Source organism: Burkholderia sp. BCC0405, from assembly GCF_902833075.1.
Classification (GTDB): domain Bacteria; phylum Pseudomonadota; class Gammaproteobacteria; order Burkholderiales; family Burkholderiaceae; genus Burkholderia.
In genome coordinates, this window is sequence record NZ_CADFEO010000010.1 from 170109 (window position 1) to 284229 (window position 114121).

At 66.4% G+C, this 114121-nt stretch carries 99 protein-coding genes, 2 tRNA genes and 2 pseudogenes (2 of these 103 only partly in view); 30 read left to right on the forward strand and 73 right to left on the reverse strand.

Translation table 11 applies throughout. From position 1 onward, the window contains the following. From HWX36_RS18615 to HWX36_RS18630, 4 genes are all read right to left on the reverse strand, one after another. Positions 1-2191 carry the 5' portion of a DNA internalization-related competence protein ComEC/Rec2 gene (locus HWX36_RS18615; RefSeq protein WP_175953500.1) on the reverse strand. It extends 293 nt beyond the left edge of the window, so only the first 2191 of its 2484 coding nucleotides appear in the window; its start codon is at positions 2189-2191; its stop codon lies off the left edge, out of view. Between the two features lie 57 nt (positions 2192-2248). Then, positions 2249-3037: a TatD family hydrolase gene (locus HWX36_RS18620; protein WP_175953502.1), complete on the reverse strand. Its 789-nt coding sequence runs from the start codon at positions 3035-3037 to the stop codon at positions 2249-2251. 67 nt (positions 3038-3104) lie between these two features. Next, complete coding sequence (gene lolD / locus HWX36_RS18625) at positions 3105-3800, reverse strand: lipoprotein-releasing ABC transporter ATP-binding protein LolD (protein ID WP_175953504.1); 696 nt, start codon at positions 3798-3800, stop codon at positions 3105-3107. A gap of 55 nt (positions 3801-3855) precedes the next feature. Continuing rightward, positions 3856-5109, reverse strand: a complete 1254-nt coding sequence (locus HWX36_RS18630) for a lipoprotein-releasing ABC transporter permease subunit (protein WP_175953507.1) — start codon at positions 5107-5109, stop codon at positions 3856-3858. A gap of 162 nt (positions 5110-5271) precedes the next feature. Between HWX36_RS18630 and HWX36_RS18635 the strand changes: the two genes are divergently transcribed. The 5 genes from HWX36_RS18635 to HWX36_RS18655 all read left to right on the forward strand — a co-directional run bounded on the left by HWX36_RS18635 (position 5272) and on the right by HWX36_RS18655 (position 11990). After that, a complete protein-coding gene (locus HWX36_RS18635; protein ID WP_226196644.1) occupies positions 5272-6336 on the forward strand; it encodes a regulator in 1065 nt (354 codons plus the stop codon). Positions 6337-6350: 14 nt separating this feature from the next. Next, the gene (recJ, locus tag HWX36_RS18640; RefSeq protein WP_175953511.1) at positions 6351-8048 is read left to right on the forward strand and encodes a single-stranded-DNA-specific exonuclease RecJ; all 1698 of its coding nucleotides are present in this window, start codon (positions 6351-6353) and stop codon (positions 8046-8048) included. Between the two features lie 152 nt (positions 8049-8200). Continuing rightward, positions 8201-9305 (forward strand): peptide chain release factor 2 gene (gene prfB / locus HWX36_RS18645; protein ID WP_105392842.1). Its coding sequence is split into 2 segments (ribosomal slippage): positions 8201-8281 and positions 8283-9305, totalling 1104 coding nucleotides; the frame shifts between segments, so codons are not numbered across the junction. 81 nt (positions 9306-9386) lie between these two features. Continuing rightward, complete coding sequence (lysS, locus tag HWX36_RS18650) at positions 9387-10913, forward strand: lysine--tRNA ligase (RefSeq protein ID WP_175953513.1); 1527 nt, start codon at positions 9387-9389, stop codon at positions 10911-10913. Between the two features lie 348 nt (positions 10914-11261). Next, positions 11262-11990 (forward strand): glycine zipper 2TM domain-containing protein, encoded by a 729-nt coding sequence (locus HWX36_RS18655; protein ID WP_175953515.1) that lies wholly within the window; start codon positions 11262-11264, stop codon positions 11988-11990. A gap of 121 nt (positions 11991-12111) precedes the next feature. Here the strand turns inward: HWX36_RS18655 and iscX are convergent, their stop codons facing one another. The 12 genes from iscX to HWX36_RS18715 all read right to left on the reverse strand — a co-directional run bounded on the left by iscX (position 12112) and on the right by HWX36_RS18715 (position 21237). Further along, the gene (gene iscX / locus HWX36_RS18660) at positions 12112-12321 is read right to left on the reverse strand and encodes a Fe-S cluster assembly protein IscX (protein ID WP_021157676.1); all 210 of its coding nucleotides are present in this window, start codon (positions 12319-12321) and stop codon (positions 12112-12114) included. Between the two features lie 19 nt (positions 12322-12340). Further along, positions 12341-12682, reverse strand: coding sequence for an ISC system 2Fe-2S type ferredoxin (fdx, locus tag HWX36_RS18665; protein WP_006478392.1), 342 nt, complete (start codon positions 12680-12682; stop codon positions 12341-12343). An 88-nt stretch (positions 12683-12770) separates the two neighbouring features. Then, entirely contained in the window at positions 12771-14639 is a 1869-nt protein-coding gene (gene hscA, locus HWX36_RS18670; protein WP_175953517.1) for a Fe-S protein assembly chaperone HscA, read from the reverse strand. Between the two features lie 54 nt (positions 14640-14693). Beyond that, positions 14694-15221: a Fe-S protein assembly co-chaperone HscB gene (gene hscB / locus HWX36_RS18675; RefSeq protein WP_175953519.1), complete on the reverse strand. Its 528-nt coding sequence runs from the start codon at positions 15219-15221 to the stop codon at positions 14694-14696. 97 nt (positions 15222-15318) lie between these two features. Further along, complete coding sequence (gene iscA, locus HWX36_RS18680; RefSeq protein WP_011885413.1) at positions 15319-15642, reverse strand: iron-sulfur cluster assembly protein IscA; 324 nt, start codon at positions 15640-15642, stop codon at positions 15319-15321. A 65-nt stretch (positions 15643-15707) separates the two neighbouring features. Then, the gene (gene iscU / locus HWX36_RS18685; RefSeq protein ID WP_006481982.1) at positions 15708-16115 is read right to left on the reverse strand and encodes a Fe-S cluster assembly scaffold IscU; all 408 of its coding nucleotides are present in this window, start codon (positions 16113-16115) and stop codon (positions 15708-15710) included. A gap of 68 nt (positions 16116-16183) precedes the next feature. Then, complete coding sequence (locus HWX36_RS18690) at positions 16184-17407, reverse strand: IscS subfamily cysteine desulfurase (RefSeq protein ID WP_175953522.1); 1224 nt, start codon at positions 17405-17407, stop codon at positions 16184-16186. A 64-nt stretch (positions 17408-17471) separates the two neighbouring features. Then, the gene (gene iscR / locus HWX36_RS18695) at positions 17472-18011 is read right to left on the reverse strand and encodes a Fe-S cluster assembly transcriptional regulator IscR (RefSeq protein ID WP_009691731.1); all 540 of its coding nucleotides are present in this window, start codon (positions 18009-18011) and stop codon (positions 17472-17474) included. 114 nt (positions 18012-18125) lie between these two features. After that, positions 18126-18608: a low molecular weight protein-tyrosine-phosphatase gene (locus HWX36_RS18700; protein WP_175953524.1), complete on the reverse strand. Its 483-nt coding sequence runs from the start codon at positions 18606-18608 to the stop codon at positions 18126-18128. A 101-nt stretch (positions 18609-18709) separates the two neighbouring features. Beyond that, positions 18710-18937 (reverse strand): hypothetical protein, encoded by a 228-nt coding sequence (locus HWX36_RS18705; RefSeq protein ID WP_175953527.1) that lies wholly within the window; start codon positions 18935-18937, stop codon positions 18710-18712. Between the two features lie 129 nt (positions 18938-19066). After that, positions 19067-20479 (reverse strand): lactate utilization protein B, encoded by a 1413-nt coding sequence (locus HWX36_RS18710; protein WP_175953529.1) that lies wholly within the window; start codon positions 20477-20479, stop codon positions 19067-19069. A 35-nt stretch (positions 20480-20514) separates the two neighbouring features. After that, positions 20515-21237, reverse strand: a complete 723-nt coding sequence (locus tag HWX36_RS18715) for a (Fe-S)-binding protein (protein WP_175953531.1) — start codon at positions 21235-21237, stop codon at positions 20515-20517. A gap of 183 nt (positions 21238-21420) precedes the next feature. Between HWX36_RS18715 and HWX36_RS18720 the strand changes: the two genes are divergently transcribed. Then, positions 21421-22230 (forward strand): IclR family transcriptional regulator, encoded by an 810-nt coding sequence (locus HWX36_RS18720; RefSeq protein ID WP_175953533.1) that lies wholly within the window; start codon positions 21421-21423, stop codon positions 22228-22230. Between the two features lie 93 nt (positions 22231-22323). Here HWX36_RS18720 and pbpG read toward each other — a convergent pair whose 3' ends face one another. Continuing rightward, positions 22324-23490: a D-alanyl-D-alanine endopeptidase gene (gene pbpG / locus HWX36_RS18725; protein ID WP_175953535.1), complete on the reverse strand. Its 1167-nt coding sequence runs from the start codon at positions 23488-23490 to the stop codon at positions 22324-22326. 652 nt (positions 23491-24142) lie between these two features. Here pbpG and HWX36_RS18730 point away from each other — a divergent pair. Then, on the forward strand, positions 24143-24709 hold the full coding sequence (locus HWX36_RS18730) for a phasin family protein (RefSeq protein WP_039364780.1): 567 nt from the start codon (positions 24143-24145) through the stop codon (positions 24707-24709). A 201-nt stretch (positions 24710-24910) separates the two neighbouring features. Here the strand turns inward: HWX36_RS18730 and lpdA are convergent, their stop codons facing one another. The 3 genes from lpdA to aceE all read right to left on the reverse strand — a co-directional run bounded on the left by lpdA (position 24911) and on the right by aceE (position 31355). Then, a complete protein-coding gene (lpdA, locus tag HWX36_RS18735) occupies positions 24911-26677 on the reverse strand; it encodes a dihydrolipoyl dehydrogenase (protein WP_175953537.1) in 1767 nt (588 codons plus the stop codon). Positions 26678-26952: 275 nt separating this feature from the next. Next, positions 26953-28590, reverse strand: a complete 1638-nt coding sequence (gene aceF / locus HWX36_RS18740) for a dihydrolipoyllysine-residue acetyltransferase (protein ID WP_175953539.1) — start codon at positions 28588-28590, stop codon at positions 26953-26955. 68 nt (positions 28591-28658) lie between these two features. Further along, complete coding sequence (aceE, locus tag HWX36_RS18745; protein WP_175953540.1) at positions 28659-31355, reverse strand: pyruvate dehydrogenase (acetyl-transferring), homodimeric type; 2697 nt, start codon at positions 31353-31355, stop codon at positions 28659-28661. Between the two features lie 273 nt (positions 31356-31628). On the opposite strand from aceE, the gene fixL reads away from it, so the two are divergent. From fixL to HWX36_RS18765, 4 genes are all read left to right on the forward strand, one after another. Next, positions 31629-34145, forward strand: a complete 2517-nt coding sequence (gene fixL, locus HWX36_RS18750; RefSeq protein WP_175953542.1) for an oxygen sensor histidine kinase FixL — start codon at positions 31629-31631, stop codon at positions 34143-34145. Beyond that, complete coding sequence (gene fixJ, locus HWX36_RS18755; RefSeq protein WP_006493245.1) at positions 34142-34780, forward strand: oxygen response regulator transcription factor FixJ; 639 nt, start codon at positions 34142-34144, stop codon at positions 34778-34780. The genes fixL and fixJ overlap by 4 nt, the downstream gene beginning before the upstream one ends. Positions 34781-35007: 227 nt before the next feature. Next, positions 35008-35868 (forward strand): bifunctional methylenetetrahydrofolate dehydrogenase/methenyltetrahydrofolate cyclohydrolase FolD, encoded by an 861-nt coding sequence (gene folD / locus HWX36_RS18760; RefSeq protein ID WP_175953544.1) that lies wholly within the window; start codon positions 35008-35010, stop codon positions 35866-35868. A 243-nt stretch (positions 35869-36111) separates the two neighbouring features. Beyond that, complete coding sequence (locus HWX36_RS18765; RefSeq protein ID WP_175953546.1) at positions 36112-38199, forward strand: M3 family metallopeptidase; 2088 nt, start codon at positions 36112-36114, stop codon at positions 38197-38199. A 60-nt stretch (positions 38200-38259) separates the two neighbouring features. On the opposite strand, the gene dinB is transcribed toward HWX36_RS18765, so the two are convergent. Then, positions 38260-39423, reverse strand: coding sequence for a DNA polymerase IV (gene dinB, locus HWX36_RS18770; RefSeq protein ID WP_175953548.1), 1164 nt, complete (start codon positions 39421-39423; stop codon positions 38260-38262). Positions 39424-39560: 137 nt separating this feature from the next. Here dinB and HWX36_RS18775 point away from each other — a divergent pair, with 137 nt between their 5' ends. Beyond that, entirely contained in the window at positions 39561-40253 is a 693-nt protein-coding gene (locus tag HWX36_RS18775) for an aspartate/glutamate racemase family protein (RefSeq protein WP_175953550.1), read from the forward strand. 97 nt (positions 40254-40350) lie between these two features. Here HWX36_RS18775 and HWX36_RS18780 read toward each other — a convergent pair. After that, positions 40351-40427 (reverse strand) — tRNA-Met (locus tag HWX36_RS18780). A gap of 183 nt (positions 40428-40610) precedes the next feature. On the opposite strand from HWX36_RS18780, the gene xth reads away from it, so the two are divergent. Then, positions 40611-41387, forward strand: coding sequence for an exodeoxyribonuclease III (gene xth, locus HWX36_RS18785; RefSeq protein WP_175953552.1), 777 nt, complete (start codon positions 40611-40613; stop codon positions 41385-41387). Positions 41388-41410: 23 nt separating this feature from the next. Here xth and HWX36_RS18790 read toward each other — a convergent pair whose 3' ends face one another. The 4 genes from HWX36_RS18790 to glnA form a co-directional block, all read right to left on the reverse strand. After that, positions 41411-43525 (reverse strand): prolyl oligopeptidase family serine peptidase, encoded by a 2115-nt coding sequence (locus HWX36_RS18790; protein WP_175953554.1) that lies wholly within the window; start codon positions 43523-43525, stop codon positions 41411-41413. Positions 43526-43614: 89 nt separating this feature from the next. After that, positions 43615-45132: a nitrogen regulation protein NR(I) gene (gene ntrC, locus HWX36_RS18795; protein WP_175953556.1), complete on the reverse strand. Its 1518-nt coding sequence runs from the start codon at positions 45130-45132 to the stop codon at positions 43615-43617. A gap of 48 nt (positions 45133-45180) precedes the next feature. Further along, on the reverse strand, positions 45181-46323 hold the full coding sequence (gene glnL, locus HWX36_RS18800; RefSeq protein WP_039364809.1) for a nitrogen regulation protein NR(II): 1143 nt from the start codon (positions 46321-46323) through the stop codon (positions 45181-45183). A gap of 164 nt (positions 46324-46487) precedes the next feature. Further along, complete coding sequence (gene glnA / locus HWX36_RS18805) at positions 46488-47903, reverse strand: type I glutamate--ammonia ligase (protein WP_175953558.1); 1416 nt, start codon at positions 47901-47903, stop codon at positions 46488-46490. A gap of 405 nt (positions 47904-48308) precedes the next feature. Between glnA and HWX36_RS18810 the strand changes: the two genes are divergently transcribed. Then, positions 48309-48773, forward strand: coding sequence for a rhodanese-like domain-containing protein (locus HWX36_RS18810; RefSeq protein ID WP_175953560.1), 465 nt, complete (start codon positions 48309-48311; stop codon positions 48771-48773). A 115-nt stretch (positions 48774-48888) separates the two neighbouring features. Here the strand turns inward: HWX36_RS18810 and HWX36_RS18815 are convergent, their stop codons facing one another. The 5 genes from HWX36_RS18815 to hrpA form a co-directional block, all read right to left on the reverse strand. Then, positions 48889-49704 carry a molybdopterin-binding protein gene (locus HWX36_RS18815; protein WP_175953562.1) on the reverse strand — a complete coding sequence of 272 codons (816 nt, stop codon included), beginning with the start codon at positions 49702-49704 and terminating at the stop codon, positions 48889-48891. Beyond that, the gene (locus HWX36_RS18820) at positions 49701-50528 is read right to left on the reverse strand and encodes an EI24 domain-containing protein (protein ID WP_175953564.1); all 828 of its coding nucleotides are present in this window, start codon (positions 50526-50528) and stop codon (positions 49701-49703) included. The genes HWX36_RS18815 and HWX36_RS18820 overlap by 4 nt, the downstream gene beginning before the upstream one ends. Positions 50529-50639: 111 nt before the next feature. Then, complete coding sequence (locus tag HWX36_RS18825; protein ID WP_175953566.1) at positions 50640-51614, reverse strand: sterol desaturase family protein; 975 nt, start codon at positions 51612-51614, stop codon at positions 50640-50642. A 16-nt stretch (positions 51615-51630) separates the two neighbouring features. Continuing rightward, the gene (locus HWX36_RS18830) at positions 51631-52620 is read right to left on the reverse strand and encodes a beta-propeller fold lactonase family protein (protein ID WP_175953568.1); all 990 of its coding nucleotides are present in this window, start codon (positions 52618-52620) and stop codon (positions 51631-51633) included. Positions 52621-52799: 179 nt separating this feature from the next. Continuing rightward, positions 52800-57008: an ATP-dependent RNA helicase HrpA gene (hrpA, locus tag HWX36_RS18835; protein WP_175953570.1), complete on the reverse strand. Its 4209-nt coding sequence runs from the start codon at positions 57006-57008 to the stop codon at positions 52800-52802. A gap of 23 nt (positions 57009-57031) precedes the next feature. On the opposite strand from hrpA, the gene argA reads away from it, so the two are divergent. Together argA and HWX36_RS18845 are read left to right on the forward strand one after the other, a co-directional pair. Continuing rightward, entirely contained in the window at positions 57032-58411 is a 1380-nt protein-coding gene (gene argA, locus HWX36_RS18840; protein ID WP_175941547.1) for an amino-acid N-acetyltransferase, read from the forward strand. Between the two features lie 51 nt (positions 58412-58462). Beyond that, on the forward strand, positions 58463-58738 hold the full coding sequence (locus HWX36_RS18845; RefSeq protein ID WP_006478357.1) for an oxidative damage protection protein: 276 nt from the start codon (positions 58463-58465) through the stop codon (positions 58736-58738). 140 nt (positions 58739-58878) lie between these two features. Here the strand turns inward: HWX36_RS18845 and HWX36_RS18850 are convergent, their stop codons facing one another. The 3 genes from HWX36_RS18850 to HWX36_RS18860 all read right to left on the reverse strand — a co-directional run bounded on the left by HWX36_RS18850 (position 58879) and on the right by HWX36_RS18860 (position 63341). Beyond that, a complete protein-coding gene (locus tag HWX36_RS18850) occupies positions 58879-60294 on the reverse strand; it encodes an MFS transporter (protein WP_175953572.1) in 1416 nt (471 codons plus the stop codon). An 87-nt stretch (positions 60295-60381) separates the two neighbouring features. Then, positions 60382-61593, reverse strand: a complete 1212-nt coding sequence (locus tag HWX36_RS18855; RefSeq protein WP_175953574.1) for a CaiB/BaiF CoA-transferase family protein — start codon at positions 61591-61593, stop codon at positions 60382-60384. Next, positions 61590-63341 (reverse strand): acyl-CoA dehydrogenase family protein, encoded by a 1752-nt coding sequence (locus HWX36_RS18860; protein ID WP_175953576.1) that lies wholly within the window; start codon positions 63339-63341, stop codon positions 61590-61592. The genes HWX36_RS18855 and HWX36_RS18860 overlap by 4 nt, the downstream gene beginning before the upstream one ends. Before the next feature lie 173 nt (positions 63342-63514). Here HWX36_RS18860 and HWX36_RS18865 point away from each other — a divergent pair, with 173 nt between their 5' ends. Next, entirely contained in the window at positions 63515-64417 is a 903-nt protein-coding gene (locus HWX36_RS18865; protein ID WP_175953578.1) for a LysR family transcriptional regulator, read from the forward strand. A gap of 21 nt (positions 64418-64438) precedes the next feature. Here the strand turns inward: HWX36_RS18865 and HWX36_RS18870 are convergent, their stop codons facing one another. The 4 genes from HWX36_RS18870 to HWX36_RS18885 all read right to left on the reverse strand — a co-directional run bounded on the left by HWX36_RS18870 (position 64439) and on the right by HWX36_RS18885 (position 68725). Next, positions 64439-65860 carry an amino acid permease gene (locus tag HWX36_RS18870; RefSeq protein WP_175953580.1) on the reverse strand — a complete coding sequence of 474 codons (1422 nt, stop codon included), beginning with the start codon at positions 65858-65860 and terminating at the stop codon, positions 64439-64441. A gap of 91 nt (positions 65861-65951) precedes the next feature. Further along, positions 65952-66989, reverse strand: coding sequence for a porin (locus HWX36_RS18875; RefSeq protein ID WP_175953693.1), 1038 nt, complete (start codon positions 66987-66989; stop codon positions 65952-65954). 103 nt (positions 66990-67092) lie between these two features. Beyond that, the gene (locus HWX36_RS18880) at positions 67093-67479 is read right to left on the reverse strand and encodes a RidA family protein (RefSeq protein WP_175953695.1); all 387 of its coding nucleotides are present in this window, start codon (positions 67477-67479) and stop codon (positions 67093-67095) included. 31 nt (positions 67480-67510) lie between these two features. Beyond that, entirely contained in the window at positions 67511-68725 is a 1215-nt protein-coding gene (locus HWX36_RS18885; RefSeq protein WP_175953582.1) for an amino acid aminotransferase, read from the reverse strand. Between the two features lie 191 nt (positions 68726-68916). On the opposite strand from HWX36_RS18885, the gene HWX36_RS18890 reads away from it, so the two are divergent. Next, positions 68917-69399, forward strand: coding sequence for an Lrp/AsnC family transcriptional regulator (locus HWX36_RS18890; protein WP_175953584.1), 483 nt, complete (start codon positions 68917-68919; stop codon positions 69397-69399). Between the two features lie 82 nt (positions 69400-69481). Then, positions 69482-69556: transfer RNA gene (locus HWX36_RS18895), tRNA-Val, on the forward strand. A gap of 291 nt (positions 69557-69847) precedes the next feature. Here HWX36_RS18895 and HWX36_RS18900 read toward each other — a convergent pair. The 13 genes from HWX36_RS18900 to HWX36_RS18955 all read right to left on the reverse strand — a co-directional run bounded on the left by HWX36_RS18900 (position 69848) and on the right by HWX36_RS18955 (position 80154). After that, positions 69848-70390, reverse strand: coding sequence for a hypothetical protein (locus tag HWX36_RS18900; RefSeq protein WP_175953586.1), 543 nt, complete (start codon positions 70388-70390; stop codon positions 69848-69850). A gap of 253 nt (positions 70391-70643) precedes the next feature. Next, positions 70644-71366 (reverse strand): DUF6680 family protein, encoded by a 723-nt coding sequence (locus HWX36_RS18905; RefSeq protein WP_347879222.1) that lies wholly within the window; start codon positions 71364-71366, stop codon positions 70644-70646. A gap of 42 nt (positions 71367-71408) precedes the next feature. Next, complete coding sequence (locus HWX36_RS18910) at positions 71409-71663, reverse strand: type II toxin-antitoxin system RelE/ParE family toxin (protein WP_010111085.1); 255 nt, start codon at positions 71661-71663, stop codon at positions 71409-71411. A 10-nt stretch (positions 71664-71673) separates the two neighbouring features. After that, positions 71674-72132, reverse strand: coding sequence for a hypothetical protein (locus tag HWX36_RS18915; RefSeq protein ID WP_175953588.1), 459 nt, complete (start codon positions 72130-72132; stop codon positions 71674-71676). A gap of 113 nt (positions 72133-72245) precedes the next feature. Beyond that, positions 72246-73097: a site-specific integrase gene (locus HWX36_RS18920; RefSeq protein WP_175953590.1), complete on the reverse strand. Its 852-nt coding sequence runs from the start codon at positions 73095-73097 to the stop codon at positions 72246-72248. Positions 73098-73184: 87 nt separating this feature from the next. Next, the gene (locus HWX36_RS18925; protein ID WP_175953699.1) at positions 73185-73964 is read right to left on the reverse strand and encodes a hypothetical protein; all 780 of its coding nucleotides are present in this window, start codon (positions 73962-73964) and stop codon (positions 73185-73187) included. A 768-nt stretch (positions 73965-74732) separates the two neighbouring features. Then, positions 74733-76121, reverse strand: coding sequence for a type II secretory pathway protein (locus HWX36_RS18930; RefSeq protein WP_175953592.1), 1389 nt, complete (start codon positions 76119-76121; stop codon positions 74733-74735). Continuing rightward, on the reverse strand, positions 76118-77023 hold the full coding sequence (locus HWX36_RS18935) for a zonular occludens toxin domain-containing protein (RefSeq protein ID WP_175953594.1): 906 nt from the start codon (positions 77021-77023) through the stop codon (positions 76118-76120). Before HWX36_RS18935 ends, HWX36_RS18930 begins: the two co-directional genes overlap by 4 nt. Continuing rightward, positions 77020-77301 (reverse strand): DUF2523 domain-containing protein, encoded by a 282-nt coding sequence (locus HWX36_RS18940; RefSeq protein ID WP_175953596.1) that lies wholly within the window; start codon positions 77299-77301, stop codon positions 77020-77022. The genes HWX36_RS18935 and HWX36_RS18940 overlap by 4 nt, the downstream gene beginning before the upstream one ends. Beyond that, the gene (locus HWX36_RS18945; protein WP_244136448.1) at positions 77298-79091 is read right to left on the reverse strand and encodes an IgG-binding virulence factor TspB family protein; all 1794 of its coding nucleotides are present in this window, start codon (positions 79089-79091) and stop codon (positions 77298-77300) included. Before HWX36_RS18945 ends, HWX36_RS18940 begins: the two co-directional genes overlap by 4 nt. A gap of 79 nt (positions 79092-79170) precedes the next feature. Continuing rightward, positions 79171-79491, reverse strand: a complete 321-nt coding sequence (locus HWX36_RS37220) for a major capsid protein (RefSeq protein WP_244136449.1) — start codon at positions 79489-79491, stop codon at positions 79171-79173. 66 nt (positions 79492-79557) lie between these two features. Then, a complete protein-coding gene (locus HWX36_RS18950; RefSeq protein ID WP_172848187.1) occupies positions 79558-79767 on the reverse strand; it encodes a major capsid protein in 210 nt (69 codons plus the stop codon). 84 nt (positions 79768-79851) lie between these two features. Next, positions 79852-80154, reverse strand: a complete 303-nt coding sequence (locus tag HWX36_RS18955) for a cellulose synthase (protein ID WP_175953598.1) — start codon at positions 80152-80154, stop codon at positions 79852-79854. Positions 80155-80566: 412 nt separating this feature from the next. Here HWX36_RS18955 and HWX36_RS18960 point away from each other — a divergent pair, with 412 nt between their 5' ends. Then, positions 80567-80809 carry a hypothetical protein gene (locus tag HWX36_RS18960; RefSeq protein WP_244136450.1) on the forward strand — a complete coding sequence of 81 codons (243 nt, stop codon included), beginning with the start codon at positions 80567-80569 and terminating at the stop codon, positions 80807-80809. Positions 80810-80937: 128 nt separating this feature from the next. Continuing rightward, positions 80938-81426, forward strand: coding sequence for a helix-turn-helix transcriptional regulator (locus tag HWX36_RS18965; protein ID WP_175953600.1), 489 nt, complete (start codon positions 80938-80940; stop codon positions 81424-81426). A 251-nt stretch (positions 81427-81677) separates the two neighbouring features. Here HWX36_RS18965 and HWX36_RS18970 read toward each other — a convergent pair whose 3' ends face one another. Next, on the reverse strand, positions 81678-81863 hold the full coding sequence (locus HWX36_RS18970; protein WP_175953602.1) for a hypothetical protein: 186 nt from the start codon (positions 81861-81863) through the stop codon (positions 81678-81680). 121 nt (positions 81864-81984) lie between these two features. On the opposite strand from HWX36_RS18970, the gene cysC reads away from it, so the two are divergent. Continuing rightward, entirely contained in the window at positions 81985-82527 is a 543-nt protein-coding gene (cysC, locus tag HWX36_RS18975) for an adenylyl-sulfate kinase (RefSeq protein ID WP_244136451.1), read from the forward strand. A 186-nt stretch (positions 82528-82713) separates the two neighbouring features. Here the strand turns inward: cysC and HWX36_RS18980 are convergent, their stop codons facing one another. From HWX36_RS18980 to hutH, 10 genes are all read right to left on the reverse strand, one after another. Beyond that, entirely contained in the window at positions 82714-84150 is a 1437-nt protein-coding gene (locus tag HWX36_RS18980) for an aspartate aminotransferase family protein (RefSeq protein WP_175953606.1), read from the reverse strand. A 37-nt stretch (positions 84151-84187) separates the two neighbouring features. Then, positions 84188-85525, reverse strand: coding sequence for a glutamine synthetase family protein (locus HWX36_RS18985; RefSeq protein WP_175953607.1), 1338 nt, complete (start codon positions 85523-85525; stop codon positions 84188-84190). Positions 85526-85537: 12 nt separating this feature from the next. Next, complete coding sequence (locus tag HWX36_RS18990) at positions 85538-86344, reverse strand: gamma-glutamyl-gamma-aminobutyrate hydrolase family protein (RefSeq protein WP_175953608.1); 807 nt, start codon at positions 86342-86344, stop codon at positions 85538-85540. A gap of 758 nt (positions 86345-87102) precedes the next feature. Further along, positions 87103-87900, reverse strand: a complete 798-nt coding sequence (gene hutG, locus HWX36_RS18995) for an N-formylglutamate deformylase (RefSeq protein ID WP_175953609.1) — start codon at positions 87898-87900, stop codon at positions 87103-87105. A gap of 59 nt (positions 87901-87959) precedes the next feature. Next, positions 87960-89336 (reverse strand): formimidoylglutamate deiminase, encoded by a 1377-nt coding sequence (locus tag HWX36_RS19000; RefSeq protein ID WP_175953610.1) that lies wholly within the window; start codon positions 89334-89336, stop codon positions 87960-87962. A 4-nt stretch (positions 89337-89340) separates the two neighbouring features. Further along, a complete protein-coding gene (gene hutI / locus HWX36_RS19005; protein ID WP_175953611.1) occupies positions 89341-90564 on the reverse strand; it encodes an imidazolonepropionase in 1224 nt (407 codons plus the stop codon). 4 nt (positions 90565-90568) lie between these two features. Then, positions 90569-91180 carry a HutD family protein gene (locus HWX36_RS19010; protein WP_175953614.1) on the reverse strand — a complete coding sequence of 204 codons (612 nt, stop codon included), beginning with the start codon at positions 91178-91180 and terminating at the stop codon, positions 90569-90571. Between the two features lie 2 nt (positions 91181-91182). Continuing rightward, positions 91183-92871, reverse strand: coding sequence for a urocanate hydratase (gene hutU, locus HWX36_RS19015; RefSeq protein ID WP_175953616.1), 1689 nt, complete (start codon positions 92869-92871; stop codon positions 91183-91185). A gap of 39 nt (positions 92872-92910) precedes the next feature. Then, entirely contained in the window at positions 92911-93606 is a 696-nt protein-coding gene (hutC, locus tag HWX36_RS19020; RefSeq protein WP_059578316.1) for a histidine utilization repressor, read from the reverse strand. A 4-nt stretch (positions 93607-93610) separates the two neighbouring features. After that, positions 93611-95134, reverse strand: a complete 1524-nt coding sequence (hutH, locus tag HWX36_RS19025) for a histidine ammonia-lyase (RefSeq protein WP_175953618.1) — start codon at positions 95132-95134, stop codon at positions 93611-93613. Between the two features lie 213 nt (positions 95135-95347). Here hutH and HWX36_RS19030 point away from each other — a divergent pair, with 213 nt between their 5' ends. Then, the gene (locus tag HWX36_RS19030) at positions 95348-96268 is read left to right on the forward strand and encodes a glutamate/aspartate ABC transporter substrate-binding protein (protein WP_175953620.1); all 921 of its coding nucleotides are present in this window, start codon (positions 95348-95350) and stop codon (positions 96266-96268) included. 21 nt (positions 96269-96289) lie between these two features. Here the strand turns inward: HWX36_RS19030 and HWX36_RS19035 are convergent, their stop codons facing one another. After that, positions 96290-97045, reverse strand: a complete 756-nt coding sequence (locus HWX36_RS19035) for a 4'-phosphopantetheinyl transferase superfamily protein (RefSeq protein WP_175953705.1) — start codon at positions 97043-97045, stop codon at positions 96290-96292. A gap of 156 nt (positions 97046-97201) precedes the next feature. Next, on the reverse strand, positions 97202-98245 hold the full coding sequence (locus HWX36_RS19040) for an alpha/beta fold hydrolase (RefSeq protein WP_175953622.1): 1044 nt from the start codon (positions 98243-98245) through the stop codon (positions 97202-97204). 309 nt (positions 98246-98554) lie between these two features. Here HWX36_RS19040 and HWX36_RS19045 point away from each other — a divergent pair, with 309 nt between their 5' ends. The 3 genes from HWX36_RS19045 (at position 98555) to HWX36_RS37650 (ending at position 101029) form a co-directional block, all read left to right on the forward strand. After that, entirely contained in the window at positions 98555-99496 is a 942-nt protein-coding gene (locus HWX36_RS19045; RefSeq protein WP_175953624.1) for a LysR substrate-binding domain-containing protein, read from the forward strand. A 187-nt stretch (positions 99497-99683) separates the two neighbouring features. Next, on the forward strand, positions 99684-100916 hold the full coding sequence (locus HWX36_RS19050; RefSeq protein WP_244136452.1) for an MFS transporter: 1233 nt from the start codon (positions 99684-99686) through the stop codon (positions 100914-100916). Next, on the forward strand, positions 100907-101029 hold the full coding sequence (locus tag HWX36_RS37650) for a hypothetical protein (protein ID WP_279613391.1): 123 nt from the start codon (positions 100907-100909) through the stop codon (positions 101027-101029). The genes HWX36_RS19050 and HWX36_RS37650 overlap by 10 nt, the downstream gene beginning before the upstream one ends. Before the next feature lie 22 nt (positions 101030-101051). Here the strand turns inward: HWX36_RS37650 and HWX36_RS19055 are convergent, their stop codons facing one another. Then, on the reverse strand, positions 101052-102530 hold the full coding sequence (locus HWX36_RS19055) for a deoxyribodipyrimidine photo-lyase (protein WP_175953626.1): 1479 nt from the start codon (positions 102528-102530) through the stop codon (positions 101052-101054). A gap of 120 nt (positions 102531-102650) precedes the next feature. On the opposite strand from HWX36_RS19055, the pseudogene HWX36_RS37225 reads away from it, so the two are divergent. After that, a pseudogene (locus tag HWX36_RS37225) lies at positions 102651-102788 on the forward strand (nuclear transport factor 2 family protein); the annotation flags it as partial. 245 nt (positions 102789-103033) lie between these two features. Here the strand turns inward: HWX36_RS37225 and HWX36_RS19065 are convergent. Then, positions 103034-104014, reverse strand: a complete 981-nt coding sequence (locus tag HWX36_RS19065) for an acetyltransferase (protein WP_175953628.1) — start codon at positions 104012-104014, stop codon at positions 103034-103036. Positions 104015-104125: 111 nt separating this feature from the next. Then, positions 104126-104704, reverse strand: a pseudogene (locus HWX36_RS19070) (SDR family NAD(P)-dependent oxidoreductase); the annotation flags it as partial. 447 nt (positions 104705-105151) lie between these two features. Between HWX36_RS19070 and HWX36_RS19075 the strand changes: the two are divergent. Continuing rightward, positions 105152-106519 (forward strand): MFS transporter, encoded by a 1368-nt coding sequence (locus HWX36_RS19075; protein ID WP_175953630.1) that lies wholly within the window; start codon positions 105152-105154, stop codon positions 106517-106519. Beyond that, the gene (locus tag HWX36_RS19080; RefSeq protein ID WP_175953632.1) at positions 106506-107555 is read left to right on the forward strand and encodes a beta-propeller fold lactonase family protein; all 1050 of its coding nucleotides are present in this window, start codon (positions 106506-106508) and stop codon (positions 107553-107555) included. The genes HWX36_RS19075 and HWX36_RS19080 overlap by 14 nt, the downstream gene beginning before the upstream one ends. Before the next feature lie 61 nt (positions 107556-107616). On the opposite strand, the gene HWX36_RS19085 is transcribed toward HWX36_RS19080, so the two are convergent. After that, the gene (locus tag HWX36_RS19085) at positions 107617-108654 is read right to left on the reverse strand and encodes an AraC family transcriptional regulator (protein WP_175953635.1); all 1038 of its coding nucleotides are present in this window, start codon (positions 108652-108654) and stop codon (positions 107617-107619) included. Positions 108655-108859: 205 nt separating this feature from the next. Here HWX36_RS19085 and HWX36_RS19090 point away from each other — a divergent pair, with 205 nt between their 5' ends. Continuing rightward, entirely contained in the window at positions 108860-109969 is a 1110-nt protein-coding gene (locus tag HWX36_RS19090; protein WP_175953637.1) for a fatty acid desaturase, read from the forward strand. A gap of 9 nt (positions 109970-109978) precedes the next feature. Here the strand turns inward: HWX36_RS19090 and HWX36_RS19095 are convergent, their stop codons facing one another. The 5 genes from HWX36_RS19095 to HWX36_RS19115 form a co-directional block, all read right to left on the reverse strand. Continuing rightward, complete coding sequence (locus HWX36_RS19095; RefSeq protein WP_175953639.1) at positions 109979-110599, reverse strand: HAD family hydrolase; 621 nt, start codon at positions 110597-110599, stop codon at positions 109979-109981. 145 nt (positions 110600-110744) lie between these two features. Beyond that, a complete protein-coding gene (locus HWX36_RS19100) occupies positions 110745-111617 on the reverse strand; it encodes a hypothetical protein (protein WP_175953641.1) in 873 nt (290 codons plus the stop codon). 51 nt (positions 111618-111668) lie between these two features. Continuing rightward, on the reverse strand, positions 111669-112325 hold the full coding sequence (locus tag HWX36_RS19105; protein ID WP_175953644.1) for a TerD family protein: 657 nt from the start codon (positions 112323-112325) through the stop codon (positions 111669-111671). A 100-nt stretch (positions 112326-112425) separates the two neighbouring features. Then, positions 112426-113442, reverse strand: a complete 1017-nt coding sequence (locus HWX36_RS19110) for a DUF475 domain-containing protein (RefSeq protein WP_175953646.1) — start codon at positions 113440-113442, stop codon at positions 112426-112428. A 47-nt stretch (positions 113443-113489) separates the two neighbouring features. Then, positions 113490-114121 carry the 3' portion of a VWA domain-containing protein gene (locus tag HWX36_RS19115; protein WP_175953648.1) on the reverse strand. The gene runs 115 nt beyond the window's last position, so 632 of the gene's 747 nt are visible here — the last part of the coding sequence; its start codon lies beyond the right edge, outside the window; its stop codon occupies positions 113490-113492.

Below are 114121 nucleotides of genomic sequence, written 5' to 3' on the forward strand. Positions count from 1 at the left end.
GTGCGGCGTCCACGAGCTGGCGTTCGGCGCGTGCCTCGATGTCCCCCGTCAACAGCGCGGACGTGCCGCCCGCATCGATGCGCAGCACGCACGATTGCCCGTTCGACGCGCCCGTCCCCGGGCCGCCCGATGGCCAGAGCATCGTGAAGACGACGCCATCCCAGGTCCAGCGCTGCCCGGTCGCGCACGGCAGACGGTCGGCCACGCCGGCGGCCGCCGCCTCGCGCCACAGCCGGCTCTTCGGCGGGATGCCGGCCAGCAACTGGCGCACGTCGGCCGCCGCATAGACGGCCGGTGCGCCGCCCGCGTGATCGGCATCCGCGTGACTGAGCACGAGCGAATCGATCACCGCGATGCCGCGTGCGCGCAATGCCGGCGCGAGGATCCGTGCGCCGGCATGAGTCGACTCCGCTCCCGGCCCGGCATCGAACAGCAAGGTTCGCCGCGCGGTCTCCACCAACACCGACGCGCCCTGGCCGACGTCAAGCACGGTCAGCCGGAAGCCGCCCGGCGGCGGCGCATCGGCTGCCGGCGCAACCAGCGGCAGCCACGTGAGCGGGGCCGCCCAGCGCAATGGCCAGCCGCGCGGCATCAGCGCCCATGCGACGCCCACGCACGCAAGCGCGAGTACCGGCCAGTCGGGCATGCGCAGCCAGAACACGCCGGCCGGCCAGTCGGCGAGGTGCCCAAGCAGCGTCATCATCGGTTCGAGCGCCGCATGCGCAAGCCGGAACGCGTACGCATCGAGCGGTGCGGGCAGCGCGATGCCGGCCAGCACGACCGGCGTGACGACCGAGCTGACCCAGGGAATCGCGAACGCATTGCCGAGCGGCCCCGACAGGGACATCTGCGCGAACCATGCGGCCGTCAACGGCGCGAGACCGATCGTCACCGCGTACTGCACGCGCGCGGCCTCGGCGATACGGCGCCCGGCGCGTGCGCCCCACGCACGCAACCGGCTCGACAAACCGGCCGCGCCGGCGCCCTCCTCGCTTTCCGCGTCGGCCTCGCGCGCGGCGCGCCAGCCGGCGACGGCCAGCAGGATCACGGCAACCGCCCCGAACGACAACCAGAATCCGGCCGACAGCACGGCCCACGGATCGGCAAGCAGCACGCCGCCGAGCGCCGTGCACAGCACCGCGGAAGCCGGTACGCTGCGCCCGGCCAGGTACGCGATGCAGCCGGCTGCGATCATCCACCACGCGCGCTGCGCCGGCACGTTGAAGCCGGCAAGCGCCGCGTAGCCGGCCGCGGCCGCCAGCGCGGCAAGCGCGGCCGCGTACGGTGCCGGCAGCACGAGGGTCGCGGCCCGTGCGCGCCAGCGCAGACGGCGCCAGACCATCGACACGAGCCCGCCCGCGATCGCACCGACGAGCCCGACATGCAGACCCGAGATCGCGACAAGGTGGCTCGTGCCCGTGCTGCGCAGCACACGCCAGTCGTCGTGGTCAATGCCCGACTGATCGCCGATCGCGAGCGCGGCGACGATGCCGCGATGACCCGCGTCGTCTCCCAGCGTCTCGCCGATACGCGCGCGCAGCGCGTCGCGCAGCCGATCGATCGACGCACGCCATCCCGATGCGCGCGCATCGAGCAATACCGCCCGCCGGGGCGCGCTGACATAACCGATTGCGCGAATGCCTGCGGCAAGCCACGCCGCCTCGCTGTCGCGCACGCCGGGATTGGCCTCGGCATGCGGGCGCTTCAGGCGCACGACGAAACGCCAGCGCTGTGCGGCGCGCAGATCGGGCAGCGCGTCGCGTGCCGCGGCTGCGCCATAGGCGCGCCACGACAGCCTGATCAACGGCGGAAAGCGGGCCAGCCCCGCATCGTTCGACTCGACCGCGAACAGCAGCCGCGCGCCTGTCTCGTCGACCACGGGCAGCCCTCGAATCACGCCAGTGACGACGATGTCGCGCCCTTCCCACTCGACGGGCAGGCTGTCGTCCAACCGCCATTCGGCCCGCGCGGCCGCATAGCCGAACCCGACGACGCAGGCTGCGAGCGCGCACAGCATCCATCCGAACGCGACGGCCGTACGCGTGCGCCGGCGGCGCATGCTCCACGTGCCCAGCACCACGCAGCCCGCGAGCACGGCCGCTCCGATCGTCCATGCGAGCGCACCCGGCAGCGCCGCCTGCCGCTGCAGTACGACCACGCCGAGCGCGAACGCGATCCACCACACGCGCATCGCCCCTCCTCGTCGACCCGGCACCGCCATAGAGAATGCGGCGCCTTCCGGCAACGATTATGCGGACGAAAGTGCGAGTCGCGGCAACGCGACGAGCGCGTTAGCCGAAGTGGATAGGCCAAGTGAACTGGCGTCGATCCCGCGCAATTCGGCAAGCGCGTCGCCGATGCGCGGCACCTGGTCGGGCGTGTTGCGGGATTTGTAGGCCCATTCGGGCGCGATGTCGGGTGCGTCCGTCTCGACGACGATCGCCTCGAGCGGCAACTGCGACGCGAGCCGGCGGATCTGCAGCGCACGCGTGAAGGTCACGTTGCCGCCGAAGCCGAGATGCAGCCCGTGCGCGAGATACGCTTCGGCCTGCTGGAAACTGCCGTTGAACGCATGCGCGATGCCGCGCCGCACGCCGAAACGGCGCAGCCCGGCGAGCACACGATCCTGCGACTTGCGCACATGGCACAGCACGGGCAAGTCGAATTCGCGCGCGAGCTTGAGTTGCCCCTGGTAAAAGTACTGCTGCCGGTCTTCGTCGAGCCCCGGCACGAAATAGTCGAGCCCGATCTCGCCGATCGCGACAAAGCGCGGATCGTCGAGGCTCGCCTCGATCTCCATGCGCAGCAGGTCGAGATCCTCGTCGCGTGCGCGTGGCGTATACATCGGATGGATGCCGAGCGCATAGGCCGCGCCCGGCGTGCGTTGCGCGAGCTCGCGCACCGTCGTGAAGTTGTCGCGCCCGACGCTCGGGATCACGATGCGCGACACGCCGGCCGCGCGCGCCGCGAGCGCGACCGCGTCGCGGTCGGCGTCGAACTCGGCGGCATCGAGATGGCAGTGCGTGTCGATCCACATGGCGGCAGTCCTGCGCCCTGGCGCCGCACGGGGACGAACCCGGCAGCCGGCCAAGCGCGTTCGCTTCTTACACCGGCAACACCGGCTCCTCGTGCAGCACGCCGTCGCGCAGCCGCATGATGCGGTCGCAGCGCGCGGCGAGATCGGGATCGTGCGTGACGATCACGAAGCTCGTTTCGAGCGTCTCGGACAGTTCGAGCATCAGGTTGAACACTGTATCGGCCGTCGTGCCGTCGAGGTTGCCGGTCGGCTCGTCGGCGAGCACGCATGCGGGCTTCGTGACCAGCGCGCGCGCGATCGCGACGCGTTGCCGCTCGCCGCCCGACAGCTCGCCCGGACGATGCTTCGCACGCGGGCCGAGACCGACGCGCTCGAGCATCGCCTGGGCCTGCTCGCGTGCGTCCTCGGTCGTCATCCGGCGGATGCGCAGCGGCATCGCGACGTTGTCGAGCGCGGTGAACTCGGGGAGCAGGTGATGAAACTGGTAGACGAAGCCGAGCGCGCGGTTGCGCAGTTCGTTGCGCTCGCGCTCGGCGAGTTGCGTAAACGGCTTGCCGAGCAGCGACACCTCGCCCGCGCTCGGCTCGTCGAGCCCGCCCAGCACATGCAGCAGCGTGCTCTTGCCGGAACCCGACGCACCGACGACCGCGAGCTTCTCGCCGCGCCGTACCGTCAGCTCGGTATTGTTGAGCACCTGCACGTTGAAGCCGCCCTGCACGAACGCCTTCGTGATCCCGCGCGCCTGAAGCACGTATTCCTGCATACCTGCCGAATCCTGTCTGTTGTGTTGTCGTGAATCCGCGAATGCGGTCGCGAGGTCATTCATAGCGGAGCGCCTCCGCCGGCTTCACCTTCGCGCCGCGCCAGCTCGGATAGAGCGTCGCGACGGCCGACAGCGCGAACGCAATCAGCCCGATCCGGATCACGTCGCCCGCGACGAGCTCGGACGGCAGCTCGCTGATGAAGTACACGGACGGCGGCAGGAACTGCACGCCGAACAGATGCTCGATCATCGGGATCAGCCACGGGATGCTCCAGGCGATCAGGCAGCCGAGCGCGACGCCGGACGCCGTGCCGACGAAGCCGATCGTCACGCCCTGCACGACGAAGATCTTCATGATCGACCCCGGCTGCGCGCCGAGCGTGCGCAGAATCGCGATGTCGGCCTGCTTGTTGGTCACCGTCATCACGAGCGACGACACGAGGTTGAACGCGGCCACCGCGATGATCAGCGTGAGGATGATGAACATCATCCGCTTCTCGATCTGCACGGCCGAGAACCACGTCTTGTTCTGCTGCGTCCAGTCGCGGATGTACAGGCTGCCCGACAGCGTATGCGACAGCTCGACCGCAACCTGCGGCGCCTGCTGCATGTCCTTCAGCCGCAGCCGCACGCCGGTCGGCGCCGTCATCCGGAACAGTGCCTCGGCGTCGCGGATGTTGATCATCGCGAGCGTGCTGTCGTATTCGTAGTGCCCGGACTCGAACACGCCGACGACCGTGAACTGCTTCAGCCGCGGCATCATGCCGGCCGGCGTGATCGACCCTTCCGGCGCGACCAGCGTGACCTTGTCGCCGACCGTCACGCCGAGGTTGCCCGCGAGCGCATCGCCGAGCACGATGCCGAACTGGCCCGGCACGAGCGCGCCGAGCTGGCCCGCCTTCATGTCCTTGCCGATGTCCGACACCTGCGGCTCGAGCGTCGGCTCGACGCCGCGCAGCATCACGCCGCTCACCGCGTCCTGGCGGGTCAGCAGCGCCTGCGCGTCGACGTACGGCGCCGCGCCGATCACCGACGGATTGCGGCGCGCTTCCTGCGCGGTCAGTTGCCAGTCGGGCATCGAGCCCGTCGGCGAGAACACCTCGACGTGCGCGAGCACCGACAGCATGCGGTCGCGCACCTCCTTCTGGAAGCCGTTCATTACCGACAGCACGACGATCAGCGCGGCGACGCCGAGCGCGATCCCGAGCATCGACACGAGCGCGATGAAGGAAATGAAGCCGTTACCGGTCGTGCGTTTGCCGGCGCGCGTATAGCGCCAGCCGATCTGCCATTCGTACGGAAGTTTCAAGCGAATCCTTTCTGCTGGTTACGGCGGGGTGGCGCCCCGCGGCCGGACCGCCGCCCGGTGGCGGCCACCGGCCCGGGCACGGTCGAAAAACGGCCGCCGGACGCGAGCGGGCCGTCAGCCGGCCCGATCACGCGCGCAGTTTGCCATACAATGCGCACCATCATGCACGACCGACGCCTCCATTTTCTCGTTCCGTTCGCGCTGCCGTCGGCGGCCGATGCGGCCTCGTCCCTGCACACGCTGGACAGCCCCGCGCTCGAAAAGTTGCTCGCCCGCGCGAGCCTCGTCGAGCGCGTGACCGGCGAGGACTTCCAGCGCACGCTGCCGCACGAGCGCTGGCTGGCCCGCCAGTTCGGCGCCACCCACGGCAACGCCGCCGACGAGGCGCCGCTCGCGCCCTACATGCTGCTGGCGGACGGCGGCGACCCCGGCGCACACGCGTGGGCCTGCGTCGAGCCCGTCCACGTCGAAATCGCGCACGATCACCTGGTGCTCGTCGATCCGGCGGCCCTCGCGCTCGACGACGGAGACGCAGCCGCGCTGCTCGCGGTCGCGCGGCCGCTGATCGAGGAACTCGGCGTCCGGCTCGAGGCCCCGAACCCGTCACGCTGGTACCTGTCGAGCGAGCAGCTCGTCCGCCTCGCCGGCGCCGCGCCGCTGCGCGCGAGCGGCCGCAACATCGAGATCTGGCTGCCGCACGAGGCACATACGGGCGAGCGCTCGCGGATGTGGATGAAGCTGCAGAACGAAGTGCAGATGGCGTGGTTCCAGCACCCGGTCAACGAGGCGCGCGAGGCGCGTGGCCTGCCGGCCGTCAATTCGATCTGGTTCCATGCGCAAGGCACGCTGAAGCCGGTCGGCAAGCCGTTCGCGCGCGTGCTGTCCGCCTCGCCCTCGGCGCTCGGCCTCGCGCGCGCCGCGCACGCCGACGCCGGTGCGCCGCCGGCCGCGTTCGGCACGCTGCCCGCCGCCGATGGCGCGACGCTCGTCGAACTGCCGGCGCTCACCACCCCGTTCATCGCGCAGGACTGGGCGCGCTGGCACGACGGACTCGCCGCGCTCGAGCGCGACTGGTTCGCGCCGGCCCTCGCCGCACTGCAGAGCGGCGAGCTCGCGAGCGTCGATTTCACGCTGTGCGGCGACACGAGTTCCGTAACGCTGCACGCGACGCGCGGCGACCTGCGCAAGTTCTGGCGCCGCCGCGCGCTTGCCTCCCTGTTCGAATAACAAGCAGACCCCGTATGACCCGGATCGTTACCCGCCCCGTCGCGCCCGCCGACGCCGAAGTGCTCGCGCGCCACGGCCTGCATCCCGTCCTTGCGCGCCTGTACGCATCGCGCGGCGTGCAGTCCCCCGCCGACATCGAGACCGCGCTTGCGCGGCTCGTTCCGCCCACCGAGCTGAAAGGCTGCGCCGACGCGGCATCGCTGCTCGCCGATGCAATCGCCGACAAGCGGCGCCTGCTCGTCGTCGCCGACTACGACTGCGACGGCGCGACCGCCTGCGCGGTCGCGGTGCGCGGGCTGCGGATGTTCGGCGCGCAGATCGACTACCTGGTGCCGAACCGCTTCGAATACGGCTACGGCCTCACGCCCGAGATTGTCGAACTCGCCGCCGCGCGCAAGCCCGACCTGCTGATCACCGTCGACAACGGGATCGCGAGCGTCGCGGGCGTCGAAGCCGCGAACGCACGCGGCATCGACGTGCTCGTGACCGATCACCACCTGCCCGGCGACGCGCTGCCCGCCGCGCGCGCGATCGTCAACCCGAACCAGCCCGGCTGCGCGTTCCCGAGCAAGCACCTCGCCGGCGTCGGCGTGATGTTCTACGTGCTGCTCGCGCTGCGCGCCGAGTTGCGCCGCCGCGGCGCCTTCGCGAGCAAGGAAGCCGAGCCGCGCCTCGACGGCCTGCTCGATCTCGTCGCGCTCGGCACCGTCGCCGACGTCGTGCGGCTCGACGGCAACAACCGCGTGCTCGTCGCGCAGGGACTGCAGCGCATCCGCAACGGCCGTATGCAGCCGGGCGTCGCAGCGCTGTTCCGCGCCGCCGCGCGCGAGGCGCGCACGGCATCGGGCTTCGATCTCGGCTTCGGCCTCGGCCCGCGCCTGAACGCCGCCGGGCGGCTTTCCGACATGTCGCTCGGTATCGAGTGCCTGATCACCGACGACATCGGCCGCGCGTGGGATCTCGCGCAGCAGCTCGACGTGATGAACCGCGAACGCCGCGAGATCGAGGCCGGCATGCAGCAGCAGGCGCTCGCCGATCTCGCCGATGTCGATCCTGCCGACGCGTGCACGATCACCCTCTTCAACCCCGAGTGGCACCAGGGCGTGATCGGCATCGTCGCCGGCCGGCTCAAGGAAAAATTCCACCGCCCGTCGTTCACGTTCGCGCACGCGGACGAGGAAGGCAAGCGGGTCAAGGGTTCGGGCCGCTCGATTCCCGGTTTCCACCTGCGCGACGCGCTCGACCTCGTGTCGAAACGCGAACCGGACCTGATCGTCGCGTTCGGCGGCCACGCGATGGCGGCCGGCCTCACGCTCGACACCGAGAACGTGCCACGCTTCGCGGCCGCGTTCGAGGCCGTGGCGCGCGAGTGGCTGTCCGACGACGCGCTTGCCCGCGTGATCGAGACCGACGGCGAACTCGAGGACGCGTACTTCACGCCGCAGTTCGTCGGGCTGCTCGACGAGGCCGTCTGGGGGCAGGGTTTTCCGGCCCCGCTTTTCTCGGGCGAATTCGACGTCGTGTCGCAGTCGCTCGTGAAGGAAAAGCACCTGAAGCTGCAGCTTGCGCGCGGCCGGCAGCGCTTCAACGCGATCTGGTTCAACCACACGGAGCCGCTGCCGGAGCGCGCGCTGGTCGCCTACCGCCTCGTCGCCGACACGTGGAACGGCGTCACGCGCGTCCAGCTGATCGTCGAACACGCAGCCGGCTGAGCGCGGGCCGCCCGGCCCGCGACGCCCGCCGACGCATGCGCACCGCGCCGGACGCCACCGCCGCGCGCGGGCAGGCACGGTTTGCGCCACCGGGCAACCCTGCCGATCGGCTATAATTCCGCTTTTTTACGAAGCAAGAATAGCGAGCGATCATGGAAGCGGAACGTCTCAACGCGATCGAAAGCTCCCTGCTCGACCTGCGCAATCGCGCGGGCGAGCTCCGGGGGTATCTTTGACTACGACGCCAAAGCTGCGCGTCTGACCGAAGTCAACAAGGAACTCGAAGACCCGAACGTCTGGAACGATTCGAAGAACGCCCAGGCGCTCGGTCGCGAGAAGAAGCTGCTCGAAGGCGTCGTCACGACGCTCACCGCGCTCGATAGCGACCTGCGCGACGCGCTCGACCTGTTCGAGCTGGCCCGCGAGGAAGGCGACGAGGACACCCTCGTCGCGTCGGAAGAAGACGCCGCGAAGCTCGAGGCACGCGTCGGCGACATCGAGTTCCGCCGGATGTTCTCGAACCCGGCCGACCCGAACAACTGCTTCATCGACATCCAGGCCGGCGCCGGCGGCACCGAGGCGTGCGACTGGGCATCGATGCTGCTGCGCCAGTACCTGCGCTACTGCGAACGCAAGGGCTTCAAGGCCGAAGTGCTCGAAGAGTCCGACGGCGACGTCGCCGGCATCAAGAACGCGACGGTCAAGGTGTCGGGCGAATACGCATACGGCTTCCTGCGCACCGAAACGGGCATCCACCGCCTCGTGCGCAAGTCGCCGTTCGACTCGTCGGGCGGCCGCCACACGTCGTTCTCGTCGGTGTTCGTGTATCCGGAAATCGACGACTCTATCGAAGTCGAGATCAACCCGGCCGACCTGCGCATCGACACGTACCGCGCATCGGGCGCGGGCGGCCAGCACATCAACAAGACCGACTCCGCGGTGCGGATCACGCACATGCCGACCGGTATCGTCGTGCAGTGCCAGAACGACCGCTCGCAGCACCGCAACCGCGCCGAAGCGATGGCGATGCTGAAATCGCGCCTGTACGAAGTTGAAATGCGCAAGCGCCAGGCCGAACAGGACAAGCTCGAATCGAGCAAGACCGATGTGGGCTGGGGCCACCAGATCCGTTCGTACGTGCTCGATCAGAGCCGCGTGAAGGACCTGCGCACGAACGTCGAAATGAGCAACACGCGAGCCGTCCTCGACGGCGACCTCGACGACTTCATCAGCGCGAGCCTCAAACAGGGCGTGTAAGCGCCGCGGTGCGACCCTGCCGGGTCGCGCCCCCTTGCCCTTCCCGTTTGCGTTGCCGCACCACTCCGAATTCCGACCATCATGACCGAACCGACCCAAACGCAGCCCGCCGTCACCGCGGACGAAAACCAGATCATCGCCGAGCGCCGCGAGAAGCTGCGCGCCCTGCGCGAGCAAGGCGTCGCCTACCCGAACGATTTCCGCCCGACGCATCACGCAGCCGATCTGCAGACGACATTCGCCGACTCGGACAAGGCCGCGCTCGAAGCGAACCCGGTCGAGGTGTCGGTCGCCGGCCGCATGATGCTCAAGCGCGTGATGGGCAAGGCGAGCTTCGCGACGGTGCAGGACGGTTCGGGCCAGATCCAGTTCTTCGTGACGCCGAACGACGTCGGCGCGGAAACCTACGACGCATTCAAGAAGTGGGATCTCGGCGACATCGTCGCCGCGCGCGGCGTGCTGTTCCGCACCAACAAGGGCGAGTTGTCGGTCCAGTGCAAGGAACTGCGCCTGCTGTCGAAGGCGCTGCGCCCGCTGCCGGACAAGTTCCACGGCCTGTCGGACCAGGAAATGCGCTACCGCCAGCGCTACGTCGACCTGATCGTCACGCCGGAAACGCGCGACACGTTCCGCGCGCGCACCAAGACGATCGCGTCGATCCGCAAGTTCATGGATTCCGCCGACTTCATGGAAGTCGAGACGCCGATGCTGCACCCGATCCCGGGCGGCGCGGCCGCGAAGCCGTTCGTCACGCATCACAACGCGCTCGACATGCAGATGTTCCTGCGGATCGCGCCGGAGCTGTACCTGAAGCGCCTGATCGTCGGCGGCTTCGAACGCGTGTTCGAAATCAACCGCAACTTCCGGAATGAAGGCGTGTCGCCGCGTCACAACCCGGAATTCACGATGATGGAGTTCTACGCCGCGTACACCGACTATCGCTGGCTGATGGACTTCACCGAGCAACTGATCCGCCAGGCGGCGATCGATGCGCTCGGCACTGCGACGATCCAGTACCAGGGCCGTGAACTCGACCTCGCGAAGCCGTTCCACCGCCTGACGATCACGCAGGCGATCCAGAAGTACGCACCGGAGTACACCGACGGCCAGCTGTCGGACGACGCGTTCCTGCGCACCGAACTGAAGCGCTTCGGCGTCGACGTGTCGCAGCCGGCGTTCCTGAACGCGGGTATCGGCGCGCTGCAGCTCGCGCTGTTCGAGGAAACGGCCGAAGCGCAGCTGTGGGAGCCGACCTTCATCATCGACTACCCGGTCGAAGTGTCGCCGCTCGCACGCGCATCGGACACGGTGCCCGGCATCACCGAGCGTTTCGAGCTGTTCATGACCGGCCGCGAGATCGCGAACGGCTTCTCGGAGCTGAACGATCCGGAAGACCAGGCTGCGCGCTTCAAGAAGCAGGTCGAGCAGAAGGATGCGGGCGACGAGGAAGCGATGTTCTTCGACGCCGACTACATCCGCGCGCTCGAATACGGGATGCCTCCGACCGGCGGCTGCGGGATCGGCATCGACCGTCTCGTGATGCTGCTGACCGACAGCCCGACGATCCGCGACGTGCTGCTGTTCCCGCATCTGCGCCGCGAAGACTGATCGCGGCACCCGCGTGTGCGCCGCCCCCTGCGGCGCGCACGCGTCAGCTTTGTAACGACGCGTAAATCCCGCCCGCCGGCGTCCGCCGGCTTTCGATCCTCCCCCGTTTTATCCCCTCATTGCGACGGCCTACCCCGGGTTTCCCCGGTAACGATCGCCCGCGCCCCGCTGCAATTCGTTACACCTTGATACGGTGCGCCCGTCGCCGCTCGACGACACTCCTTTTGCGTCACCACGCATGACCGCGGGACCAGAACGAGGCGCCGGAACGCCGAGTCTGCTCGACCCCGAAGCGTGGGATCCGGCCCGGCGCCGACGCGCCGATCCGAATCGACATCGGAGAAAAAAATGGACAACCAGAATCAGACCACGCCGCAAAAGCAACGCCTCCATCCGCTGATCGCCACCGCCGCCGGCGCCGTCATCGTCGCCAGCCTCGCGGCGACGGCAGCGATCACGGGTGTATTCCCGAAGGCCAGCAGCAGCAACGAACAGAACGGCCAGACCCAGGCCGCGCTGATCGCGTCGCAGCCGGCCGTCGATACGGCCGCGGCCGCGAGCGCCGCGCTGGCCGCGCAAGCCCAGCAGCAGGCCGCCGAACAGGCCGCCGCGCAGCAGAAGGCGCTCGCGCAGGCCGAACCGAAGCCCGCCCCGCGCCCGACGACGACGCACCGCCGTCACACGTCGGCGCCGCAGCCGCCGCAATACGCGCAACAGCCGTCGACGCCTGCCCAGGCGGCCTACTGCCAGAGCTGCGGCACGGTCGTCGCGATCACGCAGACGCGCACGCCGGGGCAGAGCTCCGGGATCGGCGCCGTTGGCGGCGCGGCTGCCGGCGGCCTGCTCGGCAACCAGTTCGGCCACGGTAACGGCCGCACCGCGATGACGATCATCGGCGCGCTGGGCGGCGGTCTCGCCGGCAACCAGGTCGAGAAGCAGGTACGCGCGGAAACCGATTATCAGGTGCAGGTACAGATGGAAAGCGGCGCGACGCGCACGTTCACGTACCACAATCCGCCGCCGTTCGGCCAGGGCCAGCGCGTGCGGATCGAGAACGGCACGCTGGTCGGCGCATAAGCGCCCGCTGCCCGCGCGTCGCACGGGCAAGCGACCTGAAAACGAAAACGGCTCGCGAGCGATCGCTCACGAGCCGTTTTCTCATTCGAGCCGGCGTGCGCCATGGCGGCACACGCCGTGCTCAATCTTCGTCGTCGAAGTCCGATTCGTCGATCCAGTGCGCCTGGATCGCTTCGAGGATCTTCTCTCCGGAATGCTTCGGATCGTCGTCGAAGCCGTCGAGCTCGAGCACCCACTGGCGCAGGTCGACGAAGTTGATCCGCTGCGGGTCGATGTCCGGGTGCTTGTCCGCCAGCGCAATGGCTATTTCACGCGAATCGGTCCATTTCATCGCCTGCCTCCGGTTCCTGTCAGTGGTTTTCCTTCGCGTGGTTGATCGAGTACTTCGGAATCTCGACCACCAGGTCCGAATCTTCCTTCACGATCGCCTGGCACGACAGGCGCGACGTCGGCTCGAGGCCCCACGCCTTGTCCAGCAGATCGTCCTCGTCCTCCTCGGACGGCGTCAGATCGTTAAAGCCTTCGCGGATCACCACGTGGCACGTCGTGCACGCGCACGACTTCTCGCATGCATGCTCGATCTCGATTCCGTGGTCGAGCAGGTTGTCGCAGATACTCTTGCCGGGCGTCGCGTCGATCACTGCGCCATCCGGGCACAGTTCGACGTGAGGCAGCACCACCAGTTGAGGCATGTCCGTTCCGTCAGTCAGGGTGCGGCGCCAGGCGCCGCACGGTTCATTATCGCGCGGGCCGTCGCCGGCCGATGCGCAGTTCGTGAGTTCAGATCTCGTCGAGCCGGCGGCCCGACAGCGCGCGCTTGATGCTCTTGTCCATCCGGCGCGCCGCGAATTCGTCGGTGCCGTCGGCCAGCGCCTTGGTCGCCGCTTCGATCGCGTTCGTATCGTCGCCTTGCGCGACCGCACGCAGCGCCGCGGCCAACGTGTCGACTTGCGTGCGCTCGTCCGCATCGAGCAGTTCGCCGTCGGCCGCCAGCGCAGCCTGCGTCGCCTCGAGCATCCGTTCGGCCTCGACCTGCGCTTCGCGCAATGCGCGCGCACGCATGTCGATTTCGGCGGTCTTGAAGCTGTCCTCGAGCATCTTCGCAATGTCGTCGTCGGCAAGACCGTACGACGGTTTCACGACGACCGATGCCTCGACGCCCGACAGCTGTTCGCGGGCAAACACCGACAGCAGGCCGTCCGCGTCGACCTGGTACGTCACGCGAATGCGTGCGGCGCCGGCCGTCATCGGCGGAATGCCGCGCAGCTCGAAACGCGCGAGCGACCGGCAATCGGCGACGAGTTCGCGCTCGCCCTGCACCACGTGGATCGCCATCGCGGTCTGGCCATCCTTGAAGGTCGTGAATTCCTGCGCGCGTGCGATCGGAATCGTCGAGTTGCGCGGAATGATCTTCTCGACGAGGCCGCCCATCGTCTCGACACCGAGCGACAGCGGAATCACGTCGAGCAGCAGCCAGTCGTCGCCGGTGCCGCGATTGCCCGCGAGCAGGTCGGCCTGGATCGCCGCGCCGAGCGCGACGACCTGGTCCGGATCGAGGTTCACGAGCGGCGGCTGGCCGAAATATTTCGCGACCGCATCGCGGATCACCGGCATGCGCGTCGCGCCGCCGACAAGCACGACACCCTTGATGTCGGCCGGCGTCACCTGCGCATCGCGCAGCGCCTTGCGGGTCGGCGTGAGCGTGCGCTGCACGAGCGGCTCGACGAGCGACGCGAATGTATCGTGGGAGATCGTCTGCACGAGGTGCGCGCCACCCGACAGCGTGACGTCGAGCGACGCCTGCGGTGCGGACGACAGCGCTTCTTTCAGCACGCGCACGCGGTCGAGCAACAGGCGCACGTCCTCGGGCGCGAGCGTCCTCGCATCGATGCCGGCCTGCGCGAGCACGTGATCGAACAGCACATGGTCGAAATCGTCACCGCCGAGCGCGGAATCGCCGCCTGCGGCCAGCACCTCGAACACGCCCTTCGTCAGCTTCAGGATCGACAGGTCGAACGTACCGCCGCCGAGGTCATAAACCGCGTAGAGGCCTTCGGCCCCGTTGTCGAGACCGTAGGCGATCGCCGCGGCGGTCGGTTCGTTCAGCAGGCGCAGCACGTTGAGGCCCGCGAGGCGCGCGGCATCCTTGGTCGCCTGGCGTTGCGCTTCATCGAAATACGCGGGCACCGTGATCACCGCGCCGACCAGGTCGTCGCCAAGCGAATCTTCCGCGCGATAGCGCAATGTCGCGAGAATCTCGGCCGACACTTCGACCGGACTCTTCACGCCGTCGATGGTGCGGATCTGCACCATGCCCGGCGCATCGACGAATTCGTACGGCGCGTTCGCCGCGCCTTCGACCTCGGCCTTGCCGCGCCCCATGAAGCGCTTGACCGACACGATCGTGTTGCGCGGATCGGTCGCGGCCTGCTCTTTCGCCTCATGGCCGATGCGTCGGCCGCCCTTCTCGAGATAGCGGACCACCGACGGCAGCAGCACGCGGCCCGCTTCGTCCGGCAGGACTTCGGGCACGCTGTTGCGCACCGCCGCGACGAGCGAATTCGTCGTGCCGAGATCGATCCCGACGGCGAGTCGCCGCTGATGCGGCGCCGGTGCCATGCCCGGTTCGGAAATTTGCAGTAAAGCCATCTTGGTTCGTTCGGGCGCTCGGCCCGTTTGCTGCGCGTGCCGCAAGGCACGCGGTTAAGTTTCGAGGCGCTCGATCTGCGCGCCCACTTCCGACGCGACCCGTTCGATGAACATCAGCTGGCGCACGGCCTCGGCGGCCGCCTGATCGGCGCCGCTGTCGAGCAGCGTGCCGAGGCGCTCCACGCGCACGCGCCGCTCTTCGCGCAACTCGGCGAGCAGCGCGTCGAGCGCATCGACGTTGCGGGCGGCCGCGGCATCCTCGATGCCCTCGCGCCACTCCATCTGCTGCATCAGGAACGCAGGCTCCATCGCGGTGTTGTTTTCCGCGCCGATGTCGACGCCGCGCAGCGACAGCAGATACGACGCGCGCTTCAACGGATCGCGCAGCGTGCGATACGCCTCGTTCGTGCGGGTTGCCCATTGCATCGCGATGCGCTTCTGCGCATCGCCGGCCGCCGCGAAGCGGTCCGGATGCACCTGCGTCTGCACCGTCCGATAGGCGGCGTCGAGCACCGTCTCGTCGAGCGCGAATTGCGCCGGCAGGTGAAACAGGTCGAAGTGGCTGTCTTTCAGCGAAACCATCGTCGCGTTCAATTCCGGTTCGTCGCACGGCAAACGCCGCACATTAAAAAGGCGGCCCGTGCCGCCTCTTGCCCGCATCGCGCGGAGATCCGCGTCGTCACACGCGGAACGATTCGCCGCAGCCGCATTCGTCCTTCACGTTCGGGTTATTGAACTTGAACCCCTCGTTCAGGCCTTCACGTGCAAAGTCGAGCTCGGTGCCGTCGATGTAGGCCAGGCTCTTCGGATCGACAACGACCTTCACGCCATGGCTCTCGAACACCTGATCCTCGGGAGCCAGCTCGTCGACATACTCGAGCTTGTACGCGAGCCCCGAGCACCCGGTCGTGCGAACGCCAAGCCGCAGGCCCACACCTTTGCCGCGACGGACGAGGTATTTCTGGACGTGCTGTGCTGCTTTTTCGGTCAGTGTAATTGCCATGATGTCCTTGCCGCGGCGCGCCACAGGGACCCGCCGCGTTCCTTCACTCGCGTGCTCGATGCCGCTCAGGCCGCTGCCTGATCGCCTTCCTTGGTGTCGTGACGCTTCTTGTAGTCGGCCACGGCTGCCTTGATCGCATCTTCCGCGAGGATCGAGCAGTGAATCTTCACCGGCGGCAGCGCGAGTTCCTCGGCGATTTGCGTGTTCTTGATCGACAGTGCTTCGTCGAGCGTCTTGCCCTTCACCCACTCGGTGACGAGCGAGCTCGACGCGATCGCCGAACCGCAACCGTAGGTCTTGAACTTCGCGTCTTCGATCACGCCGTCCGCGCCGACGCGGATCTGCAGCTTCATCACGTCGCCGCAGGCCGGCGCGCCGACCATGCCCGTGCCGACCGTGTCGTCGTCCTTCGCGAACGAACCGACGTTGCGCGGGTTTTCGTAGTGATCCAGAACCTTGTTGCTGTAAGACATGACTCAGACTCCTTGACTCGTTACGTCTGCGTGCGCGAATCCGCCCGCGGGTATGTTCAGTACGGCGCTCAGTGAGCGGCCCATTCGATCGTCGACAGATCGATGCCTTCCTGGTGCATTTCCCAGAGCGGCGAGAGTTCGCGCAGCTTCGCGATCTTGCTGTTCAGCAGGTTGATCACGAAGTCGACTTCCTGCTCCGTCGTGAAGCGGCCGACCGTGAAGCGGATCGAGCTGTGTGCCAGCTCGTCGTTGCGGCCGAGCGCACGCAGCACGTACGACGGCTCCAGCGACGCCGACGTGCATGCGGAGCCCGACGACACCGCGACGTCCTTGATCGCCATGATCAGCGACTCGCCTTCGACGAAGTTGAAACTGATGTTGAGGTTGTGCGGGACACGGCGCTCCATGTCGCCGTTCACGTACGTTTCCTCGATCTGCGACAGGCCGCGCAGCAGCTTGTCGCGCAGCATGCGGACGCGCTCGTTTTCCGTCGCCATTTCTTCGCGCGCGATACGGAACGCTTCGCCCATCCCGACGATCTGGTGCGTCGCCAGCGTGCCCGAACGCATGCCGCGCTCGTGGCCGCCGCCGTGCATCTGCGCTTCGATGCGCACGCGCGGCTTGCGGCGCACGTACAGCGCGCCGATGCCCTTCGGGCCGTAGGTCTTGTGCGCCGAGAACGACATCAGGTCGACCTTCAGCTTCGCGAGGTCGATCCCGACCTTGCCGGTCGACTGGGCGGCATCGACGTGGAACACGATGCCCTTCTCGCGGCAGATTTCACCGATCGTCTCGATGTCCTGGATCACGCCGATCTCGTTGTTCACGTGCATCACCGACACGAGGATCGTGTCCGGGCGCAGCGCGGCCTTGAACACGTCGAGGTCGATCAGGCCGTCATCCTTCACGTCGAGGTAGGTGACTTCGAAACCGTCACGCTCGAGCTCGCGGCACGTGTCGAGCACGGCCTTGTGCTCGGTCTTCACCGTGACGATGTGCTTGCCCTTGCCCTTGTAGAAGTTCGCGGCGCCCTTGATCGCGAGGTTGTCCGATTCCGTTGCACCGGACGTCCAGATGATCTCGCGCGGATCCGCGTTCACGAGCGCGGCCACGTTCTCGCGCGCCTCCTCGACCGCACGCTCCGCGTCCCAGCCATACGCGTGGCTGCGTGACGCCGGGTTGCCGAACTGCTCGCGCAGGTACGGCACCATCTTGTCGACCACGCGCGGGTCGACCGGCGTCGTCGCGCTGTAATCCATATAGATGGGCAGGTGGAGAGTGTCTTGGGTCATCTGTCGCTCCGGGAATTCTGTGCAGGGACTATGTGCGTTATGGGGTATGGCGGCGCTTTCGCGCTCACGAACTCGCGATGTTGAACACCGAATTGGGGCCGAGCGGCATCGTACGCACCGGTTCGGCCGGCGCGGCGACGGGCTCCGGCGTGCGCCGGTCGCGCAGCACCGCAGGGGCGCCCTCGCGAGCGCGCTGCTGATCGACGAGATCCTGCAGCGACACCGAATCGAGGTATTCGACCATCTTCTGGTTCAGCGTCGACCACAGCTCGTGCGTCATGCAATGGCCGTCGGGCTGCTTCGAGCCGTCGCACGTGCCTTTGCCGCCGCACTGCGTGGCGTCGAGCGGTTCATCGACCGCGATGATGATGTCGGCAACGGTGACGTCCTGCGCGCGACGCGCGAGGTTGTAGCCGCCGCCGGGGCCGCGCACGGATTCGACGATTTCATGCCTGCGCAGCTTGCCGAACAGCTGTTCGAGATACGAGAGCGAAATCCGCTGGCGCTGGCTGATGCCTGCAAGCGTCACCGGGCCCTGCTCCTGGCGCAGTGCCAAGTCAATCATCGCCGTGACGGCGAAACGGCCTTTGGTGGTGAGTCTCATGGTGTCTAGGGGACTGCAATCTTGACGATTTTGGTCAAGTATAAATATTTGACGATTTTAGTCAAGTATCCATGTCTTTGAAAGGGTATTCGCAGACCGCTGAATACCGCGCGATCAGCGCTCCGTGCGGGCCCGGAGCGTCTCCAGCAGGCCCGCGCACGCGCGCTCGACCTGATCGAGCACCCGCTCGAAGCCCTGCGCACCGCCGAAATAGGGATCGGCCACTTCGGTTTCGGTCGAATCCGGCGCGAATTCCATCAGCAGGCGCACTTTGTCGCGATACTGCGGCGGACAGCGGCGACGCAACTCCGCGAGATTCGCCTCGTCCATCGCGAGCAGCAGGTCGAAGCGTTCGAAATCCGCCGCGCTCACCTGTCGTGCGCGCAGCGCCGACAGGTCGTAGCCGCGGCCACGTGCGGCAGCCTGCGCACGCGTATCGGGCGACTCGCCGACATGCCAGTCGCCCGTCCCGGCCGAATCGATCGCGATCCGGTCCGCCAGCGCGGCCGCGTCGACCTGGTGACGCATCACCCCTTCCGTGGTGGGCGAACGGCAGATGTTGCCGAGACAGACGAAACAGATCGAAACGCGGGTCATCGCACTATCGCAAAGCCGCGGCAAGCCGCGTGGGAGAACAACGCGCCATTATACAAAGGCGGCCGAAATCGCGCCGCCGCGCAAAGCGACGGCGCCATGCCTTACAGCGCCTTCGGCGCGGTGAGCACGACATCGCCGGAAGCCGCCGGCAGCGGCGTCGCCGCGTCGCCGACCAGCCCGAACGACACCGCGCGCGCCAGCTCGGCGGAAGCCTGGTGAACCGCGAGCGGACCACGCGACGGCGCGTCGGCCATCGCATGAAGATAGGCAGCCGCGGCCAGCGGAACGACGATTGCCAGCGGCCAGTACATCGATATTGTCTTTTTCATGATGCGGACCTCCTTGACCCCGTACCCCGGAACCTAATTCCGGAGACTACAGACAGGATTCTATAGCCCGCATCTATCGAGATAAATATGTAAATAGCGAACGCACTGTTGTCGCCGGATGAACAGTCGTCAGCCGAGGTGGCTTTGCGACGCCGCGTACAGTTCGCGGAACGTGCGCCCGGTCGGCGTCGGCATGTCGCGCGTGTCCATCCAGCCGCCCATCATCGGCAGGCGCCGCAGCGTGCCGCCGTTGCCGCCCAGCCGCTCGAGGATGCGTACCGCGAGCTTGGTCGTCAGCGCGTACAGCATCGGCCGCCGCGCGACGAAGCCCCACGCGGCGAGCGCCGCGCGCTCGCGCCACGGCCGCAGGTGCCGCTCGACCTGCTTCTCGCGCAGCGTGCGCAACAGGTGCGACAGCGGAATCCCGGCCGGGCACACGCTGTCGCATTCCCCGCATAGGGTGGCCGCCTGCGGCAGGTCGAGCGAGCGGTCGAGCCCGACGTAGCTCGGCGTCAGCACTGACCCCATCGGCCCCGGGTAGACCCAGCCGTACGCATGGCCGCCAACCTTCTGGTAAACCGGACAATGGTTCATGCATGCGCCGCAGCGGATACAGCGCAGCATCTCCTGGAATTCGCCGCCGATCAGCCCGGTGCGGCCGCCGTCGACGAGCACCACGTAGTTGTGCTCGGGACCGTCCTCGTCGTCCGGCCCGCGCGGCCCGGTCAGCAGCGAGAAGTAGTTCGACGTCTTTTGCCCCGTCGCGGAGCGCGGCAGCAGGCGCATCGCGGTCGCGAGATCCTCGAGCGTCGGCAGCACCTTCTCGATGCCCGTCACCGCCACATGCACGCGCGGCATCACCGTGCACATCCCTTCGTTCCCTTCGTTCGTCACGATCGCGACCGAACCCGTCTCGGCGATCACGAAGTTGCCGCCCGTCACGCCCATGTCGGCCGACATGAAATGCGGGCGCAGCACCTCGCGCGCCTCGCGCGTCATGTCCGGAATTTCGGTGAGCCGCTCGCGATGGTGCGTGCGCGCGAACAGGTCGGCAATCTCGTCCTTGTCCTTGTGCACGACGGGCGCAATGATGTGGCTCGGCGGCTCGTTGTCGTTGATCTGCAGGATGTATTCGCCGAGATCCGTCTCGATCGACTGCACGCCCATCTCCGCGAGCACCGCGTTCAGACGCATTTCCTCGGACACCATCGACTTGGTCTTGATGACCTTCTTTACGTCGTGACGGCGCGCGATGTCGGCCACGAGCCGCGCGGCATCCGCGGTCGTTTCGGCGAACAGCACCGTCGTGCCGCGCCGCGTCGCCTCGCGCTCGAACGCCTCGAGCCACACGTCGAGGTTCTCCAGCGCGCGGTTGCGGCGGTCCTTCAGTGCGGCTCGCGTGGCCGGGAAGTCGATCGCGGTCATCGCGTCGGCGCGCGCGGACACGAATTTCGTCGACAGCTTCTTCAGGTTCTGCTGCAGGCGCTGGTCGGCGAGCTTCTGGCCGGCGCGCGCCTTGAAATGCATCGATTGGACTTGCATCGCGGTATCGGGGGAAAAGTGAGCGGAACCGGGCGTCAGACGTCGCCCGCCAGCACCTGCGCGATGTGCAGCACGCGCGTGTCGCGGTCGCCGGTGCGGCGCAACCGCCCTTCGATGTTCAGCATGCAGCCGAGATCGCCGAGCACGACGGCGCCCGTGCCGGACGCGCGCACGTTCGCGCATTTCTCGTCCGCGATAGCCGCCGAAATGTCGCCGTACTTGATCGCGAACGTGCCGCCGAAGCCGCAACAGTGCTCGCAGTCCTTCATCTCGGTGACCGCGATGCCGCACTGCGCGAGCAGCGCGCGCGGCTGCGCTTTCACGCCGAGCTCGCGCAGGCCCGAGCACGAATCGTGGTAGGTGACGGGCCCCGTGAATTCGCCCGGCGCGAGCGACACCTTCGCGACGTTCGCCAGGAAGTCGGTCAGTTCGTAGACCTTCTGCTGGAACCGCAGGTAGCGCCCCATCAATTCGGGGTCGTCGCGGAACAGGTCGCCGTAGTGCGCGCGGATCATCCCGCCACACGAACCCGACGGCGCGACGACGTAATCGAACTGCTCGAATTCGCGCAGCGTCTTTTCCGCGAGATCGCGTGCGAGCGCGCGGTCGCCCGAGTTGTAGGCCGGCTGGCCGCAGCAAGTCTGCGCGGGCGGCACGATCACCTCGTAGCCGGCGTCGCGAATCAGCTTGAGCGCCGAAAAACCGATTTCGGGGCGCATCAGATCGACCAGGCAGGTCACGAACAAACCGACTCGCATACGTGCTCCTTCGAGAAAACGGCTCTCATTATCCGCCGTTTGGCCGGCAGGACCAACGCCGGCTCACGCGCAAGCCCGCACTGCACGAAACGAGGACTTCCTCGAACGGCGTTCGCTTTTTTCACAATACGAGATACAATCAGCCCAACTCCGCTTGACGCGTCAACCGATTTCTCCCCCGACATGAGCCAACCCACCCCGGATTCAAAAACGTCGATCCAGGTGATCGAACGCATGATGCGGTTGCTGGACGCGCTCGCCGCGCACAGTGACCCTGTCAGCCTGAAAGAGCTTGCGCAGCGCACGGAGCTGCACCCGTCGACCGCGCACCGCATCCTCAACGACATGGTGACCTGCCGTCTCGTCGATCGCTCCGATCCCGGCACGTACCGCCTCGGCATGCGGCTGCTGGAACTCGGCAACCTCGTGAAGGCGCGCCTGTCGGTACGCGACGCGGCGCTGATGCCGATGCGCGAGCTGCACCGTCTCACCGGGCAAACCGTGAACCTGTCGGTGCGCCAGGGCGACGAGATCGTCTACATCGAGCGTGCATACTCGGAGCGCTCGGGGATGCAGGTCGTCCGCGCAATCGGTGGCCGTGCGCCGCTGCACCTCACGTCGGTCGGCAAGCTGTTCCTCGCGGCAGACGAAACGTCGCGCGTGCGCGCCTATGCGACGCGCACGGGGCTATCCGGCCATACGCAGAACAGCATCACCGACATCGCGAAGCTCGAGCGCGAGTTGACGATCGTCCGCCAGCAATCGTGCGCACGCGACAACGAGGAGCTGGAGCTCGGCGTGCGCTGTATCGCGGCCGGCATCTACGACGATTCGGGCAAGCTCGTCGCGGGCCTGTCGCTGTCGGCGCCGGCCGATCGTCTGCAGGATGCGTGGCTCGGCCAGTTGAGCCGCACGGCCCTCACCATTTCGGAATCGCTCGGCTACCGGCCGGCGCCCGGGAAGGATACGGACGGGCTGCAGCGGCAGGCGTAAACCGCTCCCGCGCTCCCAATGAAAAAGCCCCGCAAATGCGGGGCTTTTTTTCAGCCAATCGGCGAGGCGGCGAACCGCCACGCGATCGTGCGATCAGGTCCCGCCGTTCGGCGTGTTGGCCGCCGTCAGGCGCTCGCCGCCGCCGGCGTCGAGCCAGTTGCGCAGGCGCACCGCATCGGCGAAGCGCGAATACTTGCCGAACGAATCGAGCAGCACCATCACCATCGGCTTGCCGTGAATCGTTGCCTGCATCACGAGACATTCGCCGGCTTCGTTGATGAAGCCCGTCTTCTGCAGACCGATGTCCCACGAACCGTTGCCGCGGATCAGCGCGTTCGTGCTGTTGTAGACCAGGTTGCGCTTGCCCGTGTACACCTCGTAGGTGCGATCGGTCGAGAACTGGCGGATCATCGGGTACTGGTACGCCGCATTGACCATCTTCACGAGGTCGCGCGCGCTCGACACGTTCGAGCTCGACAGGCCCGTCGAATTCTCGAAGTGCGTATCGGTCATGCCGAGCGACTTCGCCTTCGCGTTCATCGCGGCGATGAACGCCGGACGGCCACCCGGGTAGTAGCGCGACAGCGCGGCGGCCGCACGGTTTTCCGACGCCATCAGCGCGATGTGCAGCATGTCTTCACGCGACAGCACCGAACCGACCGACAGGCGCGAGCCCGTGCCCTTCTCGTAGTCGCGGTCTTCGTCGGTGACTTCGATCTGGTCGGTCATCGGCGACTTCGAGTCGAGCACGACCATCGCCGTCATCAGCTTCGAGATCGACGCGATCGGCACGACGGCGTGCGAATTCTTGTCGAACAGCGGCTCGCCCGAGTTCTGGTCGACGACGTATGCGACGCTCGAACGCAGCGCGAGCGCGTCCGGCGTGTCGTGCAGGCCGAAAGCTTGGCCGACGGTCGGCCGGCGCGGCTGGAACGCGACCTTGCGGACGGCGCCGTGATGGACGCCATGCACGTTCGACGCGAGCGTCACGCGCTTGCGCGACGCCTTCGCGCGCGGCGCGTCGGCGGCCGCAACCTTCGCGGATTTGTCGGAGCTGGCCTTGGCCGACTTCTTCTTCGCGGACGAAGCAGGAGCGACAGCCTTTTTCTTGGCGGCGTGTTGGGTCTTCGCAGTGGCGGCAAAGGCGTCAGCAGGCGCGACGGACGCGGTGGTCGCCAGCAAGGCGACTGCGACCGACACAGCCGTGCCGAGCGTCATGCTCTGCAACAATCTGCGCGGTGAAAACGATTCGGCTTTCATTGGGGTCTGGACAAAGCGGGCGGGAGGTTTCCGCAAGTGTAGTTAAAGCTGAAAAAAAGAGCAATATTAGGCACTTACCGATCGTCGTTAAACCGGAATGTAAGGGTCGGTCAACCTCTGACCAATGAACCCTCCCGCTCCCATCGAAAAAATTCATGGGTTGCGCTGCCCGACAATACCCGTCTCCCGATTACACACGGTTAATTGAGATAACGTCACTTCGGAGGCAATTTAAAGCGGGGAAACTACGTATCCGGCGCTCGGGGTGCCAGGCGCGCCGGTCTCGGCCGCGGCGGCGGCACGTCGCCACGGTACGCGCATCGAAACGGCGCGTTTTCGACAGGAACAGAAGGATAACGTTCCACAGGCCTGTCAGGTTTACCTGTGCATGATCATGGTGCACCGCGCTTGCCCCGCCGCCGTGCGCACCATCTGGGATCACGCATGAAACCGATTCCGAGCGGGCACGATAACTTGTTGTTTTATCGATAATTTGTCGCAATTGTGCAACGCACAAAAAATACTTGACAATGGTTTTCTCTGCCCTAAAATAAGCCTCATTGCTGCGTTGCACAAAGCACGCGCATCCGAGGTTCCCCAGCGTAGTGCCCTTTATCCTGCGATCGACGCGATCGCTTTTCAGGAGCTTGACATGTCCTTGCTGACCCCCGAGCAAATCGCCGCCGCCCAGAAAGCCAACCTCGAAAGCCTGTTCGGTCTGACGACCAAGGCATTCGAAGGCGTCGAAAAGCTGATCGAACTCAACCTGCAGGTCGTGAAGTCGACGCTGGCCGAAGGCCAGGAAAACGCACAGCGCCTGCTGTCGGTGAAGGACGCGCAGGAACTGATCGCGCTGCAAGCCAGCCTGTCGCAGCCGGTCGCGGAAAAGGTGCTGTCCTACGGCCGTCACCTGTATGAAATCGCATCGTCGACGCAAGCCGAGTTCGCGAAGGTTGCCGAAGCGCAATTCGAGGAGCAGAACAAGAAGGTCCAGGCGCTCGTCGACAACGTCGCGAAGAACGCCCCGGCGGGTTCGGAAACGGCTGTCGCTGCACTGAAGTCGGCTCTGAACGCTGCGAACACCACGTACGAAACGGTTCAGAAGGCAACGAAGCAAGCCGTCGAAATCGCCGAAACGAACTTCAACGCTGCTGCTGCCGTCGCAACGAAGGCTGCTACCGCCGCTGCGGCTCGTCGTACCAGCAAGCCGGCCGCGTAAGCGTCCGCTGCTCCTGAAAGAGCCGCGCCCAGCGCGGCTTTTTCGTTGGTGGTGCCGGAACACGCTGGAACCGGCACGTTGCCGACCGTTCTCGAACGGTCGTTGAGCACCAGCCGCATGCAATAGAAAACGCCGCCGCCCGGATTGCCCGGGCGGCGGCGTTTTTTCATGGCCGGCAGATTGCCGGCCGAGCCGGCCGCGTTACTTCTTGCGTTGCGGCGGCAGGTCCGTACAGACGCCTTCGTACAGCTCGGCGGCCATGCCGACCGATTCGCCGAGCGTCGGGTGCGGATGAATCGTCTTGCCGATGTCTTCCGCGTCCGCGCCCATCTCGACGGCGAGGCACACTTCGCTGATCAGGTCGCCCGCGTTCAGGCCGACGATCGCGCCGCCGATCACGCGATGAGTTTCCTCGTCGAAGATCAGCTTCGTGAAGCCTTCGTCACGGCCGTTCGCGATCGCGCGGCCCGATGCGGCCCACGGGAACACGGCCTTGCCGTACTTGATGCCTTCGGCCTTGCACTGGTCTTCCGTCTTGCCGGCCCAGGCCACTTCCGGATCGGTGTACGCCACCGACGGGATCTGCAGTGCGTCGAAGTACGCCTTCTCGCCGTGTGCGGCTTCCGCTGCGACGTGGCCTTCATGCACGGCCTTGTGCGCGAGCATCGGCTGGCCGACGATATCGCCGATCGCGAAGATGTGCGGGACGTTCGTGCGCATCTGCTTGTCGACCTCGATGAAGCCGCGATCCGTGACCGCGACGCCAGCCTTGTCGGCGCCGATCTTCTTGCCGTTCGGGCTGCGGCCCACCGCGACGAGCACGAGGTCGTAGCGCTGCGCTTGCTCCGGCGCCTTCTCGCCCTCGAACTTCACGTAGATGCCGTCTTCCTTCGCTTCCGCGCCGACCGTCTTGGTCTTCAGCATCACATTGCCGAAGCGCTTCGCGTTGTACTTTTCCCAGACCTTCACGAGATCGCGGTCCGCGCCCATCATCAGGCCGTCCATCATTTCAACGACGTCGATCTCGGCGCCGAGCGTCGAGTACACCGTTGCCATTTCGAGGCCGATGATGCCGCCGCCGATCACAAGCATGCGTTTCGGCAACTGGCGCAGTTCGAGTGCGCCGGTCGAATCGACGACGCGCGGGTCTTCCGGCATGAACGGCAGCTTCACGGCCTGCGAGCCCGCAGCGATGATCGCCTGCTTGAACTTCACGACCTTCTTGCCGTTTTCGCCCTGCACTTCCATGTGATACGGATCGACGAATGCGCCGACGCCCGTGACCACTTCGACCTTGCGTGCCTTCGCCATGCCGGCGAGGCCCGTCGTCAGCTTCTTGACGACGCCGCCCTTGAAGTCCCGCAGCTTGTCGAGATCGACTTCCGGCTTGCCGAACGTGATGCCGTGCGACGCGAGCGCCGCGGCTTCTTCGACGACGAGCGACGTATGCAGCAGCGCTTTCGACGGGATGCAGCCGACGTTCAGGCACACGCCGCCGAGCGTCGAGTAGCGTTCGACGAGCACCGTCTTCATGCCGAGATCGGCTGCGCGGAACGCGGCCGAGTAGCCACCGGGGCCGGCGCCGAGCACGAGCATGTCGCATTCGATGTCGGCGGCACCTGCGTAGCTGCCGGCTTGCGGCGCGGGCGCCGGAGCGGCTGCAGCCGGTGCCGGCGCAGCGGCTGCGGGCTTGGCTGCTTCGGGTGCTTTCGCGGGCGCGGCGGCGCCGGCCGTTGCTTCGACGATGGCGATGACGGTGCCTTGCGAGACTTTCTCGCCGGCTTTGACCTTGACTTCCTTGACGGTGCCGGCGACGTCGCTGGGCACTTCCATGGAGGCTTTGTCCGATTCGAGCGTGATGAGCGTCTGCTCTTTTTCGATCACGTCGCCCGGCTTCACGTTGACTTCGATGACATCGACGCCACTGAAATCGCCGATATCCGGAACCTTGACTTCGATGAGACTCATTACTGTCCCCTTCTTGATTAGCTGCAGACAGAGGGGGAGAAACCCGCGATGACCCTGTTACGGCCTGACAAAAGAACGCGAACCGGAGCAGAACCACCTTTGCTGTCCGCTCAAGGACGCGCCTTTCTTTTGGTTACTTTTCTTTGGAAGACAAAGAAAAGTGACCGCCGCCCCGCGCAGGGGCGACGCTAGCAGACCGTCAAGAAAGCCAGTTCAACGACGAAGCGTGGATAACAGACAACAAACCCACGCCCCCGCGAGCCACTCCCCGCTCATCAAAGAATGATGCGACGGAAATCCGCGAGCAACGCGCCGAGATACGCATTGAACCGCGCGGCTTCCGCGCCATCGATCACGCGATGGTCATACGACAGCGACAGCGGCAGCGTCAGACGCGGCACGAACTGCTTGCCGTCCCACACCGGCTTCATCTGGCCGCGCGACAACCCGAGAATCGCCACTTCCGGCGCGTTGATGATCGGCGTGAAGTTCGTGCCGCCGATCCCGCCGAGCGACGAGATCGAGAAGCAGCCGCCCTGCATCTGGTCCGGCTTCAGCTTGCCGTCGCGTGCGGCCTTCGACAGCTCGGCCATTTCCTTCGCGATATCGACGAGACCCTTCTTGTCCGCATCGCGGATCACCGGCACGACGAGACCGTTCGGCGTGTCCGCGGCAAAACCGATGTGGTAGTACTGCTTGAACACCAGGTTGTCGCCGTCGAGGCTCGCGTTGAAGGTCGGGAATTTCTTCAGCGCGGCGACCACCGCCTTGATCACGAACGCGAGCATCGTGAACTTCACGCCCGCCTTCTCGTGCTCCTTGTTCAGTTGCACGCGCAGTGCTTCGAGCTCGGTGATGTCCGCTTCGTCGTTGTTCGTGACGTGCGGGATCATCACCCAGTTGCGATGCAGGTTCGCGCCCGAGATCTTCTTGATGCGCGACAGCGGCTTCGCCTCGAACGGGCCGAACTTCGAGAAGTCGACCTTCGGCCACGGCAGCAGGTTCAGCTCGCCGCCGCCTGCCGGCGCGGCTGCCGCGGCCGGCGCTGCGCGCTGGCCCGTCATCACGCCCTTCACGAAGCCCGTGACGTCTTCCTTCGTAATGCGGCCCTTCGGACCCGAACCCTGCACACGTGCAACCTCGACGCCGAGTTCGCGCGCGAATTTGCGCACCGACGGCGATGCGTGGCTGGCGCGGTATTCGCCCGACGCGGCGGCCGGGGCCGGCGCAGCAGCAGCCGGTGCCGGTGCGGCCTTCGCGGGGGCAGCGACGGGTGCCGGCGCCGGTGCGGCAGCGGCCGGAGCCGGTGCGCTCGCCTGCGGCGCGGCAGCCGCGCCTGCGGCTTCGAGCAGCACGATCAGCGTGCCTTCCGACACCGAATCGCCCACCTTGACCTTGATGTCCTTCACGACGCCCGCGGCCGGGCTCGGCACGTCCATCGTCGCCTTGTCCGACTCGAGCGTGACGAGCGACTGCTCCTTCTCGACCGTGTCGCCGACCTTCACGCCGATCTCGATCACCGGCACATCCTTGTAGTCGCCGATGTCAGGGACCTTCACTTCGAGCGTGCCGCCGGCTGCAGCCGGTGCGGCCGCCGGTGCAGCGGCCGCCGGTGCCGGCGCTGCCGCCGGAGCCGGTGCGGGCGCGGCCGCGCCGTTCGCCTGGGCCGCTGCGGCGCCTTCGAGCAGGATGATCAGCGAGCCTTCCGACACGGAATCGCCCACCTTGACCTTGATTTCCTTCACGACGCCGCCCACCGGGCTCGGCACGTCCATCGTCGCCTTGTCCGATTCGAGCGTGACGAGCGACTGCTCCGGCTCGACGGTATCGCCGACCTTCACGCCGATCTCGATCACCGGCACATCCTTGTAATCGCCGATATCCGGCACCTTCACTTCGATCGCTTGACTCATCTGTTTCTGTCTCCATGGCCGCGCGCGCCCCTCGCTAAGGCGGCGCACGGCATCACACGGCGTGTGCGTTAAACGGTCATCGGGTTGGGCTTCGACGGATCGAGGTTGTACTTGGCGATCGCTTCCGCAACCACCTTGCGCTCGATCGTGCCCTCGTCGGCCAGCGCGTTGAGCGCGGCGACGGTGACCCAGTGACGGTCGACTTCGAAGAAGTGACGCAGCTTCTCGCGGGTATCCGAGCGGCCGAAGCCGTCCGTGCCCAGCACGACGAAGCGGCGATCGATCTGGCCGCGGATCTGGTCGACCAGTGCGCGGACGTAGTCGGTCGATGCAATGACCGGGCCCTGCGTGTCCTTCAGGCACTTCTGCACGTGCGACAGACGACGCTCCTCGGTCGGATGGAGCAGGTTCCAGCGTTCGACCTGGTGGCCTTCACGCGCCAGCTCGGTGAAGCTCGGCACGCTCCACAGGTCGGCGGCGACGCCCCAGTCGTTCTTCAGCAGGTCGGCGGCGGCAATCACTTCGTTGAAGATCGTGCCCGCGCCGAGCAGCTGGACGCGCGGCGCCTTCTTGTCGGCGTCGGCCTTCTTGAACGCGTACATGCCCTTGATGATGTCGGCCGCCACGTGCTCGCCCTGCGGAATCGCCGGGTGCTCGTAGTTCTCGTTCATCACCGTGATGTAGTAGTACACGTCTTCCTGGTCCTGCACCATGCGGCGCAGGCCGTCCTGGACGATCACCGCGAGTTCGTAGCCGAACGTCGGGTCGTAGCTCACGCAGTTCGGCACCGATGCCGCCCACAGGAGCGAGTGGCCGTCTTCGTGCTGCAGGCCTTCGCCGTTCAGCGTCGTGCGGCCCGCGGTACCGCCGAGCAGGAAGCCGCGCGAACGCATGTCGCCCGCGGCCCATGCCAGGTCGCCGATCCGCTGGAAGCCGAACATCGAATAGAAGATGTAGAACGGCACCATGATCTCGCCGTGCGTCGAGTACGACGTCGCCGCAGCGATCCAGTCGCACATGCCGCCCGCTTCGTTGATGCCTTCCTGCAGGATCTGGCCGGTTTCCGATTCCTTGTAGAACATCAGCTGGTCGGAATCTTCCGGCACGTACTTCTGGCCTTCCTGGTTCCAGATACCGATCTGGCGGAACAGGCCTTCCATGCCGAACGTACGCGATTCGTCCGGGACGATCGGCACGACGCGCTTGCCCAGCGCCTTGTCCTTCAGCAGGATGTTCAGGATCCGCACGAACGCCATCGTCGTCGAGATCTCGCGGCCTTCGCCCGTGCCCTTCAGCAGCGGCTCGAATACGTCGAGTGCCGGCACCGGCAGCGACGTCGCCTTCTCGCGGCGATGCGGCAGGTAGCCGCCGAGGTCCATGCGCTTCTGGCGCATGTATTCGAGCTCCTTCGAGCCTTCCTCGAACTTCAGGTACGGCACGTCGGCGATCTGCTCGTCGGTGATCGGCAGGCGGAACTGGTCACGGAACTTCTTCAGTTGCTCGACCGGCAGCTTCTTCTGCTGGTGCGTGATGTTCATCGCCTGGCCCGACTCGCCCATCCCGTAGCCCTTGATGGTCTTCGCGAGGATGACGGTCGGCGCGCCCTTCGTGTTCGTGGCTTCGTGGAAAGCCGCGTAGATCTTGTGCGGATCGTGGCCGCCGCGGTTCAGCGCCCAGATGTCGTCGTCCGACCAGTCGGCGACGAGTGCCTTCAGTTCAGGCGTGTTGAAGAAGTGCTCGCGCACGAACGCGCCCGATTCCGACTTGTACGTCTGGTATTCGCCGTCGACCACTTCCATCATGCGGCGCATCAGCGCGCCCGTCTTGTCGCGCGCGAACAGCGCATCCCAGCGGCTGCCCCAGATGACCTTGATCACGTTCCAGCCGGCACCGCGGAATTCCGATTCCAGTTCCTGGATGATCTTGCCGTTGCCGCGCACCGGGCCGTCGAGACGCTGCAGGTTGCAGTTGATCACGAACACGAGGTTGTCGAGCTTCTCGCGGCTCGCCATCCCGATCGCGCCGAGCGATTCCGGTTCGTCCGTCTCGCCGTCGCCGAGGAACGCCCACACCTTGCGGCCTTCCGTCTTCGCGATGCCGCGCGCCTGCAGGTACTTCATGAAGCGCGCCTGGTAGATCGCCATGATCGGGCCGAGGCCCATCGACACGGTCGGGAACTGCCAGAAGTCCGGCATCAGCCACGGGTGCGGGTACGACGAAATGCCGTTGCCGTCGACTTCCTGGCGGAAGTTGTCGAGCTGCTCTTCCTTCAGGCGGCCGAGCAGGAACGCGCGCGAGTACACGCCCGGCGACGAGTGGCCCTGCACGAACACGAGATCGCCGCCGTGCTGGTCGGACGCTGCATGCCAGAAGTGGTTGTAGCCGACGTCATAAAGCGTCGCGGCCGACGCGAACGATGCGATGTGGCCGCCGACGTTCGTATCCTTGCCTGCGCGCAGCACCATCGCCAGCGCATTCCAGCGCGTGTACGAACGGATGCGGTGCTCGATATCCTGGTCGCCCGGAATCTTCGCCTGGGCTTCGACCGGAATCGTGTTGATGTACGGGGTATTCGCGGAAAACGGCAGGTGCTCGCCATGCATGCGTGCGAACTCGATCTGCTTTTCGATCAGGTAGTGCGCGCGGCCGGTGCCCACGGAGGAGATCACGCCATCGAGCGACTCCAGCCACTCGACGGTTTCTTGCGGGTCGTCGTCACGTTCGGCGGCGACATATTTCATCACTTCGTTCGGTACAGCGGACATTCTCGTCTCCTGGGTCCTGGAATGTGAGGATCGCTCTCGTGCAGACGACGCGACGCGACCGGCTGCGGGCAAGCTCCGACGGATTGTAATGAGCGTGCGCGGGCGTGCGCAACAAAATTTTCGAATTGTGAGATCTTTTCTCGCAATGCGGAATATTGCTGCGCTGCACCCATATTCCGGGGCTCTCCGGCGCGTCTCCGCTGAACAAATCCGTTTCCGTTCAACATATCCGGTACAGGTTTTCCATGTATTGCGCTGCGCTACAATCCTGCCATGTTGACCGATCGGCTTTTCGCACGCTCGGCGCGACCGTCGGGCCCGCCGGCGGAGTCGCAGCCGTCCCGTTGGCACCACGGACCGTGGTGGTCCAATTCCTATTTGCTGACGCCACTGCTGTCGATCCTCGTGTTCCTGGTGGTGATGAGCCTCATCCTGTGGAGCCTCAATCGTCGCGAGCAGCAACAGCAGGAAGACACCCTCTTCCGTAACGTCGCGTGGGCGCAGCAGCAGATTCGCCTGTCGATGACGGGTGCGCAGGAACAGCTCCAGGCACTGTCGCGCGATCTCGCAGCCGGCCGCCTCGATCAGAACGCGTTCCAGATGGCCGTCGCGGACGTGATGCAAACGCATCCGGAAATCCTCTACCTGAACTGGTACACGACGCCCGGCGTGCAGCGCTGGCCGACCGTGCATCCGCCGCTGCTCGGCCAGCGGCTCGCGAAGCCCGGCGATGCGCAGATGCAGGACGCCGTGCGCGGCGCCTACGACGAGGCGCGCAGCACGCGCCGCCAAGCCTATTCGCCGCTGCTCTACGACGACTTCGGCAACGGCTTCATCACGCTGCAGACACCCGTGATGCGCGGCGATCGCGAGTACCTCGGCTCGATCGCCGCGGTGTTCTCGGTCGAAGGCATCCTGAAGCACGATATCCCGCAGGAGCTGTCGTCGAAGTACAAGATCTCGATCACCGACGCGAACAATCGCGAACTGTCGTCCACGTCGACGCGCCCGCGCCTGCCGCGCGACTCGCACTACGACCTGCCGCTGGATCCGCCCGGCCAGGGGCTGACCGTGCGCGTGTACGCATTCCCGCAGCTCACGAACCTGACCAACAACACGCTCGTGTGGCTCGTCGCTGGCCTGTCGTGCTTCGTACTGTGGAGCCTCTGGAGCCTGTGGAAGCACACGCGCCAGCGCTTCGAGGCGCAGCAGGCGCTGTACGCGGAAGCGTTCTTCCGCCGCGCGATGGAAAATTCGGTGCTGATCGGCATGCGCGTGCTCGACATGCACGGCCGCATCACGCACGTGAACCCCGCGTTCTGCCGGATGACGGGCTGGGACGAAACGGACCTCGTCGGCAAGGTCGCGCCGTTCCCGTACTGGCCGCGTGACGCGTACCCGGAAATGCAGCGCCAGCTCGACATGACGCTGCGCGGCAAGGCGCCGAGCTCGGGCTTCGAGCTGCGCGTGCGGCGCAAGAACGGCACGCTGTTCCATGCGCGCCTGTACGTGTCGCCGCTGATCGACAGCTCGGGCCGCCAGACCGGCTGGATGTCGTCGATGACCGACATCACCGAGCCGAAGCGTGCGCGCGAGGAACTCGCGGCCGCGCACGAGCGCTTCACGACGGTGCTCGAAAGCCTCGACGCCGCGGTGTCGGTGCTGGCTGCCGACGAGGCCGAGCTGCTGTTTGCGAACCGCTACTACCGCCACCTGTTCGGCATCCGCCCGGACGGCCATCTCGAGCTGTCGGGCGGCGGCTTCGACCGCGCGCAGGCATCGTCCGACTCGATCGACATGGTCGACGCGTTCGCGGGCCTGCCGGCCGCCGCGCTGACGAGCAGCACCGCCGATGCGCAGGAGGTGTACGTCGAAAGCATCCAGAAGTGGTTCGAGGTGCGCCGCCAGTACATCCAGTGGGTGGACGGCCACCTCGCGCAGATGCAGATCGCGACCGACATCACGACCCGCAAGAAGGCGCAGGAACTCGCGCACCAGCAGGAAGAGAAGCTGCAGTTCACGAGCCGATTGATGACGATGGGTGAAATGGCGTCGTCGATTGCTCACGAATTGAACCAGCCGCTCGCCGCGATCAACAACTACTGCTCGGGCACGCTCGCGCTCGTGAAGAGCGGCCGCGGCACGCCGGAGACGCTGCAGCCCGCGCTGGAAAAGACCGCGCAGCAGGCGTTGCGCGCGGGGATGATCGTCAAGCGGATCCGCGAATTCGTGAAGCGCAGCGAGCCGAAGCGCCAGCCGGCGCGGGTCGCCGACATCGTCGCCGACGCGGTGGGGCTCGCCGAAATCGAGGCGAGGAAGCGCAGGATCCGGATCGTCACGGAAATCCTCGCAAGAATGCCTATTATTTATGTCGACCCCGTGCTGATCGAGCAGGTGCTCGTGAACCTGATGAAGAACGCGGCCGAAGCAATGGCCGACGTGAAGCCGGCGTCGGCGGACGGCGTGATCCGCGTCGTCGCCGACATCGAGGCGGGCTTCGTCGACATCCGCGTGATCGACCAGGGCCCGGGCGTCGACGAAGCGACCGCCGAGCGCCTGTTTGAACCGTTTTACAGCACCAAGTCCGATGGCATGGGCATGGGGCTGAATATCTGCCGTTCGATCATCGAATCGCATCGGGGGCGTCTGTGGGTGGTCAACAACGTCGAGCCGGATGGCCGCATATCCGGCGCAACGTTCCACTGCAGCTTGCCCATTGGGGAACCCGCTGATCTCGGCCAAGGGGGGCGCGAGGCATCGGCATCACATACCGTTACGGGAGAACTATGAATAGCCCTGTCACCACCACTCAGGAAACCGTCTTTGTCGTTGACGACGACGAGGCCGTACGGGACTCGCTGCGCTGGCTGCTGGAGGCGAACGGCTATCGCGTTCAATGCTTCTCGAGCGCCGAGCAATTCCTCGATGCCTACCAGCCAGCCCAGCAGGCCGGCCAGATCGCGTGCCTGATCCTCGACGTCCGGATGTCGGGCATGAGCGGCCTCGAACTGCAGGAGCGCCTGATCGCCGACAATGCCGCGCTGCCGATCATCTTCGTCACGGGTCACGGCGACGTGCCGATGGCCGTCTCGACGATGAAAAAGGGTGCGATGGACTTTATCGAGAAACCGTTCGACGAAGCCGAGCTGCGCAAGCTCGTCGAGCGGATGCTCGACAAGGCCCGAAGCGAAAGCAAGAGCGTCCAGGAACAGCGCGCCGCGAGCGAACGCCTGTCGAAGCTGACCGCGCGCGAGCAGCAGGTGCTCGAACGGATCATCGCGGGCCGCCTGAACAAGCAGATCGCCGACGATCTCGGCATCAGCATCAAGACGGTCGAAGCGCACCGCGCGAACATCATGGAAAAGCTCAACGTCAACACGGTGGCCGACCTGCTGCGCCTCGCGCTGTCGAAGAAACAGGCCTGAGCGTTCGCGGGCCGCGGCGGCACTGCCCGCCCGGCCTGGCCGCCCCGCGCGATGCGGCCCACTCGCGCGGCGGCGGCCTTTCCTCCCGGCGCGCGAGCGCCGCGGTCATGACGCTTCCTGTTGATTTGCTGTCGGACGGCAGCAGGCGAACGGTATAATCGCGTGCTTTGCTGCGACGCTTCGGGCGCCGCACGACCGCATTCCAACTTCCCGGCAGGACCACCACCATGACAGCCCTCCTCATCGACGGCAACGCCCTTTCGAAGACCCTGCGCGCACAGGCCGCCGAACGCGCCGCCGCCCTGACCGCACGCGGCCACCAGCCCGGTCTCGCGGTGATCCTCGTCGGCGCTAACCCGGCGAGCGAAGTCTACGTGCGCAACAAGATCAAGGCGTGCGAGGACAACGGCTTCTTCTCGCTGAAGGATGCGTACCCGGACACGCTGTCGGAGGCCGACCTGCTCGCGCGCATCGACGCGCTGAACCGCGATCCGAAGATCCACGGCATCCTCGTCCAGCTGCCGCTGCCCAAGCACATCGACAGCCACAAGGTGCTCGAGGCGATCGCGCCGGAGAAGGACGTCGACGGCTTTCACGTCGCGAACGCCGGCGCGCTGATGACCGGCAAGCCGCTGTTCCGCCCGTGCACGCCGTACGGCGTGATGAAGATGTTCGAGGCACACGACATTGCGCTGCAGGGCGCGAACGCGGTCGTGATCGGCCGCTCGAACATCGTCGGCAAGCCGATGGCGATGATGCTGCTCGACGCCGGCGCGACCGTGACGATCTGCCACAGCAAGACGCGCGACCTCGCCGCGCACACGCGGCAGGCCGACGTCGTGGTCGCCGCGGTCGGCAAGCGCAACATCCTGACCGCCGACATGGTGAAGCCCGGCGCGACGGTGATCGACGTCGGCATGAACCGCGACGACGCCGGCAAGCTGTGCGGCGACGTCGATTTCGTGGGCGTGAAGGAAGTGGCCGGCCACATCACGCCGGTGCCGGGCGGTGTCGGCCCGATGACCATCACGATGCTGCTGATCAACACGATCGAAGCCGCCGAGCGCGCCGCCGACGCGGCCGCCTGAGCGCCTGCCCGTTCAGCCGGCGCGCGATTCCGCGCGCCGGTGCCTCGCCGGCCGCACCGCACCGCGTCGGCCGCGCCCTCAGACGCCTCCGCCCGGCATTCGACCCCGCGTCAATCGCATCGTTAGAAACTAACGATTGGAAAGCGCGCGATGCGCCCCAATAATGTCGATACCGGGCGCCGCGTTGCCTTGCGCGCCTTACCCTTTTCACTCCGGTTCATCCGGCAACAGACAGGGAGTCTTATGTCCGCCAGCGCCAACACCAACCCGCTTCTCGATTTCTCGGGGCTGCCCCGCTTCGGCGAGATCCGCCCGGAACACGTGACGCCCGCGCTCGACACGCTGCTCGATGCCGCCAACCGCGCGGTCGAGACGGCAAGCGCGGCCGCGACGCCGGCAACCTGGGCGGAAGTCGTCGAGACGGTCGAGCGCGCAACGGAGCCGCTCGGTCGCGCGTGGGGCATCGTCGGCCACCTGAACGCGGTCGCCGATACACCCGAACTGCGGGCCGCCTACGGCGAGAACCTGCCGCGCGTGACCGAATTCTGGTCGAGCGTCGGCCAGAACCTCGCGCTGTACGAGAAGTACAAGGCGATCGCCGCGAGCGCCGAATACGCGACGCTGTCCACCGAACGCAAGAAGATCCTCGACAACGCGCTGCGCGATTTCCGCCTGTCGGGCGCCGAGCTGCCCGAGGACCAGAAACCGCGCTTCGCCGAACTGCAGGAACAGCAGGCCGCACTGTCGAAGGCATTCTCCGATCACGTGCTCGACGCAACCAACGCGTACGCGTATTTCGTGCAGGACGAAGCCGACCTGGCCGGCCTGCCCGGCGACGCGATCGAGGCCGCCCGCGAAGCCGCGCAAAAGGATGCCAAGGAAGGCTGGAAATTCACGCTGCACTTCCCGTCGTACTTCCCGGTACTGCAATACGCCGACAACCGCGCACTGCGCGAGACGCTCTACCGCGCCTATGCGACGCGCGCGTCGGAACTCGGGCCGCAGTACGGCGACGGCAAGGCCGAATGGGACAACACGGCGATCGTCGCCGATGCGCTGAAGCTGCGCCGCGAAGAGGCGCTGATGCTCGGCTACCGCAACTTCGCCGAAGTGTCGCTCGCGCCGAAGATGGCCGAATCGCCGCAGCAGGTGATCGCGTTCCTCGAGGATCTCGCGACGCGCGCGCGCCCGCACGCGGACAAGGACTGGGACGAGCTGCGCACGTTCGCCGCGAAGGAACTCGGCCTCGCCGAACTCGCGCCGTGGGACGTCGCATTCGCGGCCGAGAAACTGCGCCAGCAGCGCTACGCGTTCTCGGAAAACGAGGTCAAGCAGTATTTCCCCGAGCCGGCCGCGCTGAAGGGCCTGTTCACCGTCACCGAGACGCTGTTCGGCGTGCGGATCAAGCCGGACGACGCGCCGGTGTGGCACAAGGACGTGCGTTTCTTCCGCGTCGAGAACCGCGACGGCTCGCTCGTCGCGCAGTTCTATCTCGACCTGTACGCACGCGAAGGCAAGCGCGGCGGCGCATGGATGGACGATGCGCGTTCGCGCGCGAAGCGCGGCAGCAGCGTGCAGACGCCGGTCGCCTATCTCACCTGCAACTTCTCGGCGCCGGTCGGCGGCAAGCCCGCCTGCTTCACGCACGACGAAGTCATCACGCTGTTCCATGAATTCGGCCACGGGCTGCACCACATGCTCACGCGTGTCGACGAACTCGGCGTGTCGGGCATCAACGGTGTCGAATGGGATGCCGTCGAGCTGCCGTCGCAGTTCATGGAAAACTTCTGCTGGGAATGGGACGTGCTGTCGTCGATGTCGTCGCACGTCGACACAGGCGCCGCGCTGCCGCGCGAGCTGTTCGACAAGATGATCGCGGCGAAGAACTTCCAGAGCGGGCTCGGCACGCTGCGCCAGATCGTATTCTCGATGTTCGACATGCTGCTGCACGTCGACTTCGACCCCGCGGGCGCCACCGACGTGACCGCATTCGCGCGCGAGATCAACGAACGCTATCACGTGATCCCGCAAGCCCCGTTCTCGCGCTGGCCGAACACGTTCAGCCACATCTTCGCGGGCGGCTACGCGGCCGGCTACTACAGCTACAAGTGGGCCGAGGTGCTGTCAGCCGATGCGTACGCAGCGTTCGAGGAAGCGGCCGCCGCGAGCGGCAGCGTGCTCGACGCGGCGACCGGCACGCGCTATCGCCGCGAAATCCTCGAGGTCGGCGGCAGCCGCCCGGCGATGGATTCGTTCAAGGCGTTCCGCGGCCGCGAGCCGCAGATCGATGCGCTGCTGCGCCACAACGGGATGGCTGCGCCCGCGCACTGAGCGCCGCCCGGCCTGTTCGGCTGCAGGCAAGCAAAGGCACCGCTTCGGCGGTGCCTTTTTTCATGGCGCGGGCGATTCGTCGTCGAACAGCGAGAATTGCCCGTGGCGCTCGGCCGTATCCTCGTCGATGCGCACGCCGACGCCGAGCAAGCGCACCGCCTGCGCACGCCGTTGCAGCCCCTTCGCGAGCAGCGTGACGGCCGTGTCCGCATTCGTCGCATCGGCCACGCACTCGACCGTCGTGCGCTGGAAATCGGCGAAGCGTATCTTCACGTAAAGCTTGCGGATCGACCGCGCGGCGCCCGCCCGTTCGATCCGCGCGTCGAGTTGCACGACGAGGCGGCGGATTTCCGCCGCGCACTGCTCAAGCGTCGTCAGGTCGGTCACGTAGGTCGTCTCGACGCTGACCGACTTGCGCTCCTGGTCGGCCTGCACTCGCCGCTCGTCGATCCCGCGCGACAGTTCGTACAACCGCCGCCCAAACGCGCCGAATTCGCGGTGCAGGTCGATCAGCGGCCAGTCGCGCAACTGCGCGCAGGTCTGGATGCCGAGCCGGTCGAGCCGCGTGGCCGTCACCTTGCCGACGCCGTGCAGCTTGCGCACCGGCAGCGCCGCGACGAACGCATCGATCTCGTGCGGCCGCACGACGAACAGCCCGTCGGGCTTGTTCCAGTCGGACGCGATCTTCGCGATGAACTTGTTCGGCGCGACCCCGGCCGACACGGTCACGCCGACCGTGTCGAACACGCGCTGGCGGATCTCCCGTGCAATCAGCGTCGCGCTGCCCTGGCACCGCTCCGACCCGCTGACGTCGAGATACGCCTCGTCGAGCGACAGCGGCTCGACCTCGGGCGTGTAGTCGCGATAGATCGCCATGATCTGCCGCGACGCCGCGCGATACTTGTCCATCGCGGACGGCAGGATCAGCAGGTCCGGGCACTTGCGCATCGCCAGCGCCGACGACATCGCCGAATGCACGCCGTAGCGCCGCGCCTCGTAGTTGCAGGTCGCGATCACGCCACGCTGGTCGGGCCGGCCGCCGACCGCGAGCGGCCGGTTGCGCAGCGTCGGGTCGTCGCGCATCTCGACCGACGCGTAGAAGCAGTCGCAGTCGCAGTGAATGATCTTGCGCATGCGCGGCAGCGCGTCGCCCGGCGGCGGCACGTGCGGATCGGCAGGCGGAATGATGGTCGGGTTCACGGTGCCGATACTGTACAAAAACACAGTGCCGGTTTCAACTGTCTCGTGCGGCCTCGCCCGGCGTCACCGTACTGGCCCGCTTTGCGCGGATCGTACCGGCCGGGCGCGGACAGCGGCGCCTATACTCGTCTGCCGCAATAGATGAAACGCAAAGGTGACGGATGAAGACGATCGGACTGATCGGCGGGATGAGCTGGGAATCGTCGGCCGAATACTACCGGATGATCAATCGGCATTCGAAGATGCTGCACGGCGGGCACCACAACGCGAAGAGCGTGCTGGTCACGGTCGATTTCGCGGAAATCGAGGCGCTGCAGCGCACGCACGACTGGGCCGCGCTCGGCGAGCGGATGGCCGGCGCCGCGCGGCAGCTCGAAGCGGCCGGCGCCGATCTCGTCGTGCTGACCACCAATACGATGCATCGCGTATGTGATGCGATCGAAGCCGCGGTGACGCTGCCGTTCCTGCATATCGCCGATCCGACCGGCGACGCGCTGCGCGATGCCGGCGTTCAGCGCGTCGCGTTGCTCGGCACGCGCTACACGATGGAGCTGCCGTTCTACGCTGAACGGCTGCGCGGCAAATTTGGGCTGGACGTGCTCGTGCCGGACGAACGCGGGCGCGACGACGTGCACCGGATCATCTACGACGAGCTGTGCCACGGCATCATCTCGCCGGAATCGCGCGCGACGTACGTGACGATCATCGACGCGCTGGCGCAACGCGGCGCGCAGGCCGTGATCCTCGGCTGCACGGAAATCACGCTGCTGATCGGCGCGAACGACTCGCCGCTGCCGGTGTTCGATACGACCGCGCTGCATGCGAAGGCGGCGGTCGAGTGGGCGGCACGCTGATCACAGCCGGGCAGAAAACAAAAAACCCGGCACGAGGCCGGGTTCTTGTCGACGAAGCGCGCATCGGTCATTTGCGCTGCACATCGTCTGGTGTGCTTGGTTGCGGGGGTAGGATTTGAACCTACGACCTTCGGGTTATGAGCCCGACGAGCTGCCAGACTGCTCCACCCCGCGTCAGAGAAATAAATTATAGGGTGAGGGAGTACTCACGTCAATACTTTTGTCACAATTTCTTCTCGGCCCATCGAAACCGCCGCGCGCGGCGCCTCCCCCGCCCCGCACGATGCGCGCGTTCGCGCCGCGTGCTCGCGGTAAGATGGCGGCCTTCGCATTTACCCCGCACGCACACTCCCGTTCATGAAAATCGCCACCTGGAACGTCAACTCGCTCAACGTCCGCAAGCAGCATGTGCTCGACTGGCTCGCGCAAAGCGGAACCGACGTGCTGTGCCTGCAGGAACTGAAGCTGCCGGACGAGAAATTCCCGCGCGCCGACCTCGAGGCGGCCGGCTACCGCAGCTGGTTCACGGGCCAGAAAACCTACAACGGCGTCGCGATCCTCGCGCGCGACACGCTGCCGTTCGACGAATCGGACGTGGTGCGCAACATCCCCGGCTTCGACGATCCGCAACAGCGCGTGATTGCCGCGACGATCGACGGCGTGCGCATCGTGTCCGCGTATTTCCCGAACGGCCAGGCGCCCGACTCCGACAAGTTCGTCTACAAGATGCAATGGCTCGACGCACTGCAGGCATGGCTGCGCACCGAGTTGCAGCGCTACCCGAAGCTCGCGCTGCTCGGCGACTACAACATCGCGCCGGAAGACCGCGACGTGCACGACCCCGCGAAATGGGAAGGCCAGAACCTCGTGTCGCCGCAGGAGCGCGCACACTTCGCGCAACTGATCGAGCTCGGCTTCGTCGATGCGTTCCGCCGCTTCGAACAGCCGGAGAAGACCTTCACGTGGTGGGACTACCGGATGATGGCGTTCCGTCGCAACGCGGGGCTGCGCATCGACCACGTGCTGCTGTCGCCGGCGCTCGCGGAAACCTGCACGTCGTGCGAAGTCGATCGCACGCCGCGCACGTGGGAACAGCCGTCCGACCACACGCCCGTCGTCGCGGTCGTCGGCTGATCGCTCGGGCAGCCCGCGCGCGTTCAGCGCCGTGCGGGCGCCGGCCCGAGATGAGCCCACAGGAACCCGAATTCCGCCGCATCGGCTTCCGCGCGTTCCAGATCGTCGGCGCTGCCGTGGCCGCCGTCGGTGTTCTCCCAGTACCACACCCGTTCATGACCGAGCGCATGCATGCGCGCGGCCATCTTGCGCGCATGCGCGGGATGCACGCGGTCGTCGCGCGTCGACGTCGTCAGCAGTAACGGCGGATACGCGACGCCGTCGCGCACGCGGTGATACGGCGAGTACGCGGCCAGCGCCGCGCCTTCGTGCGGATCGTCCGGGTCGCCATATTCGTCGAGCCATGCGGCGCCCGCGTGCAGCTTCGGATAACGCCGCATGTCGAGCAGCGGCACGCGGCAGAGCACCGCGCCGAACAGCTCCGGCCGCTGCACCATGCACGCGGCGACCAGCAATCCGCCATTGCTGCCCCCCTCGATGCCGAGCTGCGCGGCGGTCGTCACGCCGGTCGCGGCCAGATCCTCGGCCACCGCGATGAAATCGTCGAACGAACGCTGGCGATGTTCGCGCTGCGCATCGACGTGCCAGCGCGGCCCGAACTCGCCGCCGCCGCGGATATGCGCGAACGCCATCACGCCGCCGCGCTCGAGCCATCCGATACCGAACGCATCGCTGTAGCCCGGCAGGTTAGGAATCGCAAAACCGCCATAGCCCGACAGCAGGCACGGCCGCGCAACGCGGGCAGCGCCGTCGGCCACGTCGAGTGCATCGCGCGGCCCGATCAGCGTGTACGGCACCATCGTGCCATCTCGCGAACGCGCGCTCGCGCGACGCACGACGAGCCCGGCCGCGTCGAACTGCACCGGCGGCCGATCGAGCAGCACGCGGCGCGACGGCGCATCGTCCGCGCGATCGGCAAGATCGGCCAGCCAGCATTCGGGCGGATCGAGACAGGTGTCGACGTCCACGTAAATCTCGTCGTTCAGCGTCGCTTCGACCGGCTCGACGTCGATCTGCGCATCGCCCGGCCCCGGCCACTCGAACGGCCGGGCATCCCACGTCCACGTGCCGTCGTCGGCCTGGCTCGGCTGCCACAGCATCGTGCGGTTGTGCACGTCGTCGAGCCAGCTCGCGATCAGCGTCGTGCGCGTGTTCGTCCACGTGCACGCGGACGTCGAAGATTGTGGTGCGAACAGCGTCGTGAATTCGCGCGACCCGGCCAGGAACGCCTGCTCGCGGATCGCGAGCAGCGAACCGCCCGCATGGCGCACGCCGTCGCAATCCCAGTCGAGACGCGGCTCCAGCACGAGCCAGCCTTCCCAGAACCCGACCTCGACATGGGCCGGTACGTCGTAGCGCGCCCACTCGCCCGTATCGGTCAGCCGGTACGCATGCGCGTCGAAGAAATCGACGCTGCGCCACGCGACGTGGCGGTTGTCGATCGGATCGTAGCCCGCACCCGCGCTGATGTCGTCGGGTTCGCCACGGAAGACGACGGGCGCATCCGCGAGCGCCGTGCCGCGCACCCAACGCCGCGCTTCATACGGATAACCGGCCGCGGTCGCATGCGCTTCGCCGCGATCCCAGCTTACGTAGACGGTATCGCGGTCGATCCAGCCGACCGTGTGATGCCCCGGCTCGTCGATCGTGAAGCCGCCGTCGACGAAACGCCGTTCGACGAGATCGAATTCGCGCACGACGACCGCGTCGGCTCCGCCCGGCGACAGCGACAGCAGTGCGCGATCGCCGTCCGGATACAGGATCGAGTCCTGCTCGAACACCCACGACTCGCCCTCCTCCACACCGAGCGCGTCGACGTCGAGCAGCGTTTCCCACGCCGGTTTTCCCGCGCGCCAGTCGTCCCAGCGCGTGCGGCGCCACAGCCCTTTCGGATGGAGATCGTCCTGCCACAGGTCGTAGGCCCAGTCGCGCCAGCGGGTCGGAATCACCGGGCGCTCGCGCGGCAGGTACGCTTTGGCGAGGCGCGCCGTCAGCGCGCGATGGGCGGCGTCGTCACGCAGCGCGGCGCGCGTGCGCGCATTCTGCTCGTCGACCCACGTGCGGGCGCGCTTGCTGTCGAGGACTTCGAGGAAACGGAACGGGTCGGCCCCGGCGGGCCAGCGGAAAGAATCGGACATTGCGGATGGGCGGAATGGCAAGCTGCGTGCAAACCGCGATTATGTCCGATCGCGGCATGCGCGATACCCGCGCATGCCGCGAATCGTGCTCAGGGCTCCAGATGGAGTTCCTGGATCTTGCGCGTGATCGTGTTGCGGCCGATGCCGAGCCGTTCCGCGGCTTCGACCTTGCGGCCACGCGTGAAGTCGAGCGCCTCGCGAATCACGGCCGCCTCGAAGCGGCGTGCGAGTTCGTCCATCACGTCGGCCGAGTTCTCGCGCAACAGTCGGGCAACCTCGGTGCGCAGGCCATGCTCCCACAACGGATAGCCGGCCGGCGCGCTGCCGTTCGGCGCCGACGCGACAGGCGCCGACACCGCCGGTGCCGCACCGATCGCCGGCGGCGAGAACGCCGTATCGCCACCACCGGCGTGCGCATCCGCACCGTCGCCCGTCGCGGACACCGGCGCACCGGCCGGCACGAGGTCGGGCGGCAGGTCCTTGATCTCGACCGTTTGCGCGGGCGCCATCACCGTCAGCCAGTTCGCGAGATTCTCGAGCTGGCGCACGTTGCCGGGAAACGCCAGCGACGTGAGGTAAGCCAGCGCTTCGTCGGACACGCGCTTCGGCTCGACGCCGAGATCGCGCGCGCTCTTCTGCAGGAAGTGGCGCGTGAGCAGCGCGATGTCCTCGCTGCGTTCGCGCAGCGGCGGCAAGCGCAGCCGGATCACGTTGAGCCGGTGGTAAAGGTCCTCGCGGAACAGCCCCTGCCGCACGCGCGATTCGAGATTCTGGTGCGTCGCGGCGATCACGCGCACGTTCGCGCGCAACGGGTTGTGCCCGCCGACCCGATAGAACTGCCCGTCCGACAGCACGCGCAACAGGCGCGTCTGCAGGTCGAACGGCATGTCGCCGATTTCATCGAGGAACAGCGTGCCGTTCTCGGCCTGCTCGAAGCGACCCTGCCGCGTCGTCTGCGCGCCGGTGAATGCGCCGCGCTCATGGCCGAACAGTTCGGATTCGAGCAGGTCCTTCGGAATCGCCGCGGTGTTCAGCGCGATGAACGGCCCGTTCGCACGCGGGCTGTGACGGTGCAGCGCACGCGCGACGAGTTCCTTGCCGGTGCCCGATTCGCCGGTGATCAGCACGGTCGCGGCCGAGTGCGACAGGCGGCCGATCGCGCGGAACATGTCCTGCATCGCGGGCGCCTGGCCGAGCATTTCGGGCGCCTCGGCCACGCGCTCGTCCAGCGGCGCGCCGCCGCGCAGGCTTTCCTCGACCGCGCGGCGGATCAGCTCGACCGCCTTGTCGACGTCGAACGGCTTCGCGAGATATTCGAACGCGCCGCCCTGGAACGCCGCAACAGCGCTGTCGAGATCGGAGAACGCCGTCATGATGATGACGGGCAGGCCCGGCAGGCGCTCGTGCATCGCCTGCAGCAACTCGAGGCCCGAGCCGCCCGGCATCCGGATGTCGGATACGAGCACCTGCGGTGTCTCGTGGTCGAGCGCGGCCAGCGCATCACGCACGTTCGCGAAGCTCTTCGTCGCGAAGCTGTCGCGGGCGAGCGCCTTTTCGAGCACCCAGCGGATCGATTGGTCGTCGTCTACTATCCAGATCGGCTTCATAGGTCGGTCAGATATTGGTGAATCTGGTGAATCGCGCCATGCTGCCGCTCAATGGTCGAGCGGCAGCAGGATCTGAAATTCGGTACGTCCGGGCCGGCTTTCGACCTCGATCATCCCGTCGTGCTGCTGCACGAACGTCTGCGCGAGCGTCAGGCCGAGACCGCTGCCGTCGTCGCGCCCGGATACGAGCGGGTAGAAGATCCGGTCGCGGATTTCTTCCGGAATGCCGGGCCCGTTGTCGATCACGTGCAAGTCCAGTGCCAGCCGGTACAGGCGCTTCGCGATCGTCACCTTGCGCGCGATGCGCGTGCGCAGCTCGATCTTCGCGTCGCCCTGCGCAATCCGTTCGCGCAGCGCCTGCGCGGCGTTGCGCACGATGTTCAGCAGCGCCTGGATCAGTTGCTCCTTGTCGCCACGCAGGTCCGGCACGCTCACGTCGTAGTCGCGCTCGATCGTGAGCCCGCGCGGAAATTCCGCGAGCATCACCGCGCGCACGCGTTCGCATACTTCATGGATGTTCACGTCGCCGACGATGTGCGGATGCCGGTGCGGCTCCAGCAACCGGTCGACGAGCGTCTGCAGGCGATCCGACTCCTTGATGATCACCTGCGTGTATTCGCGCAACTCGCCGCGCTCGCGCTCGCCGAGCTCGAATTCGAGCAGCTGGGCTGCGCCGCGGATGCCGCCGAGCGGGTTCTTGATCTCGTGCGCGAGGTTGCGGATCAGTTGCTTGTTGACCGCGGTCAGGTCGTGGATGCGCTCCTCGCGATCGGTGCGCGACTGCCGCTCGTTCTCGAACAACTCGACGAGCACGAAATCGGGCGCGGTCTCGAGGAAGCCGACGATCGCATGCACATGCAGCGGTTCGCGGCCGGGCCGGTCGAGCACGGTATCGAGATGCGTCGCGTGAAAGCGTTCCTCGCCGATCGCGGTGATCGTCGACGCAAGCTCGTTCGCATTCGGAAAAATCTCGCCCCACGGCCGCTGCGCGAGCTGCCGGCGCGAAATGTCGAGCATCGCCTCGGCAGACGGGTTCGCGAACGCGATCCGCAGCGTCTTGCGGTCGAGCACGATCACGACCGTCGGCAGCGCTTCCAGCCCCGCCAGCAGGCCCGAGCGTGCGAGCCGCTCGTCGTCCGTCAGTCGCTCGGGCTGCCCCGTTTTCGCCTTGATCAGATTCTTCAGAACCATCTGCGTGCTTGTCGCGCCTCTACGGGCCAGAAAAGGAAAATCACCGGAACAAAAAAGGGACGGCTGGACGCCGCCCCTTTCAGACTCCGCCGTTCCCGCCGCAGGCCGCGCGACGGGAACGAACCGGCATGACGGCGCTGAATCGAAGCGCCATCCATCGCCGATTAGAGCGAGTAGTACATCTCGAACTCGATCGGGTGCGTCGTCATGCGGAACTTCGCCAGCTCCTGCTCCTTCAGCGCAAGGTACGCGTCCAGCATGCCGTCCGTGAACACGCCGCCGCGCGTCAGGAACTCGCGATCCTTGTCGAGTGCTTCGAGCGCCTGGTCGAGGCCCGCGCACACGGTCGGGATCTTTGCATCTTCTTCCGGCGGCAGGTCGTACAGGTTCTTGTCCGCTGCTTCGCCCGGATGGATCTTGTTCTGGATCCCGTCGAGGCCGGCCATCATCAGCGCCGTGAAGCACAGGTACGGGTTCGCCATCGGATCCGGGAAGCGCGTTTCGATACGGCGGCCCTTCGGGTTCGACACGTGCGGAATGCGGATCGATGCCGAACGGTTGCGTGCCGAGTAGGCCAGCTTGACCGGTGCCTCGAAGTGCGGGACCAGACGCTTGTACGAGTTCGTCGTCGGGTTCGTGATCGCGTTCAGCGCACGGGCGTGCTTGATGATGCCGCCGATGTAGAACAGCGCCAGTTCCGACAGGCCGGCGTAGCCGTTGCCCGCGAACAGGTTCTGGCCGTCCTTCCAGATCGACTGGTGAACGTGCATGCCCGAACCGTTGTCGCCAACGACCGGCTTCGGCATGAACGTCGCCGTCTTGCCGTACGAGTGCGCGACGTTATGGATGATGTACTTCGACCATTGCGTCCAGTCGGCGCGCTGCACGAGCGTCGAGAACTTCGTGCCGATTTCGTTCTGGCCCTGGCCCGCCACTTCGTGGTGGTGCACTTCGACCGGGATGCCGAGCTGTTCGAGCAGCAGGCACATTTCCGAACGGATGTCCTGGAACGTATCGACCGGCGCGACCGGGAAGTAGCCGCCCTTCGTGCCCGGACGGTGGCCCGTGTTGCCGCCTTCGAATTCCTTGCCTGCCGACCACGGCGCTTCTTCCGAGTTGATCTTCACGAAGCAGCCCGACATGTCCGTGTTCCACTGGACCGAGTCGAAAATGAAGAATTCCGGCTCCGGACCGAAGTACGCCGTGTCGCCGATGCCCGTGCTCTTCAGGTACGCTTCGCCGCGCTTCGCGAGCGAACGCGGATCGCGCTCGTAGCCCTTGCCGTCGGCCGGCTCGACCACGTCGCAGGTCAGCACCAGGGTCGACTCTTCGTAGAACGGGTCGACGAATGCGGCGTTCGGATCCGGCATGAGCAGCATGTCCGACGCCTCGATGCCCTTCCAGCCCGCGATCGACGAGCCGTCGAATGCATGGCCGCTTTCGAACTTGTCTTCGTCAAACGCCGAAACCGGCACCGACACGTGCTGTTCCTTGCCGCGCGTATCCGTGAAGCGGAAATCGACAAACTTGACGTCCTCGTCCTTCACGAGCTGCATGACGTCGGCGACGGTTTTACTCATAACCTCTTCTCCTGATTGAACAATTCCGGCGGACTGGGAACCGCCTCGTTTATCGAGCTGATCGGGATCTTGCTTTGGCGCAGCGCGCCCCGATTCGACCGAATCCTTTAAAGCAGCTTCCGTGCCACCTATGCGCAAGATTGGCGCGAATCGCGCCAGCGCTCGTCGCGACGGGGCTGTGCTGCGCAATTCCGGGGCTCGGCTTCGCACCGCTTGCCAACCGAAAGCACCGCGATGGTGCAATCACAGCAACGCGCCGCGCCCGCCGAATCATTCTGGTGCACGCGTGCCATTCTGCACTTTTTTGGTGAACGTATGTGAGGCACGCGCACCGTACCGCACACGGCCATCCTTGCCGCGACGCCGCGCTAGAATGTTCGTTTGACCGATAGGAGACTCCCTGCCATGAGTACGCTCGACCAGCTTTATGCGAAGGCCGACGAACGCCGCGCACAAGCCGCGCTCAACTACGCCGGGGCGCTGCTGCCGGCCGAGGCCTTCGAACTGCTGCAGCTCGATCCGTCGGCGCGCCTCGTCGACGTGCGCACCCGCGCCGAACTCGACTGGATCGGCCGCCCGCTCGTCGGCGACGCTCAGTACCTGCACCTCGAATGGACGCGCTACCCGGGCGGCGTGCCGAACGCCGAATTCGTCAACGAACTGAAAGCGGCCCTCCCGGCCGATACGCCCATCCTGTTCCTGTGCCGCAGCGCCGCGCGCTCGAAGCTCGCCGCGGTCGCCGCCACACAAGCCGGCTTCACGAAGGCGTTCGATCTGCTCGAAGGCTTCGAGGGCGCAAAGGACGCCGAAGGCCACCGCAAGACGGTCGACGGCTGGTGCTTCCGGAAACTGCCGTGGATCGGCGCCTGACGGCACGCCGCTCCCGCCGGTGACGACAACCCCATCGTCGGACCGGGCGATGACATGCCGATGACGGGCCGCGTTGCGCGGCCCGTGGCTTTTGTACGGCTGATCGAGTGGGCGCTCAGGCGCGCGGCGTATCGGGTTCGACGACGTCGCCGCCGAGCAGGTGCACGCCTTCGCGCAGTTTCACGTACGCGGCCGCGACCGCTTCCGGCTCGCCCTTCACGCCGAGGTCGATGTGACGGCGCGCATAGATCCCGCCGCGCTCCGCATCGCCGACGCTCGGCAGGCTGAACACGCGCACGCCCGGGAAATCGCGCTCGATGCGCTCCATCAGCGGCGTGAGCGTCGATTCCGGCAGCTCGAACACGTACAGCGAGCGCTCCGCGTGCGGCGTCGCGTGATGCAGGTGCGCGTACTTCGTATCGAGCACCCATTCGATCATCGGCCACGCCATCACCGGGAAGCCCGGCACGAAGTGCAGGTCGCCGACCGAGAAGCCGGGAATCCGGTTGTAGCCGTTCGGGATGATCGTCGCCCCCGCCGGGAACACCCCCATGTTGAAGCGGTGCCGGTTTTCCGGCGAATCGAAGTCGACCGGCGTGGCCGGATCGGCGTGCGTTTCGCGGATCCGCTCCGAAATCAGCACCTTCGCTTCCGGATGCAGCTCAAGCGGCACGCCGAGCGCGGCGGCCGCGCACTGGCGCGTGTGGTCGTCCGGCGTCGCGCCGATGCCGCCCGTCGAGAACACGATGTCGCCCGACGCGATCGCGCGTGCGAGGGTCGCCGTGATGCGCGCCGGATCGTCGCCGACGTATTCGGCCCAGTCGAGCGTGAGGCCGCGCGCGCCGAGCAACTCGATGACCTTCGCCAGATGCTTGTCCTGCCGGCGGCCCGAAAGGATTTCGTCGCCGATGATGATGATGCCGATGCTCATGCCTGCCCCATGTCGATTGCGGTGGCGCGCGAACTCGCACGCAGGTCCTCCAGCGCGCGCAGGCAGTAATGCCCGAACCACAGCGCCGAGAAGACGAGGATGAAAGCGTAAACCCAGATCATGGCCGCCGCGACGAACGGGAACAGCACCATCATCCAGACCGACGATACCCATACGAAGGTCGGCACGGTGCCGAGCAGCCCGGTCGCGACGCCGATGCCGATCAGCGGCCAGCGGTGCTGCCGCACGAGCGCCCGGCGCTCGTCGCGGCTCGCGTGCAGCGCGAGCGCGTCGTAGGTCATCACGCGGTACGTGAGCCAGCCCCAGATCACGGGCGGCAGCAGCGCGAAGAACGGCGGAATCAGCCACAGCGGGATCGTGACGACCAGCACGACGACGCCGGCCAGCGCCGCCCCCAGCGAATTGAACACGCTGCCGAAGAAGGTGCCGCCCCGCTTCGGCTCGAGCGCCGCGAACTGCCGGTTCGACAGGTGCTTGATCACGACCGGCATCGAAATCGTCGCGATCAGCAGCAGCACGGTCAGCACGATGAGCGGAATCGCGAGCGACACGACCACGAACGGCGCAACGACCGCGTGCAGCTGCGACATGCCGATCGCGTCGAACGCGCGGTACAGCATGGCCGTCAGCACGAAGCCGTCGAGCGCGCCGCGTGCGAGATCCAGCAGCGTCTGCCACGAGAACCACAGCACGACGCCCCACAGGACGGCCGAGACGAGAAACGGCATCAGGGTGAGCCAGAGCATGCGCGGATGCAGTGCGCTCGCCAATGCCCGGACGAAGGAACGCAGCAAGTCGTTCATGCGAGCCTGTATCGACGGAGAAAAACGGGGAAAGGATAAACCACGCGGCCCGCATGCGCCAAAGCACATGCGGGCCGCGTGGGAGAGCCGCTCAACGTGAGAATGGCCGGATCAGGCCGATGCCGCGCCACGCTTGGCAGGGAACAGGCGCCGGAAGATCCGCACGAACGCGAGGCCGTGCTGCGCCCAGAAGCCTTCGCCGTAGGACACACCCTCGACCTGGTCGCGGATGCCGGTCGGCTCGACCGTGCGGTTCCACGACGCGGTGCCGAACATCATGTCCCACCACGGGAACAGCACGCCGAAGTTGCAGCCGTACTTGGTGCCTTCGTGACCGTAGCCGACCGCGTGGTGGCGCCGGTGGAAGATCGGGCTCACGACGAGGCGCTCGCCGAGCCAGCCGAACGACAACCGCGCATTCGTGTGCTGGATGCTCTGCATGAAGTTGGTGAACGCGGTCAGCACGACGAACTGCGACGGCGACACGCCGATCACGAGCGCGATCGCCGCGAAGAAGCCGGCCTGGATCACGTCGTCGAGCAGGTGGTTGCGGTCGTCGCACCACAGCGACATCTGGCGCTGGCTGTGATGCACGGCATGCAGCTCCCACCAGATGCCGATCTTGTGCTGCCAGCGGTGATACCAGTAGCCGGCGAAATCGAGCACGACGAGATAGATCGCGAACGTGACGATCGGCTGCGACGTGACGCCCGGCCACAGGTAGTCGAGGTCGAAGTTCGCGATGCCATACAGGCGCAACCATGCCTGGAAGTTGTCGAACAGCGGCTGGAACGCGAAGAAGAACAGCAGCGAGAAGATCCCGAGCTTGGAGATCGCCGTGTAGATCACGTCGACCCGCACGGCCTTGCGGTCCTTCCAGTCCTCGAGGGGCCGCAGCGCCTCGAGCGGGCGCAGCAGCACGAACATCACGATCATCTGCAGCGCGCCGATGATCACCCAGTACAGCGCGTCGTAGGTGTCCTCGTCGTAGTCCATCATGTTGAACTTGAAGAGGAGCGGCTGCACGACGTCGACGTACAGCCAGGTCTGGATGTTCGACACGAAGGTATCGATCAGGTGAAGCATCGCGAACCTCCGTCCGTCAGGCGCCGTTCGCCGCGCGCCACGGCGCACGGTCGTAGAAGTAGATGCCGTGCGGCGACCGGCCGACGGAAATCGTCTGCACCAGCTTGCGCGACGGCAGGTCGATGATCCCGACCTTCTTCGCGAAGCGGAACGTCACCCACAGCGTCTTCTTGTCGGCGGACAGTTCCATGTCGTCCGGGCCCGGCAGCAGGCCGGTGATGTCGCCGACGTTGGTGAGCGTGTTCTCATCGATGATGCTGATCGTGTTCGCGACCCGGTTCGTCACCGCGACGTGCGTGCCGTCGGCGAGCGAACGGAAGTTGTGCGCGCCCTTGCCCGTGACGATCTGCTTGACGACCTTCTGGTTGCGCCAGTCGACCACCGCGACGTAATCCGAGCCCGTCATCCCGACGAGCAGGTACTTGTCGTCCGGCGTGAGCCACAGGCCGGCCGGCACCTTGCCGACCTTCATCTTCCATTTGACCGTCTGCGTCGGCAGGTCGATCGCCGCGATCTCGCCGGAGACCTGCAGCGATACGAGCAAGGTCTTGCTGTCCTTCGTGAACGCGAGGTGGCTCGGCATCACCTCGAGCGGCACGCGCTTCGCGAGCTTCAGGTCGCGGCCGTCGTAGCTGTAGATGTCGACGCGGTCGAGGCGCAGGCCGGCGGCCGCGAACCACTTGCGGTCGGGCGAGAAGCCGAGCTGGTAAGGATCGTCGATCCCTTCGACGGTGTGCTGCAGCTTGCCCGTCTTGGGATCGAGGAACATCAGGCTGTTCGAGACCGAATTCGCGACGATCAGCGACGAATTGTCGGGCGTGATCATCAGGTGATGCGGTTCCTTGCCGGTCGGCATCGTGCCGACGACCTGGCGGGTCTGCTGGTCGATCAGGGAAAGCGTCGCTTCGGCCGAATTGAGGACGATCACGTTATTGGCGTGTGCGGCGGGCGCCAGCACGGCGGCGGCCAGCGCGAGCGTGCGGCCGAGGGAAAGGAAAGTGCGCATGAAGACTCACGTCGTGGAACAACCGTCATTGTAAAACGTTCAACCGGCCCGGCCGGTTGACCGAAGCCGGCATTGCGCCCCTTCGACGCACGCCGCGGCGGCCCTGTCGGCCGGCGCGGCAGGCGCCGCGCGGCCGGCCGGGGCCGCCCGCCGGTGCGGGCCCGGCAACCGATGTTGCGCTAGCGCTGCATCGACTCCCAGACCTTGTGCAGACGCTTGACAGAGACAGGCATCGGCGTGCGCAGTTCCTGCGCGAACAGCGAAATCCGCAGTTCCTCGAGCAGCCAGCGGAATTCCGCGAGCCGCGAATCGGCGACGCCGCCGCGCTGCGACACCGCGCGCTGGTACTGCTGGGCGAGCGGCAACAGGTCGGCCGACTGCTTCGCGTCGCGCGCCGGATCGGCCTTCAGCTTGTCGATCCGCAGCGCGATGCCCTTCAGGTAGCGCGGGAAGTGCGCCAGTTGCGCGTAGGGCGTATCGATCACGAAGCGCTTGCCGACCAGCGCGGCGAGCTGCTGCTGCAGGTCCGCATGCGCCTGCGCGAACGGCTTCGCCTGCGCGAGCTTCTTCACGAGCCCCGCGTATTCGGCCAGTATCTGCCCGACCAGCCGCGCGATTTCCTGCGCGAGCAGGTTCAGGCGGCTCCGGCCCTCGTCGCGGCGCGCGTGGAAGCTCGCGTCGTCGTCGGGCAGCGGATCCTGCAGGCACGCGCGATCGAGCGCCGTGTCGATCAGCTGGTCGCGCAGCTCGTCCTGCGTGCCGAGCGACATGTACTGCATCGCCATCTCGCGCAGGCCCGGCAGGTTCTTCTCGAGGAACTTGATCGGCTCCTTCAACTGCAGCGCGAACAGCCGCCGCAGGCCGGCCCGGTGGATGCGCGCGGCCTCCTCCGGCGAATCGAACACTTCGACGTCGCAATGCGTGCCGCGATCGACGAGCGCCGGGTAGCCGTACAGCGTCTGGCCGCGCCGCCGGATCTCCAGCAGCTCGGGCAGCTTGCCGAAATTCCACGTCGTCAGGTTCTCGTACAGCGCCGTCGCGCCGGCTTCCGCCGCAGCGGCCGTCTGCGGCACCGCGCCCTTGCCGGCCTTCGCGTTGCGGGCGGCGGTACCGGTCGCGGCGGCCGTCGCCGGCGCCTGGCCCATGGCCTGGCCGTCATCGGCATCGCCGCCGGCCGCGATCGTCGACGCCGCCGCGATCTTCTGGAACTGCTGCTGCGCCTGCGCGCCGAGCTCCTGGCGAAGCTGCGCGAGATTGCGCCCCATCGCGAGCTGGCGGCCGTGCTCGTCGATCACCTTGAAGTTCATGAACAGGTGCGCGGGCAGCGTCTCGAGCTTGAAGTCGGCCGTTTTCATCGCGACCTGCGTCTCGCCGCGCACATCGGCGATCAGCGCCTCGACCAGCCCGCCCGCACCGAAGCGCTCGCGGCCCATCCGCTCGACGAAGCCGGCCGCATATTCGGGCAGCGGCACGCAATGCCGGCGCAGCTTCTGCGGCAGCGACTTCAGCAGCAACTGCACCTTTTCCTTCAGCATCCCGGGCACGAGCCACTCGCAGCGGCGCGCGTCGACCTGGTTCAGCGCGTACAGCGGCACCGCGAGCGTCACCCCGTCGCGCGGCGTGCCGGGCTCGAAGTGATACGTGAGCGCCATCTCGACACCGGCCATCGTCGCGCGCTTCGGGAACAGCTCGGTCGTCACGCCGGCCGCCTCGTGGCGCATCAGGTCGTCGCGCGACAGGTACAGCAGCCGCAGCTTGTCCTCGGGCTGGCCGCCCTGCTTCACCTCGTCGCGATACCAGCGCTCGAACGCGGCGCCCGTGTGAACGCCCGCCGGAATCGCCTGGTCATAGAACGCGTAGATCAGCTCGTCGTCGACCAGCACGTCCTGCCGGCGCGACTTGTGCTCGAGCTGCTCGATGTCGGCGAGCAGCTTGCGGTTGTGCGCGAAGAACGCAAGCTTCGTGTCGAACTCGCCTTCGACCAGCGCGCCGCGGATGAACAGCTCGCGTGCACGCGACGGATCCTGCTTGCCGAACGCGACGCGCCGGCGGTGATAAATCGGCAGCCCGTACAGCGTCGCGCGCTCGTACGCGCTGACCTGCGCCGGGCGCTTTTCCCAATGCGGCTCCGACAGCGACTTCTTCAGCAGGTGCGCACCGATCTTCTCGACCCATTCGGGCTCGATCTTCGCGAGGCAGCGCGCGTACAGCCGGCTCGTCTCGACAAGCTCGGCTGCCATCACCCAGCGGCCGGCCTTCTTCGCGAGCACGGAGCCCGGCCACAGGTAGAACTTGATCCCGCGCGCGCCGAGATAGTGCGGATCGTCGTCGGCCTTCAGGCCGAGGTTGCCGAGCAGGCCCGTCAACAGGGCCAGATGGACCTGTTCGTAGGTCGCCTCGACTTCGTTCAGGCGCCAGCCGTGCTCGCGCACGACGGTCAGCAGTTGCGAATGGACGTCGCGCCACTCGCGCAGCCGCAGGTGCGACAGGAAGTTCTGCCGGCACGCGTCGACCAGCTGGCGGTTCGACTTCTTGTGCGCGACGGCCTCTTCGAACCACGCCCAGATCTTCAGCCACTGCAGGAATTCGGAACGTTCGTCGGCAAACCGGCGGTGCGCCTGGTCGGCCTGCTCCTGCGCTTCGATCGGGCGGTCGCGCGGGTCCTGCACGGACAGCGCGCTCGCGATGATCAGCACTTCACGCAGCGACTGCTGGTCGCGCGCGGCAAGAATCATCCGGCCGACGCGCGGGTCGAGCGGCAGCCGCGCGAGTTCGCGGCCGAGCGGCGTCAGCGCGTTGTCGTCGTCGACCGCACCGAGCTCGTTGAGCAACTGGTAGCCGTCCGCGATCGCGCGGCCGGGCGGCGGTTCGAGGAACGGGAACGATTCGATCGCCGTCAGGTGCAGCGACTTCATCCGCAGGATCACCGACGCGAGCGACGAGCGCAGGATTTCCGGATCGGTGAAGCGCGCGCGCGCCTGGTAATCGCTTTCCTCGTACAAGCGGATGCAGACGCCGTCGGCCACGCGGCCGCAGCGGCCCGCGCGCTGGTTCGCGGCCGCCTGTGAGATCGACTCGACCTGCAGCTGCTCGACCTTGTTCCGGTACGAATAGCGTTTCACGCGCGCGAGGCCCGTATCGACGACGTAGCGGATGCCCGGCACCGTCAGCGAGGTTTCGGCCACGTTGGTCGCGAGCACGATCCGGCGCGCGTTCGACGCCTTGAACACCTTGTCCTGGTCGGCCGCCGAGAGCCGCGCGAACAGCGGCAGGATCTCGGTGTGCGGCGGGTGGTGCTTGCGCAGCGCCTCGGCCGCTTCGCGAATCTCGCGCTCGCCGGGCAGGAACACCAGCACGTCGCCGGGGCCTTCGCGGCACAGCTCGTCGACGGCGTCGACGATCGCGTCCATCAGGTCGCGCTCGGCTTCGCGCGCGGTCTTCACGCGGTCCCGGCCGGCCGTGCCTTCGGCGTTCTTCACGGCCGGGCGATCTTCGGCCACGGGCCGGTAGCGCATCTCGACCGGATACAGCCGCCCGCTCACCTCGATCACGGGCGCGGGACGCTCGTCAGTGCCGAAATGGCGCGCGAAGCGATCGGCGTCGATTGTCGCGGACGTGACGATCAGCTTCAGGTCCGGCCGCCTCGGCAGGATTTCCTTCAGGTAGCCGAGCAGGAAGTCGATGTTCAGGCTGCGCTCGTGCGCCTCGTCGATGATCAGCGTGTCATACGCCTTCAGCAACGGGTCGGTCTGCGTCTCGGCGAGCAGGATCCCGTCCGTCATCAGCTTCACGGACGCGCCCGGCGCGAGGTTGTCGGTAAAGCGCACCTTGTAGCCGACCACTTCGCCGAACGGCGTGCCGAGTTCCTCGGCGATCCGGCGGCCGGTGGACGACGCGGCGAGGCGGCGCGGCTGCGTATGGCCGATCAGTCCCGTGCCGCCGGCGCCGAGGCCGCGGCCGAGATCGAGACAGATTTTCGGCAGCTGCGTGGTCTTGCCCGAACCGGTTTCGCCGCAGACGATGACAACCTGATGACCGGCGATCGCGCGCGCGATTTCGTCGCGCTTGCCCGACACGGGCAGGCTTTCGGGGTACGTGATCGGCGGGACCGGGTTCGGTGCGACGACGGTGCGCGGCGCACGCTCGCGGCGCGGCGCGCGCTCGCCCGTCGCAGCGGACGCGTCCTTCGCGGCCGGCTGGCGCGCGTCGCCGCGCGATTCGTCGCCGCGCGGCCCGCGCGGCGCTTGCGCAGGCTGGCCCGCCTGCTGTTGCTGCGGCCGGCGCGGCGGCTGGCCCTGCTGCTGGCGTGCATCGGCCGCACCATCCGGGTGCCGGGCCGACGGCGCTTTGGCCCGCGTCGGCGCGGGACTTTTAGGTACATTCGACATGGGGGCGCATTATAATCCCGCCCATGAATTCCCAAACCGACCTCCCTCCCGCCCAGACCGGCGCCGCGACGCCGCCGGCCGCCGACGATTCGGCCGCCAGCCACGCGCAGTTCGTCGACTGGATGCGTTCCGTCGCGCCCTATATCCACAAGTTCCGCAACAGCACGTTCGTCGTGGGGTTTGGCGGCGAGGTGGTGCAGCAGGGGCTGCTGAACGCGCTCGTGTCCGATATCGCACTGCTGCAGGCGATGGGTATCCAGATCGTGCTGGTGCACGGTTCGCGCCCGCAGGTCGAGGAGCAGCTGAGCCTGCACGGTGTCGAATCCGAGTTTTCGCACGGCCTGCGCATTACCGATGCGCGCGCGCTCGAATCCGCGAAGGAAGCGGCCGGTGAAGTACGTCTCGACATCGAGGCCGCGATCAGCCAGGGTCTGCCGAACTCGCCGATGGCGCACGCGCACATCAGCGTCGTGTCGGGCAACTTCGTGACCGCGCGGCCGGTGGGGATTCTCGACGGGGTCGATTTCGCGCATACGGGCATCGTGCGCAAGATCGACGCCGAGTCGATCCGTCATTCGCTCGCGAGCCGCAAGCTCGTGCTGCTGTCGCCGCTCGGCTTCTCGCCGACCGGCGAAGCGTTCAACCTGTCGATGGAAGACGTGGCGTCGGCCGCCGCGATCGCGCTGCGCGCCGACAAGATCGTGTTCCTGACCGACGGCCCCGGCATCGTCGACGACGAAGGCGGGCTGATCCGCGAAATGTCGCTCGACGCGGCGGCCGAGCTGCTCGATTCCGGCAACATCCAGGGCGACGACGCATTTTTCCTGAAGCATTCGATCCGCGCGTGCCGCGGCGGCGTGACCCGGGCGCACCTGATCCCGCAATCGCTCGACGGCAGCATGCTGCTCGAACTGTTCCTGCACGACGGCGTCGGCACGATGATCTCGTACGAGAACCTCGAAAGCCTGCGCGAGGCGACGCCGGACGACGTCGGCGGCATCCTGTCGCTGATCGAGCCGCTCGAGTCGGACGGCACGCTGGTGCGGCGCGGCCGCCACCAGATCGAACGCGACATCGACCACTTCTCGGTGATCGAGCACGATGGCGTGCTGTTCGGCTGCGCGGCGCTGTATCCGTACCAGCAGGAGAAGATCGGCGAGATGGCGTGCCTGACGGTCGCGCCTGAAGCGCAGGGCTCGGGCGACGGCGAACGCCTGCTCAAGCGCATCGAGCAGCGCGCGCGCGCGCGCGGCCTCACGCATATCTTCGTGCTCACGACGCGCACCGAGCACTGGTTCCTCAAGCGCGGCTTCGTCAAGGTCAGCGTCGACGACCTGCCGGAAGACCGCCGCAAACTCTATAACTGGCAGCGCAAGTCGCTCGTGCTGATGAAGCAGCTCTGAACGGCGCAAGACGCCCGCCCTCCCCCAGTCCGATTACAGGAGAAGTACACGATGGCCCGTATGATTCAATGCGCGAAGCTCGGCAAGGAAGCCGAAGGTCTCGATTTCCCGCCGCTGCCGGGCGAACTCGGCAAGCGCATCTATGAAAGCGTCTCGAAGGAAGCGTGGCAAGGCTGGCTGAAGCAGCAGACGATGCTGATCAACGAAAACCGCCTGAACATGGCCGACCCGCGTGCGCGCCAGTACCTGATGAAGCAGACCGAGAAGTACTTCTTCGGCGACGGCGCGGACCAGGCGTCCGGCTACGTGCCGCCGACGGAAGGCTGATGACGCGATGCGCGCGGCCGGCAGCCTGCCGGCCGCGCACTCCGGGGAAAGACGGCATCGTGTTTCGCACGGTGCCATTTTCTTTTGGGGATGCGCGTTAGGCGTGTTCCGGCCTCGCGCGTGGCGGTATTCCGTGCGGCTCAGCCGGCCGGCTTCAGCGCGCTGCCCTCGCCCGGCTGCGCACGCCCGTCGGCCGCAGCCTCCGCGCTGCCGCCTTCGGTGCCCCATTCAGCCGCGTCGCTGCGTTCGGCGGTCGACAGTTCATCCGCGCGATAGCCGGTGCGGTTCAGCAGCGCCAGCATGCAGACAAGCGACACGAACGCGTAAAGCCCCGACGCGACCGCGACGCCGACGATGCTGCCCGTCGAATTGAGGATCGCCTGCGCGAGCACGGGCGTGCCGCCGCCGACGACGAGCGCGCTCAGTTGGTACGCGAGCGACAGGCCCGTGTAGCGAATGTTCGCCGGGAACACGCGTGCGAGCACGCCGCCGACCGCGCCGTAGAACATCGCTGACGGAATCGTCGAGATGCACATGCCCGCGACGGCCACCCAGTACGAACGGGTCGCGAGCGCATGAAACATCACGGGCATCAGCACGATTTCCGGAATCAGGATCCAGCACATCGCGCGACGCATGTCGACCTTCGACACGAACCACGCGCCGACCGGCTGCATCAGGAACTGCACGACGAGCGAGATCGACAGGATGCCGAGGAACGTGCCCTGCGCGTAGCCGAGCTCCTTCGTCGCCCACGACAGCGCGAACGTGCTGCGGAAGTACGTGACGTTGATCACCGGCAGCGTGCCGGCCGCGAGCAGCACGACCACCCAGTGATCGCGCACGACATCGCGCAGCGGCAGCTTCACGGTGCGCTTGCGCGCGAGCACGCGCTGCATGTCGACCGACTCCTCGAGCTTCAGCCGGATCACCATGCCGATGATCACGAGCACGGCCGACAGCAGGAACGGAATGCGCCAGCCCCACATCAGGAACGACGGTGTCGGCAGCGCGCTCAGCGCGAAGAACGCGGCCGTGGCGAGCAGGTTGCCGGTGGGCGAGCCCTGCTGCGCGAACGCCGCATACAGGATGCTGCGATGCTTCGGCGCGTTCTCGCTCGCGATCAGCACCGCGCCGCCCCATTCGCCGCCGACCGCGATGCCCTGCAGTACGCGCAGCACGACGAGGCCGGCCGGCGCCCAGACGCCGATCTGCGCATAGCCGGGCAACAGGCCGATGCCGGTCGTGGCCAGCCCCATCATCACCAGCGTGATCACGAGCGCGGTCTTGCGGCCGACACGATCGCCGAGATGCCCGAACACGATGCCGCCGAGCGGCCGCGCGGCGAAGCCGGCCCAGAACGTGACGAACGCGAGCAGCGTCGCGACGCCGGGATCCATCGTGCTCGCAAAGAACACCTTGCCGAACACGAGCGCCGCGGCCGTGCCGTAGATGTAGAAGTCGTACCACTCGATCGTGGTGCCGACGAACGCCGCGAAGGCGGCGCGGCCGGGCCGCGGTTGCGGCGCGGCGGTCGGGGATTGCTGACGGCTCATCGATGTCTCCATGTTGGGTTTCGGGGGCGCGACTGTCGCGCGCCTTTCCCGGTGGCCGGCATGACGCCGCCGGCCGGCGGCGTCATGTCAGTCGGGGGGCGCGTGGCCGGGCGCCGTTTTCAGCACGCCGGCATCGAGCAGTTGCTGCTGGAGCGCGCGATCGACGCCGAGGCGATCGAGCACCGCGCGCGTGTCGCCGCCGAGCGCGGGTGGCGGCGAACGATAGGTGGCCGGCGTGCGCGACAGCTTCACCGGCGACGCGGTGCCGCGATACGCGCCGATCTCGACGAACAGGTTCCGGTGCATTGCATGCGGATCGTGCGCGACGTCGGCCACCGTTCGCACGGGGCCGCACGGCACGCCGGCCGCCATCAGGTCGCGCGCGAGCGGCTCGCAGGCGTGCGCGGCGAGCCGTGCCTCCAGTTCGGCCTTCAGCTCGGGCCGGTGCGCGCAGCGGCTGCGGTTGTCGACGAAGCGCGGATCGCTTGCGAGCGCCGGCGCGCCGAGATGCGCGACGAGCCGCGCGAACTGCCGGTCGTTGCCGATCGCGAGGAAGATCGGCACGGTCGCCGTGCGGTAGCTGTCGTACGGCGCGATGTTCGGATGCGCGTTGCCGCTGCGCTCCGGCACGCGCCCCGAGCCGAAGAAGTTCGGCAGGTGCGGATGCAGCAGCGACACGCCGCAGTCGTACAGCGCGATGTCGATCGACTGCCCGCGCCCGCTCTTCTCCCGCTCCGCGAGTGCCAGCAGGATGCCCGCGAGCGCGTTGAGGCCCGTGACCATGTCGACGATCGGCAGGCCGATCCGCGTCGCGTCGCCGTCGCGCTCGCCGTTCACGCTCATCAGCCCCGCCATCGCCTGGATCACCGCGTCGTAGCCGGGCAGCCCGCCGAGCGGACCGTCCGCGCCGAAGCCCGTCACCGCGCAGTGGATCAGCCACGGAAAGCGCGGTTGCAGGTCGCGTGCATAGTCCATCCCCCAGCGCGCGAGCGTGCCCGGCTTGAAGTTCTCGACGAGCACGTCGGCTTCGTCGAGCAAGCGCCACAGGATCGCGCGGCCTTCGTCGCGCGACAGGTCGAGCGCGAGCCCTTCCTTGTTGCGGTTCACGCCCATGAAGTACCACGCGGTATCGCCGAGGAACGGCGGCCCCCAGCCGCGCGTCTCGTCGCCGTCCGGCGGCTCGATCTTGACCACCGTCGCCCCGTGGTCGGCAAGCGCCTGCGTGCAGTACGGACCGCCGAGCACGCGGCTCAGGTCGACGACCTTCAGGCCATCCAGTGCGCCACGCGTCGTGCTCATCGTTCAACCTCCGGCAGCAGGTCGAGCGCGGTATCGAGCGCGATCGGCGTGCCGCGCAGCAGCGCGCCATAGGCGGCCGATTCGTCGTCGCGCGATGCCGGCGCAAGCGGATCGACCGGCAGCAGCTTGTGGCGCACGATCAGGTGCGCGAGCGCGAGCCGCCGGAAATCCGGCGCGAGCCGCACGCCCTCGCACGCCATCAGCACCGCGGCGCTCGCGTAGTACAGCGCGGACGCGACCTGCCGCACGCGAGCGTCGTCGCCTTCGGCCGCGACCCGCATGAGCGCGTCGCAAGCGCGCGCGAGAATGCGCCGCAGCGCCGCACGGCTCGCATCGGGCAGCGGCGCCCCGCCAAGCCGGTCGCCGAGGAACGCGCGCAGCGCATCGAGCGACTGTTCGCGCTGCGCGGCCCGCGCGACGTCGAGCGCGACGATGTTGCTCGTGCCCTCCCAGATCGAGCCGAGATGCGCGTCGCGCACGACGCGCGCGTCGCTCCATTCCTCGATGTAGCCGGTGCCGCCGCGCACTTCCATCGCATCGCCCGTCACGCGCCTCGCATCGCGGCACGCGCGGAACTTGATCAGCGGCGTCAGGATCCGCACGCAGCGCGCGGCCTGCTCGTCGCCCGCATCGGCCTGCGGCAGCAGCAGCGCGATCTGCATGAACATCGCGCGCGCGGCCTCGGCCGGCAACAGCATCTTCAGCAACTGGCGCTGCATCAGCGGCATCTCGATCAGCTTGCGACCGAAGGCCTCGCGATGCGCGGCGACGTGCAGCGCTTCGTTCAGCGCGCGCCGCATCAGCCCGGCCGCGCGCACGCCGTTCGACAGTCGCGACATGTTGATCATGTCGGCCATCTGGTGAAAGCCGCGGCCGATCTCGCCGATCAGGTACGCCTGCGCGCCTTCGAGCGCGATCTCGCCGCTCGCCATCGAACGGCTGCCGAGCTTGTCCTTCAGGCGCACGATCCGGTAGCGGTTGCGCGTGCCGTCCGGCAGCGTCTTCGGCAAGAGGAACAGCGCGAGACCCTTGATGCCGTCCGGCGCGCCGTCGGGCCGCGCGAGCACCATCGCGAGATCGGCATCCGCGTTCGAGCAGAACCACTTGTCGCCGGTCAGGCGCCAGACGGTCTCGCCGTGCGCGTCCGTCTCGCGCGTCGCCAGCGTCGAGATCCGGCCGACGTCGGAACCGGCCGCCTGCTCGGTCATGAACATCGCGCCCTGGTACAGCGTGTCGAAGTCGCGCGACGCCAGCATCGGCAGGTAGCGCGCGACGAGCGCCGGATCGCCGAAACGGCGCAGCGTGCGCGTCAGCGAATCGGTCATGCTGACCGGGCAGCACAGCCCGAATTCCGCCTGCACGAACAGGAACGTCAGCGCGTACTTGACGAGCGGCGGCACCGATTCGGCCCCGTGGCTCAGCGACGCGAGCCCGAGCTCGGAATACGCGACGCGTTCGAGCGCGACATACGCGGGATCCTTGTCGATCCGCTGCACGGCCTCGCCGCGCCGGTTGCGATGCTCGAGCACGGGCGGGTGCTTGTCCGCGCGCGACGCCCATTCGTCGAGCTCGCCCGACACGCGTGCGCCGAGCGCGCGCAGCCGCGGCTCCAGATCGGCATAGTGCGCATCGCCGAGATGCAGCTTCAGCAACGCGCCGAAATCGGGATCGACCGTGAAGAAATTGATGCCCCGGCTGTCGGGGATGTTGGATGCGCCGGCGTCCGGCGTGCGAGCGGTGTCGTTCATGCGTGCGTCTCCTGGGTTGCCTGCACGTCGGCTGGAGGGCGCGCCGCGGCGCCCGGCCAGTCCCGTGCAAAGCCTTCCGCAGAGCGTAGGCGCGCGTTCGATAAGCGTCCAATACAGGATTTATCCGGTACGATAGATATCGCTTATCGATACCGACGCCGCGAGGAGACCCCATGGAACTGAGGCAGTTGCGCTACTTCGTGGCGGTCGCCGAGGAACTGCACTTCGGGCGCGCGGCGAAGCGCCTGTTCATCTCGCAGCCGGCGCTGAGTTTCGACATCCGCAAGTTCGAGGACGCACTCGGCGTCCAGCTGTTCTCACGCACCAACAAGACCGTCGCACTGACCAACGCGGGCGAGGTACTGCTCCGCGAAGCGCGCCGGCTGCTACTGCAGGCGGCCGAGGCCGAACGCCTGACGGTGCGCTCCGCATCGGGTCTCGCGGGCCGGCTGCGGATCGGCTTCGTTCATTCGATGCTGTATCGCGGGCTGCCCGATGCCGTGCGGCGCTTCGAGGCCGACTATCCGGGCGTCGAGGTCGTGCTGAGCGAAATGAACACCCAGTCGCAGGTGCAGGCGATCCAGCGCGGCCAGATCGATCTCGGCTACGCGCACTGGGGCCACTTCCCGCCCGAGGTCGAATCGACGCCCGTCTATGCGGAACCGTTCGTGTGCTGCCTGCCGGCCGCGCATCCGCTCGCGCGGCGCAAGCAGGTCGCGCTCGCCTCGCTGGCCGCGGAACCGTTCATCCTGTTCCCGCGCGAAGCGGCGCCGCACTATCACGACCTGATCATCGCGCAGTGTGTGAATGCCGGTTTCAGCCCGCTGATCCGCCACGAGGCACGGCTGTGGCAGACGATCCTGTCGATGATCGAGTTCGGGATGGGGCTCGCGCTCGTGCCACGCGTGTTGCAGCAGGTGAAGAGCGACCGGCTCGCGTTCCGGCCGCTGAAGGATGCGTCGCTCGAATCGCGCACGCTCGCGCTGAAGCGCAGCGGTACCACTGAACCGGTTGCGCTGCGCTTCGCAGATTACGTCCGCGCGTCGATCGACGCACTGCCCGCGCTCGCGGGCTGAGCGCACGCACCCGCTGCTACGTCACACCTTCGCGTCGGGCTGGAGTACCGGCTGCGCACGCCGGTACCACACCGCGTACACGACCGACAGCGCAACCAGGAACGGAATGCCGAAGATCAGCGTCATGTGGAATTCCGCCGTGAAGTAGGTCGTCACCATCACCGCGAGCATCAGGCCCGCGCCGAGCAGCGTCAGCAGCGGAAAACCGCGCATCCGGAACGCGGGCGCCGGCAGGCCGAGCGCCGTCCGGCGACGCCGGAAACAATAGTGCGTGACGAAGATCATCATCCACGTGAACAGCGCACCGAACATCGATACGGCCATCATGATCGTGAACGACGCGTCCGGATACAGCACGCTCAGCACGGTCGCCAGCGCGATGCCGAGCGTCGACAGCATCAGCGCGCCGAACGGCACGCCGCGTGCGTTCACTTCGCCGAGCGCCTTCGGCGCATGGCCCGCACGCGACAGGCTGAACATCATCCGCGTCGTGATGTAGAGCTGGCTGTTCATCGCGGACAGCGCGGCGATCAGCACGACGAAGTTGATCAGCCCGGCCGCGCCCGGCAGGTGAATCGCCTCCATCACCTTCACGAACGGGCTTTCGTCGCGCCCCGCCGCCGTCCACGGCACGATCGCGAGCATCAGCGCGAGCGTGACGAGGTAGAACAGCACGAGCCGCACGATCGTCGAGCGGAACGCACGCGTGACCGCGCGCTCGGGGTCCTCGGCTTCACCGGCCGCGACCGCGATCATCTCGATGCTCAGGTAGCTGAAGATCGACACGATCACCGCGACCCACGTGCCCCACGCCCCCTTCGGAAAGAAGCCGCCGTGATCCGTGTAATGGTGGAATCCCGCGCGTGCGGCGCCGTCGCCGACCAGCCCCGGATTGCCGAACACGACATAGGCGCCGAGCAGGATGAAGCCGACGATCGCCGCGATCTTCACGACCGAGAAGCCGTACTCCACCGCGCCGAACACGTCGACGCTGCGCGCATTGACGAACACCAGCAGCGCGGAGAACCCGACGATCCACAGCCAGCCCGGCACGCCCGGGAACCAGTACTTCATGTACAGCGCGATCGCGGTGACCTCGGTGCCGACCGCGAGCACGATGCACGCCCAGTACGCGTAGCGCACGAGGAATCCGGCCCACGGGCTCACGTAATGTTCGGCATACGCGCCGAACGAACCGGAGGTCGGGTGCGCGACCGTCATCTCCGCGAGACAGCCCATCAGCAGCAGCGAGATGAACGCGCCGATCGCGTAGCTCACGAGTACGCTCGGGCCCGCGAAGCCGATCGCGAAGCCGCTGCCGAGAAAGAGACCGGTGCCGATGGCGCCGCCGATCGCGATCATCGCCATCTGCCGTGCGGAAAGCGTGCGACGCAGGCCCTGCTCGCGCGCCGCGATATGCTGGAATTGCCCTTCTGGTTGCATCGAATGACCTCGTTCGAAAGCGATTGTCCGGTCGGAACGTCGACGGCGCGCGGGCCGGCGCCGGACCGGCCGGCCGCTGCGCGCCGCGTGCTCAGAACAGGTGGCGCAGGCCGGCCGCCACGCCGGTCTGGTTGCCGCGTCCGGGCAATTCCGTGAACGCGCCGCCCGTCACGCGGTTGTAGTCGAGCGTCGCGTAGACCTGCGTTGCCTTCGACAAAGCGTACTCGGCCTCAAGCACGCCGGTATAGCGCTTGCCGCCGTTGCCGGCGACGCCGTTGACGTCGCGGATGTCGTCGTAATACGCGACGCCCGTCACCGACACGGCCGGCGTGACCTTGACGCTCGCGCCCGTATAGAAGATCGCGTCGCGACGCGGGTTGTCCGCGAACGCACCGTAGGTCACGTCGCGGCCCGGCGCGTTCAGCAACTGCTGGTCGAGCATGCCCGTGCGGTCGATGCCGCCGAGATAGCCCGCGTACAGGGTCGCCGCGCCGAACGCGTAGCGTGCGCCCGCGCCCCACGCCTGCTGCGCACGGCTGTTCAGGTCGCGCACCTGCTGGTACGTCGCGCCAACCATCAGCCCGCCCTGCGTGTACGACACGTGCGTGCCCCAGTACGCATTCGCGCCGAGGCTGCCCGCGACGCCGCCGAAGCCGTAGCTCGCGCCGACGTTCAGCCCGCCGAACGTGCCGTCGTAGCTGACGGCGTTGCTCGCACGCCCTTGCGTGAGGAAATACGGCCACATGTTGGCCGTGTAGTTGCCGACCGTCAGCGGATCGAGATCGCCGAACAGGTTGAACGCCTCGGTCGCCTGGCGGCCGAGCTTCACGGTACCCCAGTCGCTCGCGAGGCCGACATACGCGTAGCGGCCGAACAGCGCGCCGTCGAGTTGCCCGTTCTGCGGCTCGAAGCCGCTCTCCAGCCGGAAGATCGCCTGCAGCCCGCCGCCGAGCGCCTCGCTGCCCTTCAGCCCCCAGCGGCTGTTCGTGATCGCGCCGTTGGTCATCTGCACGCTTGCATCGTTCGACGCGTCGGCATGCGTCGTATAGCGAATGCTCTGGTCGACGATCCCGTACAGCGTCACGCTGCTCTGCGCCATCGCACCGCTCGCGGCAAGCGCACCCGACATCATTGGTAGTGCGAATCGATTGATTGTCCTCATGTTCTCCTCCAGTCCTGCTCTTGTTTATCGATGATTGCGTGAATGCACACCGCGCAATGCGGTGTTCCTGCTAGGTGCGCGCCGCGGGTAGCGCGACGTACGCGACGAGTTCGACGCGCATCGCCGGATGGGCGAAACCCTGCACACCGACGCATGTCCGGTTCGGATACGGTTCGCGGAAGTGGCGCCGGTATTCGGTATCGAATTCGGGCATCGCCTTCACGTCGGACAGGTAGACAATCACCTGCGCGACGTCGTCCATCGTCGCGCCGGCCGCCGCGACGGCCTTCGCGAGATTCGCGAGCGTGACGCGCGCCTGTTCGCCCATCGTGTCGCCGGCAATCGCACCGGACGCGTCGACCGGCCCGTGACCCGTAAACATCAACCCGCCCGCGCGGGTCGCCCACGAGAACGGTTGCGCGAGTTGCGGCAGGTCGACCGGGATCGTTTCAGCCAGCGTGTCCTCCTTTGGATCGGGGTCGGGAAATTCAGGCGGCCTGCCGCGACGCGCCGCCGAGCACATCGGCGATCGCGTTCGCGACGTGGTCGACGTTCGCATCGTTCAGGCCCGCGATGCACATGCGCCCTGAGCGCAGCAGATAGACGCCGTGCGAGGCACGCAACCGGTCGACGTCGGTCGCGGCCATGCCCGTGTAGCTGAACATCCCGCGCTGCGTGACGAGTGCATCGAACGCGCGGTCCGGCAGCCGCGCGTCGAGCCGGGCCTTCAGTTCGCCGCGCATCCGCTTGATGCGCGCGCGCACCTGCGCGACCTCGTCGTCCCAGCGCACGCGCAACGCGTCGTCGTTCAGCACCGTCGACACGAGTTGTGCGCCGAACAGCGGCGGGCTCGAATAGGTGCGGCGCACGCCGGCCTGCAACTGGCTCAGCACGGTCGCGGCCTCGCCCGCGTTCGCACAGACGACCGACAGCCCGCCGACGCGCTCGCCGTACAGCGAGAAGTTCTTCGAAAACGAATTGCCGACGATCGCGGGCAGCCCGGCATCGACGATCGCGCGCACGGCCCATGCGTCGTCGGCGAGACCGTCGCCGAACCCCTGGTATGCCATGTCGAGGAACGGAATCAGCCCGCGCCGCGCGAGCACGTCGATCACCGCGCGCCATGCGTCGCGGCCGAGGTCGAGCCCCGTCGGGTTGTGGCAGCACGGCTGCAGCAGCACGACGCTGCGCGCCGGCAACGCATCGAGCGTGGTGAGCATCGCGTCGACGCGGATGCCGTTGCGCAACGCGTCGTAGTACGGATACGTGTGCACGTCGAGGCCGGCGGCCGAGAAGATCACGCGGTGGTTGTCCCACGTCGGGTCGCTGATCCAGATCGCGCTGTCGGGGAAATAGCGCTTCACGAATTCCGCGCCGAGCCGGATCGCGCCCGATCCGCCGAGCGTCTGCAGCGTCGCGATGCGCCCTTCCGCGAGCGCCGCGCAGTCGTCGCCGAACACGAGGCGCTGCACACCCTGCCGGTACGCGGCGAGCCCTTCCATCGGCAGATACGTGTGCGGCGCACCGGCCTCGCGTAGCCGCGCGGCCGCGATGCCGGTGCTGTCGAGGACCGGAATCCGGCCCGAGTCGTCGTAGTAGAGGCCGATGCTCAGGTTGACCTTGTGCGGATGCGCATCCTGCTGGAATGCCTGGAACAGCGACAGGATCGGATCGCCCGGGTAGGCGGGAATGTGTTCGTACATGGCGGAATGACGGTAAAGGTTGAAGGCGGCGGGACAACCGGAGGCATCACGTTGCGTCGGGATGAGCAGCCAGGACATGGGGCGCATGTTATCGAGGACGAAATAGAATGAGCTTCACTTTTCGATGACGAACCCGCCGGATTTCAGTAGAGTCTGCGGATCTCATCTATAAATTCACCGGATTCTGCGAAATGACCCTGGATCGAACCGACATGCGGATCCTCCGGCACCTCGAACGGGACGGACGCATCAGCAATCAAGACCTCGCGAACGCGGTCGCGCTGTCGCCGTCGGCATGCCTGCGGCGCGTGAAACTGCTGGAGGAACGTGGCGCCATTGCCGGGTATCGCTGCGCGATCGAGCCGAAGAAGGTCGGTGTCGCGTTCGAGGCGCTCGTGCATGTGTCGATGCGGCCGGACGTACCCGAGTGGCACGACCGGTTCGTGGAGGCGATCCAGCAGTGGCCGGAGGTCATCGCGGCGCAGATCGTCACGGGCGGGTCGAACTACGTGCTGACGGTTCGCGCGCGCGATCTCGATCACTATTCGGATTTCGTGATCAACCGGCTGCACCGCGCCGCAGGCGTGATGTCGATCAACTCGAGCATCGTGCTCGCGACGCTCAAGCGCGACGGGTCGATCCTCGAGCTCGTCGAGCCGTCCACGACCGGCTGACCGGTCGTTGCGCGGGTCTGAAAAAAATTTGCAGAAAGGGCTTTACGAACCCCAAAAGCTCTGACATAATTTCAGCTTCTTTGGGCGGTTAGCTCAGCGGTAGAGCACTGCCTTCACACGGCAGGGGTCACTGGTTCGATCCCAGTACCGCCCACCAAAGAATTCGCCGCTTGTGGCGACGCGTTAAACGCTGGATCGAGCAGTTCTCTCCGGCGCCAGCGCAAAGCCACTAGGCAAAGAAAAAGCCCTGCACTCGCAGGGCTTTTTTTTGGTTTCATTCGCTCGTTCCGTCGCCGGGACACTTTCACATCGCTCCCACCCAGCAAGCGGCCATTCCGCCCTCAAGGGAGAGCATCGCTTTTTCATTCTATCGCGCCTTGCCGGCGGTTTCCTCCGCTGCGGACAGACGTGCTCAACTCAAATTTTACATGCCGGGCTTGAGTGTTCTCTACCAAGCTTCAGGCTTAATCGAAGTCGTTTGCGTATTAATTGAAACGCGCCCATTTTCACATTTGGCGAAAATGATTACCGATACTTTGTATTTTGTATCGCCTTGATTTTTTAAGTATATTTTTAAATCACCGCGCACCTCTCCGTTGCCGCCGGTCTTTTGGATGATTTCGTCCTCAAGTTGGTCTGCAAAGACGTAATAAGATCCGCTTGGCGTAATTAAACGAGGTTCTTTCTCCACGAGAGCAGGCCCATCACCCATTTTCGAACCCCAAAGGAATATGTTGGTTTGCCCTTTGTTGTATATATTGATTCTTTTGGTTGATGGATCATATGTCACCTCGGCGGACACTACATAGGGCAGCTCTGCAAGGTTTTTGCTAATCTCGGTTTGCTTAAGGCTAATCTCCGTTTGCTGGCTACTTATCTGAATTTGCTTAAAACCGATGTACAGAGCAACTATAAGCGTGCCGAGCAAAATGATGGTTTGTGTGATTAGCGTGACGACCTGCCATCGTTCATAGGCGTTCATGGTCTTCATTATTTTTCCTATCCGTTGATTGCCATATTTTCCGGGAGAACGTGTTGGATATCGTCAAGTTGCAGGGATGCCCGGTTGCCCAAGTTTACCAGCGCCAAAGACTTGCGAGCACGCAGTTCGTCTTTCGGTCACGTGCCCGAAGGCACGATCAGGCGAGTGGCTGTAGTAGACAAACAACCGCCCGTTGATTGCAGTACCGGCAAAGGGCGGCAACGGGTCGGCAAGCGACATCCACGAAGAATCTTTCTTTGGTTCATCGATGAGACTCAGGTTCAGTGGGCGCTAATGCTTCTGCGCGAGGGCCAACAGCATGCTCGGTGAGGCGCTCGAGGATCTGCTTAAGGCCGCTCATCATTTCCCTCTGGTTCTGGACCAGTTCGATCTGCGTGTTGCGCTGCTGTTCAGCGACGGTGGCATCGACGGGCGATGCCTTGACCTCCATCGGTAGATTCTTGTTGCCTGCGAGCACCTCAATTGCCAGATGGCGTATGGCCTGCAGCTGTAGCGCGACCGTGCCATGTGCTTCGGGCGAATAGCTACCGCCTTTCAGCGCGGCGCGTTCAAACTTGTAGCTCATGACTGCGGCGAGCCGGTCGAGCAGATCAGTTAGCAGTTCGTCACAGCGATCGTTCCAGTCGCGTTGCTCGCTTTCGTTCGCGGGTCGATTTTGTGGAGAAACCGTCAGGTGAGCGTGGTAGTCGTGCCACGCGTCGAGAACCGCCTGCGAACCCTTACTGCGCCATACCTTGCCAAGCACACGCGTACCGTAGAACGCGAGGTCGATCATGTTCAGCGCGCGCACGTGCTCCATTGAAACGCGGTCTTGTCGAGTCGCCATCAGGGTGCTGAAAATCCAGTCCCGGCGTTGTGCGGATGCACGGGCACGCTCCACCCATTTCTGCGCCTGCACCGCGAGGATCGGCCCGGCAACCGTTGCGGCAACCGTCATCCAGTCTCTCGTTTCCATTCCCCACATTTTCTTCACCCCGTTATTGGCAAGCTCAAGCCGAATCCAGCTTCAGTCCGGCCACTGTTGCCGGGCATGCTTCACGCTCAGAACCTCCACCACGTCCGCATCAATGCTGTACACGACAACGTAGTTGTGATGCACCACCATCTCTCTCGTTCCGGAAACGCGCCCCACTCGGTACAGCTTCGGGCGAGCCCTCAGCCCCTCGACCTTTTCACGGATCAGCTCTACCAACGCTAATGCAGCATCCGGATCGTCCTCCCCGATAAACTCCAAGATACCCAACAGGTCTGCCTCGGCCATCGGCCGCCATTTAAGTCTTAGCACGCTTCCCCTTTCGCATCCCTTCGACACGAGCCAGAGCCTTTTTCATTACGTCCTCATGCTCGATGCTCGGGCGCGGATCGTCAATCGACGCCTGCACCTGCTCGCGCAACCATTTGTCATAAGCCGCCGCATTCGCGTGCGTCTGCTTCATCGCCTCTGCGCGATCCGGACGGCTAGAACGTTCGATCTCTACCTCATCCGGCCGCCACGCTTCGAGCGAGAAACGCCCCGACTGCAACCCAAGCTCGCGGATCACCTCAAGCGCCTTGACGGGGTTCCGGAACGCGCGCGGCCGACGATTGTTCGAAGTGACCAGCACAGCCGTTCCGGCCGTCCGCGTCTCCAGCTCGACGTAAAATGAACCGCCCTCGGCTTTGAGGACAGCGGACAGGACGCCTCCCGCGTGTGCTGCGGCAGCAGCCTGAGACACATCTAACGTTTTCATAGCACAACCTTTAGAAGATAACGGCACGATCTATAATACATCGTGCCACACTCAATAGCATTCCGCCCCCTTTATTTGACGTAAAACCTCATCCAGTCGTCACCGCCTCACGCCTAGGCGTGCAGCGTCCGCACCGCCTCGCGCCCCATATGCGGGGCCAGATGCGCGTACCGCTCCGTCACCGTGATCGATGAGTGACCGAGCAAATCCTTCACGACGTACAGCGACACGCCCGCCATGACGAGCCAAGAGGCGAAGGTATGGCGCAAGTCGTGCACCCTGAAATCGTCGATCCCCGCGCGAACGCACGCGGCGCGGAAACCCTTCTGAATCGTCGTCAGGCGACCGCCCGACGCCACCGCGAACACCCACGGCGAACGAGGCACTGTCACCCGCACCCACTCTCGCTGATGTCTTAACGCCGCCATTGCCTCATCGTTCAGCGGCACAACGCGACGCTTACCGTTCTTTGTATCGCGCGGCTCCAGCGACAAAACCGCTCGATCAAAATCCACCCGCGACCATTCGAGCTTCAGCAGTTCGTTTTTCCGGCAACCGGTATGCAAAGCAAGACGAATGAAGTTTGGCAAATGCGGCCGACGTGCGAAGCGTGACGCACATATCACCAGTGCGTCAGCGTCCTGCCGACTGATCCACCGAACCCGAGCCGCCCCAGACGACATAGCCAGCTTAATAACCGGATTCGGTAAATCGGGCCGATCATATTCCAATCGCACAAAATTTATCGCCGCAGAAAAAACCCTCAATTCACGCTGTATTGTCGATTCCTGAACACCATCCGCCTGCCGAACTGCAATGTACCGCCTCACGTCGGCCCGCTTCAGCACGCACAAATCCCTGTCAGAAAAATACGGCCTGAGCCGCTTCAATGCGTACAGATCACGTTGCCTGCTTCGATTATTTTTCGACGCGAGGTATACGTCTATTACTTCTTCGAATGTCATTCACCAGCCCTCTCACGCCGTTGAATCCGAATAATATCGACATTTAAACCCACAGCGCGAATCAATAATTAATTACCAATATTGATTCTAATTTTCTCGCGTCGATAACCAGAACACCCCTAACTCTTGCCGCCAAAATGCCTGACAACGATCCAATGTCGCACCCGCTCGCAATGCCGCCTTAAATGCAGTCTTCAATGCCTCGGCAGGATCATTCGCCGTGATGTGATCGATCGGCATGACTTCCGGGACGACCACGCCGCGGCTCGTCCAGTACCGCTTTTCGTTCAGCGCGTGCTCCGCGAAATCCTTGGTGATGTACTTCGCGAGATAGGCCGCGAGCTTGTGCCGCAGCCCCTTTTCCTTGAACGGATTCCGCACGTTGACTTGACCGTTGCCGACGCCCACGATGCTTTGCCAGATCGAGCGCAGCACGCGGTAGTTCTGACGGCCCTTGACGGCGACGTGCAGGTGCCATGCACCGCGCTTCTGACGTTCCGGCGTCGCCACGTATTGGAAGCTAGAGAGCTTCGACAGGCGGCGGCGCAGCGCGTCGAAATCACGCTTCAGGCGGGCTTTGTCCTGCATGTTCTCGCGGTACGTCAACGTGATCATTCGATCCGCTCCAATCGCTTTACAGCGGAGCCGCACCTGTTGCTTGGCGCGTTTCGCTGCGTCCATCAGGTTCGATTCGCTGTTCTCCGACTCGCCGCGCTTCGCCTTGGGCATCGCATTCAACGACAGCGCGCCCATGTAGCGATCGAACCGCGTCGCCGTCACTTCGACCTGACCGTCTCCAAAATTCCGGCCACGGATCACCCACTCTCTACGGAACGGCGAGTAATCGCCTATACTTGCGTCGTGCATTGCAATCACCCTTGTAATGCGCTGTTTCACCAAGCCCTGACCGTTGCCGCGTTCAGGGCTTTTCTTTTTTCCGAACTGCCTACTGTCCTTGCTCGGCCTCGCCCTATGCCGGCGTCCGTGTCCCGTATCCGTTAAGTGTCCCTGATACAAGTTTAGGGGCCGCGCTGCGCGCGGCCCGCCCGGCGCGCTCTGCTGCGCTGGGCGAGCCGCCCGCAGCGATAACCCCACCCCTCTACCCGCAACCGCCTATGCCCGCGCCTATCGCGCCGGAACCACATACGCCACAGCGGGCTTTCAGGAGGGAGGGCGTTTCCCTGCCGTGCCTTCGACACCGGCCATCGCGAGTACCCGCTACTCGGTCCGGCTGGCCGCGCTGAGCCGCGCGACAACCGCCACAACTCCGCAACCAAGCCGTCGCCCTACGTCGCTGCGATCCCGGCCGGACACTCCTGACGCTGGACGGTGCCATCGCGCCGCACCGGCTTACAATCTCGCCTACTACAAAAACCGAGGGGCCACAAATGGGCATGTACGACCGAGATTGGTATCGCGAGGAATACAAGGAGAAAGAGAAGCGCGCGCAGCAGGGGCATACGTCACACCGTGCGCCCACTCCAACCGCACCACCGGCACCGCCCCGCCCCAAAGCCACCACCACCACATACGAGCTTTCGCCGCTCAAAATCGCGACAATCGCGCTGACAGCCGGGGTAATCGCGTACTTTCAAGTATCCGGGTTCCTCGACCTCATCGATCCGCCGACCGCGATCAAATCCGTTGCACCTGCAGAACCAACAGAACCTCCGTCCGCTGCTTCGAGCTTGACCGACCATCAAGAAAGCTCGGCAGCCACGCGTAACCGCTACGCGCCGTCACACTCCGATCCTGAATCAGCCCGCCCAGCACCACGACCTCGCCGTCCGCCAGCCGTGTGACGGTCTGCAACTGGCGCGTATTCTTCGTCGGTGACGTATCGACGCCGGTTTTCGTCGCGACGAAATCGGAGATTTCCTCATGCACGCGCAGTTCGATCACGTCACGCATCACGGTTGGCTCAACGTCGAAAATCAACCCGGCGTCCTGATACGTGATCGACTGAACTGGCGTGCCGCTCGACCCTTGGTAGCTCACGCTCGATTGCGTCGGCACTTGCTGCCCGACGTTCAGGCGCACACGCTCACCTGACGCGATCCGCACATGCGGCGAACTGATGACCTTGAACCGCGAATCCGCATTGAGCGCGGATATCGCCGCATCGATACCCGGCCCGGTGAATCGCATTGCGCTCGAGTCGGACGACGTGTCACCGCTCGAGATGCGAAGCTGACCGCCCAAAGCTTTCGCCGCGATGCTCCACGCGGTATTTGTCGAATCGGTGTTGGTCACCTCATACGCCCAGCCGCGCACCACCACCTCACCGGGTGCCGTGTCCAGCTCGGGAACCACCTTGTGCAGCATGGCAACCTCATCACGCGAACCGACAATCACCAGATCGCCGCCGCGTGCCTGCACCCCGCCCGCAAGCTGATGCATGCCCTGCACGCCGTTCGTCGCATCAACCGGCGCAGAACCCGGCACCTGCACCGAACCAGCCGTCTGCACCGGCGTAGTGATAGCCGGGGCAACCGGCAACATCGAGCGCGCACCTATCAACGGTTCGATCATTTCGCGCAGATAGTCAGCCTTGCGATGACGCGGCTTGTATACAAAGACCTCCTGCTCCGCTTTCGGCAACGCAGCGCCCGGCTTCTTCATCACGTAATCGACGCCGTTTTTCGTGGCGACTTGGAAACCGAGCGAATCGAGGAAATCCACCATCACGGCGCGCACGTCGCGATTGTTGTCGTCCAAACGAAACGACACGATGCGATTGTCGGAAAGCACGTCCGGCCCAAGCACATACGGCGTATGCATCGCGTCCTGATAAATCAAATCGACCACCTGCGCGACCGTCACGAACCGCAGATCGAACGCAGCGCCCCGCACATGCCGCAACGGGATCGGCACTGGTGCCGCAAGAAGTGGAGCCGCAGGCGATGCGCTATTCATCATGCTCGCGTCGATCGGTACGGTCGGCAGCGGTGGCACCACGCCAGTAGCAGCCACACAAGCGCCCGACAGCATCAACGCCCCAATCACCACGCCGTACCGCGTCATTTCACACCCCCGGTTTGTTCTATTTTTCCGACCTGCACACCCGTCCAGCCCGCCACCGTCTTGCCGTCGGCCTCACCTGCCAAACTCACGCCCTGCCCACTGAACCCGTTGAGCGGTACGGTGCGCAACCGGCTATCCGGCGCGACCAACACGACATAGTTCACCCCATCGACCGAGTAACGACCGGCAAGCCGCCATTCCGACGACTTAGCCGCCTCAGCGGGACGCGCAGCTGTTGCAGCGTTGCCGGACGCAACAGGCTCGACACGCTTCACCGGCTCCACACCAAACCCGTCTTGGGCCTTGTGATAGACCTTCACGGCCAGCACGACGAACAGCACAGCCCCTATCGGAAGAAGAAACAGCGCCTTGGGAATGACTGCCTGCTTCTTCGTATGGACTTCCGCACTGGTGTAGAGCTTGAACACGTCGCGCGGATACGGCCATTGTGTTTTGACCGCATCTTTCAAACTGCTCGGGTTGTGGCAGTGATCCCACTCATAGAGCATCGCCCGCTTCAAGCCGAACAGGTTACGCACATGCACGTGACGCCCAACCAGATCGCGGACCGTCTTGCTAATCCGCTGCGGATGCTGCGTGATGATGATGAAGTCAACGCCCATATGCCGATGGACGTGCAGTTGCTCAACATCCGGCGTCGGCTTCTGACTCGCCGTCGTCGGCGGATAGATGCGTTGCGCCTCATCGATGACAATCAGGTCGTGCGCCTGCGCATTCACATGCCATTGCCGCAACCACGGCTCGTCAATCTCGACGTGCTCGATAGCCAGATCGCGAATGCCGTCTACAAGTACCCGGCGATCCTTGGCGATCTTCTTGAGCAGCCAAACCGCGTAGAGCGTCTTACCGCTACCCGGCACCCCCGTTATCAGTGTGATCATTTGCTGAACACCATTTTCGTCGTCGACGTGAGCAGGTAGAACGACACGCGAGCCGACAGGCCACCGAGCACGTACGCGATGCCTTCGCCCACACCACCGAGCGCAAGCACGTTCGCGATATCCGAGGGAATTCCGCCTACGCTCGCGGTCATCCACTCGATAACCTGATTCATCGCCACATCGACCCCCGTGACGGTCACAAAACCGATGCCGAGCGCGAGCAATACGCGCGTGAGGATCGGACCGACCAGCGATACCAGCAGACTCGCCCAACTCATGCCATCAACCCCGTGACGAAGATAAGGCCCGCCGCGAGCGCGCTAAGCAGAAGCACCAGCGGCCTCAGCTTCGCCGCCAACTCACAGACCGGGGCGTAATCGAACTTAAGCGGCGCGCCAAACACCTCGACCTCAAAAGGTTGCGGGCAGACACCGTTAGTCAGACCAATCGAAATTGGCGACAACGAAATGCTTTTCGAGTCTCTCTTCACGTCTACATCGTTCGCACTCCCGAGCGGAGCGCAAGCGGATGCATCGGGATATAGTGCGCAGAACTTTTGGTCCGGTTTCGGATTGGGGTTTGCGCCCGGATCGGTTCCGGGATTCGTGCCGGGATTCGTACCCGGATTGGTTCCGGGGTCCGTGCCCGGGTTTGTACCGGGATTCGTACCGGGATTCGTACCGGGATTCGTACCGGGGTTCGTACCGGGGTTCGTACCGGGGTTCGTACCGGGATTCGTGCCGGGGTTCGTACCGGGATTCGTACCGGGATTCGTGCCGGGATTCGTGCCGGGATTCGTGCCGGGATTCGTGCCGGGATTCGTGCCGGGATTCGTGCCGGGATTCGTGCCGGGATTCGGATTCGTAGCCGGGTCGGGCTGAATGATGGGGCTGATAACGACGTGCTCGCCCCGATGTGCGGGAGCGGTGAACAGATCGCCCAACGTCGGCACCTGCTGCGGATTCTCTTTGACCCACGGTTCCACTAACCCGCTGTACACCCGCTCATATGGCAGCCCTTTATAGTCCGGGTCTGCCGCCGCACGCCTCCACGTCTCGTCCACAAGCTGAGCAATCGTTGACGTCGGCAACGGTAGCGACGCAACCTTAGACGGAAGCTTTGGCCAGAGCTTCGATATATCTTCGGCCACTAGTCCCGGCACCAGTTCTTTCCGGTATTGAAACAAGCTGTATTGGTAGGTGTTGACGTAACCAATATAGGGCCCCCTCCTGCCCTCGCTGTCCACACGGCTCTTTGCCCCGGTCTCTGTGGCGTACATCCGGATCGGGTTGCCCGGTATGTTCGATACTGGCGCGAAGAACAGACGCACCGAACTGACGTTATCGTCATCACCAGGGCAGCCAGCAGCCAACCCACAATGTCCGTTGTAGTAGTGCACGTACCAAGTGAACTGGGCAGCCTGATCCAACGTACTTGGAAGGATGTCGTGGTACCCGCGGGTGAGCCAAAAGTTAGCGGTAGTCATGCCAGCCCCCGGCGTAAACGGGTAAGCGTTGCACACCGGGTCCTTCTCTGGGCAGTAGCCATTGCGATAGGTCGGAATACCCGCTTGCGCCGCCCATAGCTCGGGTGCCAACAATTTCTTGTAAGTGGGGTCCACCCCAGCGGCGGGCGGCGGTATAGCCACGTAGCTATCACCAACACTAGCTGGCGCCTCATCAACATCGATCGATATCGACGCTTCGTTCCACTTGATGTTGGCGAAGCCGACTTGCAGGGCCGCGCCGACCGCGATGATGCCCGCACCCGCCAAAATGGTTGCCCAAACTGGCGCGCCTGCGAATGCAAGGACAGCGCCCACCCCTGTGCCGACGACGTTAAGCGCCGTTGACGCCTTCCCCATACCCGCAAGCGTTGCTGCAATGCGCGGGTCGTTCGCCGCAAAACCGCGCTGAATCGCAATACGCGTGACAATCGCCGCCTCAGCGCGATTGATCACGAAACTCTCTACCGGCGCGAGCAGTGCCTGTGCATGCGCCTGCTGATTGCACATCATCGCGAACGCGGCAAACAGCGCCAACCAGACTCCCCGGGTCTTCTTTCGCATACTCACACCATCAAGATCAATGCAGCGCCATAGATCGTCGCGACCGTGACGCCGAACACCATGCAGTACCAAAGCATGACTAGCTCTCCGAAGCAGATTCAAGAAACCGGCGCAGCGAGCGAAAGCCGAACGCGACGGCGAGAACGAGGAACACCGCGCCCCCGACCTCCAAGCCCGCCCCAACCCCGCCCGGGACAGGCGCATCGCCAATCGCTCCGCCGTTGACCAGCGTCAAATGCGCGACCTGCTGCACACCGGCCGCCCCATCCGACAACGTGCAAGGCACCTGAGCATCCGTCGCGGCACCGGACGCCGCGCCACATACCACCACGTCTATCCCTTGCGCTGCGTGAACTCCCAAGGCAACGCTAAGCAGCGCGACACACAGCCACCGTTTCATCCGATCCACCCCATGAAAAAGCCCCCGGCGCGTTGAGGCATACCGGGGGCTCGTCGCGCAGCGCGATTAGCGGCCGATGAAACCCTTGACCACACGATAGCCATACGTCACCGCTGCGAGCGCCAGCACCGCACCGCCGACGAGCGCGACGTTCGGGCCGATGCCCTTGATCGCGTCAACGACCGGCCCCACGTCCATCGTCGGCATTCCCTCGCCTGCTGCAAATGCGCCCGCGCTCGCGACCGCCGTAGCTGCTGCTGCAATCAGTTTCTTCATGTTCTTTCTCTCTCAGGTTCTGGCCCGGGTGTAGTGGGGTCGTTCGGGCGGGCCAGCTTCGAACGACCGATTGCCCGTGACGGGCTATGCGCTTGCGTTCGCCGCCGGTTTCGCGGTCGGTCGGCCGAACGGAACGAGCGAGACGATGCGGGGCTCCAACTTGCCCTCCATCGACTGTTGAAGCGCGAATTCCGCGAGATACTCGCCAGCCGGGGAGTCTTTCAGCGCATTCGGCAGGTTGATCGTGCCGACGAGAATCTGCTTGCCGTCACTGCTCTCCTGCTCCAGCACGCATTGCGCCGTGTGGATTTCCCACGGCTGGTTGGTGCGCTTCGAGATACCACTACGCGCGACCACTTGCAGAATCGTCAACTTTTGCTTTGCCATCGTCGTTCCTTTGTCTAGGACTACTATTCACGTTGAACGGAGTCACTTGGACTCCGCATGCATGCGCGACGAACGCGCTAATCGAAAAAGGTGGACGCTAGGTCAGCCGTCCACAAAACACCGCACTATCCGAGGGTGAGAGGCGGTGCGGTGGGGTTACAGGGGAAACGGGTTTCGAGGCTGGGAGACTTCCACCGGAACCAGCGTGCAGAGGTCTGGCTTGCGGCCTGCCCGACGCAGAGCAGCGCGGGCCTTTTCGCGAGCACCCTCAACACCTCGGGCGCTTACATCGATGACGGCAACGCGGTTGTGACCGCACTGCGTATAGGCATGAACTTGGTATTTCGGCACCACTCACCCCCGCTCTGTATGTTAAAAATCGTCTCATACGACTTGAACAACAACAGGCCATATGAGCTACAACCAATCCGCTTCATATACTGCCGAGCAAGGCATCAGCCAACTACCCGGCAACATCGCGCAAGCTTGGTATCTGCTACCGACGAACACCAAGATCCTGATCACACTTGGGCTGGTCGCCGCGTATCTCGTCATTCGGTCCGCCTACCGGAAGGCAAAACTCCGCAAGCAACGCGACCTCGATCCGATCAAAAAAGCGATCTACAACCCCAAGCAGTTCCGCCGCCCGCGCTGACTCATAAATTGGGGCCAGATTCTTCCGCTCCCCAGAGCCTGATAGACTGCGAACATTCACGGATTTCGTAAATTTACGGTATTCGTAAATTGTATTTACGGGAGCCGTAAATTGTCAAGAGCTATCGTATGAACATTTCTGACTTGATTGAGCAAGCGCGGTCGTCGACCGGTTCGCTAGGCGCGCTAGCGGAAGTTATCGGCAAGCCTCAGAGCCGCATCAGCGAGTGGAAGAAGGGGACGGGCAAACCGTCCGCGACGGACATCATGTTGATGGCCGAGGTGGCCGGTTTGCCGCCGCTGGAAACGCTCGCGGAAGTGGAAAGTCAACTGGACGCGGACCGTGCTTCGGTCTGGCAAAGAGCACTCAGCAGCCTACGCGCGGCCAGCGTCACCGCCGCACTCGCCCTCTTGGTCTGGACGGGTTTGGGGATGGCACCCGACCACGCGCAGGCCTCCATCGCCTATCCAGATAGCTCGCTGCCTTCACACGGCAGGGGTCACTGGTTCGATCCCAGTACCGCCCACCAAAGAATTCAAGGCCCTGCGTTTCACGACGCAGGGCCTTTTCGTTTTGATGCGCCGGATTCAGCACCCACCTGCGCAGACTCGCCTTGACCGGCAGCCATCGCCTCCTCCACGAATCCGCCATCTCGATCAACACGCCCCTTCGTTACCGGCGCGCCGATTTGCGTCTGCAGGCAATCACCGTCGGTCCGGCCAACGCACTGAAGCGCCGCGCGGCTTTCCGACAATAAAGCCACGCTACCAATCGGACGCCAGTGCAGGAACCCTGCCCTCGAGCGTTGCCTGGCCACTGACGCGCGTCGATTCACCAAACACCATTAACGCGTATTGGTCGATGCAAATCAGAAAAATGCGCCATCAACGGCAAAATCGCCCATTTCTTCGCGCATCAAGCCCCGTCGGCTCAATGCCGTCGCCCGGTCCGGCGCACGAACAATGTTCAGACATTTCATTCGAGCCGATAACATTCTTTCAACACGAAAGACAGTAAATTGCCAGTGTAATTTTTGGTAATTGTTATGTAACATTTGTATAAATCCGGATGCATAGAATCCTTACACCAAATAACAGCCAGCCAAATCGGCATCGCATTTAGGCACGACATCATGACTTGCGATGGCGAGAGTTGGCGATAGCGATTGCACACCCATGTCCCCAGAGCAGAACGACTACACACTCTGGCTTACCGGTCTGAGCGGCGCCGGCAAGTCAACCCTCTCGCGCGAAATTGCGGCGCAATTGCGCGCACGCAATATTCCGACATGCATCCTTGACGGCGATGAATTGCGGGCAGGCATTTCTCCAGATCTCGGCTTCTCGCGGGAAGATCGTACCGAGAACTGCCGTCGCACCGCCGAGATCGCCAAGTTGCTCAATAGCCAGGGCTTCATGGTGATCGTCGCCCTGATCTCGCCTTACGAGGCCGACCGGCAGCAGGCACGACAGATCGTGGGGGCGGGTCGGTTTGTCGAGGTCTACCTGAAAACCGATATCGCCACTTGCTCCGCGCGTGATCCGAAGCAGCTTTACGCAAAGGCGATCACCGGCCAGACAACGCAATTCACCGGCATCTCGGATCCCTATGAAGTACCGACCGCGCCTGATCTCGTCGTCGAAACGGGATCGATGGATATTGCATCGTCGGTAGCGCTCGTCATGAATTTCGAACGGCAGCGATTCGCGCACGCGTAATCCCGCCCCTTCGTTACCACGCATCCGAACAACAACGCACTGTGTTCCGTTGATCGTGCCACCTCAGCGGTCGACACGATTGACGGACATCCTCCGTGCTGGGGAACGTCACGACCCGTCGCAAGAAAACCGCTCGGCGGTCCGGCGGCGCGCGTCCGCACGAACACTGGCCGACGTGTCGCACGACTATCCCACCCGCTCCGCCGTCGCATCGAACGCGCGCTTCGCCTTGTCGACGATCTCGTCGACCTCCGCCTCGCGAATCACGAGCGGCGGCGACAGCAGCATCCGGTCGCCGGTCGCGCGCATGATCAGGTTGCCGTTGAAGCAGAAGTCGCGGCAGATCGTGCCGATATCGACGTTCGCACCGAACCGCTCGCGCCGGTTCCGGTCGCGCGCAAGCTGAACGCCCGCGACCAGCCCCGCTCCCGCAATCTCACCGACGATCGGATGGTCGCCCAGCGCATCGCGCAGCCGGCGCTGGAAGTACGGCCCGATATCGCTCTTCACGCGCTCGACGATCCCTTCGTCGCGCAGCAGCTTCAGGTTCGCGACCGCGACGGCCGCGGCAACCGGGTGGCCCGAGTACGTGAGGCCGTGGTTGAATTCGCCGTTGTCGATGATCGGCCGCGCCACGCGCTCGTGAATGCCGACGGCGCCCATCGGCACGTAGCCCGACGTGAGCCCCTTCGCCATCGTGATCAGATCGGGCTCGAAGCCGAAATGCTGGTGTGCGAACCATTCGCCGGTGCGGCCGAAGCCGCCGATCACTTCGTCGGCCACCAGCAGGATGTCGTACTTGCGGCAGATCCGCTGGATTTCCGGCCAGTACGTCGACGGCGGGAAGATCACGCCGCCCGCGCCCTGGAACGGCTCGCCGATGAACGCGGCGACGTTCTCCGCGCCAAGTTCGAGGATCTTCGCTTCGAGCTGCTGCGCGCGGGCCAGGCCGAACGCTTCCGGCGTTTCGCCGGCGGCCGCTTCGCCGAAGAAATACGGCTGGTCGATATGCACGATGTGCTCGACCTTAGACGGCATCTGCTCGTGCATGTAACCCATCCCGCCGAGCGTGCCGCCGGCGATCGTCGAGCCGTGATAGCCGTTCTTGCGCGAGATCACATATTTCTTCCGCGGCTGGCCTTGCACGCGCCAGTACTGGTGCACGAGGCGCAGCACGGTGTCGTTGCCTTCCGAGCCGCTGTTGCAATAGAAGAAGTGGTTGAAGCCGGCGGGCGTGACTTCCGCGAGCATCGCGGAGAGTTCGATCACCGGCGGGTGCGTGGTCTTGAAGAACGTGTTGTAGAACGGCAATTCCTGGATCTGGCGATACGCGGCGTCGGCGAGTTCCTTGCGGCCGTAGCCGACGTTCACGCACCAGAGGCCGGCCATCCCGTCGATCACCTTGTTGCCGTCCGAGTCCCACAGGTAGACGCCGTCGGCCTTCACGATCACACGGCTGCCCGCGCGGTTCAGCGCGCCCATGTCGGAGAACGGGTGAATGTGGTGCGCGGCATCGAGCGCGCGGTATTCGGCGGTCGTGCGCGCCTGCGTCGCGCGGGGCGCTGCGGCCGTGGCGCTCGGCGCAGCCGGCTGGATCCAGGCAGAGTCGTTGCGGTAAGTCATGTTTCCTCCGTGATTCCGTATTCGGTTGTGTGCACGCTCAGACGTGCAGCAGCAGATGGCGGCGTTCCCACGAGCTGATCACGCGGAAGAACGCTTCGTATTCGGTTTCCTTCAGCGCCAGATAGGCCTTCACGAACTTGTCGCCGAGAATGCCGGCCAGCGGCGTGCAGGCCGCCATCAGCGAGATGCCCTCCTCGAGATTGCGCGGCAGCTGGTACGGCAGGTTGTAGCCGTCCGACGCGATCGGCTCTGTCGGTGCGAGCTGCTGGATCAAGCCGAGATAGCCGGCCGCGAGCGTCGCGGCGAGCGCAAGGTAAGGGTTGCAGTCGACGCCCGGGATCCGGTTCTCGATACGGCGCGCCGACGGGTCCGACTGCGGGATGCGGAAACCGACCGTACGATTGTCGTAGCCCCACTGCACGTTGATCGGCGCGGCCATGAAGCGCGACAGTCGGCGATACGAGTTGATGTACGGCGCGAAGATCGGCATCAACGCGGGCGTGTACTTCTGCAGCCCCGCGAGATAGCTGTGGAACATCGGCGATACGGCACCGTCCTCGTCGGAGAACAGGTTGCGCGCCGTGCGCGCGTCGGCCAGGCTCTGGTGGATATGCATCGCCGAGCCCGGCTCGTCCTGCATCGGCTTCGCCATGAAGGTCGCGTACATGTTGTGGCGCAGCGCCGCCTCGCGCACGGTGCGCTTGAACAGGAACACCTGGTCGGCCAGCGACAGTGCGTCGCCGTGCATGAAGTTGATCTCCATCTGCGCGGCGCCGACCTCGTGGATCAGCGTCTCGATATCGAGCCCCTGCATCTCGCAGTATTCGTAGATGTCCTCGAACAGCGAATCGAACTCGTTCACGGCCTCGATCGAATACGACTGCCGGCCGGTCTCCGCACGCCCGGTGCGGCCGACGGGCGGACGCAGCGGCAGGTCGGGATCGGCGTTCATGTCGACGAGATAGAACTCGAGCTCGGGCGCAACGACCGGCTGCCAGCCTTTCGCCTGGTACAGGTCGAGCACGCGGCGCAGCACGTAGCGTGGCGAGATCTCGACCGGCGAGCCGTCGAAGTGCACGCAGTCGTGAATCACCTGCGCGGTGGGATCGACGGCCCACGGAATCAGGCAGATCGTCGACGGATCGGGCACGCACACCATGTCGGGATCGGTCACGCCGGTCAGCGTGCCGTCTTCCGGATAGTCGCCGGTGACGGTCTGCACCATCACGGCCTGCGGCAGGCGCATCGATTCGCCGGATTCGAACTTGTTGCGCGGAATGATCTTGCCGCGCGCAATGCCGGCCATGTCGGGAATGATCGCCTCGACCTCGGTGATGCGGTGCTGTTGCAGGAATTCGCTCAGTTCGGGTTGCATGATCGGCCTCTATCAGTCGACGTCGGATGCGGCCGGCGACGGCATCGCGCCACCGGCTGCATGAATGCGATGCGTCATGCGCGCGCGGCACGCCGCGCCGAATGCCGCGAAGATGTCGCGCGACAGCGGCTGTTCCGCGTAGCGCCATTCGGGATGCCACTGCACGCCGAGCGCGAACGCGCGTGCGCCGCGCACACTGATGGCCTCGACCAGCCCGTCGGGTGCGCTGGCTTCGACGACGAGCCCCGCGCCGAGCTGCGCGATGCCCTGGTCGTGCAGCGAATTGACCGTCGCCTCCTGCGCGCCGCGCGCGACCCGCTGCAGCAGGCCGCCCGGCGCGAACCGCACGACATGCGCGGGACCGTACTGCCGCTCGAGCGGATCGGCTGGCCGCTCGCGGTGATCGTCGAAGCCGGTCGTCGCGTGCAGCCGCTGATGCAGCGTGCCGCCGTAGGCGACGTTCAGCTCCTGCATGCCGCGACAGATCGCGAGCACGGGCACGCCCGCATCGATCGCCGCACGGACCAGCGGCAGCGCGGTCGCGTCGCGCGCGGGATCGTGCAGCGTGTCGGGCGCGCTCGCGGCGCCGCCGTAGTGATGCGGTTCGACGTTCGAATAACTGCCGGTCAACAGCAACCCGTCGATCGCCGCGACGATCGCGTCGGCCGGCTGGCGCGCGCCGAGCGCGGGCAGCACGAATGCGAGTGCGCCGGCGCCGTCGACGAGTGCGGCCAGGTACTTCTCCCCCGCCGCGTGGTTCGGATGCGCACCGCGCAGGATGCGGTCGGCGGTGACGGCTACGATCGGGCGCGCACGCATGGGCGTCTCTCCGGTAATCGCGCGCGATACGTCCGCACGCGGGACGATGAAGGGTCGCGCCGGCGCCGCACGCGCGCACCACGACGCGGCGCATGCCCATGCGCGACCCTGCCGCGCGGACGATGCGGCATCAGGCGGTGCGACCCGGAACGGAAGCGGAAAACGACGCTAGGGCAACAACGATGCGCTGCCGTCGCACTGCACCGCGCTGAAGACGTGCGCGGTCACGAGATTGAAGCGGCGCAGGCCGCGATGGGAAATGGCGAAGCGACGAGGCTCGCGTAAAGGGGCGGCATGCGTGCCGCGATCAGCATGCCGGATCGGCCCGGCCTGAGGCGGCGCGCCCGCCGACGGACTTCGCGTCCGGCGTATCGAAGGGCTGGCGGCTTTCACGATCGTACTCGACTGACTGATGAATGCAGGACACGTGTCGCAACGAAGCGCATGCGGCAATGCCGCGCGGCGGCACGTCGGCGAGGCGTCTCGCGGCGCATTCCGGCGCGGTGCGGCCACGATCGATGGCCCCGCCGCACGTGCGCGCGTGACGATTTCCTGACATTCAGCTTATATCACCTAAAAATGGCGTCAAATTTTCAGGTGCCGATGACGACATCGGTCAGACGAAAGCCACACGAAAAAAACGGCATCGATCCCGTGGATCGATGCCGTGTGGTGCATTGCATCGGTGCGGCAGGCTGCGTGCCGGCGGGCTGCGGCGCACCTGCGCCACCGCGCTGCCGCATCCGTGCGGCCCGTGTTCAACGATGCGCGAGCGCGGTCTCGACGAGCGTCTGCAATAGCGGCACTATCCGCGCCGCGCGCGCTTCGTCATACGTGTAAGGACGCGTCTCTTCCATGTAGGTGATCTGCGACAGCTCGAGTTGCACGGCCTCGACGCCGGTATCGGGCACGCCATAGTGACGCGTGATGTAACCGCCCTTGAAGCGCCCGTTCGCGACAGCCGTATAGCCGCCATGTTCGAGCACGCGTGCGGCCAGCGCCTCCGCCAGGCCCGGTGCGGCACTCGCGCCGCTCGACGTGCCGAAGTTGAAGTCGGGCAGGCGACCGTCGAAGAAGCGCGGCACGTGCGAGCGGATCGAATGCGCTTCCCACACGAGCACGCGGCCATGCTCGCGCTTCAGGCGCGCCACCTCGCTTTGCAGCGCGTCGTGATACGGCAGCCAGTAGCGGTCGCGGCGACGCATGATCTCGTCGTTGCCGGGCAACGCGTTCGCCGGATACAGCGGCACCTTGTCGAACGTATCGACCGGCACGAGCCCCGTCGTGTCCTGCCCCGGGTACAGGTTCTCGTTGTCGGGCGGACGATTCAGGTCGACGACGTAACGCGCGTGCGACGGAACGAGGATCGATGCGCCGAGGTCGGCCGCGAATCCGTACAGCCGTTCGAGATGCCAGTCGCAATCGTCGACGAAACGCGCGTCGGCCGTCATCGTCGCGGCGATGTCGGCGGGGATGTGCGTACCTGCGTGCGGAATCGAGATCAGCAGCGGCAGCGTGCCCTGCTTCAGCGTGAATACAGCCGGTTGTTCAGTCATGTCGCATCACCATTGGAGGTCTGCCGGCGCACGCTTGCGGCGTGCGCCGGTTGCGCGCGTCAGCGCAGCAGTTGCGCCAGCGCGGCGCGGTAGTCGGCATACGCGGCGGCTTCGTCGCGATGACGGCGGCCGCTCACGACGCGCTCGCCGCCCGTGTAGACGTCGAGCACCGGCGTCTCGCCGTGTTCCGCGAACACGATACCCGACAGCCACGACGTGCTGTCGTGTTCGGCGATCGCCGGATGATCGGGATCGAGCACGAGCCAGTCGGCGCGGCACCCTTCGCGCAGCGCACCGACGCGCCGCCCGCTGGCCTGCGCGCCGCCCGCAAGCGAAGCGTCGAACAGGCGATCGGCGACATGCGCCTGCGTATCGCTCGCCAGCACGTTGCGCGCGCGATGCACGAGCCGTTGCCCGTATTCGAGCAGGCGCAGTTCCGAGCGCCAGTCGACCGACGCGTGGCTGTCCGAGCCAACGCCGATCACGCCGCCCTGCGCGAGATAGTCGACGGCCGGGAACACGCCGTCGCCGAGGTTCGCTTCGGTCGTCAGGCACAGGCCCGCGACCGCGCGACGCTTCGCGAGCGCGGCCGTTTCGGCGGCGTCGACGTGCGTCGCGTGCACGAGACACCAGCGCGCATCGACGTCGAAGCGATCGAGCAGCCATTGCACGGGGCGCGCACCGTAGGCGCGCACGCAGTCGTCGACTTCGGCTGTCTGCTCGGCAATATGGATGTGCACGGGCGCATCGTCGGGCAGCCCATTCAGCAGCACGCGCAACCCGTTCTCGGATACTGCGCGCAGCGAGTGCGGTGCAACGCCGTAGCGCAGCCCGCCGTGCTCCGGTGCCACGCGACGCATCGCGTCGAGCAGCTCGAGCAGGCCGTCCGGCGTGTTGATGAAGCGGCGCTGGTCGTCACGCGGCGGCCTGTCGCCGAAGCCGGCGAACTGGTACGACACGGGCAGCATCGTGATGCCGATGCCGGCCGCGCGCGCGGCGTCGATCACGCGCGTGCCGAGTTCCGCGATCTGCGGATAACGCGAGCCGTCCTGCGTGTGATGCACGTAGTGGAATTCGCACACCGACGTGTAGCCGCACTTGAGCATCTCGACATACAGCCAGCGCGCGATTGCAGCGAGTGCGTCGGGCGTGATTTTCAGCGCGAAGCGGTACATCAGGTCGCGCCAGCTCCAGAAGCTGTCGGCCGGATTCGCGCGGTATTCGGTAAGCCCCGCCATCGCGCGCTGGAACGCGTGCGAATGCAGGTTCGGCATGCCGGGCAGCACCGGTCCGGCCGCGCGCGCGACGCCCGCGGGTGCATCGGTGTCGGGCGTCACGCCGGTCAGCGTGCCGGCCGCGTCCCAGCGCAGGAGCACGTTACGGCGCCAGCCATCGGGCAGGTACGCATGGTCTGCAAACAACGTGGTGTCGGTCATGAGGCTATCCATTCATCCGGCGAAACACGGTCGTGCCGCCGCGTACGACCTGCTCGCACAGCGGCCGGCCGATCCAGTAGGCGAGCTCCGCCAGCGAGCCGGCCGACCACACGGCGAAGTCGGCCTGGCGACCGACCTCGAGCGCGCCGTGGCGATCCGCGCGGCCGAGCGCCGCGGCCGCATGGCGCGTGACGCCCTGCAACACCTCGGGCACCGTCATGCGGAACAGCGTGCAGCCCATGTTCAACGTCAGCAGCAGCGATTCGAGCGGCGACGTGCCGGGATTGTGATCGGTCGCGAGCGCGATCGGCACGCCGTGCTTGCGCAGCAGCTCGATCGGCGGCAGTTGCGTCTCGCGGATGAAGTAATACGCGCCGGGCAGCAGCACGGCAACCGTACCCGCCGCCTTCATCGCCTCGATGCCGGCTTCGTCCAGAAATTCGAGGTGGTCGGCGGACAGTGCGCGATAACGCGCGGCAAGCGCCGTGCCGCCCGCGTTCGACAGTTGCTCCGCATGCAGCTTCACGGGCAGCCCGCGCCGCGTTGCGGCCTCGAACACGCGCTCGGTCTGCGCGAGCGAAAAGCCGATGCGCTCGCAGAACACGTCGACCGCGTCGACGAGGCCCTCGTCGGCCAGCGCCGGCAGCATCCGGTCGCACACTTCGTCGATGTACGCATCCGCGCGGCCCGCATATTCGGGCGGCAGCGCGTGCGCGCCGAGGAACGTCGTGTAGACGGTGACCGGAAAGCGTTCGCCGAGCTGGCGTGCGACGCGCAGCATCTTGCGTTCGCTCGCGAGGTCGAGCCCGTAGCCCGACTTGATCTCGATCGCGGTCACGCCTTCGGCGAGCAGCGGCTGCAGGCGTGCCGCGGCCTGCACGAACAGCGTCGTCTCGTCGGCCGCGCGCGTCGCGCGCACCGTCGACACGATCCCGCCGCCCTGCCGCGCGATTTCCTCGTAGCTCACGCCCGCGAGACGCTGCGCGAATTCGTCGGCGCGCGTGCCGCCGTATACGAGGTGCGTATGGCAATCGACGAGGCCCGGCGTCACCCACGCGCCGTGCAGATCCTCGCGCTGCCAGTGGGCATAACCGTGCGGCAAAGCGGACAGCGTGCCGAGCCAGAGGATCGTGCCGGTTTCGTCGACGGCGATCGCCGCGTCGTCGATCGTCTCGTCGGGATGGCCGTGCGGACACAGCCTCAGGTGATGCCAGACAGTCGGTTTCATGCGTTCAGTCTCGTTCGCCGATGGCAAGCGACACGGCGAGCAACGCGCCGCACCCGCTCACGACGACGTCAAACGCACGCCGCGGCCCGTCGAGCCGCAACGTGTCCATTTCTTCCAGTGTGTAGTGCGTGCCGTCGATTTCAACGCCGACCGCACCGGCCGCGCAAAACAGCAGCACGGTATCGGCATGCTCGATGCGATGCGCGCCTGCGCGCCACACGTCGAGCGCGCCGCGCGCGGCCGAACGGCGCGTCATCAGGTTGAAGTCGCGCGTCGCGCCGTCGTGCAGCGTCGCGTCGATCGCCGCCTCGCCCGCAAAATCCGCGCGGGTCAGCGGTGCGTCGAGCACGTGGCGGGCGCCGCCCTCCTCGGCGAGCGTCATGCCCACGCCGGACAGCAGCACCAGCGTGCGGTCGATCCCGTCGAAACGCGAGAACGGCCCGGCCGTGCCGACGTCGGCGACGCTCACGCGCCACGCGAACGCATCGAGCGCGGCGCCCGGCGGGAACGCGCCGATTTCGCGCGTCACGCCACCGCCGTTCTTCCATGGCGACGCGACGAGATCCGCAGCGTGGATCATCGTCACGTTCACCGGCGCCTGGTGGAGCGCCGTCATGCTCAGCGGCCGAGCATCGGCAGCTTCAGGCCGGCTTCGCGGGCCGTCTGCTGCGCGAGTTCGTAGCCGGCATCCGCATGGCGCATCACGCCCGTCGCCGGATCGTTCAGCAGCACGCGGCCAAGACGCTCGTGCGCTTCGGCAGTACCGTCGGCGACGATCACGACACCCGAGTGCTGCGAGAAGCCCATCCCGACGCCGCCGCCATGGTGCAACGACACCCACGATGCGCCGCCTGCAGTGTTCAGCAGTGCGTTCAGGAGCGGCCAGTCGCTGACTGCGTCCGAACCGTCCTTCATCGATTCCGTCTCGCGGTTCGGGCTGGCGACCGAGCCCGTATCGAGGTGGTCGCGGCCGATCACGATCGGCGCCTTCAGTTCGCCGTTCCTGACCATCTCGTTGAACGCCTGGCCGAGGCGATAGCGATCCTTCACGCCGACCCAGCAGATCCGTGCCGGCAGGCCCTGGAACGCAATGCGCTCGCGTGCCATGTCGAGCCAGTTGTGCAGGTGCGGATCGTCGGGGATCAGTTCCTTCACCTTCTGGTCGGTCTTGTAGATGTCTTCCGGATCGCCCGACAGCGCGACCCAGCGGAACGGGCCCTTGCCTTCGCAGAACAGCGGGCGGATGTAGGCCGGCACGAAGCCCGGGAAGTCGAACGCGTTCTCGACACCCATCTCCAGCGCCATCTGGCGGATGTTGTTGCCGTAGTCGAGTGTCGCCGCGCCGCGTTCCTGCAGCGCCAGCATCGCGCGCACCTGGACGGCCATCGACTGCTTCGCGACCTTCACGATGCTCTGCGGATCGACCTTCTGCGCTTCGCGCCATTGCGCGACGCTCCAGCCTTGCGGCAGGTAGCCGTTGATCGGGTCGTGCGCGCTCGTCTGGTCGGTCACGCAGTCCGGCGTGATGCCGCGCGTGACGAGTTCCGCGAATACGTCGGCCGCGTTGCCGAGCAGGCCGACCGACACCGGCTTGCCGGCGCGCTTCGCTTCCTCGATCATGCCGAGCGCCTCGTCGAGCGTCGTCGCCTTCTTGTCGACGTAGCGCGTCTTCAGGCGGAAGTCGATGCGGGTCTCGTCGCATTCGACCGCGATCATCGAGAAGCCGGCCATCGTCGCGGCCAGCGGCTGCGCGCCGCCCATGCCGCCCAGGCCGCCCGTCAGGATCCAGCGGCCCGACGGATCGCCGTTGAAGTGCTGGTTCGCGACCGAGAAGAACGTTTCATAGGTGCCCTGAACGATGCCCTGGCTGCCGATGTAGATCCAGCTGCCGGCCGTCATCTGGCCGTACATCATCAGGCCCTTGCGATCGAGCTCGTGGAAGTGATCCCAGTTCGCCCAGTGCGGCACGAGGTTCGAGTTCGCGAGCAGCACGCGCGGTGCATCCTTGTGCGTGCGGAACACACCGACCGGCTTGCCCGACTGGATCAGCAACGTCTCGTTCTCTTCGAGATCCTTCAGTGACGCGAGGATCTGGTCATAGCATTCCCAGTTGCGCGCCGCGCGGCCGATGCCGCCGTACACGACGAGCGCATGCGGATGCTCGGCGACTTCCGGATCGAGGTTGTTCTGGATCATCCGGTAGGCCGCTTCGGCCAGCCAGGTCTTGCAGACTTTCTCGCTGCCGCGCGGCGCGCGGATCGTGCGCGTGGGATCGAGACGGGGATCGATGTGTTTCGGATGGTTCATGACGACTGCTCCCGAAGGAAAATGACTATCAAATAGGAATCAGAAATGCCCGGTGAAGCGATAACGGCTGCCGGGATGCCACAGATTCGCCACCGAGGCGACGACGCCCTGCGACCAGGTGCGTCGATGTAAAACCAGACACGGCTCGACGTCGTCCATCCGCAGCTGCTCGCGCCGCTCCGGCGCCGGGGCCGCCGCTTCGATCCGGTACTCGACACGCTGCAGCGGAGCCGCGCGCATCAGGTACAGGTTCGGCGTCGTGTTCGTGAAATCCTGCTCGGCGTAATCCGGCGCGACCGCCGGATTCACCCAGCGTTCTTCGAGCTGCACGGGTTCGTCATTCTCGAAGTGCAGCACCTGCGAATGAAACAGCTTCGTGCGCACGGCCACCTGCATCTCGTCGGCGAGCGCCTCGTCGGCGCGGATCGTGTCGAGGCCGAGCACGCTGGCGCGATACGCATGCCCGCGTGCACCGACTTCCTCCGAGATGCTGCGGATCGCCACCAGCGTCGACTCGTACTTCGGCCGCGCGACGTAGGTGCCCGCACCCTTCATGCGCGTGAGCACCTGCTCGGCCGTCAACTCGCGCAGCGCGCGGTTGACGGTCATGCGCGCCACCTTGAATTCGCGCGCCAGCTCGTTCTCGGACGGCACCTGGTCACCCTCCTCCCACTCGCCGGCGTGGATGCGGGCCAGGATGAAATCCTTGATCTCCTGGTAGACCGGTGCGCTCATTGGCTTACTGTTCCGATGCGAACGAGAACGGTGCGACCTTCGCGAACGCGCGCTCGCCGACGAGCTTCGCGACCGCCGCGATGTCCGGCGCGAAGTAGTGGTCGAGTTCGTAGTGCGCCACCTTGCTGCGGATCGTCTCCATCACCGGCGCGAGCTTCGGGCTCGTGTGGTGCGGCGCACGCAGGTCGACGCCTTGTGCGGCGGCCAGCAGTTCGATGGCGAGGATGTGCTTCGTGTTGTCCGCGATGTCGGCGAGCTTGCGCGCGGCGAACGTCGCCATCGACACGTGGTCCTCCTGGTTTGCCGAGGTCGGCAGCGAGTCGACCGACGCCGGGTGCGCGAGTGTCTTGTTTTCCGATGCGAGCGCGGCCGCCGTCACGTGGGCGATCATGAAGCCCGAGTTCACGCCGCCGTCCTTCACGAGGAATGGGGGCAGGCCCGACAGCGTCGCGTCGATCAGCAGCGCGATGCGGCGTTCGGCCAGCGCGCCGATTTCCGCGGCGGCAAGCGCGAGGTTGTCGGCCGCGAATGCGACGGGTTCCGCGTGGAAGTTGCCGCCCGACAGCACTTCGCCGGTATCCGGGAAGATCAGCGGGTTATCCGACACCGCGTTCGCTTCGATCAGCAGCACGTCGGCCGCGTGACGCATCTGGTCCAGGCACGCGCCCATCACCTGCGGCTGGCAGCGCAGGCTGTACGGATCCTGCACCTTGTCGCAGTCGCGGTGCGACTGGTTGATCGGCGAGCCGTCGAGCAGCTCGCGATACGACGCGGCGGCGTCGATCTGGCCTTGATGGCCGCGCAGTTCATGAATGCGGGCGTCGAACGGCTTCACCGAGCCGGCAGCCGCGTCGACCGACAGCGCACCCGCGACGAGCGCGGTGCGGTACAGGTCTTCGATCGCGAACATGTTGTCGAGCGCCAGCGCGGTCGATGCCTGCGTGCCGTTCAGCAGCGCGAGGCCTTCCTTCGCCTGCAGCGTCAGCGGCGCGAGGCCCGCGACGCGCAGACCGTCGAGCGCGCTCGCACGCTCGCCGCGGATGAACACTTCGCCGACGCCCAGCAGCACGGCCGACATGTGCGCGAGCGGCGCGAGGTCGCCCGATGCGCCGACCGAGCCCTTCACCGGGATCAGCGGCAGCACGTCCGCGTTGAACAGCTTGATCAGCGCGTCCATCACTTCGCGACGGATGCCCGAGTGGCCGCGGCCGAGGCTCGACAGCTTCAGTGCCATCAGCAGGCGCACCGACGAGCGCGCCATCGGCTCGCCGACGCCGACCGCGTGCGACAGCACGAGGTTCTTCTGCAGCAGTTCGAGCTGGTCATGCGGGATGTGCGTGCTGGCCAGGCGGCCGAAGCCCGTGTTGATGCCGTAGGCCGGCTCGCCCTTCGCGGCGATGTCGGCGACGGCCTTCGCGCCGGCGTCGATCTTCGCGAAGCTGGCCGGATCGAGCGTCAGCTGCACGGATTCGCGTGCGATCTGGCGCAGTTGCGGGAGGGTGAGGTGGCCGGGGGTCAACGTAATCATGTGAGCAATCCTGTCTAGACAAGTTCGGAATGGATTGAAGTGTAGCTACGCCAACTTGTCTAGACAACCCGTTTTTTATCGATTTCGACTTGGGAGTTTCCCTGATGTCCGGCGCGGCCCGCCGCATCGGTCCGCGTGATCCGGCTCTTAACATTTGTTTCATTTATTTTGTGCCTGGCAACATACGAATCACCATTCGCCACGGAGACCGCCATGTCCTTCCCGTCCCGATTCGCCGCCCGGTTCGGCCGCCCCCTGCTCTTCACCGCGTGCGTACTCGCATGCGGCGCGTCGCTCGCCGCGGAGCCGCTCTCGGGTACGCTCGAGAAGATCCGGCAGGGCAACCTGATCTCGATCGGCCACCGCGAAACGTCGGTGCCGTTCTCCTACGTCGATGCGAACGGCAAGGTCATCGGCTTCTCGCAGGACCTGTGCGACCGCGTGATCGCCGCGGTGAAGGCGCGCACCGGCAAGCCCGACCTGCAGGTGCGCTTCATCCCCGTCACGTCGCAGAACCGCATCCCGCTCGTGCAGAACGGCACCGTCGATCTCGAATGCGGTGTCACCACGAACCTCGCCGCGCGTCACGCGCAGGTCGCGTTCTCGACCACCTTCTTCGTTGCGACGACGCGCTTGCTCACGCGCACGCGCTCGGGCATCCGCGACTTTCCCGACCTCGCCGGCAAGACGGTCGTCACCAACCAGGGCACGACGTCCGAGCGCCTGCTGCGCAAGATGAACGAGGAAAAGAAGATGAACATGCGGATCATCAGCGCGAAGGACTACGGCGAAGGGCGCCTCACGCTCGAATCGGGCCGCGCGGTGGCGTACATGATGGACGACGTGCTGCTCGCGGGCGTGCGCCAGCTCGCCGCGAAGCCGGCCGACTGGCAGATCGTCGGCACGCCGCAATCGTCGGAAGCCTACGGGTTCATGCTGCGCAAGGACGATCCGCAGTTCAAGGCGCTCGTCGACGGCGTGCTGACGCAGTTGATGAAGCACGGCGAGATCGACGCGCTGTACGACAAGTGGTTCACGAAGCCGGTGCCGCCGAAGGGGCTGTCGTTCGACTTCGCGATGAACGACGTGATCAAGGCGCGCTACGCGGCGCCGAACGACGCGCCGCTCGAATGAGCGCCGCGCGCTGATCCCGGCTCACGCACGCGTCCACGCGACGCACGCCGCGTAGCCGGACGCCGCGTCGAGCCACGCCGCCTCAAACGCCGCGACACCGGCGGCGGGCGCGGCCGGGTCGACGATCGTCGTCGCCGGGGTCGCGCCATCGCGCGGCGGCACGACCGCGAACGCGCTCAGCCCGCCGACGATGCCCGTGCCGAGCGCCTTGAGCAGCGCCTCTTTCGCACTCCAGACGCGCATGAATTCGCCGGCGCGCGCGGCCGCCGGCAGGCTGTCGAGATAGGCGGCCTCGGCCGGCGCGCAGACTTCGCGCGTCAGCACGCGCCAGTCGGCCGCGCGATTGCAGCACTCGATATCGACGCCGACGCGGCCCGCGGGTGCCCACGCAAGCAACGCATGATCGCCCGCGTGCGACACGTTGAAATCGAGCGATGCACGGTGCACGCCGTCCAGCGACGGCCGCCCCGAGCCGTCGACGACGATCGCCACCGCCTGCGGCGCGATGCCGAGGGCCGTGCCGAGCACGTCGCGCAGCGCGGCACGGGTCGTGGCGCTGCGCACCGCATCCTCGTGCCGCATGAAGCGCGCGGCCCGCGCCCGCTCGTCATCGCTGAGTGCCGCATACGCGGGCGACGCAAGCGGCACGCGCCAGTCGAAATCGACACGCGCGATCCGCACGCCGGCGCGGGACGCCGCAGGCGGCGCATCAAGTTCGTGCACGCTCCAGGCGCGAGGTGTGTCGGACGGGGAAGCGAGATCGGGCGGGACGGGCATCGACATGCGGCGGCCTGTGAAACGAAACGCCCGATGTTAATCGATCACGCGATGCGGCGAGCCGTTGCGACCCGCCGGCGTCAATGCCGCCGGCACCGTGCGCCGCGCTGACGTTTGTCCTCCCGGCATGCGCCAGCGTGACGCGGCCGCCGTCTGTCACCCGTTCGCGGCAACGCCCGGCACACCGCTGCCGTGCCCACGCCCGCGCGATGCCGGGTGAATCGCATGCACGTTGCCCGGTGCATCGGTCGGCAGCACGCCGTGTTGCAGCCAGTGGAGCGCCAGAGGCCACAGCGTATCGGTGAAGCGGCTGTGGAAAAACGCGAAATGGCCTATCGCATCGGCGCCGATGTCGGCCGGCGCGATCCGCAGATGCGTGACGTCGCTGCCCGTGTAGTAGCCGACCAGCCGCTCGATCGCCTCGACCGTGCCGAACCCGTCGTCGTCGAGGCCGATCGCGAGCATCGGCGCCGACAGCCGTGCGAAGCGGGCGGGCAACGCGGCGCGACTTGCGGCGGGTTCGGCGAGCGGGCCGCTCGTATAGCCCTCCTCGAAGCGCGCCCGCGAGCGCACCCACGACAACGCGACGCCGCGCGGCGTGTCCTCCATCCAGCCGAGCCGCTTCGCGGGCACATAGCCGAACACGGCCGCGAGCGCCGGCATCGCGACATGCCACTTCCACCACATACGCCGCCGCTCGGCCGGCAAGTAATCGCGCCAGTACGCATACTGCGCGCCGACCGTTACCGCATGTCGCACGTGAACGTTCGATGCGGCGAGCCCGAGCGCGAACCCGCCGATGCTGTGCGCGACGACGTCGATCGGCTGGCCCGCAAACGCGTCACGCGCGTATTGCAGCGCGGCTTCGCAATCGAGCCGCCCCCAGTCGAGCCAGTTCGCGCGCAGCTTCGCGAGCCGTGCCGGGCGCGACCCGCCGATGCCGCGATAGTCGTAGGCGAGCACGTCGCGCCCCTGTGCGAACAGCCAGGCTGCAAAACGAAAGTAGTAGTCGCAACGCACCGAAGTCGCGCAATTGATGACCGTCACGGGCCGCGCGACGCTGCCGCCGCGATGACGCCACACATGACCGCGCAATTCGTAGCCGTCGGCCGCGCGCAGCGTCATGGGCTCGGGCGGCAGTGCGTCCGCCGCGCGGGTGTCCTGTGTCGTCTCCTCGCTGCCTTCGTTCGAAATCGTCATCTTGTCTCCTGTCGACCGCAGTTAGCGCTTCAGCGCTTACTCCACCCCCACGGCGGTCGATCGCAGTTAGCGCTTCAGCGCTTACTGCGGTTCCATGGCGTGGCTGGGTGGAGTTGGCGCTTCGGCGCTTACTCCACCCCCACGGCGGTCGACCGCAGTTAGCGCTTTAGCGCTTACTTCGGTCCCATGGCGTGGCTGGGTGGAGTTGGCGCTTCGGCGCTTACTCCACCCCCACGCCTGCCTCCATTGAACTTGACGCGCCCCGCGTTCTCAACCAATCTTGCTGCTCCGTTCGCATGAGTCACGCGCATGTCAACGCCGCTCGTCCGTCTCCCATCGCTCGACCTCGTCCGCGGTTTCGTCGCCGTCGGTCGCCGCATGAGCATCACGCTCGCGGCGCAAGACCTGTGCGTCACGCAATCGGCGGTCAGCCGCCAGGTGCACGCGCTCGAAGCGCATCTCGGCGTCGCGCTGCTGCAGCGCGGCTACCGGAAGATCGCATTCACGCCGGAAGGCGAGCGGCTGTTTCGCGTCGCGGATGCGGCACTGCACGGCCTGCAGGACACCGTCGCGTCGCTCGCCGCCGCGCGCGAGCGCCAGCCCGTCACGATCACCGCGAGCATCGGCGTCACCGCACTGTGGCTGCTGCCGCGGCTCGGGCGGCTGCAGGCGCGCCTGCCCGAGATCGACCTGCGCGTCGCCGCGAACGACAAGGTACTCGATTTGCGCACCGAAGGCATCGACCTCGGGATCCGCTATTGTCCGCGCGACCGCGCGCCGGCCGGCGCACTGCGCCTGTTCGACGAGATCGTCGTGCCGGTCGCGCATCCGGCGCTCGCCGCGCGGCCCGTCACGAACGCAGCCGCGATCGCCGACCACGTGCTGCTCGAATTCGACGGGCCGCCGCAGCCGCAATTGCAGTGGCGCGCGCACCTGCACGCGGCCGGGCTCGGCGACGCGCGCCCGAAAGGCGTGCTGCGCTTCAACCAGTACGACCAGGTGATCCAGGCCGCGATCGCGGGCCAGGGCGTCGCACTCGGCCGGCTCGCGCTCGTCGCGCCGATGCTCGCGGACGGGCGCCTCGCGGTGCTCGGGCCGCACACGCAGGCACTGTCGGATGCGTACGGCTACTGGCTGTTCCAGCACGATCCGGCCCCACGCCGCGAAGTGGCCGACGTCCGCGACTGGATGCTCGCTGAAGCGGCCGAATGCGATGCCGCGATGCGTGCGCACGACACGGCGTCGGCGTAAGCCGGCGCGGTCTTTGCGAACAAGTCCGACCGTTCCCGAGCGCTCCCGCCCCGCGCCGCACGCCCCGCGTCGCATTCCCTGCACGCATGCCAACCTGACCGAATGATTGCTTGAGCGACGACCGGGCCGACAGTCTAATCGGATCGAGCGCGGCCGTTTTGCCGTGCGCCTTCATCCGGAGACACGCATGACCCCGATCGAGCAGGAAGTTCGCCGCCGCTGGCTGCCCGTCCTGGCTGGCGGCCTGATCATGGGCGCCGCGCTCGGCATCCGCCACGTGCAGGGCCTGTTTCTCGCGCCGGTGTCGCTCGACCACGGCTGGTCGCGCGAAGCGTTCGGCCTCGCACTGGCACTGCAGAACCTGGCCTGGGGCATCGCGCAGCCGTTCACGGGGATGGTCGCCGATCGCTTCGGCTCGCTGCGCGTGATCGTCGCCGGGATGCTGCTGTACGCGGCCGGGCTCGTCACGATGGCCCATGCGGCATCGACCGGCGTGTTCACGATCGGCGCGGGGCTCGTGATCGGCATCGCACTGTCGGGCTCGGCGTTCGCGTCGATCTATGGCGCGCTGAGCCGCCTGTTTCCGCCCGACCGTCGAGGCTGGGCGCTTGGCGTCGCCGGCGCGATCGGCGGGCTCGGCCAGCTCTGCATGGTGCCCGTCGCGCAGGAGCTGATCGGCGGCATCGGCTGGCGGCACGCGTTCATCGCGCTGGCGCTCGTCGCGGTGCTGCTCGCGCCGCTTGCCGCGCTGCTGCGCGACCGGCCCGCGCAGGCTGCCGGCGCCACCGCCGGCCCCGACCAGTCGATCGGCGAAGCCGTGCGCGAGGCGTTCGCGCATCGCGGCTTCTGGCTGCTGAACGCGGGCTTCTTCGCGTGCGGCTTTCAGCTCGCGTTCATCGCGACGCATCTTCCCGCCTACCTGCTCGACCACGGCCTGGCGGCACGCCACGCGAGCGTCGCGCTCGCGCTGATCGCGCTGACCAACGTGGCCGGCACCTATGCGTGCGGCCATCTCGGCGGGCTGCTGCGGCGCAAGTACGTGTTGTCGGCGCTGTACCTCGTGCGGGCGCTCACGATGGCGGTGTTCGTCGCCGCGCCGCTGTCGCCCGCGAGCGTCTATGTGTTCGCAGCCTTCATGGGGCTCACGTGGCTCGGCACCGTGCCGCTGACGAACGGCGTGATCTCGCAGGTGTTCGGCGTGCGCTACATCGCGACGCTGTTCGGCTTCGTGTTCTTCGGGCACCAGCTCGGCAGCTTCTTCGGCGTCTGGCTGGGTGCGCTCGTGTACGACGCGGCACACTCGTACATGCCGCTATGGATCGGCTCGATCGCGCTCGGCGTGCTCGCGGCGCTGCTGCACCTGCCGATCGACGACGCGCGCGTCGCGCGTCCGGCATCGGGCAATGCGGCATGGGCATGATCCGCACGGCGCTGGCCGCCGTCGCGCTCGCCTTCGTCGCATGGTGCGGCGCGGCCTATTTCAGTTCTGGCGTCGCGTACGCGCTGCTCGAACACGTCGCGTTCTGCAATTGATGCAGCAACCCAGGGCAGGACGTCAGCGGCGCTTCGGCAACGCGGCCAGCGCATCGAGCGCACGGGCGCGCGCGGCCGCATGCTCGACGAGCGGTTCCGGATAGTCGACGCCGAGCCGCACGCCGGCCGCGTCGAGTTCCAGCGGCGAGGCTTCCCACGGCGCATGGATCGATGCGTTGTCGAGGCCGGCGAGTTCGGGCACCCAGCGCCGTACGTACGCGCCGTCGGGATCGAACTTCCGCCCCTGCGCGACCGGATTGAAGATGCGGAAATACGGCGCGGCGTCGGCGCCGCAACCGGCCACCCACTGCCAGCTCGCCGCGTTGTTCGCGGGATCGGCGTCGACCAGCGTGTCCCAGAACCACGCTTCGCCCGCGCGCCAGTCAATCAGCAGATGCTTGATCAGGAACGACGCAACGACCATCCGCACGCGGTTGTGCATCCAGCCGGTCGTCCACAGTTCGCGCAGGCCCGCATCGACGAGCGGATAGCCGGTCAGCCCGCGCTGCCATGCGTGCAGCGCGGTGGAATCGTCGCGCCACGGCATCGCATCGAACTGCGCGCGGAAATTGTCGGTCGCGAGCGCCGGGAAGTGGTACAGGAGCATGTAGCTGAACTCGCGCCAGCCGAGCTCGCTCAGGAATTTGTCAGCGTCCGCGGCGACCGCCGCGCCGCCTGCACTCGCTGCGCCCTGCACCGCGTGCCACACCTGTCGCGGCGACACGTTGCCAAAGCGCAGGAACGGCGAAAGCCGGCTTGTCGCGGGACGGTCGGGAAGGTCGCGCGCATCCGCATAACCGGCGAGCGATGTCGTCAGGAATGCGTCGAGCCGGGCGTGCGCCCCGGCTTCGTCGGGCGCGAGCCACGCATCACGCAGGCCGCCGGCCCAATCCGGCACCGGCGGGCGCAAAGCAAGCGCGTCCAGCGCCAGCGCGCGGTCACGCACGGCTTTCGGCCACGGATGAAACGCGATCCGCTCGGGCGCCGGCAACGGCGCGGCGACCGTGCGGTCGCGGCGCGCCGCGCGCCAGTACGCGGTGAACACCTGGTACGGCCCGCCGCTGCCCGTCAGCACCTCCCACGGCTCGTTCAGCAGGCTGCCGTTGCTGCTCTCGACCGTGACGCCGCGCGCCTTGAGCGACGCCTTCAGCGCCGCGTCGGCGTCGCGCTGCGGCTGCGCATAGCGGCGGTTCCAGTACACGGCTTCCGCGCCCGTGTCGTGCACGATGCGTTCGATCTCGCGCGGCGCGTCGCCGCGCAACAGCAGCAGGCGTCCGCCATGACGCACCAGCGCCGCGTCGAGCCCGGCCAGCGACCCGTGCAGCCACCAGCGCGCCGCGCCGCCGAGCGCCCGCCCGGCGCCGGCGCCCGTGTCGTCGACGAATACGCACACGAGCGGCCGGCCCGACGCCACCGCGCGCGTCAGCGCGGGCTGGTCGGTCACGCGCAGATCGTCGCGGAACCAGACGATCGCGGGAGCAATGGACGACTTGGCGGGCACGGGCACCTCGATATCGAACGCGGAAAGAGACGCGTATTGTCGCGGCTGCGCTGCGAGGTGTCGATGTTCGACGAGCACGACGCGGTGTTCACACCCGATGCTGCGATCGACTATCGCGCGATGGGCGGCATCGCCGTCCGCTATCCGGAGGTGAAGGCGTGGCTGCGCACCGTGCTGCCGCCGTTTCCGCAATTCCGGCACATGGTCGACAACCTGTCGATCCGACTCGACGGCAATACCGCACGCCGCCGCACGATCTGCTTCAATCCGATGGAGGTCGCGCTGCCGGACGGCGGCACGCAGGTGATGTGTCTCGGGCTTGCGGTACGTCGACCAGTTCGTGCGCACCGCACGGGGTTGGCGCATCGCCGAGCGTGTCGAGGCGCGCTGCTACGGTCGCAACGTGCGGGCCGCGCTCGCGGACGCGACCGGTTGATCCGGCCACGATGCGCACGCCGTGCGATGGCGGCACGGCATGCGCGTCATCGCAGCCGGCCGCTGCGTCAATCGAGCCGGAACGTCGCCTCGAATCGCTCGGCGAACGCGTCGAACTCGGTTTCCGGCAGATGGTTGATACCGCCCGCGCGCTTGCGCCCACCGCCGGTCGGAAAGCCGCGACAGAACTCGTCGGCACCGAGCGGCCGACCGTCCGGCACGCGCACGCTCACGACAAGCCCGCCGTCCGCGCGCGGAGACAGCACCGCGAGCGCCGCATGCGGCGCGTTGCGCATCCGCTCGTTCGCGAGCATGCCGGTCGCGCGCCGCGCCCATGGATGATCAGGCATCCGGACCAGCGTCGCACCGGGCACTTCGCGCAGCGGCGCGAGTGCGCACGCGCGCGCCATGTCGTCGCGGTAGCCGTCGCGCAACGCGGCGAACACGGCCGTCTCGCGCACGAAATCGAGCGGGTCGATGCAAGGCAGCATCGCGTCCGCGAGCGCGGCCGGGTCGAAATGCAGATCGCCGACACACTCGCCGTACGCGTTGTAGTTCAGGTAGAGCCCGAGTTCGGCGAGCGTGTCGCGCTCAGCGTCGCCCAGCCCATGCTCGCGCGCGAGCGCATTGCCGAGCGCCGGCAACTCGTCGCCGAACGCCGCGACGATCGCCCAGCGCACGTGCCGGCCGCCGAGATAACGGTTCACGATCGCGCTCGTGCAGACGTCGGCCGCCGTATCGATATGCGCGTCGAAGCGCGGATCGTCAGGCAGCTCGCCCGCGAAGTGATGGTCGAAATAGCGGACCGTCACGCCATCGCGCAGCAGCCGCGCGCACGCGTCGCGATTCTGGTCGTGCGACACGTCGAGCACGGTGACGATGTCGCCCGCGCGCGCGTCGATCCGCTCGAGCAGTTTGATGTCGCGCTTCACGCCGGTCACGAGCGTGCCGTGCTCGCCCTCCGCGAGCCGCAGTTGCTGAAGCGCGCACAGGCCGTCCGCGTCGCCATTGAACGCGAAGAAATGCCGCGCGTGTTGATTGTCCTGCATGATCCATTGCTCCATCGTCGAGGCATGAAATCGCCGCCGTTCGCGTCGCGCGTCGCCCGTCACCGCGTTCGCGTAGTCCGACGCAAAGAACAGCGCGGCCCGCGCGCCATCGTCGTCGGTCGGCAGTTTCGAGAGCGCGATGTTCGACGCGATCGGCGCGATGATCCGCTCTTCCGTCATGCCGCTCTCGGCGTCTGCCTGCCGGAAATACGTCCGGGTCGGCACGCCCCACATCGCTCCCATGTGGATACTGTTCGCGCGAATGCCGTGCACGCCAAGTTCGCGAGCCAGGTATTTTGCCGCAACCGTGAGCGCGCCCTTCGATACAGCGTAGCCGCCTTCCCCTGCAAACGGCTTGCGGGTCGCCTGCGTGCTGATCATCACGATCGCGCCGCGCTTGTGCCGCTTCATATGCGGCACGACTTCCCGCGTGAGCGCCATCGTACCGAACACGTTGGTGTCGAACACCGCGCGCCAGCCATCCAGGTCGGCCTTCTCCACCGGCTCCGGAAACGTGCCGTGCACGAATGCGCTGTTCACGAGCGCGTCGATCCGGCCGAAGCGTTCGACCGCCTGCGTCGCGAGCTGCCGGCATTGTGCGCGGTCGGTGATGTCGATCTTCAGCTTCAGCACGTCGCAGTCGACGCCGAGCGCGCGGATCCGCGTGTCGGCGTCGTCGAGCCTTTCCATCGTGCGCGCCGCGACGACCACGCCGCGCGGCCTCGCGCACGGCCTCGACGGCGAGCTTCACGCCGAGCCCCGGCCCGATCCCTGATATCACGACGATCTTGTCCTTCAGCAACATGGGTTGTCCTGGTTCTCGTTGGTCCCGCGAGCCCGGCCGTCAGCCGGCCGCCCGCAGGTGCCGTGCGCGATACACGGCGAAGTCGCGCGGGCGGCGATCGGGTATCCCGTGATTGGCGTACGCTCATTCCATGTCATACGTCATCAGATATGAATAAACACTCGACGAGTGCCAAGAAACTCCCATTTTCCAGAGAAACTGCCGGGTAAACCCGTGACGCCTTCCTCGGCGCTCAGGCGTACCATGTCATACGACGACATACTACAAAGACCGCCACCCGGACGCTGACGGGAGCAACCGCCCCGTCCGCCGCCGCCCGACCGGAGACACGCTTGAACCCGCCCTCGCCCGCTTTGCCCGGACCCGATCCGCTCGCGTCCGCCGTCTCGAAAGTGAAGTGGCACGTGCTGCCGCTCGTGCTGATCATGTTCATCGCGAACTACATCGACCGCGTGAACGTCGGCTTCGTCGATCGCCACCTCGAGGCGTCGATCGGCATCGGCGCGGCCGCGTACGGCCTCGGCGCCGGGCTGTTCTTCGTCGGCTACGCGCTGTTCGAGGTGCCGTCGAACCTGCTGATGCAGCGCTACGGCGCACGCGTATGGCTTGCCCGGATCATGGCGACGTGGGGCATCGTCGCGGCCGCGATGGCGTTCGTGTGGAACGACACGTCGTTCTACGCGCTGCGCTTCCTGCTCGGCGCGGCCGAGGCCGGTTTCTTCCCCGGCGTCGTGCTGTACCTGTCGCAATGGCTGCCGCCGCAGGCGCGCGGCAAGGCGATGGCGATCTTCCTCGGCGGCTCCGCGTTCGCGTCGGTGCTGTCCGGGCCCGTCACCGGTGCGCTGTTGTCGATCCGCGGCTTCGGCCTCGAAGGCTGGCAATGGATGTTCCTGATCGAAGGGCTGTTCTCGGTCGCATTGTGCGGCGCGAGCTGGCTGCTGCTGAAATCGCATATCCGCGACGCGACGTGGCTCACGGCCGAAGAACGCACGGCGCTGCAGAACGCGCTCGACGAAGAGCGCGCGACGCGCGACGTCCGCTCGAACGTGCCGGTGCGCGCCACCGCACTGCTGCGCGATCCGCAGATCATGCTGTTCTGCTTCCTGTATTTCTCGATCCAGCTGACGATCTACGCAGCCACGTTCTGGCTGCCGACGATCATCCGCAAGATGGGCGGGCTCACCGATTTCCAGGTCGGCCTGTACAACACGATTCCGTGGATGATCGCGATCGGCGCGATGTACGGCTTCGCGGTGCTGTCGTCGAAGTGGAGGCATCCGCAGCGCTGGCTCGCGGTCGCGCTCGTGCTCGCCGCATGCGGGCTGTTCGCGTCGACGTCGCACGAGCCGGTATGGTCGTTCGCGTCGATCTGCTTCGCCGCGCTCGGCTTCAAGGCCGCGTCGTCGCTGTTCTGGCCGATCCCGCAGGGCTATCTCGACACGCGCGTGGCCGCGGCCGTGATCGCGCTGATCAACTCGGTCGGCAACCTCGGCGGCTTCGTCGCGCCGACGGCTTTCGGCTATCTGAAGCAACATACGGGTTCGATCACGGGCGGCCTGTATGCGCTCGCGATCGCTTCGCTCGTCGCCGCGGTCGCCGCGCTGTTCGCGCGCACCCACCGGCGCAGCGACCCGCCGCGCGGCCTGCCGGCCGACGACTCCTTCACGAACGCTTCGATGCTCCGCCATGCCGAACACTGACCGCCTGACCGTCGTCGTCTCGAATGCCGCCGACGGCGACCTCGCCACGTTCTCCCTCACGACCGACGGCACGCTCGCGCCGCTCGCCCGCTACCCGGCGGCCGACGTCGCAATGCCGATCGCCGTGCAGGCCGACCGTGCGCGGCTGTACGTCGCGACGCGCGGCGAACAGCCGACGATCGTCGCGTTCCGCGTCGTGCCGGCCACCGGCGCGCTCGTGCGCATCGGTGCGACCGCGATCGACGCCAGCCACGCCTATCTGTCGCTCGACCGCAGCGGCCGCTGGCTGCTCGGCGCGTCGTACGGCGGCAATTCGCTGAGCCTCTACGACGCCGCGCGCGTGCGCGACGGCGACGGCACGCCGTTGCAGGTCGCGGGCGGCATCGCGAACGCCCACGCGGTGATCGTGTCGGCGGACAATCGTTTCGCCTATGTCAGCTCACTCGGCTCGGATCGCGTGTTCAGCTTCGCGCTCGTCGAAGACGCGGCCGGCCCGCGCGCACTCGAACACGGCGAAACGCGCGTGCCGGCCGGGTTCGGCCCGCGTCACCTGCAATTTGCGGAAGACGGCCGCAAGCTCGTCGTCGTCAGCGAATTCCAGGCCACGCTCGCGACGTTCGCGCGCGACCCCGACACCGGCCGGCTGGGCGATGCACACGTGAGCGCACGCCATCCGGCCGTCGCCGAACTCGCGCAAGGCCACGCACGGCCGCCCGCGCCCGCCGAGCCGTCCGTCTGGGCCGCCGACCTGCACCTGACGCCCGACGAGCGTTTCGCCTACGTCAGCGAACGCACGTCGAGCCGCCTGCTCTGCTATCGCCGCACCGAAGACGGAACGTTCGAGCCCGCACACGCGGCGACCACCGAGACGCAGCCGCGCGGGTTCGCAATCGCCCCGTCGGGGCGCTGGCTCGTCGCCTGCGGAGAACAGTCGGAATACGTGTCGGTGTATGCGATCGCGCCGGACGACGGTGCGCTGTCGCCGCACGCGCGCGTGCCGGGCGGGCGCGGTGCGAACTGGGTCGCGATCATCTGAAACCGTGACACGCGGAGCATGACTCGGCAGGCCCGCCACGCAGGCGCGCGCTTGCCCGCGTTCAGCGCCGCTCGCTCGGCGCGACGCCCGTCCAGCGCTTGAACGCACGCGTGAAGTTAGCGCGATCCGTATAGCCGACCCGCGCGGCGATCTCGTCGACCGGCAGCCGCGTCCCCTCAAGCAGCCGCAGCGCGTCGCGCAGCCGGATCTCGTCGAGCAGCGCCGAATAAGTCGCGCCGTAGTCGGCGAGCTTGCGCTTGAGCGTACGCGCCGATACGTGCAGTTCGCGCGCGACGTCGTCGACCGATGGATAGCCGCCCTCGCCGCAGATCAGCAGGTTGCGCACGCGCTCGACGATGCTTTCCGCATAGCCGAGCCGCGCGAGTTCGGCCTCGCACTGCTGCACGATCATCTGCGCGGTGTGCGCGTTCGCGGTGCCGATCGGTTCGTCGAGCAGCGCGGCGTCGCAGCGGATGCGGTTCGCGCTCGCGTCGAAATGGCAGCGCGGCAGCCGCCCACGATAACGCTCGAACCACGGCGGTTCGGGCCATTCGAAATGGAGTTCGGCACGCGACTGCAGCGTGCGCCCCGGCACCGGATACAGCAGCGAATTGAACAGGATCGCCGTCTCGACCAGGAAGTTCTCGACCGCGAACTGCCGCAGCCGGCCGAGCGGAAACGCTTCGAACACGTCGATGTCGACGGTCCCGTCGAGCTGCGTGAGCCGCACCGAAAAGAACGGCACGCGCGTCGGCAGATAGCGGATGCCGAGCGAGATCGCCTCGCCGAGCGTCGCGCAGCTCATCAGCCCGAAGCCGATCAGTCCCGCTTTCGTCAGGCTGCTGCGCAGGCCGATCTCGATCGCGATCGACGGGTCGTCCGTCGCGTCGAGCAGGTTGAACACGATCGCCGCCTGCTGCAGCGGCGTGATGCGCGCATCGGGCTGCGCGAGCCGGTCGCGCTCGACGCCCGAGCCGGCAAGAACGCGGCTGCCGTCGATGCCGCGCTCCTCCGCCAGCATCAGCATGAACAGCGCATACGCGGACGACACCGTCGCCTTGTTCAGCTGGCGCGCGGCATCCGGGACGGACAGGACCATGCGGCGGACTCCGGTGCGGTTTCGGCGGATTGTAGCGTCGCTGGCCCGCAATGACACCGGGGTGAGACTCTAGCCGCGCCGGCCGGCCATCGTGGCCCGAAATGACACCGCCATTGGCACCCGCGGCCCTCGCGTGCGGCCCGGTGCACGCCTATGCTTGTCACATCGGCATTGCGCCCCACTCTTTCCGCAGGAATCCCGGTCGATGAGCCAACCCGCACGAACCGCCTTTCGCAACGACGCGGACAAGGTCGCGTATGTCCGCCGCGAGGTCAACGCCGCGAGCGACGCGATCCGCGCACGCTTTCCGCTGCTCGACAACCAGAACCTCGTCGGCGCGACCGTGATGGCCGTCTCGGTGGGCGCGATGCTCGCGATCGCGTGGCTGTATGCGCGCGGCGCGATCGCGTGGTACGTCGCGCTGCCGCTCGCCGCGTTCGTCACGTCGCTGATCCACGAGCTCGAGCACGACCTGATCCACCTGATGTACTTCAAGAAGACGCCGTGGGCCTATCACCTGATGATGGCGCTGTGCTGGCTCACGCGGCCCGGCACGATCAACCCGTGGACGCGGCGGCGCATGCACCTGCATCACCACAAGGTGTCGGGCGGCGAATCGGATCTCGAGGAATTCGGCATCACGAACGGCGAGCGCTGGGGGGTGAAGCGCCTGCTGATGATCGCGGACGGCATGCTTGCCGTCGTGCTGCGGCCGGCCGCGATGCGCCGCAAGGTGAAGCAGTACGTGGCCGCGCAGCCGGTACAGGATCCGTCCGAGCGCCTGCAGTTGCGCGTCGAGCAAGTATCGTCGTACATGCCGGTCGGTCACGTGTATTACGTGCTGTGGCATGCGTTCTTCGTCTATCACGTCGGCCTGTTCGCGCTGCATGCGTTCGGCTACCCGGTGACGGTGCCGGCCGTCGTCGAGCGCGTGATGCGCATCGTCGATTTCCTGGCCGTGGTGTGGCTCGGGCCGAACTTCGTGCGCAGCTTCTGCATCAACTTCGTCAGCTCGAACATGCATTACTTCGGCGACATCGATTCGCGCAACGTGATCCAGCAGACGCAGGTGCTCAACCCGTGGTGGATGCTGCCGTTCCAGCTGTTCTGCTTCAACTTCGGCAGCACGCACGCGATCCATCACTTCGTGGTGCGCGACCCGTTCTACATCCGCCAGCTGACCGCGCGCACCGCGCATGCGGCGCTGCGTGAAGTCGGCGTGCGCTTCAACGACGTCGGCACGTTCGCGCGGGCGAATCGCTGGGGCGGTTATCGACCGGCGCGTGGTCCGCGCCAGGCTCGGGCCGACGCGTAACGCGCCATCTCAACCGCCGATCGGCGGCATCGGCCCTTGCCCGCGGATCCACGACCAGTTCGCGAGCTCGGCCATTTCCTTGTCGCCACGGCTGTCGCCATACGCGAACAACTGTTTCGGCGGCCGGTTGCCCCACCACCCGCGCAGCCGCACCACCTTCTGCGGCCCCCAGCAGTTTTCGCCGTCGAGCCGCCCGGTGAAGGTGCCGCGCTCGAACGCGAGCCGCGTCGCGAGCACCGCATCGAAGCCGGCCGTCTTCGCCCACTTCTCCAGATACAACGACGGCGACGCGCTCACCAGCACGACTTCGTGCCCACGGGCCCGATGCTCGCGGATGCGCTCGAGCATTTCCGGACGCACGAGGCTCGGCAGATAGCTGTCGACGAAGGTGCGCGCCTGCGCATCGAGCGTGTCCTCGCGCACCGGCCCGAACGCGAACGACGCGAACTTCGCCTTCGCGTCGCCGCGCGACATCAGGCCGGCCTTCATCGCGACGATCCACGGCAATGCGCGCAATCCGGCCCACGCGAAGCGCGGCGTGCCGACCGCATAGCGGACGAAATGGCGAAAGCTGTCGGTCGTCGTGATGGTGCCGTCGAAATCGAATGCGGCAACGATGCGGTCAGTCATGGAGAATCGGCGGGAAAGCGATGAGATGCCCGGGAAGATAGCAGACTCGCGCCGGCGCACGTGAAATGACGTGACGCAGCGCGGCCTGCGCAGCGAACGCGCGCGCCGCCACGGCGCACGCGTTCGTACCCTTCGCGCCGTTCCCTCAGCGCTGCGGCCGCGCCGCCAATGCCGCCGGCAGCACGACGTTCATCAGGTGATCGGCGCGCGACAGCAGATCGGTCACGCGCTCGTCGAGCCCGCGCAATTGCGCGGGTTGCATGCGGATCTGCTGCACCGCCTGCCCGACGATGTTGCGGCGGTCGAACAGCGTGCGCTCGACACCCGCATCGTCCGGCGCGCGCACGACATCCGACACCGCGCTCAGCGCCGCGAGCACGACCACGAGGTTTTCTTCCGCGTGGCGAACCTTCGCGGCAAGCTCCTCGGTACGGCGCGGGAAAAAGCCGAGCGACTGCTTGAGCGCCCCGATCGCCGCACGGTAGTCGACGTGGCCCGTCGCCGCGCCGAACCAGCGTTCGAACATGCCGGCCTTGCGTGTCGCCTGCGCGAGCATGCCGGCCATCATGTCGGCCGCGCCGAGTTCATTGAATTCGCGCGTCGTTGCCGCGACGGCTTCGACGAGGTTGCCCGCCGTCTCCAGCGCGCCGTCGCCGATCGTCGCGACCGTCGCGAGCTTGAGCGGCACCAGTTGCCGGATGTGCCGCTCGATGCGCGGCGCGTAGTCGGGATAGAGATTCGGGAAGCTGGCCTGCGCGGCGCGGAAGCACGCTTCGAGCTGCGGATGGTTCGATTCGCCGAACACCGCCCGGCCGACCGCCTCGGCCGGCGCCGTGCGCACGGCTTTATCGGACGCGGGCGTGGGCCCGAAGTCGAGCGCCTGCGGCGCCGGCCGCTCGGGCCCGCGCGCAACCGGCGCCGCGGCCGCGGGCGGCGCGTCGAACGCAAGACGCCCGGGCGTGCGCTCGGGCGTCGTATCGAACTCGAGCCGCTTCGGCTCGTCTGACGGATTCGTCATCGCTGCTTCCTGCCCGGCGCGGCGGTATCCCGCCAGCCGGGCTGCCGCCAGTCAGACCACGCCGCCGTACGCGCGCACGAAGTCGCCCAGGCCGCGGTTGTAGCCGGCGCCGACCGCCTTGAACATGAAGTGGCCGTCGCGACGATAGAAGCTGCCGACCTGCACCGACGTCTCCATCGAGAAGTCCTCCTCGAGCGCGTACTTCGCGATCACCGCGCCCGACACTTCGTCGGCGATCTGGATGTAGCTGTTGCGCACCTGGCCGAAATTCTGGCGACGCGCTTCGGCCTGGTCGATCGTCACGACCACCGAGATTTCCTCGACGTCGGCCGCGAGCTTCGTCACGTCGATGAAGATCACCTCGTCGTCGCCGTCGCCGCTGCCCGTGCGGTTGTCGCCGCTATGCACGACACCCAGGCACTTCGACGCGGGCATCCCGCGCTTCGGGAAATCGTCGCCCGGCTGGATGAAGGTGTCCTTGCGCTCCATCGTGCGCACTTCGCTGTTGTAGAACACGAAGTGCTGATCCGAGATCAGCTTCGGGTTGCTCTGCGCGTCGTACTTGCACAGGAACACCGACACGTCGAGATCGAAGTCCGTACCCGTGTCCGTCGCGTTCGCGTCCCAGCCGAGACCGATGCGGAACTTCTGCGTGCCGGGCGCTTCCTTCGACAGGTTGACGCGACCGCCTTTCGACAAATTGATCATTTGAACCTCTTCTGCTGGAACCGCCGTTGCGCCGGCGGCAATGCCGGGCCGCCCTGCGCGGCCCCTCGTTGATGGTGTTCGACCCGCGCGTCGCGCGTGATCACTCGCCCGCCACGGCCGTCCGGTTTTCCCTGCGTTGCACGACGATCGACGACCACACGGCCGCGGCGATCATCGCCGCGCCGATCAGGCCGGTGACGACCTCGGGCACCTCGAACTTCACGCCAAGGAACATGATCGTTGCGAGCGCACCGATCGCCCAGAAGGCGCCGTGCTCGAGAAAGCGGTACTGCGCGAGCGTGCCCTTCTTCAGCAGCACGAGCGTCATCTCCCGGATGTAGGCCGCGCCGACGCCGAGGCCCAGCGCGATCAGGAAGATGTTGTTCGACAGCGCGAATGCGCCGATCACGCCGTCGAAGCTGAACGACGAATCGAGCACTTCGAGATACATGAAACCCGCGACGCCTTCGCGCACCACGCGCGTGCCCGTCTCCTCGCCACCGATGAGGTCGCCGATGCCGTGCGCGATCACGAAGCTGATCACGCCGAACGCACCCGCGAGCAGGAAGCCCACCTGCTCGACCGCCGGCACGTAGAGCGACGCAATGATGACGATCGCGAGCGTCAGCGCCACTTCCAGCGCCGTGATGCGGCCGAGGTGGCTCATCGGGCCTTCCAGGAAGCCGATCCAGTGCTCGTCCTTCTCGGTGTCGAGCATGAACTTGAAGAACACCATCAGCAGGAATGCGCCGCCGAATGCGGAGACCTGGTGATGCGCGGACGTGAGGATCGCCGCGTACTGCTCCGGCGACTCGATCGCGAGCTTCAGCGCGTCCCACATGCCGATGTGGCCGATCACGGCAACGATCAGCAGCGGGAACACGAGCCGCATGCCGAACACGGCGACCGGCAGGCCGAACACCATGAAGCGGTTGCGCCACTTCTCCGACCAGTTCTTGAGCACCGATGCATTGACGACCGCGTTGTCGAGCGACAGCGAGATTTCCAGCACGGACAGGACCGCGACGATCAGCATGTCCTTCACGCCGCCGAGGAGATAGGCCGCGACGAGTGCGAGCACCGTGAGCGACAACGGGATCTTGAAGTCTTTCAACATGATAGGGGGGGTAATCGAGTTCCGGATAAAAGGCGTGCGGGCCGCGCTTACTTCGCGCGCACCCAGTCGCAGAATTCCTGCGTGATCAGCTGTTCGTAGATCTGTTCATCGCTGATGTCGAGCGATTCGAGATGCAGGAAGCCGACGTTCGGCATCTCGTCCGCGACTTCCGCGAGGAAGCCGAATTCGCTCGGATCGCCGACGCCAACGAGCGACCAGTACAGCGGGTAGTGCTGCGACTCGGCCAGCAGCTGGCGCACGCGCTTGCGATCGTTCTTCGGGTTCTGGCCGTCGGTGACGAACAACACCCACGCGGGCAGATGGCCGTTCACCGGCGCGGAAGCGGCCGGCGCGGGCGTCTCGTCCGCACCGCCGAACAGCCGGCTCAGGAAGCCGCGCTTCTCTTCGCGTTTCGGCGACGGCTCCGGCGCGCGGAAAAAGAAGTCGACGATGTCGTTCATCACCGGCGCGTACTGCGTGCCGCCCCACTTGTCGATCCGCGCGTTGAGCACGTGATCGGAGATGTATGAGCCGTAGTTGTCCGGCGTCGCGGTCGGCAGGCGATCGTAGCCCTCGGTGAAGGTCCACGTGTCGACTTCGCCGTTGTCGTCGAACTTCAGTGCGATACCGAGGATCCGGTCGTGCGTGTCCTGGATCACGCCCGACTGGTACAGCGGCT

What these genes read in the sequence shown, in the direction of transcription:
- hrpA (WP_175953570.1), bottom strand. Translation starts at nt 57,008, where the DNA reads ATGTCGAATGTACCTAAAAGTCCCGCGCCGACGCGGGCCAAAGCGCCG.
- argA (WP_175941547.1), top strand. Translation starts at nt 57,032, where the DNA reads ATGAATTCCCAAACCGACCTCCCTCCCGCCCAGACCGGCGCCGCGACG.
- HWX36_RS18980 (WP_175953606.1), bottom strand. Translation starts at nt 84,150, where the DNA reads ATGACTTACCGCAACGACTCTGCCTGGATCCAGCCGGCTGCGCCGAGC.
- lysS (WP_175953513.1), top strand. Translation starts at nt 9,387, where the DNA reads ATGACCGAACCGACCCAAACGCAGCCCGCCGTCACCGCGGACGAAAAC.
- HWX36_RS18970 (WP_175953602.1), bottom strand. Translation starts at nt 81,863, where the DNA reads ATGTTACATAACAATTACCAAAAATTACACTGGCAATTTACTGTCTTT.
- xth (WP_175953552.1), top strand. Translation starts at nt 40,611, where the DNA reads ATGAAAATCGCCACCTGGAACGTCAACTCGCTCAACGTCCGCAAGCAG.
- HWX36_RS18885 (WP_175953582.1), bottom strand. Translation starts at nt 68,725, where the DNA reads ATGTACGAACACATTCCCGCCTACCCGGGCGATCCGATCCTGTCGCTG.
- HWX36_RS18705 (WP_175953527.1), bottom strand. Translation starts at nt 18,937, where the DNA reads ATGAAAAAGACAATATCGATGTACTGGCCGCTGGCAATCGTCGTTCCG.
- HWX36_RS19045 (WP_175953624.1), top strand. Translation starts at nt 98,555, where the DNA reads ATGTCAACGCCGCTCGTCCGTCTCCCATCGCTCGACCTCGTCCGCGGT.
- HWX36_RS18940 (WP_175953596.1), bottom strand. Translation starts at nt 77,301, where the DNA reads ATGAGTTGGGCGAGTCTGCTGGTATCGCTGGTCGGTCCGATCCTCACG.
- HWX36_RS18710 (WP_175953529.1), bottom strand. Translation starts at nt 20,479, where the DNA reads ATGCAAGTCCAATCGATGCATTTCAAGGCGCGCGCCGGCCAGAAGCTC.
- HWX36_RS18830 (WP_175953568.1), bottom strand. Translation starts at nt 52,620, where the DNA reads ATGCGCACTTTCCTTTCCCTCGGCCGCACGCTCGCGCTGGCCGCCGCC.
- lolD (WP_175953504.1), bottom strand. Translation starts at nt 3,800, where the DNA reads ATGCAGGAATACGTGCTTCAGGCGCGCGGGATCACGAAGGCGTTCGTG.
- HWX36_RS19100 (WP_175953641.1), bottom strand. Translation starts at nt 111,617, where the DNA reads ATGACGAATCCGTCAGACGAGCCGAAGCGGCTCGAGTTCGATACGACG.
- HWX36_RS19085 (WP_175953635.1), bottom strand. Translation starts at nt 108,654, where the DNA reads ATGGTCCTGTCCGTCCCGGATGCCGCGCGCCAGCTGAACAAGGCGACG.
- recJ (WP_175953511.1), top strand. Translation starts at nt 6,351, where the DNA reads ATGACCCGGATCGTTACCCGCCCCGTCGCGCCCGCCGACGCCGAAGTG.
- hutG (WP_175953609.1), bottom strand. Translation starts at nt 87,900, where the DNA reads ATGACTGAACAACCGGCTGTATTCACGCTGAAGCAGGGCACGCTGCCG.
- HWX36_RS18765 (WP_175953546.1), top strand. Translation starts at nt 36,112, where the DNA reads ATGTCCGCCAGCGCCAACACCAACCCGCTTCTCGATTTCTCGGGGCTG.
- HWX36_RS18985 (WP_175953607.1), bottom strand. Translation starts at nt 85,525, where the DNA reads ATGCAACCCGAACTGAGCGAATTCCTGCAACAGCACCGCATCACCGAG.
- HWX36_RS18850 (WP_175953572.1), bottom strand. Translation starts at nt 60,294, where the DNA reads ATGAGCCGTCAGCAATCCCCGACCGCCGCGCCGCAACCGCGGCCCGGC.
- aceF (WP_175953539.1), bottom strand. Translation starts at nt 28,590, where the DNA reads ATGAGTCAAGCGATCGAAGTGAAGGTGCCGGATATCGGCGATTACAAG.
- HWX36_RS18730 (WP_039364780.1), top strand. Translation starts at nt 24,143, where the DNA reads ATGTCCTTGCTGACCCCCGAGCAAATCGCCGCCGCCCAGAAAGCCAAC.
- HWX36_RS18955 (WP_175953598.1), bottom strand. Translation starts at nt 80,154, where the DNA reads ATGGCAAAGCAAAAGTTGACGATTCTGCAAGTGGTCGCGCGTAGTGGT.
- iscR (WP_009691731.1), bottom strand. Translation starts at nt 18,011, where the DNA reads ATGAGACTCACCACCAAAGGCCGTTTCGCCGTCACGGCGATGATTGAC.
- HWX36_RS19110 (WP_175953646.1), bottom strand. Translation starts at nt 113,442, where the DNA reads ATGTTGAAAGACTTCAAGATCCCGTTGTCGCTCACGGTGCTCGCACTC.
- HWX36_RS18620 (WP_175953502.1), bottom strand. Translation starts at nt 3,037, where the DNA reads ATGTGGATCGACACGCACTGCCATCTCGATGCCGCCGAGTTCGACGCC.
- HWX36_RS19000 (WP_175953610.1), bottom strand. Translation starts at nt 89,336, where the DNA reads ATGACCGACACCACGTTGTTTGCAGACCATGCGTACCTGCCCGATGGC.
- HWX36_RS18855 (WP_175953574.1), bottom strand. Translation starts at nt 61,593, where the DNA reads ATGAGCACGACGCGTGGCGCACTGGATGGCCTGAAGGTCGTCGACCTG.
- HWX36_RS18700 (WP_175953524.1), bottom strand. Translation starts at nt 18,608, where the DNA reads ATGACCCGCGTTTCGATCTGTTTCGTCTGTCTCGGCAACATCTGCCGT.
- HWX36_RS18965 (WP_175953600.1), top strand. Translation starts at nt 80,938, where the DNA reads ATGAACATTTCTGACTTGATTGAGCAAGCGCGGTCGTCGACCGGTTCG.
- glnL (WP_039364809.1), bottom strand. Translation starts at nt 46,323, where the DNA reads ATGGTTCTGAAGAATCTGATCAAGGCGAAAACGGGGCAGCCCGAGCGA.
- HWX36_RS19065 (WP_175953628.1), bottom strand. Translation starts at nt 104,014, where the DNA reads ATGCAGGACAATCAACACGCGCGGCATTTCTTCGCGTTCAATGGCGAC.
- fixL (WP_175953542.1), top strand. Translation starts at nt 31,629, where the DNA reads ATGTTGACCGATCGGCTTTTCGCACGCTCGGCGCGACCGTCGGGCCCG.
- HWX36_RS18825 (WP_175953566.1), bottom strand. Translation starts at nt 51,614, where the DNA reads ATGCTTCACCTGATCGATACCTTCGTGTCGAACATCCAGACCTGGCTG.
- HWX36_RS19010 (WP_175953614.1), bottom strand. Translation starts at nt 91,180, where the DNA reads ATGACGGCGCTCCACCAGGCGCCGGTGAACGTGACGATGATCCACGCT.
- HWX36_RS19090 (WP_175953637.1), top strand. Translation starts at nt 108,860, where the DNA reads ATGAGCCAACCCGCACGAACCGCCTTTCGCAACGACGCGGACAAGGTC.
- HWX36_RS18935 (WP_175953594.1), bottom strand. Translation starts at nt 77,023, where the DNA reads ATGATCACACTGATAACGGGGGTGCCGGGTAGCGGTAAGACGCTCTAC.
- hutC (WP_059578316.1), bottom strand. Translation starts at nt 93,606, where the DNA reads ATGAGCGCACCGGTCTACCAGGAGATCAAGGATTTCATCCTGGCCCGC.
- HWX36_RS18920 (WP_175953590.1), bottom strand. Translation starts at nt 73,097, where the DNA reads ATGACATTCGAAGAAGTAATAGACGTATACCTCGCGTCGAAAAATAAT.
- lpdA (WP_175953537.1), bottom strand. Translation starts at nt 26,677, where the DNA reads ATGAGTCTCATCGAAGTCAAGGTTCCGGATATCGGCGATTTCAGTGGC.
- hutI (WP_175953611.1), bottom strand. Translation starts at nt 90,564, where the DNA reads ATGAAACCGACTGTCTGGCATCACCTGAGGCTGTGTCCGCACGGCCAT.
- cysC (WP_244136451.1), top strand. Translation starts at nt 81,985, where the DNA reads ATGTCCCCAGAGCAGAACGACTACACACTCTGGCTTACCGGTCTGAGC.
- HWX36_RS37220 (WP_244136449.1), bottom strand. Translation starts at nt 79,491, where the DNA reads ATGAAACGGTGGCTGTGTGTCGCGCTGCTTAGCGTTGCCTTGGGAGTT.
- HWX36_RS18915 (WP_175953588.1), bottom strand. Translation starts at nt 72,132, where the DNA reads ATGAAAACGTTAGATGTGTCTCAGGCTGCTGCCGCAGCACACGCGGGA.
- HWX36_RS18925 (WP_175953699.1), bottom strand. Translation starts at nt 73,964, where the DNA reads ATGCACGACGCAAGTATAGGCGATTACTCGCCGTTCCGTAGAGAGTGG.
- HWX36_RS19040 (WP_175953622.1), bottom strand. Translation starts at nt 98,245, where the DNA reads ATGACGATTTCGAACGAAGGCAGCGAGGAGACGACACAGGACACCCGC.
- HWX36_RS18945 (WP_244136448.1), bottom strand. Translation starts at nt 79,091, where the DNA reads ATGCGAAAGAAGACCCGGGGAGTCTGGTTGGCGCTGTTTGCCGCGTTC.
- HWX36_RS18860 (WP_175953576.1), bottom strand. Translation starts at nt 63,341, where the DNA reads ATGAACGACACCGCTCGCACGCCGGACGCCGGCGCATCCAACATCCCC.
- iscX (WP_021157676.1), bottom strand. Translation starts at nt 12,321, where the DNA reads ATGAAATGGACCGATTCGCGTGAAATAGCCATTGCGCTGGCGGACAAG.
- HWX36_RS19035 (WP_175953705.1), bottom strand. Translation starts at nt 97,045, where the DNA reads ATGCCCGTCCCGCCCGATCTCGCTTCCCCGTCCGACACACCTCGCGCC.
- hscA (WP_175953517.1), bottom strand. Translation starts at nt 14,639, where the DNA reads ATGGCTTTACTGCAAATTTCCGAACCGGGCATGGCACCGGCGCCGCAT.
- HWX36_RS19050 (WP_244136452.1), top strand. Translation starts at nt 99,684, where the DNA reads ATGACCCCGATCGAGCAGGAAGTTCGCCGCCGCTGGCTGCCCGTCCTG.
- HWX36_RS18810 (WP_175953560.1), top strand. Translation starts at nt 48,309, where the DNA reads ATGAGTACGCTCGACCAGCTTTATGCGAAGGCCGACGAACGCCGCGCA.
- HWX36_RS19105 (WP_175953644.1), bottom strand. Translation starts at nt 112,325, where the DNA reads ATGATCAATTTGTCGAAAGGCGGTCGCGTCAACCTGTCGAAGGAAGCG.
- pbpG (WP_175953535.1), bottom strand. Translation starts at nt 23,490, where the DNA reads ATGAAAGCCGAATCGTTTTCACCGCGCAGATTGTTGCAGAGCATGACG.
- HWX36_RS18865 (WP_175953578.1), top strand. Translation starts at nt 63,515, where the DNA reads ATGGAACTGAGGCAGTTGCGCTACTTCGTGGCGGTCGCCGAGGAACTG.
- HWX36_RS19030 (WP_175953620.1), top strand. Translation starts at nt 95,348, where the DNA reads ATGTCCTTCCCGTCCCGATTCGCCGCCCGGTTCGGCCGCCCCCTGCTC.
- HWX36_RS18960 (WP_244136450.1), top strand. Translation starts at nt 80,567, where the DNA reads ATGAGCTACAACCAATCCGCTTCATATACTGCCGAGCAAGGCATCAGC.
- HWX36_RS18815 (WP_175953562.1), bottom strand. Translation starts at nt 49,704, where the DNA reads ATGAGCATCGGCATCATCATCATCGGCGACGAAATCCTTTCGGGCCGC.
- HWX36_RS18910 (WP_010111085.1), bottom strand. Translation starts at nt 71,663, where the DNA reads ATGGCCGAGGCAGACCTGTTGGGTATCTTGGAGTTTATCGGGGAGGAC.
- HWX36_RS37650 (WP_279613391.1), top strand. Translation starts at nt 100,907, where the DNA reads ATGGGCATGATCCGCACGGCGCTGGCCGCCGTCGCGCTCGCCTTCGTC.
- ntrC (WP_175953556.1), bottom strand. Translation starts at nt 45,132, where the DNA reads ATGAAGCCGATCTGGATAGTAGACGACGACCAATCGATCCGCTGGGTG.
- fixJ (WP_006493245.1), top strand. Translation starts at nt 34,142, where the DNA reads ATGAATAGCCCTGTCACCACCACTCAGGAAACCGTCTTTGTCGTTGAC.
- HWX36_RS18775 (WP_175953550.1), top strand. Translation starts at nt 39,561, where the DNA reads ATGAAGACGATCGGACTGATCGGCGGGATGAGCTGGGAATCGTCGGCC.
- iscA (WP_011885413.1), bottom strand. Translation starts at nt 15,642, where the DNA reads ATGGCAATTACACTGACCGAAAAAGCAGCACAGCACGTCCAGAAATAC.
- hscB (WP_175953519.1), bottom strand. Translation starts at nt 15,221, where the DNA reads ATGGTTTCGCTGAAAGACAGCCACTTCGACCTGTTTCACCTGCCGGCG.
- HWX36_RS18845 (WP_006478357.1), top strand. Translation starts at nt 58,463, where the DNA reads ATGGCCCGTATGATTCAATGCGCGAAGCTCGGCAAGGAAGCCGAAGGT.
- glnA (WP_175953558.1), bottom strand. Translation starts at nt 47,903, where the DNA reads ATGAGTAAAACCGTCGCCGACGTCATGCAGCTCGTGAAGGACGAGGAC.
- HWX36_RS19095 (WP_175953639.1), bottom strand. Translation starts at nt 110,599, where the DNA reads ATGACTGACCGCATCGTTGCCGCATTCGATTTCGACGGCACCATCACG.
- HWX36_RS18950 (WP_172848187.1), bottom strand. Translation starts at nt 79,767, where the DNA reads ATGAAGAAACTGATTGCAGCAGCAGCTACGGCGGTCGCGAGCGCGGGC.
- HWX36_RS18690 (WP_175953522.1), bottom strand. Translation starts at nt 17,407, where the DNA reads ATGACCCAAGACACTCTCCACCTGCCCATCTATATGGATTACAGCGCG.
- HWX36_RS19080 (WP_175953632.1), top strand. Translation starts at nt 106,506, where the DNA reads ATGCCGAACACTGACCGCCTGACCGTCGTCGTCTCGAATGCCGCCGAC.
- HWX36_RS18990 (WP_175953608.1), bottom strand. Translation starts at nt 86,344, where the DNA reads ATGCGTGCGCGCCCGATCGTAGCCGTCACCGCCGACCGCATCCTGCGC.
- HWX36_RS18790 (WP_175953554.1), bottom strand. Translation starts at nt 43,525, where the DNA reads ATGTCCGATTCTTTCCGCTGGCCCGCCGGGGCCGACCCGTTCCGTTTC.
- aceE (WP_175953540.1), bottom strand. Translation starts at nt 31,355, where the DNA reads ATGTCCGCTGTACCGAACGAAGTGATGAAATATGTCGCCGCCGAACGT.
- hutH (WP_175953618.1), bottom strand. Translation starts at nt 95,134, where the DNA reads ATGATTACGTTGACCCCCGGCCACCTCACCCTCCCGCAACTGCGCCAG.
- iscU (WP_006481982.1), bottom strand. Translation starts at nt 16,115, where the DNA reads ATGTCTTACAGCAACAAGGTTCTGGATCACTACGAAAACCCGCGCAAC.
- HWX36_RS18905 (WP_347879222.1), bottom strand. Translation starts at nt 71,366, where the DNA reads ATGTGGGGAATGGAAACGAGAGACTGGATGACGGTTGCCGCAACGGTT.
- HWX36_RS18655 (WP_175953515.1), top strand. Translation starts at nt 11,262, where the DNA reads ATGGACAACCAGAATCAGACCACGCCGCAAAAGCAACGCCTCCATCCG.
- HWX36_RS18720 (WP_175953533.1), top strand. Translation starts at nt 21,421, where the DNA reads ATGAGCCAACCCACCCCGGATTCAAAAACGTCGATCCAGGTGATCGAA.
- HWX36_RS18820 (WP_175953564.1), bottom strand. Translation starts at nt 50,528, where the DNA reads ATGAACGACTTGCTGCGTTCCTTCGTCCGGGCATTGGCGAGCGCACTG.
- hutU (WP_175953616.1), bottom strand. Translation starts at nt 92,871, where the DNA reads ATGAACCATCCGAAACACATCGATCCCCGTCTCGATCCCACGCGCACG.
- HWX36_RS18875 (WP_175953693.1), bottom strand. Translation starts at nt 66,989, where the DNA reads ATGTCGGGTGCGCTTGCCGCGAGCGGTGCGATGGCGCAGAGCAGCGTG.
- HWX36_RS18635 (WP_226196644.1), top strand. Translation starts at nt 5,272, where the DNA reads ATGCACGACCGACGCCTCCATTTTCTCGTTCCGTTCGCGCTGCCGTCG.
- HWX36_RS18890 (WP_175953584.1), top strand. Translation starts at nt 68,917, where the DNA reads ATGACCCTGGATCGAACCGACATGCGGATCCTCCGGCACCTCGAACGG.
- folD (WP_175953544.1), top strand. Translation starts at nt 35,008, where the DNA reads ATGACAGCCCTCCTCATCGACGGCAACGCCCTTTCGAAGACCCTGCGC.
- HWX36_RS18900 (WP_175953586.1), bottom strand. Translation starts at nt 70,390, where the DNA reads ATGAAGACCATGAACGCCTATGAACGATGGCAGGTCGTCACGCTAATC.
- fdx (WP_006478392.1), bottom strand. Translation starts at nt 12,682, where the DNA reads ATGCCTCAACTGGTGGTGCTGCCTCACGTCGAACTGTGCCCGGATGGC.
- HWX36_RS18870 (WP_175953580.1), bottom strand. Translation starts at nt 65,860, where the DNA reads ATGCAACCAGAAGGGCAATTCCAGCATATCGCGGCGCGCGAGCAGGGC.
- HWX36_RS18715 (WP_175953531.1), bottom strand. Translation starts at nt 21,237, where the DNA reads ATGCGAGTCGGTTTGTTCGTGACCTGCCTGGTCGATCTGATGCGCCCC.
- HWX36_RS18930 (WP_175953592.1), bottom strand. Translation starts at nt 76,121, where the DNA reads ATGACGCGGTACGGCGTGGTGATTGGGGCGTTGATGCTGTCGGGCGCT.